At 59.1% G+C, this 111,918-nt stretch carries 108 protein-coding genes, 2 tRNA genes and 12 pseudogenes (1 of these 122 only partly in view); 49 read left to right on the top strand and 73 right to left on the bottom strand.

Features of this window, described 5'->3' with window-relative positions; translation table 11 throughout:
- On the top strand, positions 1-275 hold the 3' portion of the coding sequence (locus tag MUN84_RS00585) for a hypothetical protein (RefSeq protein WP_244696192.1). It extends 169 nt beyond the left edge of the window; only the last 275 of its 444 coding nucleotides appear in the window; the start codon falls outside the window, past its left edge; its stop codon occupies positions 273-275.
- Here the strand turns inward: MUN84_RS00585 and MUN84_RS00580 are convergent.
- Entirely contained in the window at positions 250-693 is a 444-nt protein-coding gene (locus tag MUN84_RS00580) for a BLUF domain-containing protein (RefSeq protein WP_244696191.1), read from the bottom strand. The genes MUN84_RS00585 and MUN84_RS00580 overlap by 26 nt on opposite strands.
- A gap of 142 nt (positions 694-835) precedes the next feature.
- Between MUN84_RS00580 and MUN84_RS00575 the strand changes: the two genes are divergently transcribed.
- Positions 836-1,042 carry a hypothetical protein gene (locus MUN84_RS00575; protein ID WP_244696190.1) on the top strand — a complete coding sequence of 69 codons (207 nt, stop codon included), beginning with the start codon at positions 836-838 and terminating at the stop codon, positions 1,040-1,042.
- Between the two features lie 1,505 nt (positions 1,043-2,547).
- On the opposite strand, the gene MUN84_RS00570 is transcribed toward MUN84_RS00575, so the two are convergent.
- The 3 genes from MUN84_RS00570 to MUN84_RS00560 form a co-directional block, all read right to left on the bottom strand.
- Positions 2,548-2,620 (bottom strand) — tRNA-Thr (locus MUN84_RS00570).
- 155 nt (positions 2,621-2,775) lie between these two features.
- Positions 2,776-5,076 carry a DUF349 domain-containing protein gene (locus MUN84_RS00565; RefSeq protein ID WP_244696189.1) on the bottom strand — a complete coding sequence of 767 codons (2,301 nt, stop codon included), beginning with the start codon at positions 5,074-5,076 and terminating at the stop codon, positions 2,776-2,778.
- Between the two features lie 45 nt (positions 5,077-5,121).
- Positions 5,122-5,688 (bottom strand): YqgE/AlgH family protein, encoded by a 567-nt coding sequence (locus MUN84_RS00560; RefSeq protein ID WP_244696188.1) that lies wholly within the window; start codon positions 5,686-5,688, stop codon positions 5,122-5,124.
- A 247-nt stretch (positions 5,689-5,935) separates the two neighbouring features.
- On the opposite strand from MUN84_RS00560, the pseudogene MUN84_RS23360 reads away from it, so the two are divergent.
- The 5 genes and pseudogenes from MUN84_RS23360 to MUN84_RS00545 form a co-directional block, all read left to right on the top strand.
- Positions 5,936-6,310 (top strand): annotated as a pseudogene (locus tag MUN84_RS23360) (pyridoxal 5'-phosphate synthase); the annotation flags it as partial.
- 101 nt (positions 6,311-6,411) lie between these two features.
- On the top strand, positions 6,412-6,585 hold the full coding sequence (locus MUN84_RS23355; RefSeq protein ID WP_317239055.1) for a pyridoxine 5'-phosphate oxidase C-terminal domain-containing protein: 174 nt from the start codon (positions 6,412-6,414) through the stop codon (positions 6,583-6,585).
- 145 nt (positions 6,586-6,730) lie between these two features.
- Positions 6,731-7,707: pseudogene (locus MUN84_RS23345) on the top strand (DUF1015 family protein).
- Between the two features lie 5 nt (positions 7,708-7,712).
- Positions 7,713-8,033 (top strand): hypothetical protein, encoded by a 321-nt coding sequence (locus tag MUN84_RS23340; protein ID WP_317239052.1) that lies wholly within the window; start codon positions 7,713-7,715, stop codon positions 8,031-8,033.
- Positions 8,014-8,637: a Maf family nucleotide pyrophosphatase gene (locus MUN84_RS00545; protein WP_244696187.1), complete on the top strand. Its 624-nt coding sequence runs from the start codon at positions 8,014-8,016 to the stop codon at positions 8,635-8,637. The genes MUN84_RS23340 and MUN84_RS00545 overlap by 20 nt, the downstream gene beginning before the upstream one ends.
- Positions 8,638-8,743: 106 nt before the next feature.
- Here the strand turns inward: MUN84_RS00545 and MUN84_RS00540 are convergent, their stop codons facing one another.
- The 3 genes from MUN84_RS00540 to MUN84_RS00530 form a co-directional block, all read right to left on the bottom strand.
- Positions 8,744-9,385, bottom strand: coding sequence for a flavin reductase family protein (locus MUN84_RS00540; RefSeq protein ID WP_244696186.1), 642 nt, complete (start codon positions 9,383-9,385; stop codon positions 8,744-8,746).
- 184 nt (positions 9,386-9,569) lie between these two features.
- Positions 9,570-10,142: a fasciclin domain-containing protein gene (locus tag MUN84_RS00535; protein ID WP_244696185.1), complete on the bottom strand. Its 573-nt coding sequence runs from the start codon at positions 10,140-10,142 to the stop codon at positions 9,570-9,572.
- 240 nt (positions 10,143-10,382) lie between these two features.
- Entirely contained in the window at positions 10,383-11,873 is a 1,491-nt protein-coding gene (locus MUN84_RS00530) for a L,D-transpeptidase family protein (protein ID WP_244696184.1), read from the bottom strand.
- A 292-nt stretch (positions 11,874-12,165) separates the two neighbouring features.
- Here MUN84_RS00530 and MUN84_RS00525 point away from each other — a divergent pair, with 292 nt between their 5' ends.
- The 5 genes from MUN84_RS00525 to MUN84_RS00505 all read left to right on the top strand — a co-directional run bounded on the left by MUN84_RS00525 (position 12,166) and on the right by MUN84_RS00505 (position 18,762).
- Positions 12,166-12,849, top strand: coding sequence for an HD domain-containing protein (locus MUN84_RS00525; protein WP_244696183.1), 684 nt, complete (start codon positions 12,166-12,168; stop codon positions 12,847-12,849).
- A 16-nt stretch (positions 12,850-12,865) separates the two neighbouring features.
- A complete protein-coding gene (locus MUN84_RS00520; RefSeq protein ID WP_244696182.1) occupies positions 12,866-13,111 on the top strand; it encodes a hypothetical protein in 246 nt (81 codons plus the stop codon).
- 129 nt (positions 13,112-13,240) lie between these two features.
- Positions 13,241-15,826 (top strand): DNA gyrase subunit A, encoded by a 2,586-nt coding sequence (gene gyrA / locus MUN84_RS00515; RefSeq protein WP_244696181.1) that lies wholly within the window; start codon positions 13,241-13,243, stop codon positions 15,824-15,826.
- 86 nt (positions 15,827-15,912) lie between these two features.
- Positions 15,913-17,055 carry a tetratricopeptide repeat protein gene (locus tag MUN84_RS00510; protein ID WP_244696180.1) on the top strand — a complete coding sequence of 381 codons (1,143 nt, stop codon included), beginning with the start codon at positions 15,913-15,915 and terminating at the stop codon, positions 17,053-17,055.
- A 960-nt stretch (positions 17,056-18,015) separates the two neighbouring features.
- Positions 18,016-18,762 (top strand): hypothetical protein, encoded by a 747-nt coding sequence (locus MUN84_RS00505; protein WP_244696179.1) that lies wholly within the window; start codon positions 18,016-18,018, stop codon positions 18,760-18,762.
- A 413-nt stretch (positions 18,763-19,175) separates the two neighbouring features.
- On the opposite strand, the gene MUN84_RS00500 is transcribed toward MUN84_RS00505, so the two are convergent.
- The 5 genes from MUN84_RS00500 to MUN84_RS00480 form a co-directional block, all read right to left on the bottom strand.
- Entirely contained in the window at positions 19,176-19,739 is a 564-nt protein-coding gene (locus tag MUN84_RS00500; protein WP_244696178.1) for a hypothetical protein, read from the bottom strand.
- On the bottom strand, positions 19,730-20,173 hold the full coding sequence (locus MUN84_RS00495) for a hypothetical protein (RefSeq protein WP_244696177.1): 444 nt from the start codon (positions 20,171-20,173) through the stop codon (positions 19,730-19,732). Before MUN84_RS00495 ends, MUN84_RS00500 begins: the two co-directional genes overlap by 10 nt.
- Positions 20,158-20,778: an ArnT family glycosyltransferase gene (locus tag MUN84_RS00490; RefSeq protein WP_244696176.1), complete on the bottom strand. Its 621-nt coding sequence runs from the start codon at positions 20,776-20,778 to the stop codon at positions 20,158-20,160. The genes MUN84_RS00495 and MUN84_RS00490 overlap by 16 nt, the downstream gene beginning before the upstream one ends.
- A gap of 99 nt (positions 20,779-20,877) precedes the next feature.
- Positions 20,878-21,357 carry a hypothetical protein gene (locus MUN84_RS00485; protein ID WP_244696175.1) on the bottom strand — a complete coding sequence of 160 codons (480 nt, stop codon included), beginning with the start codon at positions 21,355-21,357 and terminating at the stop codon, positions 20,878-20,880.
- On the bottom strand, positions 21,291-21,860 hold the full coding sequence (locus MUN84_RS00480; RefSeq protein ID WP_244696174.1) for a glycerophosphodiester phosphodiesterase: 570 nt from the start codon (positions 21,858-21,860) through the stop codon (positions 21,291-21,293). The genes MUN84_RS00485 and MUN84_RS00480 overlap by 67 nt, the downstream gene beginning before the upstream one ends.
- Positions 21,861-22,009: 149 nt before the next feature.
- Here MUN84_RS00480 and MUN84_RS00475 point away from each other — a divergent pair, with 149 nt between their 5' ends.
- Positions 22,010-22,777: an NAD-dependent epimerase/dehydratase family protein gene (locus MUN84_RS00475; protein WP_244696173.1), complete on the top strand. Its 768-nt coding sequence runs from the start codon at positions 22,010-22,012 to the stop codon at positions 22,775-22,777.
- Between the two features lie 67 nt (positions 22,778-22,844).
- The gene (locus MUN84_RS00470) at positions 22,845-23,009 is read left to right on the top strand and encodes a hypothetical protein (protein ID WP_244696172.1); all 165 of its coding nucleotides are present in this window, start codon (positions 22,845-22,847) and stop codon (positions 23,007-23,009) included.
- A gap of 99 nt (positions 23,010-23,108) precedes the next feature.
- On the opposite strand, the gene MUN84_RS00465 is transcribed toward MUN84_RS00470, so the two are convergent.
- The 12 genes and pseudogenes from MUN84_RS00465 to hisG all read right to left on the bottom strand — a co-directional run bounded on the left by MUN84_RS00465 (position 23,109) and on the right by hisG (position 32,808).
- The gene (locus tag MUN84_RS00465) at positions 23,109-23,372 is read right to left on the bottom strand and encodes a lipid-A-disaccharide synthase N-terminal domain-containing protein (protein ID WP_244696171.1); all 264 of its coding nucleotides are present in this window, start codon (positions 23,370-23,372) and stop codon (positions 23,109-23,111) included.
- Positions 23,279-23,758 (bottom strand): lipid-A-disaccharide synthase N-terminal domain-containing protein, encoded by a 480-nt coding sequence (locus MUN84_RS00460; protein WP_244696170.1) that lies wholly within the window; start codon positions 23,756-23,758, stop codon positions 23,279-23,281. Before MUN84_RS00460 ends, MUN84_RS00465 begins: the two co-directional genes overlap by 94 nt.
- Positions 23,759-23,771: 13 nt before the next feature.
- The gene (locus MUN84_RS00455) at positions 23,772-24,182 is read right to left on the bottom strand and encodes a hypothetical protein (RefSeq protein WP_244696169.1); all 411 of its coding nucleotides are present in this window, start codon (positions 24,180-24,182) and stop codon (positions 23,772-23,774) included.
- A gap of 3 nt (positions 24,183-24,185) precedes the next feature.
- Positions 24,186-24,454: pseudogene (locus MUN84_RS00450) on the bottom strand (glycosyltransferase family 2 protein); the annotation flags it as partial.
- A 510-nt stretch (positions 24,455-24,964) separates the two neighbouring features.
- Positions 24,965-25,606 carry a bifunctional phosphoribosyl-AMP cyclohydrolase/phosphoribosyl-ATP diphosphatase HisIE gene (gene hisIE, locus MUN84_RS00445; RefSeq protein WP_244696167.1) on the bottom strand — a complete coding sequence of 214 codons (642 nt, stop codon included), beginning with the start codon at positions 25,604-25,606 and terminating at the stop codon, positions 24,965-24,967.
- Between the two features lie 118 nt (positions 25,607-25,724).
- Positions 25,725-26,483 carry an imidazole glycerol phosphate synthase subunit HisF gene (gene hisF, locus MUN84_RS00440; RefSeq protein ID WP_244696166.1) on the bottom strand — a complete coding sequence of 253 codons (759 nt, stop codon included), beginning with the start codon at positions 26,481-26,483 and terminating at the stop codon, positions 25,725-25,727.
- A 16-nt stretch (positions 26,484-26,499) separates the two neighbouring features.
- The gene (gene hisA / locus MUN84_RS00435; protein WP_244696165.1) at positions 26,500-27,216 is read right to left on the bottom strand and encodes a 1-(5-phosphoribosyl)-5-[(5-phosphoribosylamino)methylideneamino]imidazole-4-carboxamide isomerase; all 717 of its coding nucleotides are present in this window, start codon (positions 27,214-27,216) and stop codon (positions 26,500-26,502) included.
- Between the two features lie 130 nt (positions 27,217-27,346).
- Positions 27,347-27,937 carry an imidazole glycerol phosphate synthase subunit HisH gene (gene hisH / locus MUN84_RS00430; protein ID WP_244696164.1) on the bottom strand — a complete coding sequence of 197 codons (591 nt, stop codon included), beginning with the start codon at positions 27,935-27,937 and terminating at the stop codon, positions 27,347-27,349.
- Between the two features lie 159 nt (positions 27,938-28,096).
- Complete coding sequence (gene hisB / locus MUN84_RS00425; RefSeq protein WP_244696163.1) at positions 28,097-29,209, bottom strand: bifunctional histidinol-phosphatase/imidazoleglycerol-phosphate dehydratase HisB; 1,113 nt, start codon at positions 29,207-29,209, stop codon at positions 28,097-28,099.
- 103 nt (positions 29,210-29,312) lie between these two features.
- Positions 29,313-30,266, bottom strand: a pseudogene (gene hisC, locus MUN84_RS00420) (histidinol-phosphate transaminase).
- Between the two features lie 262 nt (positions 30,267-30,528).
- A pseudogene (gene hisD / locus MUN84_RS00415) lies at positions 30,529-31,829 on the bottom strand (histidinol dehydrogenase).
- Positions 31,830-31,957: 128 nt separating this feature from the next.
- Positions 31,958-32,808: pseudogene (gene hisG / locus MUN84_RS00410) on the bottom strand (ATP phosphoribosyltransferase).
- Between the two features lie 529 nt (positions 32,809-33,337).
- Here hisG and MUN84_RS00405 point away from each other — a divergent pair.
- The 4 genes and pseudogenes from MUN84_RS00405 (at position 33,338) to MUN84_RS22655 (ending at position 35,850) form a co-directional block, all read left to right on the top strand.
- Positions 33,338-34,312: a DUF2911 domain-containing protein gene (locus MUN84_RS00405; RefSeq protein ID WP_244696162.1), complete on the top strand. Its 975-nt coding sequence runs from the start codon at positions 33,338-33,340 to the stop codon at positions 34,310-34,312.
- A gap of 89 nt (positions 34,313-34,401) precedes the next feature.
- Positions 34,402-34,968: a Crp/Fnr family transcriptional regulator gene (locus tag MUN84_RS00400; protein ID WP_244696161.1), complete on the top strand. Its 567-nt coding sequence runs from the start codon at positions 34,402-34,404 to the stop codon at positions 34,966-34,968.
- 70 nt (positions 34,969-35,038) lie between these two features.
- Positions 35,039-35,491, top strand: a pseudogene (locus tag MUN84_RS22660) (sterol desaturase family protein); the annotation flags it as partial.
- A gap of 71 nt (positions 35,492-35,562) precedes the next feature.
- Positions 35,563-35,850 carry a sterol desaturase family protein gene (locus MUN84_RS22655; RefSeq protein ID WP_262920603.1) on the top strand — a complete coding sequence of 96 codons (288 nt, stop codon included), beginning with the start codon at positions 35,563-35,565 and terminating at the stop codon, positions 35,848-35,850.
- A 117-nt stretch (positions 35,851-35,967) separates the two neighbouring features.
- Here MUN84_RS22655 and MUN84_RS00390 read toward each other — a convergent pair whose 3' ends face one another.
- The 10 genes and pseudogenes from MUN84_RS00390 to mnmA all read right to left on the bottom strand — a co-directional run bounded on the left by MUN84_RS00390 (position 35,968) and on the right by mnmA (position 43,951).
- Complete coding sequence (locus MUN84_RS00390) at positions 35,968-36,177, bottom strand: hypothetical protein (RefSeq protein ID WP_244696160.1); 210 nt, start codon at positions 36,175-36,177, stop codon at positions 35,968-35,970.
- Positions 36,171-36,854 (bottom strand): hypothetical protein, encoded by a 684-nt coding sequence (locus MUN84_RS00385; RefSeq protein ID WP_244696159.1) that lies wholly within the window; start codon positions 36,852-36,854, stop codon positions 36,171-36,173. The genes MUN84_RS00390 and MUN84_RS00385 overlap by 7 nt, the downstream gene beginning before the upstream one ends.
- Before the next feature lie 232 nt (positions 36,855-37,086).
- Positions 37,087-38,517, bottom strand: coding sequence for a TonB-dependent receptor (locus MUN84_RS00380; RefSeq protein ID WP_244696158.1), 1,431 nt, complete (start codon positions 38,515-38,517; stop codon positions 37,087-37,089).
- Between the two features lie 9 nt (positions 38,518-38,526).
- Positions 38,527-39,210, bottom strand: a pseudogene (gene rpe, locus MUN84_RS00375) (ribulose-phosphate 3-epimerase).
- Positions 39,211-39,421: 211 nt separating this feature from the next.
- Positions 39,422-39,661, bottom strand: a complete 240-nt coding sequence (locus MUN84_RS00370; protein WP_244696157.1) for a hypothetical protein — start codon at positions 39,659-39,661, stop codon at positions 39,422-39,424.
- A 414-nt stretch (positions 39,662-40,075) separates the two neighbouring features.
- Complete coding sequence (locus MUN84_RS00365) at positions 40,076-41,098, bottom strand: S8 family peptidase (RefSeq protein ID WP_244696156.1); 1,023 nt, start codon at positions 41,096-41,098, stop codon at positions 40,076-40,078.
- Positions 41,059-41,412, bottom strand: coding sequence for a hypothetical protein (locus tag MUN84_RS00360; protein WP_244696155.1), 354 nt, complete (start codon positions 41,410-41,412; stop codon positions 41,059-41,061). Before MUN84_RS00360 ends, MUN84_RS00365 begins: the two co-directional genes overlap by 40 nt.
- Entirely contained in the window at positions 41,403-41,633 is a 231-nt protein-coding gene (locus MUN84_RS00355; protein WP_244696154.1) for a hypothetical protein, read from the bottom strand. The genes MUN84_RS00360 and MUN84_RS00355 overlap by 10 nt, the downstream gene beginning before the upstream one ends.
- Positions 41,634-41,843: 210 nt before the next feature.
- The gene (locus MUN84_RS00350; RefSeq protein ID WP_244696153.1) at positions 41,844-42,500 is read right to left on the bottom strand and encodes a hypothetical protein; all 657 of its coding nucleotides are present in this window, start codon (positions 42,498-42,500) and stop codon (positions 41,844-41,846) included.
- 317 nt (positions 42,501-42,817) lie between these two features.
- A complete protein-coding gene (mnmA, locus tag MUN84_RS00345; RefSeq protein ID WP_244696152.1) occupies positions 42,818-43,951 on the bottom strand; it encodes a tRNA 2-thiouridine(34) synthase MnmA in 1,134 nt (377 codons plus the stop codon).
- A gap of 302 nt (positions 43,952-44,253) precedes the next feature.
- Between mnmA and MUN84_RS00340 the strand changes: the two genes are divergently transcribed.
- From MUN84_RS00340 to MUN84_RS22650, 3 genes are read left to right on the top strand one after another with little or no spacing between them, the layout of a single operon-like run.
- Entirely contained in the window at positions 44,254-44,400 is a 147-nt protein-coding gene (locus MUN84_RS00340) for a hypothetical protein (RefSeq protein ID WP_244696151.1), read from the top strand.
- Positions 44,388-44,696, top strand: coding sequence for a hypothetical protein (locus MUN84_RS00335; RefSeq protein WP_244696150.1), 309 nt, complete (start codon positions 44,388-44,390; stop codon positions 44,694-44,696). Before MUN84_RS00340 ends, MUN84_RS00335 begins: the two co-directional genes overlap by 13 nt.
- A 52-nt stretch (positions 44,697-44,748) precedes the next feature.
- Entirely contained in the window at positions 44,749-44,871 is a 123-nt protein-coding gene (locus MUN84_RS22650; RefSeq protein WP_262920602.1) for a hypothetical protein, read from the top strand.
- A gap of 145 nt (positions 44,872-45,016) precedes the next feature.
- On the opposite strand, the gene MUN84_RS00330 is transcribed toward MUN84_RS22650, so the two are convergent.
- The 15 genes from MUN84_RS00330 to MUN84_RS00265 all read right to left on the bottom strand — a co-directional run bounded on the left by MUN84_RS00330 (position 45,017) and on the right by MUN84_RS00265 (position 57,443).
- Positions 45,017-45,670 carry a hypothetical protein gene (locus MUN84_RS00330; RefSeq protein ID WP_244696149.1) on the bottom strand — a complete coding sequence of 218 codons (654 nt, stop codon included), beginning with the start codon at positions 45,668-45,670 and terminating at the stop codon, positions 45,017-45,019.
- A 338-nt stretch (positions 45,671-46,008) separates the two neighbouring features.
- The gene (trmB, locus tag MUN84_RS00325) at positions 46,009-46,683 is read right to left on the bottom strand and encodes a tRNA (guanosine(46)-N7)-methyltransferase TrmB (RefSeq protein ID WP_317239051.1); all 675 of its coding nucleotides are present in this window, start codon (positions 46,681-46,683) and stop codon (positions 46,009-46,011) included.
- Between the two features lie 56 nt (positions 46,684-46,739).
- A complete protein-coding gene (locus tag MUN84_RS23335; protein ID WP_317239050.1) occupies positions 46,740-47,396 on the bottom strand; it encodes a glutamate ligase domain-containing protein in 657 nt (218 codons plus the stop codon).
- Positions 47,384-48,118 (bottom strand): bifunctional folylpolyglutamate synthase/dihydrofolate synthase, encoded by a 735-nt coding sequence (locus MUN84_RS23330; RefSeq protein ID WP_317239049.1) that lies wholly within the window; start codon positions 48,116-48,118, stop codon positions 47,384-47,386. Before MUN84_RS23330 ends, MUN84_RS23335 begins: the two co-directional genes overlap by 13 nt.
- Before the next feature lie 205 nt (positions 48,119-48,323).
- Positions 48,324-49,214: a hypothetical protein gene (locus tag MUN84_RS00315; RefSeq protein ID WP_244696148.1), complete on the bottom strand. Its 891-nt coding sequence runs from the start codon at positions 49,212-49,214 to the stop codon at positions 48,324-48,326.
- 165 nt (positions 49,215-49,379) lie between these two features.
- Positions 49,380-49,790 carry an ExbD/TolR family protein gene (locus MUN84_RS00310; protein ID WP_244696147.1) on the bottom strand — a complete coding sequence of 137 codons (411 nt, stop codon included), beginning with the start codon at positions 49,788-49,790 and terminating at the stop codon, positions 49,380-49,382.
- Positions 49,791-49,906: 116 nt separating this feature from the next.
- Positions 49,907-50,359, bottom strand: coding sequence for a MotA/TolQ/ExbB proton channel family protein (locus MUN84_RS00305; RefSeq protein ID WP_244696146.1), 453 nt, complete (start codon positions 50,357-50,359; stop codon positions 49,907-49,909).
- A complete protein-coding gene (locus tag MUN84_RS00300; RefSeq protein WP_244696145.1) occupies positions 50,359-50,640 on the bottom strand; it encodes a hypothetical protein in 282 nt (93 codons plus the stop codon). Before MUN84_RS00300 ends, MUN84_RS00305 begins: the two co-directional genes overlap by 1 nt.
- A gap of 111 nt (positions 50,641-50,751) precedes the next feature.
- On the bottom strand, positions 50,752-51,861 hold the full coding sequence (locus MUN84_RS00295; RefSeq protein WP_244696144.1) for an SPOR domain-containing protein: 1,110 nt from the start codon (positions 51,859-51,861) through the stop codon (positions 50,752-50,754).
- Positions 51,840-51,998 carry a hypothetical protein gene (locus MUN84_RS00290; RefSeq protein WP_244696143.1) on the bottom strand — a complete coding sequence of 53 codons (159 nt, stop codon included), beginning with the start codon at positions 51,996-51,998 and terminating at the stop codon, positions 51,840-51,842. The genes MUN84_RS00295 and MUN84_RS00290 overlap by 22 nt, the downstream gene beginning before the upstream one ends.
- Positions 51,999-52,191: 193 nt before the next feature.
- Positions 52,192-53,886, bottom strand: a complete 1,695-nt coding sequence (locus tag MUN84_RS00285; RefSeq protein ID WP_244696142.1) for a hypothetical protein — start codon at positions 53,884-53,886, stop codon at positions 52,192-52,194.
- Positions 53,887-54,197: 311 nt separating this feature from the next.
- Entirely contained in the window at positions 54,198-55,640 is a 1,443-nt protein-coding gene (locus MUN84_RS00280; RefSeq protein ID WP_244696141.1) for a tetratricopeptide repeat protein, read from the bottom strand.
- Entirely contained in the window at positions 55,640-56,017 is a 378-nt protein-coding gene (locus MUN84_RS00275) for a tetratricopeptide repeat protein (RefSeq protein ID WP_244696140.1), read from the bottom strand. The genes MUN84_RS00280 and MUN84_RS00275 overlap by 1 nt, the downstream gene beginning before the upstream one ends.
- Positions 56,011-56,388 (bottom strand): tetratricopeptide repeat protein, encoded by a 378-nt coding sequence (locus MUN84_RS00270; RefSeq protein WP_244696139.1) that lies wholly within the window; start codon positions 56,386-56,388, stop codon positions 56,011-56,013. Before MUN84_RS00270 ends, MUN84_RS00275 begins: the two co-directional genes overlap by 7 nt.
- 119 nt (positions 56,389-56,507) lie before the next feature.
- On the bottom strand, positions 56,508-57,443 hold the full coding sequence (locus MUN84_RS00265; RefSeq protein WP_244696138.1) for a tetratricopeptide repeat protein: 936 nt from the start codon (positions 57,441-57,443) through the stop codon (positions 56,508-56,510).
- Between the two features lie 371 nt (positions 57,444-57,814).
- On the opposite strand from MUN84_RS00265, the gene MUN84_RS00260 reads away from it, so the two are divergent.
- From MUN84_RS00260 to MUN84_RS00240, 5 genes are all read left to right on the top strand, one after another.
- A complete protein-coding gene (locus MUN84_RS00260) occupies positions 57,815-58,453 on the top strand; it encodes a hypothetical protein (protein ID WP_244696137.1) in 639 nt (212 codons plus the stop codon).
- A gap of 149 nt (positions 58,454-58,602) precedes the next feature.
- Positions 58,603-58,953: a carboxypeptidase-like regulatory domain-containing protein gene (locus tag MUN84_RS00255; protein WP_244696136.1), complete on the top strand. Its 351-nt coding sequence runs from the start codon at positions 58,603-58,605 to the stop codon at positions 58,951-58,953.
- Positions 58,929-59,165 carry a hypothetical protein gene (locus MUN84_RS00250; RefSeq protein ID WP_244696135.1) on the top strand — a complete coding sequence of 79 codons (237 nt, stop codon included), beginning with the start codon at positions 58,929-58,931 and terminating at the stop codon, positions 59,163-59,165. The genes MUN84_RS00255 and MUN84_RS00250 overlap by 25 nt, the downstream gene beginning before the upstream one ends.
- Complete coding sequence (locus tag MUN84_RS00245) at positions 59,156-59,824, top strand: alpha/beta fold hydrolase (protein WP_244696134.1); 669 nt, start codon at positions 59,156-59,158, stop codon at positions 59,822-59,824. The genes MUN84_RS00250 and MUN84_RS00245 overlap by 10 nt, the downstream gene beginning before the upstream one ends.
- 26 nt (positions 59,825-59,850) lie before the next feature.
- Entirely contained in the window at positions 59,851-60,222 is a 372-nt protein-coding gene (locus tag MUN84_RS00240) for an alpha/beta fold hydrolase (RefSeq protein ID WP_244696133.1), read from the top strand.
- A 194-nt stretch (positions 60,223-60,416) separates the two neighbouring features.
- Here the strand turns inward: MUN84_RS00240 and MUN84_RS00235 are convergent, their stop codons facing one another.
- A complete protein-coding gene (locus tag MUN84_RS00235) occupies positions 60,417-60,698 on the bottom strand; it encodes a hypothetical protein (RefSeq protein WP_244696132.1) in 282 nt (93 codons plus the stop codon).
- A gap of 425 nt (positions 60,699-61,123) precedes the next feature.
- Between MUN84_RS00235 and MUN84_RS00230 the strand changes: the two genes are divergently transcribed.
- Positions 61,124-61,402, top strand: a complete 279-nt coding sequence (locus tag MUN84_RS00230; RefSeq protein ID WP_244696131.1) for a DUF1877 family protein — start codon at positions 61,124-61,126, stop codon at positions 61,400-61,402.
- Positions 61,403-61,516: 114 nt separating this feature from the next.
- Here MUN84_RS00230 and MUN84_RS00225 read toward each other — a convergent pair whose 3' ends face one another.
- From MUN84_RS00225 to holA, 5 genes are all read right to left on the bottom strand, one after another.
- Positions 61,517-62,815 (bottom strand): DEAD/DEAH box helicase, encoded by a 1,299-nt coding sequence (locus tag MUN84_RS00225; protein WP_244696130.1) that lies wholly within the window; start codon positions 62,813-62,815, stop codon positions 61,517-61,519.
- Positions 62,734-64,902, bottom strand: coding sequence for an SNF2 helicase associated domain-containing protein (locus tag MUN84_RS00220; RefSeq protein ID WP_244696129.1), 2,169 nt, complete (start codon positions 64,900-64,902; stop codon positions 62,734-62,736). The genes MUN84_RS00225 and MUN84_RS00220 overlap by 82 nt, the downstream gene beginning before the upstream one ends.
- Before the next feature lie 250 nt (positions 64,903-65,152).
- On the bottom strand, positions 65,153-65,557 hold the full coding sequence (locus MUN84_RS00215) for an RES family NAD+ phosphorylase (RefSeq protein ID WP_244696128.1): 405 nt from the start codon (positions 65,555-65,557) through the stop codon (positions 65,153-65,155).
- 9 nt (positions 65,558-65,566) lie between these two features.
- Positions 65,567-66,028 (bottom strand): antitoxin Xre/MbcA/ParS toxin-binding domain-containing protein, encoded by a 462-nt coding sequence (locus MUN84_RS00210; RefSeq protein WP_244696127.1) that lies wholly within the window; start codon positions 66,026-66,028, stop codon positions 65,567-65,569.
- 615 nt (positions 66,029-66,643) lie between these two features.
- Positions 66,644-67,597, bottom strand: coding sequence for a DNA polymerase III subunit delta (gene holA, locus MUN84_RS00205; protein WP_410780062.1), 954 nt, complete (start codon positions 67,595-67,597; stop codon positions 66,644-66,646).
- Between the two features lie 330 nt (positions 67,598-67,927).
- On the opposite strand from holA, the gene tyrS reads away from it, so the two are divergent.
- Entirely contained in the window at positions 67,928-69,226 is a 1,299-nt protein-coding gene (gene tyrS / locus MUN84_RS00200) for a tyrosine--tRNA ligase (protein WP_244696126.1), read from the top strand.
- A gap of 376 nt (positions 69,227-69,602) precedes the next feature.
- Here tyrS and MUN84_RS23325 read toward each other — a convergent pair.
- Together MUN84_RS23325 and MUN84_RS00190 are read right to left on the bottom strand one after the other, a co-directional pair.
- A pseudogene (locus MUN84_RS23325) lies at positions 69,603-69,770 on the bottom strand (histone H1); the annotation flags it as partial.
- A 240-nt stretch (positions 69,771-70,010) separates the two neighbouring features.
- A complete protein-coding gene (locus MUN84_RS00190; RefSeq protein WP_244696125.1) occupies positions 70,011-71,261 on the bottom strand; it encodes an aminotransferase class I/II-fold pyridoxal phosphate-dependent enzyme in 1,251 nt (416 codons plus the stop codon).
- A gap of 300 nt (positions 71,262-71,561) precedes the next feature.
- On the opposite strand from MUN84_RS00190, the pseudogene accC reads away from it, so the two are divergent.
- A pseudogene (accC, locus tag MUN84_RS00185) lies at positions 71,562-73,071 on the top strand (acetyl-CoA carboxylase biotin carboxylase subunit).
- Between the two features lie 236 nt (positions 73,072-73,307).
- Here accC and MUN84_RS00180 read toward each other — a convergent pair.
- A pseudogene (locus tag MUN84_RS00180) lies at positions 73,308-74,257 on the bottom strand (pyridoxal-phosphate dependent enzyme).
- Positions 74,258-74,697: 440 nt separating this feature from the next.
- Here MUN84_RS00180 and MUN84_RS00175 point away from each other — a divergent pair.
- The 15 genes from MUN84_RS00175 (at position 74,698) to MUN84_RS00105 (ending at position 90,715) form a co-directional block, all read left to right on the top strand.
- Positions 74,698-76,101, top strand: coding sequence for a sensor histidine kinase (locus MUN84_RS00175; protein ID WP_244696124.1), 1,404 nt, complete (start codon positions 74,698-74,700; stop codon positions 76,099-76,101).
- Positions 76,059-76,778 carry a response regulator gene (locus MUN84_RS00170; protein ID WP_244696123.1) on the top strand — a complete coding sequence of 240 codons (720 nt, stop codon included), beginning with the start codon at positions 76,059-76,061 and terminating at the stop codon, positions 76,776-76,778. The genes MUN84_RS00175 and MUN84_RS00170 overlap by 43 nt, the downstream gene beginning before the upstream one ends.
- Positions 76,779-77,510: 732 nt before the next feature.
- Positions 77,511-77,897, top strand: a complete 387-nt coding sequence (locus MUN84_RS00165) for a response regulator transcription factor (RefSeq protein ID WP_244696122.1) — start codon at positions 77,511-77,513, stop codon at positions 77,895-77,897.
- Positions 77,898-77,986: 89 nt separating this feature from the next.
- Positions 77,987-78,877, top strand: a complete 891-nt coding sequence (locus MUN84_RS00160) for a sugar transferase (RefSeq protein ID WP_244696121.1) — start codon at positions 77,987-77,989, stop codon at positions 78,875-78,877.
- Positions 78,877-79,635 (top strand): TolC family protein, encoded by a 759-nt coding sequence (locus MUN84_RS00155; RefSeq protein WP_244696120.1) that lies wholly within the window; start codon positions 78,877-78,879, stop codon positions 79,633-79,635. Before MUN84_RS00160 ends, MUN84_RS00155 begins: the two co-directional genes overlap by 1 nt.
- Positions 79,632-81,884 (top strand): hypothetical protein, encoded by a 2,253-nt coding sequence (locus tag MUN84_RS00150; RefSeq protein ID WP_244696119.1) that lies wholly within the window; start codon positions 79,632-79,634, stop codon positions 81,882-81,884. The genes MUN84_RS00155 and MUN84_RS00150 overlap by 4 nt, the downstream gene beginning before the upstream one ends.
- 83 nt (positions 81,885-81,967) lie before the next feature.
- Positions 81,968-83,125, top strand: a complete 1,158-nt coding sequence (locus MUN84_RS00145; protein ID WP_244696118.1) for an O-antigen ligase domain-containing protein — start codon at positions 81,968-81,970, stop codon at positions 83,123-83,125.
- Positions 83,044-83,403: a hypothetical protein gene (locus MUN84_RS00140; RefSeq protein ID WP_244696117.1), complete on the top strand. Its 360-nt coding sequence runs from the start codon at positions 83,044-83,046 to the stop codon at positions 83,401-83,403. The genes MUN84_RS00145 and MUN84_RS00140 overlap by 82 nt, the downstream gene beginning before the upstream one ends.
- Before the next feature lie 7 nt (positions 83,404-83,410).
- Positions 83,411-84,313: a glycosyltransferase family 2 protein gene (locus MUN84_RS00135; protein WP_244696116.1), complete on the top strand. Its 903-nt coding sequence runs from the start codon at positions 83,411-83,413 to the stop codon at positions 84,311-84,313.
- Between the two features lie 10 nt (positions 84,314-84,323).
- On the top strand, positions 84,324-85,556 hold the full coding sequence (locus tag MUN84_RS00130; protein WP_244696115.1) for a glycosyltransferase family 2 protein: 1,233 nt from the start codon (positions 84,324-84,326) through the stop codon (positions 85,554-85,556).
- 165 nt (positions 85,557-85,721) lie between these two features.
- Positions 85,722-87,092, top strand: a complete 1,371-nt coding sequence (locus tag MUN84_RS00125; protein WP_244696114.1) for a glycosyltransferase family 2 protein — start codon at positions 85,722-85,724, stop codon at positions 87,090-87,092.
- A gap of 62 nt (positions 87,093-87,154) precedes the next feature.
- Complete coding sequence (locus tag MUN84_RS00120; protein ID WP_244696113.1) at positions 87,155-88,036, top strand: beta-1,6-N-acetylglucosaminyltransferase; 882 nt, start codon at positions 87,155-87,157, stop codon at positions 88,034-88,036.
- A 24-nt stretch (positions 88,037-88,060) separates the two neighbouring features.
- A complete protein-coding gene (locus MUN84_RS00115) occupies positions 88,061-89,296 on the top strand; it encodes a glycosyltransferase (RefSeq protein WP_244696112.1) in 1,236 nt (411 codons plus the stop codon).
- Positions 89,297-89,366: 70 nt separating this feature from the next.
- The gene (locus tag MUN84_RS00110; protein WP_244696111.1) at positions 89,367-89,732 is read left to right on the top strand and encodes a hypothetical protein; all 366 of its coding nucleotides are present in this window, start codon (positions 89,367-89,369) and stop codon (positions 89,730-89,732) included.
- Positions 89,702-90,715, top strand: coding sequence for an oligosaccharide flippase family protein (locus MUN84_RS00105; protein WP_244696110.1), 1,014 nt, complete (start codon positions 89,702-89,704; stop codon positions 90,713-90,715). Before MUN84_RS00110 ends, MUN84_RS00105 begins: the two co-directional genes overlap by 31 nt.
- Before the next feature lie 583 nt (positions 90,716-91,298).
- On the opposite strand, the gene MUN84_RS00100 is transcribed toward MUN84_RS00105, so the two are convergent.
- From MUN84_RS00100 to bshB1, 4 genes and pseudogenes are all read right to left on the bottom strand, one after another.
- A complete protein-coding gene (locus MUN84_RS00100; protein WP_244696109.1) occupies positions 91,299-94,490 on the bottom strand; it encodes a PA14 domain-containing protein in 3,192 nt (1,063 codons plus the stop codon).
- Positions 94,491-95,050: 560 nt separating this feature from the next.
- Positions 95,051-95,464 carry a hypothetical protein gene (locus tag MUN84_RS00095; protein ID WP_244696108.1) on the bottom strand — a complete coding sequence of 138 codons (414 nt, stop codon included), beginning with the start codon at positions 95,462-95,464 and terminating at the stop codon, positions 95,051-95,053.
- 118 nt (positions 95,465-95,582) lie between these two features.
- Positions 95,583-96,542: a hypothetical protein gene (locus tag MUN84_RS00090; protein WP_244696107.1), complete on the bottom strand. Its 960-nt coding sequence runs from the start codon at positions 96,540-96,542 to the stop codon at positions 95,583-95,585.
- Positions 96,543-97,264: 722 nt separating this feature from the next.
- Positions 97,265-97,983: pseudogene (bshB1, locus tag MUN84_RS00085) on the bottom strand (bacillithiol biosynthesis deacetylase BshB1).
- Between the two features lie 389 nt (positions 97,984-98,372).
- On the opposite strand from bshB1, the gene MUN84_RS00080 reads away from it, so the two are divergent.
- Positions 98,373-99,269: an aldo/keto reductase gene (locus tag MUN84_RS00080; protein ID WP_317239239.1), complete on the top strand. Its 897-nt coding sequence runs from the start codon at positions 98,373-98,375 to the stop codon at positions 99,267-99,269.
- 137 nt (positions 99,270-99,406) lie between these two features.
- Here the strand turns inward: MUN84_RS00080 and MUN84_RS00075 are convergent, their stop codons facing one another.
- The 8 genes from MUN84_RS00075 to MUN84_RS00040 all read right to left on the bottom strand — a co-directional run bounded on the left by MUN84_RS00075 (position 99,407) and on the right by MUN84_RS00040 (position 107,544).
- Positions 99,407-99,985 (bottom strand): M23 family metallopeptidase, encoded by a 579-nt coding sequence (locus MUN84_RS00075; protein WP_244696106.1) that lies wholly within the window; start codon positions 99,983-99,985, stop codon positions 99,407-99,409.
- Positions 99,986-99,993: 8 nt separating this feature from the next.
- The gene (locus MUN84_RS00070) at positions 99,994-100,554 is read right to left on the bottom strand and encodes a hypothetical protein (protein WP_244696105.1); all 561 of its coding nucleotides are present in this window, start codon (positions 100,552-100,554) and stop codon (positions 99,994-99,996) included.
- 136 nt (positions 100,555-100,690) lie between these two features.
- Entirely contained in the window at positions 100,691-101,638 is a 948-nt protein-coding gene (gene trxB / locus MUN84_RS00065; protein ID WP_244696104.1) for a thioredoxin-disulfide reductase, read from the bottom strand.
- 177 nt (positions 101,639-101,815) lie between these two features.
- Entirely contained in the window at positions 101,816-102,679 is an 864-nt protein-coding gene (locus MUN84_RS00060; RefSeq protein WP_022823752.1) for an RNA polymerase sigma factor RpoD/SigA, read from the bottom strand.
- Between the two features lie 134 nt (positions 102,680-102,813).
- The gene (locus MUN84_RS00055; protein WP_244696103.1) at positions 102,814-104,976 is read right to left on the bottom strand and encodes a polyribonucleotide nucleotidyltransferase; all 2,163 of its coding nucleotides are present in this window, start codon (positions 104,974-104,976) and stop codon (positions 102,814-102,816) included.
- 193 nt (positions 104,977-105,169) lie between these two features.
- Positions 105,170-105,445, bottom strand: coding sequence for a 30S ribosomal protein S15 (gene rpsO, locus MUN84_RS00050; protein WP_188558566.1), 276 nt, complete (start codon positions 105,443-105,445; stop codon positions 105,170-105,172).
- Positions 105,446-105,580: 135 nt separating this feature from the next.
- On the bottom strand, positions 105,581-107,014 hold the full coding sequence (locus tag MUN84_RS00045) for an LptF/LptG family permease (protein ID WP_244696102.1): 1,434 nt from the start codon (positions 107,012-107,014) through the stop codon (positions 105,581-105,583).
- 119 nt (positions 107,015-107,133) lie between these two features.
- Positions 107,134-107,544, bottom strand: coding sequence for an START-like domain-containing protein (locus MUN84_RS00040; protein WP_244696101.1), 411 nt, complete (start codon positions 107,542-107,544; stop codon positions 107,134-107,136).
- Between the two features lie 139 nt (positions 107,545-107,683).
- On the opposite strand from MUN84_RS00040, the gene MUN84_RS00035 reads away from it, so the two are divergent.
- From MUN84_RS00035 to MUN84_RS00025, 3 genes are all read left to right on the top strand, one after another.
- Positions 107,684-107,757: transfer RNA gene (locus MUN84_RS00035), tRNA-Met, on the top strand.
- A gap of 814 nt (positions 107,758-108,571) precedes the next feature.
- Positions 108,572-108,970, top strand: a complete 399-nt coding sequence (locus tag MUN84_RS00030; RefSeq protein ID WP_244696100.1) for a hypothetical protein — start codon at positions 108,572-108,574, stop codon at positions 108,968-108,970.
- Positions 108,971-109,056: 86 nt separating this feature from the next.
- Positions 109,057-109,362 (top strand): hypothetical protein, encoded by a 306-nt coding sequence (locus tag MUN84_RS00025; protein ID WP_244696099.1) that lies wholly within the window; start codon positions 109,057-109,059, stop codon positions 109,360-109,362.
- A 315-nt stretch (positions 109,363-109,677) separates the two neighbouring features.
- Here the strand turns inward: MUN84_RS00025 and MUN84_RS00020 are convergent, their stop codons facing one another.
- Positions 109,678-109,932: a hypothetical protein gene (locus MUN84_RS00020; protein ID WP_244696098.1), complete on the bottom strand. Its 255-nt coding sequence runs from the start codon at positions 109,930-109,932 to the stop codon at positions 109,678-109,680.
- Positions 109,933-110,363: 431 nt separating this feature from the next.
- On the opposite strand from MUN84_RS00020, the gene MUN84_RS00015 reads away from it, so the two are divergent.
- Entirely contained in the window at positions 110,364-110,852 is a 489-nt protein-coding gene (locus tag MUN84_RS00015; RefSeq protein WP_244696097.1) for a hypothetical protein, read from the top strand.
- Positions 110,853-111,082: 230 nt separating this feature from the next.
- Here MUN84_RS00015 and rplT read toward each other — a convergent pair whose 3' ends face one another.
- Both rplT and rpmI read right to left on the bottom strand, forming a co-directional pair.
- Complete coding sequence (gene rplT, locus MUN84_RS00010) at positions 111,083-111,427, bottom strand: 50S ribosomal protein L20 (RefSeq protein WP_188558572.1); 345 nt, start codon at positions 111,425-111,427, stop codon at positions 111,083-111,085.
- A gap of 172 nt (positions 111,428-111,599) precedes the next feature.
- The gene (gene rpmI / locus MUN84_RS00005; RefSeq protein ID WP_188558573.1) at positions 111,600-111,794 is read right to left on the bottom strand and encodes a 50S ribosomal protein L35; all 195 of its coding nucleotides are present in this window, start codon (positions 111,792-111,794) and stop codon (positions 111,600-111,602) included.
- Positions 111,795-111,918 lie beyond the last annotated feature (124 nt).

The raw sequence follows: 111,918 nt of genomic DNA, 5'->3' as shown, positions 1-111,918 counted from the left end.
TACTGAACGACAACGTGGCCCTGCAAGGCCCGTGGTTTGATACCTTGGAGTGGCTGGAGCAAGCGTGGCTTCCGCAGGCCGAGCGCCTGGGCTTGCGCTGCATCGCCCACGTTGTGCAACAAGACACGGGGGCGGACATTCTCACCCGCTCGTTTCTGTCACCCATGATTGGCCCGCTGCAGCTGCAAGTATTTCACCAGGTGGAAGACGCCGAAGAGTGGCTGCGCAACTGCTGGCAGCAGCAACAGGCTACCGCTGAACCGGCGCCGCAGTAGCGTCAAGCAATTGATGGGCAAACGCGTGCACGGTTTGTAGCGCGGGTAGGTGGGTGTAGCTTTCCCGGTAACAGTGGGTAGTCACCTGCTCCAGGGGGAGAAACCCGTCCAGCTGGCTAAGGCTCGGGGAAGGTGCGTAGCAGGAAATATGCGTCGCCTCGAAGCAGCGCTCCGGGCACTGGTAGTGAAACAAGGGCGTGAGTTCGTGGTGGCGCACGTCGCGTTGAATGCGGGCCAGCATCTGCTGCAAGGTGGCGTGTTCTCCCTCCAGTAACTGAAGAAAGTGTCCTTGGCCGTACAACAGCAGGCTGCTTACCCCTGTCGCCTGGTTAGTCCGATGCATCTGGGTGTGCAAAGCCAGCAAGTGGCTTTCGTCATAGGAGCGGGTGGCACTGCTCAGGTATAAAAGATGATGCATGGATCGGCGCGTGGGGGATAGGGTACCTACGCGGTGAGTTTTACAAAGGATACGCGCTTAGTCTTTCCTTGTAAGCAAGCTGTCAGCGCTCGTGACGAAGCAGCTGATGGACCCTTTTGCAGGAGTGGCGCGTTGCCCTGGTATGTCAACATCAGGTAAACGCCCCCGCAAAGCCAGCGAAGAAGCTGCGCCTGCTCTCTCCCATGCCGATCAACTCCTGGCCTTGCACCAGCGGGAAGCCGGCAAAACGGTTATGTACAAGCATGATGCCTGGGGCCACATGGAAACGCGCTTCGTGCGCACGCAGAACGTGGCGGCCTGGGAAGCCAAAGGCTTTTTCCGCCGGTAAGTCTTCTGCTCTACCTTACACAACAAAAAAGCCCCTCCGGTGTGGAAGGGCTTTTTTGTTAATTATGTTTTCTGGCAGCAGTGCTCTGCCGTGCCGCATACGGCCCAACACAGGTGCTATGAGCTAGACTTCGACTAGTATAACCCGACTTCCTTAGAGGTTAGCGAGACACCCGAGGCCTGTAGCTGCTGATCTCCAACAAGCGGGTTACTACCTACAAGATGGTGGTTGCCGCCAGCTATACAGATAATACCTCGCCACTACGGGCCTGCCTTATGCTTCTTATAGCGTGCGGGTTCGCAATGAGGCCTTAGGTCAAACGCACATTATAGACGTACTGGAATATAATAGAGTAGCCCTTAGAGGCTGAACACTGCCTTTGAAAGTCCTATCTTGCACTTGCATTAAGGCTTTTTGATTGACAGCATTATTCAGAAGATCTTGGTCTTATAATAGCAAGCCTCATACACCTGCCGATGATATTCCAACTGCTGTAATGTAGGTACAGAGCGTCTCTTCTTGGTGAAGAGTCGAATTAAAAACGCTGGAAGGAAGGCCATAAAGGTGGTGATGTAGTGTACTGTATAAATATCATATTTTTTACTGAAATGATTCAATAAAACAACAGTTTTTTAGTAACCCAGGTAAACTCTACAGCGCTTTTCTACTCATACGGCGTTTTGATAAGTCCACATTTTGTATTCGCTTGGGGTAGTTAGAGTGCTGATCTATTTCCGATTAATCTATTTAGCCTTATACTTTGGAATTGTGGTCCGCCTGTTTGGGCATGGCGTGCACCTGCGGCGGTTGATTCTATTGGGGGCAGGCTGATTATTCGAGGAAATATTAATGATACGACTACTTCAGCCTAAGGCAGTGTGTTCCGACCCCTAGGTACAGCAGCGCGCGGCAACACATAAGTAGCTGCTCCGCGCCAGCAACCGAATGCCGGCCCATCACGCGTTGTTCACTACCTCGCTAGATTCTTCCAGATCTACGTGCAGGACGGCTGGCAGCAGGCTGCACCTCCTCAGAACCCGCAAGAGTTCAACGTGGAGATAGAGCTGAGCTTGCGGCATACCCCCTGACCAGCATTTGATAACGACTTTTCTTATAAGATGCCAGGCACTTGGATATAGCAGCCAAGCAGCGCGTTAGGCTGACGGTGTAGGCCAATAAAAATCAAAGAATTAGATAACATCCTCAAGTGTGACTTCAAGATTGGCGGTAAAATTGACCTTTCCTAAGCCGGGAAGACTCAAACTCTGATTGTGGAACATCAGTGTGAGAAGGATTCACACAAACGCAACTTGAGTATTCCTAAAATATTTCCAGTGTTTTTCTTAGGTTATACTTAGAGTCTGTCCGCCAAGCCAATTACTTCTGAGAATAAAGGGAAAGTGTTCCTTTCAGTACCCATCTTACTCCACATAGACACACTAGCAGGCACACCAAGAAAAAACCCCTTGCAAATCATTGATTTACAAGGGGTTTAACATCCTGTGAGCCTCCTGTCGGGATCGAACCAACGACCTACTGATTACAAGTCAGTTGCTCTACCAGCTGAGCTAAGGAGGCATTGAGGTGGCACAAAAGTAGTAGGCGGATTTAAACTGGCAAAAGTATTTCTAACAATTAATGACCTCTAAATAGTAAGTGCCTGACTTACCGGTAAATAAAAAACGCCTCCAACATAATGAAAGAGGCGTTTTTTATACATAAGCAGCGGAATCTTAGCTCCGGATTAGTCGAAGCTGCTTCTTCAGCCCATCAATGCGCGTCTGAGCATCGTCGATCCGCCCCTGGTATTCTTGCCGGAGTTGATTAGCGTTTTTGGAACGAGCGAAAAACTCCAGGTTAGTTTTCAGGGTAGAAATATCGTTTTCCAGCTCATTAATTTCCCGACGGAGTGCCTGCTCCTTTTTATACAGCTGCTGCTGAGCATCGGGGGAGATTTTGAGGCGCTCCACCTGCAGACTGAACAACAGGTCGGTGCGCTCCGCATAGGAAAGTGACGGCACGGTATCCAGGTATTTGCCCATCAGATTCTGGAACTTCTCTTCGGCCCGGTCGGCGTTGCGGGTGCCGCCGGCGAATGTACGCCACTCGCTTACGTGCTGACGGAATCCTTCAAGGGTGCCAGGCTGATCGGGGGAAAGGGCGGCCACGGCTTCCTCCACCTGTAGTAGGTGCTGGTTTTGCTCCTGGCTAACTTGGTGCTGCTGCTGCTCGCGCTGGCGTGTTTCCTCTTTCTTGCGGTCAAAAAACGAGTCGCAGGTGGTGCGGAAGCGGTTCCAGACCTTGTCTGACTGCTTCTCCGGCACGCGGCCAATCAGCTTCCACTCCTTTTGGAGCCGAATAACAGTTTCCCGGGCTTCTTCCCAGTTAGGATTTTGCAGAGCTGCTTCGGCTTGTTCGCACAGGTCGAGTTTGCGTTTGAGGTTTGCGTTTTTCTCCTCATCCAGGGCTTTGAAAAACTGGTTCTTGCGCTGGAAAAACCCTTTATAGGCGCCCCAGAACTGCTTGTTCATGGCTTCCGCCTTCTCCCGCGGAACTAGGCCTGCGGCATCCCAGGCCTCCTTTAGCTTCTGCAGCTCGTCGGTTTTGGCTCGCCATTCATTTACCCGTTCCGTCTGGAATTCTCCGTAGGGCTGCAGCTGCTCTAGCAGAGCCGTTTTTCGCTCCAGGTTCGCATTCTCTTGGGTTTGACGCACCGAAAGGAATTCCTTTTTGCGGTCGTGGATTTGCTCAGAAGCTTGCAAGAAGCGTTGCCACAGGGTTTCGCGTTGCTCATTCGGCACGGGGCCGATGTGCTTCCACTCCTCGTGCAGCTGCCGTAACTCCTGCAGGGCCTTGTTGATGCTGGATTGCTGCTGCAAGGCCTCTGCTCGGGTAATAAGCCCTTCTTTGGCTTCCAGATTGCGGCGGCGGTCCAGCTCCTTCATTTCGAAGAACAAGCCGCGGTTATTGTAATAGATGTCCAGCAGGGCGTGGTAGCTGTTCCAGAGTTCCTGGGCTTCCTTTTGCGGTACGGGCCCGGTAGCTTTCCAGTCGGTCTGCAGGGCCTTGATGCGGCCCGAGCTATCCTTGGTTTCAGCCGACTCCACGAGCTGGCGCAACTGCGACAACAGGTACTGCTTGTGGGCTAGATTTTTGGCGCGTTGCTCGTCCTCAGCCTTGGCGTCGCGGGCGCGGCTGTCGCGGAATTCCTGCAGCGCTTTGGTCAGTTCCTGGTGACTGATGGGATTGGTGTAGGCAAATTCCTCGGCTTGACCACCTGCATCCACGAAGCGCTGCCGGGCCGTGGTGCGGTCGGCGAGCAGGCTAGTTTCGTAGTGGCGAAACAGATCAAAAATCTGCTTCCGGTTCTGGCGGGCATCGGGCCGTTGCACCAGTGCCAGCAAATGGGCAGCCTGCTCCGTTAGCGAGAGGGTAGTAAAATCGGGGGCGGGCTGCTCCGGAACGTACTCTTCCTCTTCCTCGGCCGTAGCAGCGGCGTCAGAGGAGGTGGGCAAGGAGCCAACAGTAGGAGCGTTTTCCAGGGCGTTTTCCAAGGTTTCCGTTCCGGCTACTGCTACCACTGGCGTTACGTGAGGGTCTTCCTGCAGTGCCTCTGCTGGCTCAGTGGCCGCGGGAGCTGGGTCCGCTGCTGAACTGGCGGGTGCGGCGGGCATTGCGGGTGATGCCGCGGCGCCGGGCGTGGTAGTGCCATAGTGAGCTACGGCGCGCTCTTCCCCGGCTGAAGCCGTGGTTGAGGCATCAGTTGGGGTATTATCTGGAGTGGAAACGCTGGAGGTGGGGGCAGCAGCTGGTTCAGCTGCTGAAGGAGTAAGCGGTAGGGCTTCGGCCGTACCAGCTCCGGCTGGTTCATCCAGCGCCGGGGCTCCCTGGTTGGGCCGCTCCGTGATGTCATCGGGGGCAGATGGGGTCTGCCGGGCTTGAATTTCGGCCAGACGACGCTGCAGAATGCTCTGGGGCGACTCCGCGTTGTTGTCAGAGTCGGTGGGAGTGGGGGCGTCTTGTTCGGGTAGCATAAAAGTCAGCTGAAAGACCCCGAAATACGGGGTGCGTGGAGGCGCTTAGTTAAGACGAGGGTCAGTGGGGTAGTTGGATAGCACGCGGAAGCGGCCACCTTTTTCGCGCAAAATGGATTGCCAGAAGGCATCAGTTTCCAAAGTAAATACTTTCCCGGCAGCATTGGGGTGCACAATCCAGACATTTTCCCGCACTTCCTCGGCCAGCTGCCCGGCCGTCCAGCCGGAGTAGCCCGCGTACAGGCGCACGCTGTCGGGGGAAACGCTACCGGCCAGCAGCTGCTCCAGCAAAGCGGAGAAGTCGCCGCCCCAGTACACTTCCTGCCCGAGGTGTACGGCCTGGGGCAATTCCGGCATCTGGTGCAGGTAGTGCAAGGTATCAGGCTGCACGGGGCCGCCAATGCTGAGCGGTATCTGGGCGGGCGGCAGCAGGCTGCCCCCAGGAAGCTCCAACACGTCGCCGAGCTGCAACTGGGCGGGGCGGTTCAGCACGAGACCAAAGGAGCCCTCCTCCTCGGAGTGGCTGCAGAGCAGCACCACGGTGCGCTCAAAGTTTGGGTCGCCCAAGAAAGGCTGGGAAATAAGCAGGCTACCAGGTTGAAGACGAGGCATGGACAGCAAATGGTTAAGGAGGATGTGATGCCGAAAAGCCTGGGCCAGTCTCCTGTGCAGGTTCTGAAGCGGCGGGGTACCCGCAGAAAGTACGCGAAGCAGGGGGCAGAGGTTCCGGGGCCCGGCGCTATTGTGCTACCTTGCGGCCGAAAGGGGTGTTTTCGACCGGTGACTTTTGCTTCTCTACGTAAGCTGGACCAAAAATGCTCCCTCGCCCCGCTCCGTTTCCATTCGATCCTACCTCCCCATGACCGACCAGCAACTGGCCGCCCTGCGCCAGACTTATTCCCAGCGGACTCTCACCGAAGCCGACGTGCAACCCCACGCCGTGCGGCAGTTTCGGGCCTGGCTCGAGGAGGCCATCAGCGCCCAGCTGGAGGAGCCCACGGCCATGACCCTGGCCACTGTTAGCGAGGCCGGTCAGCCGGCGGCCCGCGTGGTGCTGCTCAAGGGTCTACCCGACGATGAAGGATTTCTGTTTTTCACGAACTACGACTCGCGCAAGGGGCAGGAGCTGGCCACCTCGCCGCTGGCGGCGCTCACCTTTTTCTGGCCGGGCCTGGAGCGCCAGGTGCGGGTAGAAGGCCGGGTGGAGAAGGCGCCGGAATCAGTATCGACGGAGTACTTTCAGAGCCGGCCCCGGGCCAGCCAGGTGGGCGCTTGGGCCTCGCCCAGAGCCAGCCAATTCATAGTCGGCAGGAGCTGGAGCAGCGGGAGCAGGAAGTGGCGGACCGCTTTGCCAGCGAGCAGCCTTTGCCCCGGCCGCCCCACTGGGGTGGTTACGTACTCAGGCCCCAGCGCGTGGAGTTCTGGCAGGGCCGGCCCTCACGCCTGCACGACCGGATTGTGTTTGAGCGGGTGGGGCTGGAGTGGCGCCTAAGCCGGCTGGCGCCCTGAGAAAGGCGGAAAGCTAGGCAGACCGTTTGGCGCCCTGGCTACCCGCCTCTCGATTTCCTGGGGCTTCCTGCATGCGGCCCGCCGCGGCGTTCTTTTTCCTTATCGTCTTATTTCATTGCCCAGAAAATTGGCTGAAATTCAACCCGTGCGCGGCTGGCGCTACAACCCCACGCTAAGCCAACAGATTGACGCGTACGTTTCGCCGTTGTTTGACGTGGTGTCGCCGAAGCAGCGCGAGGCTTTGTACCGCAACCCCCTCAACAGCATTCATTTGTCGGTGCCGCGGGGTGAGGAGCCCGCCGCGGCCGCGCGCGAGTGCCTGCGCCAGTGGCAGCAGCAGGGGTAGTGGTGCAGGATGAGCTGCCGGGTATCTACGTGTACTACCAGTACTTCCGGCTTGCCGGCAGTGCCCGCGAATATTGCCGCAAGGGCTTTATGTGCCATATCCGGGCCACCGACTGGGCCGAGAACGTGGTGCTCCGCCACGAAAATACCTTGCCAGCGTCCGTCAACGACCGGGCGGAGCTGCTGGCCTGCACCCAGTTTCAGACCAGTGCTACCCACGGCCTGTACCGCGACGAAGAGTTTGAGCTGGAGCGCTACCTGGACGAGGCCATGCTCAACCCGCTTTACCAGACGGAGGAAGACTACCAGGGCGCCCGTGACGTGCTGGCCGTCATTCAGGATGCTGGTGTAATTCGGCGGTTTCAGCAGGTGCTGGCCGAGCGGCAGGTAATTCTAGCCGATGGTCACCACCGCTACGAAGGGTCCCTGGCGTACCGGCGGGAGCGGCAGGCGGCGGCCGGCGCGGCCTACACCGGCCAGGAGGCCTGGAACTTCCACCTGATGTATTTGACCAACGCGGCCGCCGACGACTTGCGCATTCTGCCGACCCACCGGCTGCTGCTGGAGCTACCGGGCGGCCTGAGCACCGAGGAGTTACTGGCGCGCCTGGCCCCGTACTTCACGGTGCTACCCCTCGATGACGCCTACGATTTGCCCGAACGCATTGCGGGCAAACCCTGGGCCTTTGGCTTGTATCTAGGCGAGGGCCAGGGCTACAAAATCCGGCTCCGGCCGGAGGTGCACCCCCTGCTCGACTGGGATACTACCCCGAGGTAAAGGCCTTGGATTTAACGGTGCTGCACTACTTCGTGCTGGAAAAAGCCCTGGGCATTGTGGGTCCGGAAGCGCAGCGCAACTGGCCTGGAGTTGCCTACGTGCGCACCTTTTCCGAGTGCTTAACCCGCGTGGATCGGGGCGAGGCCCGAGCCGCCCTGATTACCAACGAGGTGACCATGGCCGAAGTGGAGCGGGTGTGCTACTCCGGGGCGGTAATGCCCCCCAAATCCACGTTTTTCTACCCCAAAACTATCGGCGGGTTTCTGTTTAGCAGCATCCGCGACGAGGAAACTACCGTGCCCTTCTATGCCGCTTTCCGCTCCTGATTCCCTGGTTTCCTCTACGAGCCGCCGGCCCCGGCTGGTGCTGGCCTCCAACTCGCCGCGCCGCCGACAGCTACTCACCGACCTGGGCCTGTCGTACCAGGTGCGCCTGCGGGAGGTAGATGAAAGCTTTCCGGCCCACTTGGTGCGGGCCGAGGTGGCCGAGTACCTAGCCGCCCACAAGGCCGCCGCCTACGCCCCGGACCTGGCTCCAGACGAGTTGCTTATCACGGCCGATACCATTGTGTGCCTGGAGAATGACGTGCTGAACAAGCCCGCTGACGCGGCCGAAGCCGTTCGGATGCTGCAGCGCCTGCAGGGCCGGGCCCACGAGGTGTACACGGGCGTGTGCCTGCTGCACGGCGACGGCCGGCGGGTAGTGTTTTCCGACCAGACCCGCGTGCATTTTCGCCCGCTTACCCTGGCTGAAATCGAGCATTACGTGGCCCACTATTCCCCGCTGGACAAGGCCGGAGCCTACGGTGCCCAGGACTGGATTGGCATGGTAGCGGTAACCCGGCTGGAAGGTTCTTACTTTAACGTGATGGGCCTACCCGTGCACCGGGTTTGGGAAGAACTGGTAACGCTAGGAGCTGTTGGGCTCTGAGCTGAGCGCTAATCGTGCTGAGGGCTAACAAAGGCCCCGGCTCAGTTCAAGCGCAGACTAATGCTCCCTTGAGGTTGCACTTGAAAGCCCGCTTTGGCCAGGTGCTCTATTCTAGGGGTAGCTCCGGAACAGCTTGGTCCGGGCGGGCGTATCCGTAGCGGGCCACGGGGGTAGCGGTGTAGTAGGTATCCAAACCGCTCAGGGCTACGGTGTCAGCGGCGGGTAAATTCAGGGAACCATCGGGCCGAAGGGCGGCCTCAGGCAGGTACAGGTGCTCTACGCTCCCAATCAGCAGGACTGTGCCATTGAGTTCAATGGGGACTTCCTGCTGTAGCTGCAGACCGATTTGCAGATGACTTTCCTGCACGTAGGGAGCCGCAAATCCGTCGCGGTACTGCGCCGTAAGCCCGCAGGCATCAAACTCCGAAACGTCGCGGGCATAGGTGGCGGAGGTGGCGTGCGCCTCCCGAATTATGCCGGTGTGCACGTGATTGAGCGTGTAAAAGCCGGTGGCGCGGATGTTGTCGTAGGAGTGCCGGGGTACGGAAGGCGGCCGCATCACCAGGCCCAGCAGCGCCGGATTGGACCCCAAGTGTACCACGGAACTGATGATGGCCAGGTTCGTATGGCCCTGCGCGTCGGTGGTGCCGAGCAAGTTGGCGGGTTTGAAGCCGGTAATGGCGTTAATTAAGTTGAGACGGAACACCTTTTCCAGGTCCGTCAGATCGGCAGCGGTGAAGTGGGGCATGGGCAGCGAGAAAGTGGCAGGTAGATGAGCACAACCACAATAGCAGCAAAAAGTATGGCCCGAGGCTAAAATATTTTTGACCTAAGCATATTTTAATTTCTTATAAAGAATGAATACTCACCCGACTAAATTAACAGCCGAGTGAGTATTTATTCTTTATAAGAAATTGATGATGCAAAAAAAACTAGGGCATCAACACTTTGTCGATTACGTGAATTACGCCGTTGCTCTGGGTAACATCGTAGGTGGAAATAGTAGAAATATTTCCTTTTTCGTCTTGCAGTACTACGTTTTTCGGACCGTTCATCATGGCCTTCAGCGTACCGCCGCTGACGGTTTTCAGGGTAGCAGTTCCCTTGCCCGACTTAATGGCCGCCATGATCTTGTCGGCGGTCATGTTGCCGGCTACCACGTGATAAGTAAGGATTTTCGTGAGGGTAGCCTTGTTTTCGGGTTTTACCAGGGTTTCCACGGTGCCGGCGGGCAGGGCATTAAAGGCGGCATTTGTGGGAGCAAACACGGTAAATGGGCCTTTGCCCTGCAGGGTTTCTACCAAACCAGCCGCTTTAACGGCCGCTACCAGGGTAGTGTGGTCTTTGGAGTTAACCGCGTTTTCAACAATATTCTTGTTGGGATACATGGCCTCACCACCAACCGAAACGGTGCCGGGGGTGAGTTTCGCCTGAGCCGAAACGGAGGTAGCCGAAGCAGCGCCCAACAGGGCAACGAAAGCGAAAGAAAGCAGGTGCTTTTTCATGAAATGGGTAAGGGGAGGTGGAGGAGAATGGAACTATTTGCCGGCATTTACGCCGGTGCTTTCCCCCTTGGATTTACCAACTGCCAACTATTTATTTTGGGCTCCGTGAATAAGCTGATAAATAGCGTAATAATGGCTTTGTGAAATTAATTATCGATGTAAAAAGCCATCTTAATAATTAGAGAATAGCCGTCTTATTTAATTTACTTTTCTGCCTACCAGCCAGTGGTAGCTGACTGGTTAATTACTCTGGTTAAATAAAGCTGCCACCAGCGCAGCGTCGTGCCGGTAGATATCGGGATAAAAGTGCAGCGTGCCATTCTCGGCTTCGCAGGTGTAGTAGCGTAGGTGCACCCGCAGGCCCGTGTTCAGGTCGAAGCGCTGCTTACTCTGGTTGCGGATGCTGGCGTGCATGGCCCGCAGGTCAGAGGCTCGGCCTTCGCGGCGCAGCAGATACTCGGCCAGTTTAAGCGGGTGCTCAACCCGCACGCAGCCGTGACTAAGGGCCCGTGCGGGGCGGGAGAAGGCGGCGCGGGCGGGCGTGTCATGTAGAAAGACTTTCTGCTGGTTCGGGAAGTAGAAAACCACGCTGCCCAGGGCGTTGGTGCGCCCGGCGCGCTGGCGAATGGCATAGGTAAACTTCTCGGGCGTTATCCGGTGCCAGTTCACGTGCCAGGGGTTAATGAGCCGGCCGCGGCCGTCGTAAAGGCGGTACTGGTGGTCATAGAGGTAACCTGGGTCGCGTTGCAGTTCGGGCAGGAACTCGCGCACGGCAATGCTGTAGGGTACGCGCCACTCGGGGGCTGTTACGAACACGAGGATGCGGCTGCTGAGCACCGGGGTGGGCCACTCGGGCTGCCCAACTACCACCCGGTGAGTTTGTAGGACCCGGCCCCCATGCATCAGCTGCAACCGGTAGGCCGGAATATTTACCTCCGCGTACGCCGAGTCCGGGGCCGTTTCCCAGCGGTAGCGTTCAAGGTTGATAGCCACCTGCCGGAATCCGGCCGTGGTATCGTTCATCAGGCGCGCGGAGTCCAGTGCGGAGGAGTGCAAGGCGCGGCTCCAGGCGGCTTGCAGCTGCTGATATCCCCGGTGGGCGGGCTGCTCCGCCAGCAGGACTCGGGTAAAGTCCGGAGCTTGCAGGGCCCTTTGCAACACCAGGGCCGTAGTGTGGGCCAGGAGGCTGTCAAGAGCGGCCACCGGTAGTAGGGAGTGGGGCTGCAGTACGCCGTGGCGCAGGTGGTAGGTATAGCGTAATAGCGCATCGGTCAGGCGCAGTTCACACAGGGCTAGCTGCTGCTGACGGTCCGTGCGGGAGGTAGTGCGCCGTAAGGAGTCGGGTAAGCTAAGTAGGTGAGGCCAGCCGTAGCGGTTACGGTCCAGGCCGAATTCCGCCGCCTGCCCGAGCAAGTGCAGGGCCTGGGTGGCGGCAGGGTTCCAGCCCCCGGGTCGCACCCAGTGGGTAGGGTAGTGCTGGGCAGCGTAAAACGCCTGTACGGCCCGCCCGTTCACTAATCCTAGCTGCTGGTAGCGCTGGTTGAGTTCTGGCTGGGAACCCGTCAGGAGGGCCCGCAGGGTAGCTTGCAGGGCCGCCGGGCTAGTTGGGGCTGCCGCACGAGTGCCGGCTGCGGCGGGTTGCTGGGTGGGGTTGGCGGCCGCGTAGAGGGGAGCGGTTGCCAGCAGCAGCCAGGCTACGATGGGCGGCAGAAGGTTTCTGAACCAGATCATAGCAAGCAGCCCGAAGCGTAGAAAATCAAAAGTCGACGCCCTGCCGGCTTCCCGTAATAAGTTCGGTGAAAAAAGGCAGGATTCCTACCCTTTTCTGGCCTTCAGCAGGGCTTCCTTTTGGGTGGTGCCTGTGCCTGCCCAGCCGGAACCCGGGCCTCCCGTTGCTACAACCCCGGGTGAGAAGTAACGGCCTGCACTGGCTTGCCCATAGTGCCCGCGTTTGGGTAGGAGAGGGGCACCGCTCTTTGCCCCGGAGCCCGTACTTTTGGCTCACGTACCTACCGTTTAGCTTATGCCTGTTTCCCCCGATGCTACCGACCCGCTGGTGGCCCGTACCGCCGACTTTATCCGCTCGAAATTCTTGCACGAAGGCTCTGGCCACGACTGGGAGCATATCCGCCGGGTGTGGCAGGTAGCCCGGGCCCTGGCCCAGCACACGCCGCAGGCCGACCCGCTCGTGACGGAGCTCGGGGCCCTGTTGCACGACGTGGCCGACTGGAAGTTTCACGACGGCGATGAGGAAGCCGGGCCCCGGGCCGCACGCCAGTGGCTGGAAAGCCAACAGGCCCCAGAAATCGTGATTCTTGCCGTAGAGAAAATCATCCGCGAAATTAGCTTCAAAGGCCTCGGCGTGGCTACCCCCATGAGCACGGTGGAGGGCGAGCTGGTGCAGGATGCCGACCGCCTGGATGCCATCGGGGCCATTGGGGTAGCTAGGGCCTTTGCCTACGGGGGCCACAAGGGCCGCCCTCTGCACGACCCCGCGGTTCAACCCCTGCAGCATGATACGTTCGAGAGTTACAAGCAGAATACGGCCCCTACCATCAACCACTTCTATGAGAAGCTGCTGCACCTACGGGAACGGCTGAATACGCCCGCCGCACGGCAGGTAGCCCAGGAGCGGCATGCGTTTTTGGAGCAGTTCTTAGCGCAGTTTTTGCGCGAGTGGGAGGGGCAGGATGTGGGGCAGTTGTAATTCCTATCTTTACCCCATGTCTGTTGCCTCCTTCCTGTGCCGCTGCCTGCTCCCGGCCGCGTTTCTGCTGCTCACCGCCGTTTCCTGCCGTACCTGTCCCATCGGGGCCTGCCACACCCGCAAGGTGCATATGCACGGCGGCACCAAGTACCGCGGCCAGCCCTTGTTCAAGAAACAAAACCCGGCCATTGGCGAAAAAATCAAGGTGCACAAGCAGGAAACGGGCAAGCATAATAACGACCGGAGTAAGAGCCTGAAATAGCCCGCAAATCGGGCTTCTGGCTAGGTTAATCGGGGTTTTTTGCCTATCTTGCAGGCTTAAAGAAGTTCACTCTCACGGGCCGGCAAGCTCCGCAATTCGGGGCCTGCGCCGGCCGACTACACTCTCCCTATGGCGGAAGGCGAAAAGATCATTCCGATAAACATTGAAGATGAGATGCGTGGGGCCTACATCGACTACTCGATGTCGGTTATCATCTCCCGGGCTCTGCCCGACGTGCGCGACGGCCTCAAACCCGTGCACCGGCGCGTACTCTACGGCATGTCGGAGCTGGGCGTATCCTACAACAAATCCTATAAGAAGAGCGCCCGTATCGTGGGGGAGGTGCTCGGTAAGTACCACCCCCACGGCGACTCCTCCGTGTACGACACGATGGTGCGCATGGCCCAGGACTGGAGCCTGCGCTACCCCCTCGTGGACGGCCAGGGTAACTTCGGCTCCATTGACGGCGACTCGCCGGCCGCTATGCGCTACACCGAGGCCCGCCTCAAGCGCCTAGCCGACGAGATGCTGGGGGACCTGGACAAGGAAACGGTGGACTTCCAGCCCAACTTCGACGACTCCCTGGAGGAGCCGTCGGTGATGCCGGCTAAGTTTCCGAACCTGCTCGTGAACGGTACCACCGGCATTGCCGTGGGCATGGCCACGAACATGGCCCCCCATAACCTGACGGAGGTAGTGGATGGTATTTCCGCCTACCTAGACAACCCCGACATTACCATTGCCGAGCTGATGGAGCACGTAACGGCTCCTGATTTCCCGACGGGCGGTATCATCTACGGCTACGAAGGAGTTAAGCAGGCGTTTGAAACTGGCCGGGGCCGGGTGGTAATGCGGGCCAAAGCCCACTTCGAAACCACGCCCACGGGCAAGGAACAGATTGTCGTGACCGAGATTCCCTACATGGTGAACAAGGCCTCGATGATTGAAAAAACGGCGGCCCTCATCAACGAAAAGAAAATCGAGGGCATCGCCGACCTGCGCGACGAGTCGGACCGGGACGGCCTGCGGGTAGTCTATGACCTGAAGCGCGACGCCATGCCGACGGTGGTGCTGAACAACCTGTTCAAGTACACCCAGCTGCAGTCTTCCTTCGGCGTCAACAACGTGGCCTTGGTAAAAGGCCGCCCCATGACTCTAAACCTAAAGGACCTAATCCACTACTTCGTAGAGCACCGCGCCGACGTTATTGTGCGGCGTACGCGCTACGAGCTGGCCGAAGCCCAGAAGCGGGCCCACATTCTAGAAGGTTTGCTCATCGCCCTGGACCACCTGGACGAGGTAATTGCCCTGATCCGTTCGTCCCGCGACGGCGAGGTAGCTCGCCAGCAACTCATCGAGCGGTTTTCGCTGAGTGAGGTGCAGGCCCGCGCCATTCTGGATATGCGTCTGCAGCGCCTCACGGGCCTGGAGCGCGACAAGATTGTGGCGGAGTACAACGAGCTGATGACGCTTATCGACCATCTGAAAGCCGTGCTGGCCTCCGATGAGATGCAGCGCGACATCATCCGGCAGGAGCTGGCCGACATCAAGGAGCGCTACGGCGATGCCCGCCGCACGGCCATTGAGTACGCCGGCGGCGACTTCTCGATGGAAGACATGATTGCCGACGAGAGCATGGTTATTACCATCTCCCGCGAAGGCTACATCAAGCGCACGGCCCTGGACGAGTACCGGACCCAGGCCCGGGGCGGCGTTGGCGCCCGTGGGGCGGCCTCCAAGCAGGACGACTTCACGGAGCACCTGTTCGTGGCCACTACCCACGAGTACCTGCTGTTCTTTACCGAGGCTGGCCGCGTGTTCTGGCTGAAAGTATACGAAGTGCCGGAAGGAGGGAAGAACACCAAGGGCCGGCCTATCCAGAACCTGATTGAGATTCCCCGAGAAGACAACGTGCGCTCCGTGCTGAACGTGCGCGGCCTGCGCGACCCGGACTACCTCGACAATACCTTCCTGATGTTCTGCACCGAGCAGGGCACGGTGAAGAAAACGCCGCTGGAAGCGTATTCGCGCCCCCGGGCCGCGGGTATCAACGCCATTACCATCAACGAGGGCGACCGGCTGCTGGACGTACAGCTGCTCAACGGTAACTCGGAGGTAGTGCTGGCGTCCCGTTCCGGCCGGGCTGTCCGTTTCCCCGAGGAGAAAGTGCGCTCCATGGGCCGTACGGCCGCCGGGGTGCGCGGTATCACGCTGGCGGAAGAAGGTGACGACCGGGTCGTGGGCATGGTGTGCATTGACAAAGACAGCCAGGATGAGCTGCTGGTAGTATCGGACAATGGCTACGGTAAGCGCAGCCCGTTGGAGGAATACCGCATCACGAACCGCGGCGGTAAAGGCGTGCGGGCCATGAAGCTGACGGATAAAACCGGCCAGCTGGTGACCATCAAAGCCGTCAGCGACGCCGATGACCTGATGATCATCAACAAGTCTGGTATCACCATTCGTCTGCGTATGAGCGACTTGCGCAGCATCGGACGGGCCACGCAGGGCGTGCGGCTGCTGAAAATCAGCCAGGGCGACGAAATTTCCTCGGTGGCTAAAGTTGCCTCGGAAGAAAAAGAAGTTGATCCGGAAGCCGAGCAGCTGGATGGGGTGGTAGTGAATGACAGCCCGGATGGCGCCGGAACTTCTCCCGGCGCCCCGGATGCAGACCTAACGGATCTTACTTCCCCGGATTCAATCAGCGCTAATTAACTTGCGGCGGCAGAACTCATCTTTGAGTTCTGCCGTTTGCGTTGCAATTCCTTTCCCTAAACCGCATATTCTTCAGCAAACTTCCCATGAAGAAGACTCTTTTGACGCTGGTGGCTGCGGCCGCGCTGCACACCGCTTCGGCCCAGAACTCGGCCGTTACCAATGCCATCCTGTTCCAGAAGCAGGGTACCTTGGACAAAGCCCGTACGGAAATTGACAAGGCCATTACCAACGAGAAAACGCAGGGCAAAGCCAAAACCTGGTATACCCGGGGCGAAATCTATGAAGGTATCGTAGCCAGCCCGATCTACGGCAAAGCGCTGCCCGCCAGCGAAGGCACTAAAACGGCTTTCGAATCGTATTCCAAGGCCGTAAGCCTAGAAGGTAAGGACAGCGAGTACGGCAAAATGGCTACCCAGAAGCTGGATGGCTTGTACGGCTTGGCCCTGAACTCCGGAGTAGAAAGCTACAACGGCAAGGACTTCGCTAAAGCCATCGAGTCGTACAAGATGGCCCAGCAGATCCGTCCCCAGGATTCCACGGCGTATTTGTACGCCGCTTATGCTTCGGAAGCCAACCAGGACTTTGCTGGAGCCAAGGAAATGTACGGTAAGCTGCAAGGTATCGGCTACAAGTCGCCTCAGATGTACGGCCGTCTGCTGCAGATTGCCCGCCAGGAAAAAAATGACGCAGCTGCCATGAAGGTAGTGCAGGATGCCCTCGTTGCGTATCCCACCAACAAAGGCTTTATGCTGGAAGAGCTGAACATGTACATCAGCTCGGGCCGCGGTAAAGAGGCCCTGGATAAAATCGACCGAGCTATTGCGGCGGATCCGACCAACTCCAACCTGTACGCCGTAAAAGGTTCTATTCTGGACCAGGATAAGCAGCCCGCGAAGGCGCTGGAAGCGTACAAAAAAGCCGTCGAAGTAGACCCTAGCAACTTCGACGCAAACTTTAACCTTGGCGTCTATAACTACAATAAAGCCGCGGACTTGTACACCAAGGCTAGTAAGATGAGCCTGGCGGAATACCAGAAGTCGGGCAAGAAGTACGAAGCTGATGGGAAGAAATACTTTCAGGAATCGTTGCCGTACTTCGAGAAAGCTCTGCAGGCTCAGCCAGATGATCGGGCAACCATTTCATCCTTGCAGAAAGCCTACCTACGGGTGGGTCGCACCGCTGACTCGGAGAAAATGTCGGCTAAGCTGGATAGCCTGAAAAAATAAGTTTAGCCTCCTTTTTTAGAAGGGGAGTACACTCAGTACAGCCCGGGGTAGCTTATGCTGCTTCGGGCTGTGTTTTGATAAGTTGACTTAACATAATATAAATTATAAGACAAAAATATCTGACTTATATAGAGCGGTAGATGTATGGTTTTGTGACGTTGTATCGACTTGCCAGAATGATTCTATTAAGACTCGGCTAGTTCAACCGTTAAGTGACGATTAGCTCATTGCGTACGGCTTAGAATTCTGTTCTGTAGAGCTTAATGGTTTCCTTGGACATCCAAACACTGCTTCTATTTAGGCCATCCTGATTTGTCATTCTGCAGATCCCTAGGACTACTCGCCTATTAAATGAGAAATATGGCTTGGTCGGGTAAGCAATAATGAAATGTCACTCAGCGGTTAAGAGTTGAGTGCAGTGTCAAAATAACTCTGCTTGATTTGTCGAGGCATGTTTCTCGTACCAACACTAACTGATTTGGCGTCTAGCTGGTCTCCTTTCTTTTTATGCTCCACATGCACATTTTGTGGGGCAACATGAGTGGTGTGATGCATCACATCTATTTATGAGGCCGTTTTACAGAGATTGAATAAGCGTTTGAATGGTGTATTTGCTTGCCCCATCTAGCCATGTGGTGATTACGACTAATGATGAGAGCGTTTTTCAATAATAGTGTCACTAAGATGAAGTAAATGGGCTTATGGAGAGGATCAAGCCCCTCCTGCTCGATCCCGCCCTTCATTAGAGGGTATAAAATAGATTAGTACCTATCTTCAGTATTTAGAATTGGTGAATAATCCATATAAGTACAAAAAAGTACATAAAGTTTATAATAGTTTTACTTTTTTATACTTTGTACTACTTATTTGTGCTTATCTTTAAACATTGGTATTAGTTATGCAGTATACTTATCCTATATTTACTACTCTTCTTCAAATACCCCCACCTTCTTAGATCATATGCCTAAAACCATAGACTACCCACGTACCAGTTATGATAGTGCCTGGGAAGTAGCTGAAGTTGTTGATGACACTGGTGGGAAGTGTGCCATTGAAACAGCTGCTCGCAAACTCAATAGAAAGGTAAGCGGCTCTTTTAAGGCTATTATTGGTTCAGCTGTTAAGTTTGGACTGCTTACCAGTAAGCGAGAGCTGTTAACTACGACCAACCTGTTTCGGCGCATAAAACATGCCTATGATAAACAGGAAGAGAAGATATACCATCGGGAAGCCTTTCTGCACCCGCCCCTTTTCACCCAGATATGCCGCAAATTCCGGAACCGCGAATTGCCGGTCCATATGTTTGACGTCATGCTTATCAGGGAGTTTGGCGTAGAAGAAATAAATGCCCAAGGTGTGGCTAAGGCCTTCGTAGATGGGGCTCGCATGGCCGGAATACTCGACGAGCGTAACATCATCGTGGACATTGACCAGTTAGCCGCTCAGCAGACGCCCCGACGTGAGCTTGCCAGTTCGGACATGCCACTAAACATATTTCGTCCTCCCGTAGCACCACCTGAAGCTGCCGCTCCGACTACCTCAGTAGAAGAAGCTATTTCCACGGCTTCTGCACCTAGACGGGCTCCGTCAGAAATAATTGCGGCTCCCCCGTGCCTCATCGACTTACCGACGCGGTATCAAGCCTATTTGGTTTGGATACGGCCGACGTGGAGGACTTTCCGGCTACTACTAACCAAGCTTCAGTAGAGTCTACAACTACGGCAGGGCCCGAAGCCGTATTTATGCCTCCCAGGGAAACGACAGAGCCCAGACAAGCACACCCCGCTTCGGTAACGCCACCTGAGCCGCTACAACCTACGTCCAGTTCAGTTCCAGCGGCCCCCATAAATTCAGCTGAGACTTCCAAGGATACGTTGCCTACCTATACCATCAGGCTAAGTGGTCCGGGAGTTGATACTCAACTCTCGATTCAAGAAATTGATGACTTAGATATTGTAGGTGCGTTGCTGGATAAAATTCGGCGGCGCTTAAGCCGCTAGCAAACAACGCCGGCGGCTCTGATTAGGGTCTACCCTATCAGGCCGCCGGCGTAAGGCGTTTGGATATTTGTTATGTTAAGTCAAAGGATAGTTTGCCACCTTTTCATTTTCTTGAATCGCCTACAATCGGGTCGATTCGGGAAATAAACCAATAGCCTGAACTTGCTTCCCGGCCCAGATAAAAGCTATCGACGCGGGTAACCCGGACGCGGCTGGTCCAGCCGGCGGGTAACCGCTCGGGGCCGGGCTGGCCGCAAATACCAGTACGGAGCTGCGCAGGGCGCCCAAAGAATCAAGCGTGGGGTGCCAAATAGGAATGGTCCGGCCGGCAGACCACACCTGCTTAACGTGCATAGTATCTAGGCTGCGCCAGGTTGGTAAGGCTACTAGTGCCGGCTGCTGCCCTACATCGGACAAGCGGCGCAACCCCGGCGTAGCCTTACGGGACTCCCAGACCGGAAAAGCCGGCATCAACAGGCTGATAATGGCAGCACCTCCCACCAGGCTAGCCCCTACCAAACTCGCTGAACGAGCCTGCCCTACTCCCTGCCAGCCTACCCACCCCGCCAGGCCAACGAACAGGAGGCCGCCTACCAGCAACCGAGCCGAGGGCCAGCCAAAACCGGGTAGCTGCGTGAGCACCATCAGCCCCGGCAGGGCCACAAATACCACGGCTAAGACCATACCCCACCCCTCACCAGCCGCTTATCTATTGCTTTCAGCCCAGTGGATGACGTGCCAGCCGTTTCCCAGTAGCGCAGCAACCCCGCCACCAGCAGGGCCAGGGGCGGCATAAGCGGCAACATATACCGCTCCTTTTTTTCCGGAACCAAGCTGAGCAGGACCAGGCCTACCCCAACCCAACCCAGGGCCACCAAGTACGGAATAAACCGCCCCGCCCGCGGGCGGGCGTAGGGAACTACCAGGCTGGCCAGGGATACTAGGGCCCACAGCCCAGTAAAAGCAAAAAACGACCAGTAATACCAAAGGGGCTGCACGTGCCGGTCGCCCCAGGAAGCAATTTCCGTGCGGGCTACGCCCAAGGCGGCCGGAGCTACGGCCAGCCAGATGTAGAGCGGCCAACTTCCTGCCACAACTACCCCTACCAGGGCCGCCACCCCCGTCCCTGGGGCTTGCTGGGCAACTTGCCGCTGGTGCTGGGCTGCCCAAGCAGATAGGCCCCGAGAAACGGCACCAGCATGGTATACACGGCCACGGGCCCCTTACTAAGCACAGAAAGCCCCGCCAACAGGCCCGCGCCAACAAAAGGCAGCAGGGACTTGCCCACCTGCTGCCAGCCACGCACCAGCAGCCACAAGCTGCCCATCATCAGGCTATGGGTGAAAATGTCCCATTGCCCCTCCCGGCCGCTGTTCACTACCAGCAGGCAGCTGGCCAACACCAAGGCGCTCAGCCAGGCCGTTCTACCCGGTTGGGTCATCGTGCGTTCCAGCGGGCGGGTAAGCTCGCGGGCTAGCGCCCAGAAAAAGAAGACCAGCAGCGTGGCCGCCAAAGCTGCCGGCAGCCGCAGCACCCCCAACTCCTGGGTGGGGCCGGTGACCTGCTGTAGGCCGGCCACGGCCCAGGTAGGCAGCGGGGGCTTAGCCAGGCGCAGCTCCCCGTTCATGGTCGGAATTAGCCAGGAGCCCCCCGCTACCATTTCTCGGGCCGCCACAAAGTTGCGAGACTCCATCAGGCTGACTTCCGGGGCCCCCAGGTGCACGAAAAAGTTAATCCCGCATACCACCGCCACTACTGCCAGCCGTCCCCACCAGGACGCACTACTGTCTGAAATTCGCATAGACTACCGTTACTCCTGTCGTTACTGCTCGGCCCCGAAGCTACTACTCAGCAACTTTTTCAGGGGCCGGACCCGCGATTGACGCCGAAGCGTAGCCCGTAGTTGCCGCACGTTGTCGACTTGATAGGCATCTGGGCCTGCTGCTACCACCCGGTTCACGGCCCGGGCCGAACGGCCACCAAAGACGACTACCTCCCGCCCCAGGGCGTGAAGGCGGGCGGTCCGGGCCGGGCTAATGTCATCCTTGTGCACGACGGCCGCCTGCACAAAGGAAAGGGTAGTAAGCGTGGTAAAACCAGCCTCAAACTCCTCCGTGAACTCAAAACCTAATGGCACGGTAGGCAGCAACTGGCGCAGGTAGGCTAAGGTGGCGGGCTGGTTGGTCAGCACCAGTACCCGCGCAAGGGGCACCTGGTAGCGGGTCAGCAACAGGGCTAGTTGCCGGGCCAGGGCGCGGCTACGGGCCGGGCTGAAGCTGGCGCAGGCATCCTCCTCGTGCACATCCAGGTGCAGGTAAGGAAAATGCTCCTGCCCTGCTGCCGTCCGCGTAGCGTGGTCAGCAAGGTTTCAAAGGTGATGAGCCGCTCCTGCTGCCGCCAGTCGTAGAGCCAGCCCCCTTGATAGCGCCGCCGGGTCAATTGAGTGGCCGGAGTCTGGCTCACGCAGCCCGTGCCATCGGTCATGGAATCCAGCGTGTGGTCGTGGTAGAGCACGGGAATGCTGTCCTGGCTTAGCCGCACGTCGACCTCTACCCCATCGGCGCCGCGTTGCAGGGCCCGGGTCAGGCCGCGCAGACTATTGGGTGGCAAGGCGTTGGCGGGGTGAAAAAAGCCCGACCCGGCGTGCCCAATAACCACAGGAGCCCGCGGCGGCCGGCGAGCAAGTAGTGCGGAAGTAGGCCCTGAAGCGGCCGGGACTTGCCCCCAGGCGGGCCCGGCTGCTAAGAACACTGCGGCCCCGCGCAACAGCACCGCGCCTGCCCATACACCTAGTACTGAATTCATATAGCACAAGCAGAAGAAAGCAGGAACCGGCCGGCAACTGAGGGCTCGACCCTAGCAGTAGCGTAACCGTAGATAGGCATTTCCGGTTACATTTGCGCCCCACGCGGCTGGCCGCGGCCTCTCCCTTTCTACTCCCCTGCTCCTGACGCATGGCTTCCATTCTGGTTACTGGCTGTGCGGGCTTTATTGGCTCGCACCTCGCCGAGCGGCTGCTCCACGACGGGCACCGCGTGGTGGGCCTGGATAATTTCGACCCCTTCTACGACCGTTCCCGCAAGCAGCAGAACCTGGCCTTGTGCCTGGCCCACCCCCGCTTTAGCTTTCACGAGGCCGACCTGCGCCAGGGCCTCGACGGGCTGGTAGACGCCCTGCCCGCGGACCCCATTGAGGTGGTCGTGCACCTGGCCGCCAAAGCCGGCGTGGGCCCGTCGGTGCGGGAGCCCGTGGCCTACCTCGAAAACAACGTCATTGGCACCACCCACCTGCTGGAGTGGATGCGGCACCGGCAGATTCAGAAGCTGTTTTTTGCCTCCTCCTCCTCCGTTTACGGCAACACCGCGGAGCGGCCCTTCCGGGAGGATATGCCGCTGCTGGCGGCCTGCATTTCGCCCTACGCCGCCTCCAAGCTCAGCGGGGAACAGCTCACTTACACCTACCATCACCTCTACGGGCTCAGCGTGCTCAACGCCCGCTTCTTTACCGTGTATGGCCCGCGCCAGCGTCCTGACCTGGCCATTCATAAGTTTGTGCGCCTGCTGCGCGAAGAGCAGCCCATTCCGGTTTATGGGGATGGCACCACAGCCCGCGACTACACCTTTGTGCTCGATACCGTGGATGGCATTGCCCGGGCGTCAACTACCTGTTGGCCCACGAGCGGGTTTACGACACGATTAATTTGGGCAACAACCGGCCCGTAGCCCTGCTGGAACTCATTCAGGCCGTAGGGGAAGCCGTGGGCCTCCCCCCCGGCTGGCGTTTCAACCCATGCAAGCCGGCGACGTGGACGTTACCTACGCCGATATTCGCAAAGCCCAGCACCTGCTCGGCTATGCCCCCAAACTACCCTGGCCCAGGGACTACGGGAGTTTGTGCGCTGGATGGACCAAGCTGAATACCAACATTAATCAGCTACCAGTCGAAAAAAACTAGGGTGCTAGTACAGAAGAAACGGGCCCGCCGAATTAGTGTCGGCGGGCCCGTTTCTAATTATTCGGCTATGCCTAGCCCGAAGGCACCCCGAATCAGTTGTTAGGCGGAGGTTGTTTGGGTGAGGCGGGCCTGCTCCCGCCGCAGCAGCACAATGTTGCGGGCGTACACCAGCGTGCCGAAGCTGTTGCCGATTAGTAGCACTAGGTCCCGGCGTAGCCCGGCGTAAATCAGAATCAGCAAAGACCCAACGAAGCTGATAACCCAGAAACTTAGGGGCAAGGACGACTCGCCCTTGCGCTCCGAGTACAGCCACTGGTACACAAACCGGAGCAGAAAGATGGTTTGCCCAACGGCGCCCAGCATGAGCACGCCCCCGGAATGCGGCTGCCCAGCATGGCCCGCAGGCTGAAGTGCTGATTGCCAGCCACAAACCAACCCAGCATCAGGACCGGAAACACGTAAGCCCCGCCCCGAAACCAAGGGTTCAGCTTGGCCCACTCGCCCAGCAACTGCAGGTTGCGGATGTAAATGGCGTAGCTCAGGAGCTGGGCGGCCAGAATGACCGGGTCGTGGCGCAGTATGCCATAGACGATCATCAGAAACGAAGACACCAGACTGATTTGCCAGAACAAAGCAGGTACCAGCACTCGCCGGGCCCGCTCGCTCTGAATCCACTGCAGCACAATCCGGCTCGAAAACAGCAGCTGCGACACCAGTCCGATGCCCAGCGCGACGGTTTGCGTGGTCATGAATCGGTGTGGATTAAGGGCGGCCCGAGGTAGTAGCAGTAGCGGCAACCGGCCGGTGGTGCTGCTCCCCAATTTCGTAGTTCTTCCAGCGGGAGCGAATCCAGCGGAAGCCAAATGTGTCTACTAGCGGCTTCCAGGCCCGGTTCCAAAGGTTATACTTGGCCGTGCCAGCAAAGCGCGGGAAGTGGCGCACCGGTAGCTGTTTTACCCGGCCGCCCTGCAATTGCACCAGTGCCCCCAGAAAGCGGTGCATGCCGTGGAACAAGGGAATCCGACGGGCATACTCTATTTTGATAATCTTCAGCGGACAGCCCGTATCCTGAATACCATCATTAATCAGGGTGCGCCGCACCCCGTTGGCAATTTTGGAAGAGAGCTTTTTTACAAACGTATCCTGACGCTTGGCCCGGATGCCGTTGACCATGTCGTACTCGGGAAAGAAGGGAAAGAACTGCAGGAAGTCCAGCGGGGTCGTCTGGATGTCAGAGTCGATGTACCCAATCAGGGTCGTGCGGGCGTGGTCGATGCCGGCCTTGATGGCCGTGCTAAGCCCCGGTTTTGGCTTAGGCTGATAAACTCGTAGGCCGGTTGCTGGCGGCAGACTTCGCGCAGGATAGCCAAGGAGCCATCCGTCGAGCCATCGTTGACAAACAAAACCGTTGTGGGTACCGGGGTTTCCGCCAGAAACTTGTCCATCTCTACCACAAATTGCCCCAGGCTTTCTTCTTCATTATAGACGGGCACCAGCACCGTTAGGCTTTGCTCAGTGAGGTAGGAAGTCGTGTCGGGCATAAAAACGGCAACTGATAAGAGGGCTGCGCAAGGTAGGCAACGATTAGAAAAGACCGTGGGCAGGTCATATTCCTGTCCTTACTGAATAGATCAGGCAGAGGTTTTACCTTGTTTCTAGGGTTGGTTAGAAACTAGCAACGTATTGCAGCTCCTTGTTTACTATTTCAAAAATTTAATAATATGTAAAGCTTTGTAACCGTTATTCTTTGCTTCACTATTTATACTATACTAAATAATATAAACAAACAGAATAGAAAACCAACCTCGTCCTGTAAATAGGGCCTTTACTCGCTTGTAAGACCATTATACTTCTTCCCTGAACTGCTACTTTTTGGGTAGTTAAGTAGTGAAAACGACACCGCCCGGCGCAACCTGTGGTGCACCGGGGCGGTGAAAAACTGCAAGGACGATGGGCTACTCTGGGCGACGCACCCCACCAGCAATGGTCGTGTGGCGCTGGCGGAGTACCTGCACCACATCCTCCAACGACAAGCCGGCGGCGGTCAGCAGTACCAGCAGGTGATAGAGCAAATCCGCGGCTTCGCCTTTCAACCCCTCTGTGTTACCGCCCACCGCATCAATGACGGTTTCCACGGCCTCCTCTCCTACTTTCTGGGCAATTTTGGGCATACCCTTCCGAAACAGCGAAGCGGTATACGATTTAGGATCCTCCTCGGGGTAGCGCTGCCGGCGCTGCACCAGCCGCTCCAGCTCCCCAATAAAGCTGACTGCCGCCGCCGGGTAGGCCGCCTGATCGGGCTGCTCGAAGCAACTGGTGGTGCCCCGGTGGCAAGTGGGCCCGTCGGGAATGGCCCGGATCAGCAGCGCGTCCTGGTCGCAGTCGGGGTGCTGGCTGACCACCGTCAGGTAGTGGCCGGAAGTTTCGCCCTTGGTCCAGAGCCGCTGCTTGGAGCGGGAATAGAACGTAACCCGGCCACTCTGCCGGGTTACGCGCTGCGCCTCCTCGTTCTGGTAGCCCAGCATCAGGACCTGCCCCGTGTGGGCGTCCTGCACGATAACCGGAATCAGCCCATCGGGCATTTTTGCGAAGTCCATGTGTTTGTGGGTGTCAGGTGGTAAGGGGCAGGTATCGGGAGTGCGGTGTACGCCTACCCCCTAGCTGTTTCAGTAGCTTGTGGAACCTCGATACGTTTTGCCCAGCTGAAAACTTTGGTTACAACCGCACCGGAATGCCGTCCTGGCGCAGGTGTTCCTTGAGCTCCCGAATGCCAATTTCGCCGAAGTGAAAAATGCTGGCCGCTAGCCCGGCGTCGGCGTGGGCTTGCTGGAATACGGTGGTGAAATCCTGCTTGGTACCGGCCCCACCGGAGGCCACCACTGGCACCGACACGGCCCGGCTCACGGCCCCGGTAATATCCAGGGCGAAGCCGTCCTTGGTGCCGTCGTTACTCATGGAAGTCAGCAGGATTTCGCCGGCCCCGCGCTCGGCGGCCTCCCGGCACCACTGCACCGCGTCGCGGCCGGTATTGTGGGTACCAGCCCGCGTGTAAATCTGCCAGCCGTCGGGGACGTGCAGACGGGTATCGGCCGCTACTACAATGCACTGGGAGCCGAAACGGGCGGCCAGCTCGTCAATCAGCTCCGGCCGAGCCAGGGCCGCCGAGTTGATGCTGACTTTATCGGCCCCGTTGAGCAGGAGTACTTCCACGTCGGCCACGGTGTTAATACCGCCCCCAACGGTGAAGGGAATGTCCAGCTCCCGGGCCACGTCGCGCACCAGCGCCACCAGCGTGGCGCGCTTTTGGTTGGTGGCCGTAATATCGAGGAAGACCAGCTCATCGGCTCCTTCGCGGGCGTAGCGGGCGGCCAGGGCCACCGGGTCGCCGGCGTCGCGCAGGCCTTCAAACTGCACGCCCTTTACGGTGCGCCCATCCTTGATGTCGAGGCAGGGGATAATTCGTTTGGTTAGCATCAGTAGAAAGGAGTTCTTATAACCAGGGCTGCAGCTGAGCCAGGGTAATGGTGCCTTCGTAAATGGCCTTGCCGATGATGGCTCCGTGCATGCCGATTGCCGCCAGCGCCTCTACGTCGGCCAGGGTGGTGACGCCGCCGCTGGCCACCAGTTGGGCCGTCGGCAGTTCGTGGCGCAACTGCTGGTAGGTAGCTAGGGCGGGGCCCTGCAGCTTGCCGTCCTTGCTGACGTCGGTGCAGATAAAGGTAGTGGCCCCGGCCGAGAGGTAGCCCTCTACAAACTCGCGTAGGGTCCGCTCACTCTGCTCGGCCCAGGCGTTGATGGCAATAAAGTTGTCGCGGAAATCGGCCCCAATAATGATGCGCTCGGCACCGAATTCGCCGAGCCACCCTCCCACCGTTTCGGGCTCGCGCACGGCAATGCTGCCGGCCGTAATCTGCTGGGCCCCGGCGTCGAAAGCCTGGCGCACGGCCTGCTCGCTCTGCAGGCCACCGCCAAAGTCAATCACCAGCCCGGTGTGGCGGGCAATGCGCTCTAGGACCGGCAGGTTCACCGGCTGCTTGGCCCGGGCCCCGTCCAGGTCCACGAGGTGCAGGCGCCGGACACCGTGCTGCTCAAAGCGCTGGGCCACGGCCAGCGGATCCGCGTCGTAGGTAGTCTGCTGGGCAAAGTCGCCCTCGGTTAGGCGCACGCACTGGCCATTGATCAGGTCAATAGCAGGAATGATTTCCATGTAATCAGGTAGTCTGGGTGATAAGGTAGTTGAGCGCAACAGCGTCGGGCCCAGGACAACGGGTAGGCAAAGGTAGCGTTAAGGCGCGCCGCTCGGGGCTGCCCACTGAGCTAGAGGTATGCTGCAGCGGCTACAGCTTCAGAAAGTTTTCCAGGATGCGGGTACCCACCGGACCGCTCTTCTCCGTGTGGAACTGCACGGCGTAGAAGTTCTGGTGCTGCACGGCGGCACTGAACGGGGCTGGGTACTCAGCCTGGGCAATGGTATATTCTCCCACCGGCGCAAAGTAGCTGTGCACGAAGTACACGTAGTCTTCTTCCCGCAGGCCCGCAAAGAGCGGAGTGCGCAAGGCTTGCAGGGTATTCCAGCCCATGTGGGGCACTTTGTACTCCGTTGCGGTGGGAAAGCGAATCACGTTAAAAGGCAAAATCCCAAGTAGGTCCGTGCCCCCGCCTTCCTCGCTGTGCTGGCCCAGCAGTTGCATGCCCAGGCAGATGCCCAGGAAAGGCTGGGTCAGGCTGGGCAGCAGTTGGTCCAGGCCCTGCGCCCGCAACTCCCGCATGGCCGAGGCCGCTTCGCCCTCACCCGGGAATAGCACCTTGTCGGCCCGCTGAATTACCTCGGGGTCAGAGGTCAGGGTAGCCTGCACCCCCAGCCGTTCCAGGGCAAAGAGTACGGACTGCACATTGCCTCCCTTATAATCAATTACTGCTATTTCCATTTGAAGAATATGCGGTTTCAAGTGGCTTTACCCAGTTGTTTAAACATTTGTTAAATAAGTAAGCATTTGTAGTGTAACGAAACATCCATTCGGTACGCTCCAATAACCCAAGCAGAACGCATCCAACGCTTTACCATTTGTTTAAACAAATGGTAAAGCCTACAAAATGCCTTTGGTGCTGGGGATTTCCATGCGGGCGGCATCTCGCACCAAGGCCATCTTAATCGATTTGGCTACGGCCTTGAAAATAGCTTCAATCTTATGGTGCTCATTCTGTCCTTCGGCCTTGATGTTGAGGTTGCAGCGGGCCGCATCGGAGAAGCTCTTGAAAAAATGGTAGAACATTTCCGTTGGCATGTCTCCAATTTTTTCGCGCTTGAACTCCGCCTCCCACACCATCCAGGGGCGCCCGGAAAAGTCAATGGCGGCCTGGGCCAGCACGTCGTCCATGGGCAGCAGGAAACCGTAGCGGGCCAGGCCACGCTTATCGCCGAGGGCTTGGGTGAAGGCCTCGCCCAGGGCAATAGCCGTATCCTCGATGGTATGATGCTCATCGATGTGCAGGTCGCCCTGTACCGAAATTTTCATATCCACGCCCGAGTGCTTGCTGAGCTGATCTAGCATGTGGTCAAAGAAGCCCAGTCCGGTGTGCATCTGCGGCCGGCCGCTGCCGTCGAGGTTCAGCTCAATGCTGATTTTGGTTTCTTTCGTGTCGCGTTGTACTACCGCCGTGCGGGCGGGTAGGCGCAGAAACTGGTATATTTTCTCCCAGCTAGTGGTGGTCAGGGCGGCGCGTTCGTCGCCCTCCCCTTCCGCTTGAATCAGGATGGACTGGCAGCCCAAGTTTTGCGCTAGCTCCACATCGGTCAGCCGGTCGCCGATGACGAAGGAGGCGCCCAGGTCGTAGCCGCTCCCCTCACCCAGGTACTGTTGCAGCATGCCGGTGCCGGGCTTGCGGGTGGGCAGGTTCTGGTGGGGAAAGCTCCGGTCGATGTGCTCACGGGCAAACTCCACCCCTTCCGAGCGCAGAATGTCGAGCATCAGGGTGTGGGCCGGCCAGAAGGTGTCTTCCGGGAAGCTCGCGGTGCCCAGCCCATCTTGGTTGCTAACCAGCACCAGCTCGTAGTCCAGCTCGCGGGCGATGCGGGCCAGGCCGCTGATGGCGCCGGGCACAAACTGAAATTTTTCCCGCGTCAGGGCATCGACTTGAAAATCCGTCAGCGGCTCAACCAGAATGGTACCGTCGCGGTCAATGAACAGAACTTTCTTCATGGGTAGGATTCTAGCTTTCCCGTTCGGTTACCGGGTCCCAGGCACCTCGTAGTAGAATAGAGGGCTGGGGCCCGGCAACGGTAGCGGGACCAGTGCAGTTGTTTTAGTTGAAAGCCCGCAGGGCCTGGAGTAGTTGCTCGTTTTCAGCCGGGGTGCCTACGGTGAGGCGCAGCGTGCCGGCGCAGCCGGGTTGGGTGGTGCGGTTGCGTACCACAATGCCTTGGTCCAGCAGGTAGTGGTACAGGACCGTGGCGTCGGGGCGGAAGCGCACCAGCAGGAAATTGGCATCCGAAGCAAACACCGTTTCCACAATGGGCAAAGCCGGTAGCTGCTGGGCCAGCCAGTCGCGGCCCTCCAGCAGCGCCCGCCGCATCTGCTCGAAGTGGGGCGCATCCAGCAGGGCCTGCAGGGCGTGCTGCTGGGTTGCAGCCGACACGTTGTAGGGGGGCTTGATTTTGTTCAGGTAACTGATAACCTCCGGCGCGGCAAAGGCCATGCCCAGACGCAGCCCGGCCAGCCCCCAGGCCTTGGAAAAGGTTTGCAGCACCACTAGGTTTGGAAACTCCGCCAAGCGGGTCGTCCAGCTGGGAGCGGCGGCAAAATCGGCGTAGGCCTCATCCACTACCACCAGCCCCGGAAGCCGCGCAGAATTTGCTCGATGGCCTCAGCGTGCAGCAGGTTGCCGGTGGGGTTGTTGGGGAGCACAGGAAAACCAGCTTAGCCTCGGAGGCGACTACCGCGGCCACGGTTTCGGGGCCAGGTGGAAGTCTGCCGTCAGGGGTAGCCGCTCCAGGCCCACGTCATTGAGGTTGGCCGCTACTTCGTACATGCCGTAGGTAGGCGGCAAAATCAGGATGCGGTCCTGGCCGGGCACGCAGGTAAGGCGCACGAGCAGGTCAATGGCTTCGTCGGAGCCGTTGCCCAGGAAAATCTGCGCCGGCTGCACGCGCTTTAGTTGGGCTAGCTCAGCCTTCACGGCCCGCTGCAAGGGGTCGGGGTAGCGGTTAAACCGCTCCGGGCCGGCGCTACCCAGGCTGTTCTCGTTGGCGTCGAGCATTACCTGGGCCTCGCCCTGAAACTCGTCACGGGCCGAGGAGTACGGTTTCATGGCCCGAATGTTGGGCCGCACGAGGGTGTCTAAATCAAACATGAATCACAGACGTTGGGAAGTGGACGCAGCTGGCGCTGCTACTTATGGCGGGCCGCTGCCGGAAGAATTTCTGCTGCTGCTAGCAGGTAGGCGGACGGCCCGCCCAGTGCACACTATATATTAAGGAGTCGGCTGCCTTGAGAGGCCGGATTGGGGAATCAGTGGGTGCCTACCCCTGCGGCGCGGCCAGGGACTCCAGCCGCAGGGTAATAGCGCGGGCGTGAGCCCGCAGCCCTTCCGCTTCCGCCATCAGTTCCACCACCGGCCCCACGTGGCGCAAACCCTCGGGGGAAAGCCGCTGGAAGGTGATTTTCTTCAGGAAAGAATCCAGGGACACGCCGCTGTAGTTGCGGGCGTACCCGTTGGTAGGCAGGGTGTGGTTGGTGCCCGAGGCGTAGTCGCCGGCCGCTTCCGGGGTTAGGTGGCCCAGAAACACGGAGCCGGCGCTGGTCACGCCCGCGGCCAGCTGCTCCGGATTCTGCACGGCCAAAATCAAATGCTCCGGCGCGTATTGGTTGGAGAAGTAGAGCATTTCCTCGGGCGTACGCAGCAGAATGGCCCGGCTTTCCTGCAGGGCCTGAGCCGCCACCTCGGCCCGGGGCAACTCCCGCAACTGACGGGCTACCTCGGCCTGGGTGGCCTCTAGCATGGGCAGAGAATCCGAGAGCAGAATCACCTGCGAATCCGGGCCGTGCTCGGCTTGGCTTAGCAAATCGGCCGCCACGAAGGCGGGGTTGGCGGAGGCATCGGCAATAACCAGCACTTCCGAGGGCCCGGCCGGCATATCAATGGCCACGCCGTAGCGGGTAGCCAGCTGCTTGGCCGCCGTGACGTAGCGGTTGCCGGGACCAAAGATCTTATCCACGGCGGGCACGGAGGCCGTGCCGCCGGTCAGGGCCGCCACTGCCTGGGCGCCGCCGGCCTTGATAATGGTCGTAATGCCTAGTAGTTGGGCCGTAAACAGGATAACGGGGTTCACCGAACCGTCGCGCTGCGGGGGCGTGCACAGCACTACCTCGGGCAGGCCGCCAGCCGGGCCGGCACGCCCAGCATGAGCAGGGTGCTAAACAAAGGAGCCGTGCCGCCGGGAATGTAGAGGCCAACCCGCTGCACGGGCACGGCCCGACGCCAGCACTGCACGCCCGGCATGGTTTCAACCTCCTCCGGCTGGGGTACCTGCGCTTGGTGGAACCGCAGAATGTTGGCGTGGGCCTGCCGGATGGCGGCCTGCAGTTCGGCGGGCACCTGGGCGGCGGCGGCAGTCAGCTCTTCCAGGCTTACGCGCAGGCCCGCCGACAGATCGGCACCATCAAAGCGCTGAGCGTAGTCCAGCAAAGCCGCGTCGCCACGTTGGCGCACGTCGGCGAATATCTGCTCTACCCGCTGGTCAATGTCCTGAGCCTGCTGGGCCGCGGCGCGCTGCTGGAGCGCCGGCCACTGCTGCGGGGCGGGGTACGAAAAGAGTTGCATCGGATGTAGGGGCTTGGGGACTTGGGGCTAGGAACGTAGGGGCTTGGTTGACGTTTTTTCCGACTGCGTTTTCAGGTTGCCGCCGAACTTCATCCAAGACTCTACGCTCCTAGGTCCCCAATACCCAGTTAGGCAATCATTTTTTCAATGGGCAGCACCAGAATGCCCTCGGCACCCACGGCCTTGAGTTGCCCGGTGATGTGCCAGAAATCATCCTCGTTTACCACCGATTGCACCGACACCCAGCCTTCCTCGGCCAGGGCCGTCACCGTGGGCGATTTGATGCCGGGCAACAGGGCCTTTACCGCATCCAGGGCGGCAACGGGGGCATTCAGCACGATGTATTTGTTGCGGCGGGCCCGGCGCACGGCCTGCATCCGGAACTGCAGCTGCTCCAGCAACTCTTTCTTTTCCGGGCTCAACGCCTGGTTGGCAATGAGCACGGCTTCGGACCGGAACACGGTTTCTACCTCCCGCAGGCCGTTGCCCAGCAGCGTGGAGCCGCTGCTCACAATGTCGCAGATGGCCTCGGCCAGCCCAATGCTCGGGGCAATTTCCACCGACCCGCTGATGGTGTGCAGGTTGGCCGTTACGCCGCGCTCCTGCAGGTAAGAACCTAGAATCTGGGGTAAGACGTGGCAATGCTTTTGCCCTGCAAATCAGCCACGGAATCGTAGCCGGCGGCCCGGGGCACGGCCAGGCTCAGGCGGCACTTGCTAAAGCCCAATCCCTCAATTTCCAGCTGGGGCAGGCCAGCTTCCACCAACACGTTCTGGCCCACAATGCCCAGGTCGGCCACGCCATCCTGCACGTAGCCGGGAATGTCGTCGTCGCGCAGGTACAGGATTTCGAGCGGGAAATTGGTGGCTTCGGTTTTCAGCTTGTACGAGGACGTCAGGAAGCTGATACCGCACTCCCGAATCAGGGTCAGGGAGTCTTCGCTGAGGCGGCCCGATTTCTGGATGGCCAGACGGAGCATATCGTGTGGAATTAAGGGGAAGAAGTAGGAAGTAAGCCGGGGCCGGTCTGGGCCGAATCGTACGTCCTATTCAGGATGAGTTGCCGGAGAATACGGGAAGCGGGACCCAAGACGTTGGAAAAGGCAATACACTGCCGGGGCCACCTGGTTGCGGGGGCCGGGGAACCAGTTCGGTTCGCCCAACGGGGTCAATATGATGCATATATTCCTCTAGAAAGAGGAATGGTGCCCGTGATGATGCTGGTGCTGCGACGCGCATGGCCCGGCCAGGCGGCCCAGCGTGTGGGCGGCCAACTGGTGGCAGGGGCTTGAAAACAGCGCGGAGAAAGGCATACGAGGCTGGTAGTAGCGGGGCAAATGTACGGGCCAACGGGTAGGATGAAAACTTTTCGGCAAAAATTTTACGCGAAAGCCGGACCTTTACGTTTTCCGCCTCCCTGCAACCTGATTTCTGGCATCATTGTTTCAGGCCTACGCCACCATTGACCGCCTACCTTCTTCTGCTGCTTACCTGTTGTTGCCTTTGCTTATGAATCGTGTCCGGCTCGCGGCTTTCCGTCTGGGGTTAGGAATTAGCCTGTTATGCGCGGCGGGCCGGGCCCAGGCCCAGTCTGCCGCCCCCGTTTCATCCGCGCCTGAAACTCCGGTAGTGCCTACTCCTGCTGCCCCGGCTCCCGCGGCTAACGCCGCTGGTAGCCAGCCAGTGCAGCTCCCCCTGCCCCAAGCCAGCCCCCGGGCCCTGGTTAGCCAAACCTTTGGCCTGACGGAAGTAACCGTGGACTATCACGCGCCGGCCGTGCGGGCGCGCGCCGTGTGGGGCAGCCTAGTTCCTTACGACCAAGTGTGGCGGGCCGGGGCCAACGAGAATACGCTTATCACCTTCTCTACCCCCGTGCTGCTGCGCGGGCAAACGGTGCCAGCGGGCCAGTACTCTTTTTACGTGGTTCCTCACCAAGACCGGGACTGGGAACTGGTACTCAACCGGGTGACTACCCACTGGGGCGCCGAGGGCTACGACCAGCGCGACGACGTAGTACGGGTGCCGGCCATGCCGGAAACCGCGCCGTTTCACGAGAATCTGCTGTACTGGTTTTCCGACATCAAGCCCACGGGCGCCCACCTAAATCTGACCTGGGAAAAGCGCACCCTCACCTTGCCCATTGAAACCGAAGTGCACAAACAGGTGCTCAGCGGTATTGAGCGGGTGCTGCAGCAAAAGCCCGGCGACTGGCAGCTGCTGGCCCAGGCAGCCGATTATCTGGTGCAGAACAACATTGAGGCCGAGCGCGCCCTCACCTATATTAATGAGTCGTTGCGCCTGCAGGATGCGGCCACCAACAACTGGGTGAAAGCGCGCCTACTGGCCCAGCAGCAGGATTTTGGCACGGCTATCGTGTACGCGCGTAAAGCCATCAAGCTCGGTGACAAGGAAGACAGCACCTTTAAAAGTCAGCTGCCCAGCATGCGCATTGCCCTCACGGAGTGGCAGGCCAAAGCGTACTAGCACCCTACCCCGCTTCTACTATTTAAAGCCGCCTTATCAGCAAGGCGGCTTTTTATTATTGGTTGCGGCTTGGGGTTATCTTGGGAGCCATGGAAGAATTTCTGCGGCTTTGCCATTCCATTCACCCCCTGTCAGCCGGGTTGGAGCAGGCCCTGCGCCAGCAGGTCCGGCGCGACACGGCCAGCCCTCGGCAGCACCTGTTGCAGCCTGGCCACACGGCCCAGCGGCTGTATTTTCTGGAAACCGGGTTGGTGCGCGGCTACTACCTCAAAGAAGGCAAGGAGGTTACCGCCTGGTTTATGCACGAGGGCAACTTCATTGTTTCGATTCTCAGCTTTTTCTCCCGGCAGCCCTCCCACGAATACCTCCAGGCCCTGGCCGAGTGCGTGCTCTGGTCCTTGAGCTACGAGCAGCTGCAGGAGCTGTACCGGCAGTTTCCGGAGTTCAACTTCATCGGCCGCCGCCTCACCGAGCAGTATTACGTGCTCAGTGAGCAGCGGGCCTTGCAGCTGCGCATGCTCTCGGCAGCGGAGCGCTACGACCAGCTGCTGGCTCACTACCCCGATATTTTCCAGCGCGTACCGCTCAAAATGCTGGCCTCCCACCTGGGCCTGACCCCGGAGACCCTGAGCCGCCTGCGCACCCGCCGTTCTTGATAAATATCAAGGGTTGCCTAGTGCCGCCGCCGCACCTTTGGAGCAGGATTTCACCAACCCGCTTCTTTTTATGCAACCCACCATTCAGGCCGCTTTCCACTGCGGCAGCACCGCCCTCTGTCTGACGCTTCCGCCATGGAGCGCGCCACCCATGCTGGTCATTATTTTCGTGGCCTTTGCCTTTTGCTTTGTGCTGGAGCGCCTAATTCCTGGATGGAAGCTGCCCTACGTATCTACCTGGCCCCTGCGGGTGCTTACCATCAACCTTGCTCAACTGCTTGTGGTAGTGGTGGCCGGAATCAGCTGGGAAAAATGGTTTTCCGCCTACTCCCTGCTACAGGTGTCCCGTTACGTGGGGCCGGTAACGGGCGGGCTGCTAGCCTACGTCGTAGCAACGTTCGTATTTTACTGGTGGCACCGTTGGCGTCACACCCAGGATTTTCTGTGGCTGCACTTCCACCAAATTCACCACAGCCCGCGGCGGATTGAGGTCATCACGTCCTTTTATAAGCACCCGCTGGAGATGACCGTGAATTCTCTGATCGGCGGGCTGCTGGTGTACACCGTTCTGGGCTTGAGCCCCGCCGCCGGGCCGTGTACACGCTCTGCACCGCCCTGGGCGAGTTTTTCTACCACACCAATGTGCGCACTCCCCGTTGGGTTGGCTACGTGTTTCAGCGCCCCGAAATGCACCGCGTCCATCACCAATACCAACAACACAGCCACAACTACGGCGACCTTGTCATTTGGGACTGGCTCTTTGGGACCTACCGCAACCCCGCCGAGTTCCACGCTACCTGTGGCTTCGATGCCGACAAAGAAGAACAGCTCGGAGCCATGCTTCGCTTCCAGGATGTGCACGAGGCAGTCAAGCAGAGCTGAGGCAGTAAAGGGCAACACTACGGTTGTCGAGTTGCAGAACAGGGATATTTCCTAGTAGAAAGCTCCACTAGATTAGTTTAGTGGGGCTTTCTACTAGGAAATATTCCGGTTCTGCCCTTAAAACCGGGCCGTTATCCGCAGGTTCACGAGGCGGCGCGAGAGGAAGTTAGGAATGGCGTAGAGGCGGCCATTCAGGTCCTGAATGTAGTTGTAGCCGGCCAGGTTGTCGGCCCCAAGCACGTTGAGGATTTCCAGGCTGGCCCACAAGGTTTTCAGCTGCACGGCGCGCCCGCTGGCTTCTTCCACGGCCGTGCGCAGGGTCAGCACCTTGGTAAAGCCCAGGTCCGCGCGCTTGTAGGACCGGGTGAGTTTGCTGGTGCCGCGCAAATCCGGGTTGTCGGGGGGCTGAAGGGTAGGCCCGTGCCAAATACCAGGTTCACGTAGCCCTTCAGCGAGGGGTTGCCCGGCAGGTTGTCCTGCAGAAACACGCCCAGGTTCAGCCGCTGGTCGGAGGGCCGGCGAATATAGCCCTTGGGCACGCGGCCGGTTACGTTGCCATCGGCATCAAAGGTGTTGATAGAATCGTCCTTCAGGTTCTCGCGGGTCGTGAGCACGCCCAAGCTAAACCACGACTCGGTACCGGGAATAAACTCCCCGCTTACGCGCGCGTCGAGGCCGGCAGCGTAGGCCGTGGCGTTGTTCTGGGCGAAATAGCGCAGGCGCACGTTGTCAATATCGTAGGGCACGACGTCGGTCAGGTACTTATAGTAGGCCTCGCCAGTAAAGCGAAACGGGCGGCCCCACTTGGTAAAGCGCAGCTCGTTACCCACAATAAAATGCAGGGAACGTTGGGCCCGCAGGTCCAGGTTCAGCTCGCCCTGCTGGGCTTGCGGGGCCCCAGACTGGTAGCGCAGCTCCCGGTAGAAGGGCGGCTGATAGTACACCCCGGCCGCCGCCTTCCAGGACACCCGCGGATTACGGGCGCTGGTAAAGGCGTACTGCACCCGGGGCTGAGGTTAAGCTGCTGATTGACCGTCCAGTAGTTGAGGCGGAGCCCGTAGGTCAGGGTTTTGAGTGAATCCAGCTGGTAGGTGTGCTGTACGTAGCCCTGAGTGCGGGTACTTTCCAGCCGCAAGTCGGAGCGCAGGCGGGTCCGGCGGGCATCGGGCACGTAGTCGGCCGAGTCGGTGAAGCTGTATTCATTCAGCTCATCCTGAATTCGCTCCCGCCCCACTTTCAGCCCCCAGCGCACGGCGCTTCGCTGCCCGGGCGTCCAGGTGCCGCGCGTTTCCAGGGTAGCAATGCGGGCAGTGAGGTAGTTGCGGGAGTGGTCGAAGCGGGAACCCAGCCCCGGCGGTCCAGGTCCTGGCCGTAGTCCGGCGAGTCCGGGTCGCGGTTGATTTCGGCAATACTGTAGGCCGCTTCCACGTCGCGGTACTCAAACTCGCGCGAGTACAGCAGCCCGCCCAGCAGCTCCAGGCGCAGGTTGGGTTGCAACGCGTGACGCAGGTTCAGCCCACCCTGGTAGGTGTCGTATTGCATCCGCTCCTGGCCTCCGTAGAAGATGTAGAGGCGGGAAAGTTGGTTGGCGGCGGTGCTGAAGGTACTCTCCCCGCTTTCGGGGTTAAAGCGAAAATCGTTGTGCGCAAACGTGTTAAACACGCCCAGGGTAGTGCGCTCCAGGTTTTCTCGCGGCCCCAGGGCCAGGGTAATCAGGCTTTGCCCGTCGTAGAACGTGGGGTTGTAGCGGCCTTGCTGCTGCTGCAGGGAGTTAAACACGTAGGTGGCGTTCTTGTAGCGCACCCCGGCCAGGTAGCTCACCCGCTTACTAAGCGAGGCTGCCTCCACGTGAGCCGTGCCGCCCACCAGACTAGCCGTGGCGGAGGCCCCAAATGCGGCGGGCTGCTTGTACTCCACGTTGAGCACCGAGGACAGCTTGTCGCCGAATTTGGGCTGCCAGCCGCCGGTAGAAAACTCCACCCGGTCCACCAGATCCGGATTAATAAAGCTCAATCCTTCCTGGGTAGCGGCCGTTACCAGAAACGGCCGGTACACCTCAAACCCATTGACGTAGACCAGGTTTTCCTCGTAGTTGCCGCCCCGCACCGAGTAGGTGCTGGTTAGCTCATTGGTGCTGGCTACCCCCGGTAGGGTTTTGAGCACGGCGCTAAAGTCGCCGAAGGGGGAAGGAATTTCCTTGGCCGCGCGCGGGTCCAGGGGAATAATACTGACTTGCTCCCGGGTGTCGGCCGCGTCGGAGCGGCCCCGCACCGTAACGTTGCCCAGGGCGCGCGTGTCCTCCGTGAGCGTAAGGCTAAGCTCGCGCTGCTCCTGCAGGTTCAGCGTCAGGCGCTGGGTTTGGTAGCCCAGCCGGCGCGCTACCAGCACGGGCGCTTTGCCATTGAGTGGGCGTACCACCGGCAAGGCAAACCGGCCCCGGTCGTCGGTGCTCGTGCCGCCTACTAGGCCCTCCACTCCCACGGCTACCTGTTCCAGGGGCTGCCCGGCCGCGTCGCGCACGGTACCCGTCACGAGCACGCGGGCGGTTTGCTGGGCCTGCACGGTACTGGCGGGGCCCACAATCAGGCCCAGCCCCACCCCTACGGGCACCGCCTGCAACAGCAGAGGCAGCCACAGCCCCGAACGAGAACGGAAAAGTTTCGGCATCCGGGCGGCTTAGTTGTAGTCCTCCGTATCGGCGGCCAGGGCTGACAGCTGGTGGCGCATCTGGGCCAGCGTAGCCACCGGATCGGGAGAGTTAAACACAAAGGAGCCCGCCACTAGCACGTCGGCGCCGGCTTCTACCAGGGCGGCGGCATTGTCCAGGCTCACGCCCCGTCAATTTCAATCAGGGCCGCCGAGCCACTGTCCACGAGCAGCTCTTTCAGGGCCGCTACTTTGCGTAAGGTATTGGGAATGAACGACTGCCCCCAAAGCCGGGATTCACCGACATCACGCAGACCAGGTCCAAATCGGCGGCAATGTCCTCGAGCACCCAGACGGGCGTGTGCGGGTTCAGGGCTACCCCGGCCCGGCAGCCCAGCTGCTTAATCTGCTGCACCACCCGGTGCAGGTGGGGCAGGCTTCGTAATGCACGGTAATGTTGGCGGCCCCGGCGTCGCGGAAGGCGCTCAGGAAGTGCTGGGGCTCCTCTATCATCAAATGCACATCAATGGGTTGCTGGGCGTGACGGTGCACGGCCTGCAAGACGGGAATTCCAAAGGAAATATTGGGCACAAAGCGCCCGTCCATCACGTCGAAGTGCAGCCAGTCGGCGGCGGAGCCGGCTAGCCGCTCCGTTTCGGATTGCAGATTACCAAAATCAGCGGCTAGTAAGGAGGGCGCCAGCAGCGGGGCCATACGACGGGTAGAATTCATGCTGCGAAAGTAGCGGATTGCGGTGAGCTGCCGGTAAGGTGAGCCGCTGATCCTGCCGGAAGTACAACGGGCAGCAACTCCGCATTCCCATACGATAACCTACCGCCGCTCATCATAACGAGGCCCCGGAACAGCTAGTATTCCGGGGCCTCGTCTTGTGCTCAGCTTGGGGAGTGAAAGCGGCGGGGTAGCATTAGCTGGGCTTTTCCCAGGCGCGCCAATCCAGCTTGCCGTCCTCGGTCTTGCGCAGGAACACGGTTTGGTCATCGTCCTGCCGTTTGCCGAAAGTCACGTCGCCGCGGCAATCCAGGCATTTGACGGAGGTATATTTGAATTTATCCTGGGCGACCCGGGCCGTCAGGTCCAGGTTATCGGAGCCGCAGAGGCCACACTTGGGCACATCGGGGAAGCTCAGCCGGTCGTACTCAGCCACTACCTCGTGAAAGTTGGGCCCTGCACCGTGAAGTGAAACTGCCGGCGCCCAATGCGCTTGGAGACCATCATTTGTAACATACTGGAAGAGAGTTGGAAGTGTAAAATCGACGTATAGTCGTGAATATGTAACAAAATCAGGCTCCGAATAGGTCCCGAATTAGCTAATTTAATGTGCAATAAACTAATATTAATAGCAAAAACTACTCCTGTACTTGACTAAAAAAACCGGGGTAGGTAGCTTTTAACCACGTTAAAAGCTACCTACCCCGGTTAAGAAGTTGTTATAGCGCGCAGAAGCTACAGTTTGACGAACCGTACCGTGCGCTGTTCGCGGCCGGCGCTAATGGTACAGGTGTACACGCCCTTGCCCAGGACGCCCGGCTGCAGGCGGACGGCGCTGGCCGTGGTGGGGCTACCTGCTGCTCGGACACCAGCGCCCCCGGGCATCATAGATGCGCACCCGGAGCGGCACCGCCTGAAAGCCTACGGCCAGTTGCAGGTACAGCTCCGTTTCCTTGATCGGGTTAGGGTAAATGAACAGCTCCTGCCGGGCAGCGGCCGCACTAGCAGCCAGAGGCGTACCGGGGTTCGCCAAGTTGTAGGCCGACACGAAATTTGGGATGCCGTAGCCCACCTCATCATTCGGGGCCGTGGCCCGGCTGCCGGAGCGCTGCAGGAAGCTGATAACCTGCTGGGCCGTGAGGCGCGGATTAGCCTGCCAGAAACCCGCAACCATGCCCGCCAGCACCGGACACGAGTAGGAAGTACCGTTGCCGCGGTTCACGCTGCCATCGGGTGCCACAATGGCCGTTTGGAAGCCCATGGCAGCCAAATTCGGCTTGATGCGGCCGTCGGCGGTAGGTCCGCGGGAGCTGAAGGAGGCCCGCACCAGCAGGGAGTCAACGGCCCCCACTGACAGAATGGAATCGGCATCGGCCGGGGCCGTGACGTAGCGCCAGGAGCTGGCGCCCTCGTTGCCCGCGCTATTCACTACTAGCATGCCTACCCGGGCGGCCACCGTGGCGGCGCGACTAGACAGGGCCGTGCGCCCATTCAGGTCGGCGTAGGTGTAGTCAATGGAGGGGTAGTCAAAGGTATTGTAGCCCAGCGAGGAGCTGATAATATCGACCCCGGCGGAATCGGCGTATTCGGCCGCCAGCAGCCAGTTGGCTTCTTCCACCGGATGCTCAGAGGAGGCATCCTCCGTGATGCACAGGTGGTAGGTGGCCTTGGGCGCCGTGCCGATGTACACGCCCGGCTGGTTGCCGGCCATGGTGGAAAGGCACTGGGTGCCGTGGCTGTTGCGCTGGTAAACGGCCGTGTTTTTGTCGACGAAGTTAAAGGTGCTGGCCAGGCGCTGCTCCTGATACAGGGCCGCAAAAGCCGGCGCCGTATTCACCCCCGGAAACCCGGCATCGAACACGGCAATCTGCATGCCCTCCCCCGAAAGCCAGCCTCGTGCATTTTCACCGCGCCAATCATCTGGGCCTGCGTAAAGGCCTTGCCGTACTGGTTGCGGGTGCTGCGTTCCTGGGTAGTAGGCACTTGGTCCCCGTTGCCGCGCTTGCGGGTGCCGGGCAGGCCCCGGTTCAGGGTGCGGGCCGACCGGACGCAGGGCAGCGCCTGCAGCTGTTGCAGCGTCGCCGAGTCGCAGGCCACGACGGCGGCGTTAAACCAGCGCGACGTGTACCACACCTGAGCTCCGGACACGGCCTTAACCTGCTGCACGTAGGCTGGGCTTACGGGCAAGTCGCGGGCAGAATGGCAATGTTCTGCCGCTGCCGCCGCTGCACCGAGCGGGCCGAAAGAAATGTCTGGGGCTGGGAGATGCTGTGGGGCGTGCCGGCTTTGTCCTTGAAGTACACCAGGTGCTTGCGCACGGTACCCGCGGTGCGGGCAGGAGCCGGGTGCAGCGGGTGGTTGCCGGCGGCAACCGAGAGCAGGGCTTGGGTGCTTATTCCAGCAAGCAATACCAAGCGGAAAAAAGAGCGGGATAGAACCATTCGTGTGCCGAATTGACTTGCCGGAAGATACGAAGGAATCCTGGATTTTGTCCTTTTCCGGGCCGCTTTGCACCGGCTGAGGGCACCCCAATTTCAGCGCAGCCCAGCAGCCACCACGCCGGCGCGAGGAGTCGCGTCGGCGTGGTGGTAAGGAACCGTAAGGCCGCCTGAAGACTGCTATTTTCCGGAGGCTATGAGCACCTCGCTGCGCGACTGGCCCTGCTGCTTGAAGGCTGGATTGCAGCCCACCGCGTCGCAGCGGCTGATAAAGCGCCGGCGCACCCGGTACACCGGCCCAATGCCGCGGGCAAAAGTCGTGCGTAGCACGGTGGTGTAGGCTGCATTCACGTCCTGGGCCAAGTCATTGACTGTGGTAATGGTTTGGTCGTACTGGTAGGTTTGCCCGCCGCGGGTGATGCGGAAAGGCTGGTTGGCGCCGACGTAAAAGCGGTTCACGACCGTCAGCGAATCCAGGGTATTAAAGGCGTTAATGTTCCAGGTTTTGCCTTCCTGCACCGGAAATACCAACTCCACCGTGCGGCGGTTGTTACGCTGTTCCGTCAGGGCCTGGCCTTTAACCGCCACGGTGATTACCGAGTCTATCTTCCAGGGGTCCGTGGCCAGGGTGCGGCGGGAGCGGATAACGCGGTACACGGGCTGGCCGGTAGCATCGGGCTCCAGGGCCGTGTCAACCTGCTCCCGAAACTGGAAGCGGCTTACCGTGGGCACGTTGGCCTGGTAGGCAGTGTCAATTACGTCGTAAATCCGGTACGCCCCAGTTCCAGGGGTAGTAATCCCGGCCCTGGTCCGGCACGGGCACGGTTTCGTTTTCACAAGCCGTCAGCCCTCCGGCGGTGGTAAGTAGTAACAGCGCCCACGCGCCGGCCGGGCGCCGCAGCAAGTGAGCAAGTAGAGAATACGTCTTCTTCATACAGTGTCGATAATGCTGGAAAAATAGCACAGGATCCGCATACTTCCGGCCCTTGGCCGCTCAAACTATCATTCGGCCCGACTGGTTCCGGCATTTCGGCGGTAGCCGGGCCTGTGGGCCCAGCGGCAGCAAGCGGGCCCAGCCCGAACGCACGGGCGCGAACATTCGTCCGCGCCCCGGCTTAGCAGCTACGATGGCAGCCCGTACTACTGGGCCGCTACTACGGCCGCTGCAGGCTCGGGGATTTCACCGATGGTGTGGCGCTCAATCCAGCCCCCCCTAGCACGTCTTCTCCCTCGTAGAAAACGGCAGCCTGGCCCGGCGTTACGGCGTGTACCGCCTCCTCGAAGTAGATGTAGATTTTGTCGCCCTTTTGCTCCAAGAACGCCGGGGAACCGTCGTGGTTGTAGCGGATTTTGGTAATGCTCGGCACCAGCCCACGGCCTTCCAAGGAGGCATATTTGCCCATGTTCAGCTTGCCCACTACCGTGCGCGTGCTGGCCAAATCCTCGAAGTTACCCAGCACCACCCGGTTGGTTTCCGGGTCGATGGCCGTGACGTAGGCCGGAAAGCCCAAAGCTACGCCCAGGCCTTTGCGCTGCCCGATAGTGTAGAAGGGGTAGCCCTCGTGCTTGCCAACTACGGTGCCGTCGCGCAACACAAACTCGCCGCCGGCCACGCGCTCCTCCAGGCCCGGTACCCGCCGCCGCAGAAAGCCGCGGTAGTCGTTGTCGGGAATAAAGCAGATTTCGTAGCTCTCGGGCTTGTTCACCAGCTCGGTGAAGCCCCGCTCCCGGGCAAAGTCGTAAATAGCCGTTTTGCGCAGCTGCCCCAGCGGAAACAAGGTGCGGGCCAGGCTCTCTTGCGTCACGCCCCAGAGGGCATAGCTTTGGTCCTTATTATCATCAAGGCCTTTGCTGATGACGTAGCGGCCGTTTTCCTCCCGTACCTGGGCGTAGTGGCCGGTGGCAATAAACTCGCAGCCCAGCTGATCAGCCCGGCGCAGCAGCGCATCCCACTTAATGTGGGTGTTGCAGAGCACGCAGGGGTTGGGCGTACGGCCCGCCAAATATTCCTCCGTGAAGTTGCTGATGACAAAGTCCCCGAACTCGTCGCGGATGTCGATGATGTAATGCGGGAAGCCCAGTTCCACGGCAATCTGGCGGGCATCGTTGATGCTGTCCAGGGAGCAGCAGCCGGTTTCTTTCTTGCTGCCGCCCGCCGAGGCGTAATCCCAGGTTTTCATGGTCATGCCGACCACCTCATAGCCTTGCTCATGCAGCAGCACGGCCGCCACGGAGCTGTCGATGCCGCCGCTCATGGCTACCAGCACCCGTCCTTTCGTTGTGTTCATACTGAATCAAATTGCGCCCGAAGCGTGAAAGGTTCCGGCCGAATACGCAAAGGTACGCGCAATTGTATGTTACGCCCGAAACCGGCAGGTGAGTTTCCTCCCCCGCAACCGGCCACTAGCCCCCAACACGACGAGCTTGACCGGTGGCAAAAATTTTCTACCTACTTAGAAGGCTTGTTCTAAGCGAGTTGCCCCGCCCTTGGCCGATAAACGCATGCTACGCCCCTAAAATTCTTTGAATATTGCAGCGGCAGCCAGCACCGGCGGCTCTCCCTTTCGGTTTCCTTTCTGATTTCCCTGCTATGGCTTTGCTAGTTCCCGTGATGGTGCGCGGCATTAATAACCTCTCCGACGCCCGCTACTGCGCCGGTATGGGGCCGACTCGCTTACGTTTCGTCTTGACCCGGCCTTCGCCGACTATCTCACGCCCGAAACCGTGCGCGAGCTGAGTGGCTGGGTGGCCGGCGTGCAGCTCATCGGGGAATTTGACGCCCTACCCATTGAGCAAATCAACCAGCTGGTGCAGGAATGCGGCCTGCACGCCGTACTGCTGCACCGCCGCCACCCCGCCGATGAGCTGGCCGCGCTGACCGTGCCGGCCCTGCGCTTCATCACCTGGATTCCGGACATGGTGCACGAGGACGTGGAGTTGCTGCTGCGCGAGCAGGCCCCTTTTACCAGGGCTTCGTGCTGGCCACTGCGCCTACCCCCTGCCCAATCCGGCGGAGGTAATCCGGCTAACTGAGTACGCCCGCCAGTACCCCATCTGGCTGGGCGCAGGCTTTGCCCCGGATAGTTTGCGCGACTACGTGGAGGCGCTGAATCTGGCGGGCATCGTGCTGCAGGGCGGCGACGAAATCAAGCCCGGCCTGCGCGACTTCGACGAAATGGAAGCCGTATTTGAGCAGCTAGAAGACTAACTACCCCTACTGAGGTAGTAAAGCGGGGCCCTTTCCGAAGCAGGAAGGTGCCCCGCTTTTTGTGGGGGCTGTGCCGCCAGCAGCTAGGCCATAACCGTCAGTAAGGAATACACGGGGGCCGTTAGGTGAGTGGGGCCCTGAAACCTCAGGCAGGTGGCGGCTTCATTGGGGGTAGGCTGTTGGTAAACAGCCGCCACGCTACCTGACCGGGCAGCTCAACAGCAGCGGCCACCGGACCGCCCTCGTAGTTTTGCCCCAGCACCCAGCCGCCCTCAGCTCGAAGCAGAAACCACGTATCCCCACCCTCACCCGTCACTCGGAAGCGCACAGCCGTGCCTTCCGGGGCTACTACTGCACGGTAGTGATAGGGCAAGGCCTGTAAACAAGTAGCCAGAAACGGCCGGTAAAGCTCCGGGCTAAACAGCGGCGCCTCCTGCCCTACCGCCTGCCGGATTTGCTGCTGATGGTGCCACTTTTCGGTGTACTCGCGGGCGACGTGAAACTGGTTGGTCGATTCTGCCTCGCCGGCCCAGGCCACGGCAAACGTGGCCGGCGCTGCTGGGTCCAGGGATGCCAGGAAGTCGTTGTAAGCGGGTCCTACCAGCTCCAGCAGCCACGTCAGTACCGCCGGACTCAGGCGCTGCCCGGCGCTTACCCAGGAGGTATTCAGCCCGTTGAGGTAGCGCACCACATCGGCGTATTCCCCGCTGGCCGGACCAGGGCCGGCGAAGTGCCCGTCGCGCAGCATGGACAGGCTGCGCAGGCTGCCATCCAGCAGGTGCAGGGCCACGTCGCGCACCGTCCAGGCGGGCGCCAGGGTGGGTTTCTCCCAATCGGCGGGGCAAGACTACGCAGCACTTCCACGAGCCGGCGGTCCAGCTCCGGAAACAGTGGTAGGGTATCGGGAATGGAAACAGGAGTCATTGAGCGAAGCTAGAGATTTTGCGCTGTTCTCCTACCCCGCCACCCACGGGCCGTAACCTAGGCGGTTTGGCCCCTAAGTAAACAGAACGTCATGCTGAGCCCCGCGAAGCATCTCTACCTCTGACTAACTAATGGCACAACAACGAAGTGGTAGAGATGCTTCGTGGGGCTCAGCATGACGTTCTAAAAGGCACAGAGTACCTTTCTCGACTTCTAGACACCGACCCTAGCTGAGCTGAAACTGCAGGTATTTGATAGGCACTCCGAGCGTGCGGTACTTACGCTCGAAGGTGGTCTGGATGTCCTCGGCGTGCGGGAGCAGTTCGGGGTGGCGTACAAATCTTTGGTGTGGGCCAGCATGGTAGCGCCGGGCCGCTGTTGCAGGGTTTCCAGGGTGAAGTCGAACAAGCCCTCGTTATCGGTTTTGAGGTGCACCAGCCCACCAGGGCGCAAGATTTGCTGGTAGAGGTCGAGAAAGCGCGGGGCCGTGAGGCGACGCTTGATGTCCCGGTCGCGGGGGCGCGGATCGGGGAAGGTTATCCAGATTTCGTGCAATTCACTGGGCGCGAAGTGGGTGAGCAGGTCGTGGGCGCGGGTGCGTAGAAACCCCACGTTGGTTAGGCCGAGGGCTTCGGCGCGGGTGCTGCCCCGCCAGATTCGCTCGCCCTTGATGTCGAGGCCCATAAAGTTGCGCTCGGGGTAGCGCTCGGCCAGCCCCACGGTGTACTCGCCCTTGCCGCAGCCCACTTCCAGCGTAATGGGGTTCGGGTTGCGGAAGAACTCGGTTTGCCAGCGCCCGCCGAGCTGCTGATAGGTTGCTTTACCGGGTTCTACTACGTCGGGGCGCTCCGCGTTATCAGCGAAGCGCTTCAGTTTTACTCGACTCAAAATGGTGAGATGGTGAAATAGTGAAATGGTGAGTTGGCGGAAGTAAAGTAGGATTGTCATTCCGACCGGAGGGAGGAATCTGGGTGCCAGCAGAAGAGGCTAACCCAGGTTCCTCCCTCCGGTCGGAATGAGAGCTTACAGCTCCTCGATTTCGGCCACCACAAAGGTACTACCCCAATGAAGACCACATCATCGGGCTCGGCCGCGGCCCGGGCGGCAGCTACGGCGGCCGATACCGGCCCGTAGGCTTGGCCGTGCAGCCCCGCGGCGGCGGCTCGCTCGGCTACCTCCCCGGCGGGTAACGCCCGCGGGATACTGGCTTGGCAGAAGTAATAGGTGGCATCCTGGGGTAGCAGGCTCAGCATTTTGCTGACGTCCTTATCATTGACCACTCCCAACACGAAGTGCAACTGCCGGTACGGGAGCCGCGCCAGCTGCCCGGTGATAAAGCTTATCCCCGCCTCGTTGTGTCCCGTGTCGCAGACTACCAGCGGTTGGCGCCCCAGAATCGTCCAGCGGCCCCGGAAGCCGGTGAGGCGGCGCACGTTCCGCAGACCCTCGCGCACGGCCGCTTCCGGTATTACGAAGCCCTGCCGGCGCAGCTCGTCCAGCACGGCCAGCACACCGGGCAGGTTCAGGCGCTGGTAGTCGCCCACCAGGGCCAAGTCGACATTTTCGAGGTAAGGTGTAGTATCGCGCGTTAGGTGTAGCACTTGCGTGTCGTCCTCGGGGTAGCCTCATGCAGCAGCTCAGCGCGGTAGTGGGCGTCGGCAAACAGCAGCGGGGCGCCTTCCTGCCGGGCTTTCTGCTCAAATACCGGAGCTACTTCGGGCTGGGTCTGGCTGATGATGGCCGGCACGCCGGGCTTGATGATACCAGCTTTTTCACCCGCAATCTGGGGTAGCGTGTTGCCCAGCAAATTCTGGTGGTCGAAGCTGATGTTGGTTATCAAAGAAACCAGGGGCCGGATGATGTTGGTGGAATCCAGGCGCCCGCCCAGGCCTACCTCCACCACGGCAATGTCCACCTGCTGCTCGGCGAAGTAACTGAAAGCCAGGGCCACGCACATTTCAAAGAACGAGGGCTGCACCTCCTCAAAGTAGCCGCGCCAGCGCTCCACCCAGGCTACGAGGTAGTCGGGCGCCAAGTCCTGGCCGTTTACTTTGATGCGCTCCGTGAATTCCTTGAGGTGGGGCGAGGTGTAGAGGCCCACTTTGTAGCCAGCGGCCTGGAGCACCGCCGCCAGCAGGTTCGAGGAGCTGCCTTTGCCGTTGGTGCCCGCCACATGCACGCTCCTGAACGTACGTTCAGGGTTGCCCATGGCCGCGGCCAGGGCCTCGGTACGCTCCAGCCCCGGCTTGTACCCCGCTTCCCCTACCCGCTGAAACATGGGCAACTGCTGGTAAAGGTAGTCGAGGGTTTGCTGGTAGGTCATGGGAAACGAGGATTACAACGGGCAAAGGTAAGCGCCTACGCCTGCTTTGCGTTCCTACTGAATAATGCAAAAAGCGCCGCCCTAGCTAGTAGGGCGGCGCTTTCGGTTGTCATTTCGAGTGAAGCGAGGAATCTGGATTAGCCTCTTGTGATAAATCCAGCTTCTTCGTCTCTGCTTGATGCACAGAATGCGCTGAATGACAAAGTTATTGTACCGTAAAGCGGAACGTATAGAAGCCAGTGGCCCCGCCCTCCGCCGAGCTGGTGCGGCGGAACTCTACATTTTCCAGGGCATCGCGGCAGACCTTCTCCTGGGCCGGCGTTACGTTGCCCGATACTTTGGTTACCGACTCCACCTCGCCATCGGCGTTAATCTTAATTTTGAAGCGTACGAAGCCGGAGTTGTTGTCCAGGAACTGCGGATTCGGCTTGCTGACTACGGCCCAGCCCGCCATTTCCAGGCCGCCGCTGCCGGGGCTGGTGCCGCGGCCGCCCTTGCCCGGCTCGCCGGAGTACGCGGTGCCGCCGTAGGTGCCGCGCGGGTCGCCTTTGTCGCCCATGGTACCGGGGTTGTCGCCGTTGTTGTTGCCGGTGGGGGCGTTGCTGGTGCCGTTCACCCCGTTGCCGCCGCCGTCGGCGCGGTTGGCGCGGGGTGTGAACACGGCCCGCTGGTCCACTTTCGGGCGCGGAGGCTCGGGCTTTACTTCTTCCTTGGGCGCCTCGGCTACCTTTTTCACGGGTGGCACCGTCACGGGGCTTTCCTCGGCCTCGCTAGTTACTACCCGCTCCTCAGTGGGCGGCGTGGGGTCGGGCTGGGCGACGGGTTGGGGCGGCGTGGGGTCGGGTTGGGCGGCCGGCGGGCGGCTATCCTCCCGGTTCTGCGACTCGTTGGCGGGAGCCTGGCTCTGGATGTCGCCGGAGCCTACCTCATCTACCCCGTAGTTCAACTCTACTCCGTCGCCGCCGGCCAGCTCATCCAGGGGCGGATCGGGGCCTTTGAACACGGTAAAGAAGAACAGAGCGGCCAGGGCCGCATTAATCATCACCGTGCCCAAGAGGGCCTCCCGGCGGTGCTCTTCCCGATATTCGGTTGCCATGGGACTTGTCTTTTAAGGAAACGACCCCGCCGCTAACCGCCGGCAGGCCACTTCTGGTAATCAATACGCCCCGCTCCGAAAAACGGCAGACGGGGCGCTTGTCTTGCTACAGGTAACGGCCGAACTAGTTCCGCTGGTTCACGCGCCGCTGGTTGGGGCGGTGGCTTACTTACCCGAGGCTTGCTGGGCCTGGGTAGCCATTACCATCTTAATCTTGAGGCGGTTGCCTATTTCCAGAATATCCACCAGCTTTTGCACGTTCAGCGAAGCATCCACGCGCAGTACAGCCGTGGGGCTTTCCAGGCCCTGCACGCGGCGGGCCAGTTCGGGCTCCAGCTGATCGGGGGTAATATTCTGGCGGTCAATGAAGTAGGCACCAGCTGCGTCTACGGAAACCGTGATGGGCTGCTTCATTGCCTGCTTGCCCGAGCGAGCGTTGGGCAGCATGAGTTTGATAACGTTGGGGTTCACCATCGTCGACACAATCAGGAAGAACAGCATCAAGAAGAACATGATGTCGTTCATCGAGCTGGTCTCGACGTGGGAGGAAACCTTGCGGCGCCGGCTGAGGTCCATGCGGTGAGGTTGTGAAGTTGCGAACTTGTGAAATGGTGTGAGTCTATTGATGGACTAGCTTGAAGTGGGCGTACAGAACGTCAAACTCACCATTTCACAAGTTCACAATTTCACCTTTAGTTGTCCTGAAGAATATCCATGAACTCGATGGCCGAGTTCTCCATGCGGAAGACCATGCGCTCCACCATAATGCTGAGCCAGTGGTAGCCGATGTGGGCGATGATACCCACGATCAGGCCGGCCGCCGAGGTCACCATTTTGGTGTACAGACCGCCCGAAATCTGAGCAATGCCGAAGTCGCCAGTGGAGCTGATGGCGTAGAAGATTTTGATTACGCCGATGATGGTACCCACGAAACCGAGCATGGGCGCAATACCGGCCACAATCCCCAGTACGTTGATGTTCTTCTCGAGGCGGGCAATTTCAATCTTCCCCACGTTTTCCACGCTGGTTTCAATCTCCTTTAGGGGTAAACCAATGCGGCGGATGCCCTTCTCAATCATGCGGGCCAGCGGCGTGGGGTTCTGGGCGCACAGCATTTTGGCGCCCTGCAAATCTCCCTTCACCATCAGCCCCGAATGCCGGGCATAAACGACTCTGGCACGGCGCCAGCCTTTCGGATGGTCAGGTAGCGCTCCAGAATGATGTACACAGAGACGAAGAACAGCAGAAACAGTGGCACCATAATCCAGCCCCCGGCCAGAATCAGGTCGATGAGCGAGAGGCCGGGCGCGGCATTGGCCGCCGCGTTGGCTGCGGTAGCAGCCGAGTCGGCCGCGGCGGGCGAAGCGGCGGGAGCCGCGTCGCTGCCAACCTGGAGTTGCAGCAGCAGGGAGAGCAGGTGCGTCATGCGTGGGATAAGGTGAGAAGCAAAAGAATAGCTAAAACACACAGGCCTTAGTTGGCTTTGCCTGAGCGCTTTAGCTATTCAAAATTTCAATTTAGTGAGTCAAGTTTGGGCTTAGTAGTTTTTAATCCACAGGTCGCCCATGCGCTTGCGCAGGATGCTAGCCTGGCGGTCGGCCGAAGCCCGGTCGGGGTAGTCGGCCACGGATAGCATGAACTGGCGGCTGCCGGGCGCGGGCAGAATTACGCGGGCCGGGTGGCCCAGGCGCACCAGCGCCTGGCGGCCTTTCTCGGCGTTGGCCAAGCTGGTGTAGGAGCCTGCCACGATGTAGTAACGGCCCGTACGGCTTTTAATTGTCGCGGAAGAGGCTCCGGCGGTTGCATTGGTAGCGGCTGCTTTTTCCCAGCCCGGCGCCTTGGCCTTGGCGGGTTTGGCCGCTTTACCTTTCACCGTTTGCACAGGGGTAGCAGCTACTGGCGCCGCTGACTTGGGCGCGGCGGCTGGCACAGTTGCGTGGACCACCGGCTTGGCCACCACTACGGGTTTAGCAGCAGGCTTGACCACCACCGCCTTGGCAGTTGAGGGCGCGCTAGCGGCATTGTTCCACTCGTCTTCGGTGGCGGCAGAAACCGGAGCATTCAGGCGCGGCGTGGGAGTAGCAGCCAGTTCTGAAGATGGATCGGCAAGGGCCGCCTGCTGCCGCTGCGTGGGCTGCGGGGCCGGATTAACCGCCGGGGCCTCCGCAGCGCTACCCGACAAGGCCGTAAGGCGTAGGTTGTCGGGCAGGTAGCCGAACATATCGGCGAAGATATAGTTGGCCGACAGCACCAGCCCGGCAATGCTTACCATGCCCAGGGTGCGCAGCACCCGGACCGCCCGCCCCGACCGGGCCGAGGCTAGCAGCGGGGCCGGCGCGGGCCGCTCGCGGGCCAGCAAGGCGTCCGTCGCGCGCACGGGCCGCGAAACCAGTTCAGGTAGGCCAAAGCTGGCGCTGAGCAGGTTTTGCCCGCCCGTGTATTCAAATTCCAGGCCGCGGCCCGGGGCCCGCCGGAATATTCCTACTCCGCCTAGCTCCGTGCGCAGGCCATTTTCCAGCTCTTGCTCCATACGTACCACGGCTTCGCGTACCAGCTGGCGGGCCTGGGCCGTACTCACGTTCAGCGTCCGGCTCAGGGCATCAACCAGCAAGCCGTCGTTGCGGGTTAGGGACTGGTTGAAGGCCACGCGCTTGGCCGGCGGGCCAGCGTATGCCGCACCGGATGAATCTGGGCGGGCGCATAGTCGGCAATCAGGCCGCCGAAATCGGGGATGATGACGCAGTCATGGTCCCGGAGCAAGGTGCGGATATGGTCAGAAAGCATTCGGTGGGTACGTAAGAAATGTGCTGGCAGGCTAAACGAAACAGCAACCATCCCTCATGCTGAGTACAGCAAAGGACCTTATCCAGCAGAATTGAACGTGGTTACGTCACTAGTTCTGGCATGATAAGGTCCTTCGCTGGGCTCAGGATGACAGGTGATTAGAGGTGCCTTGCCGCATTAGATCAGGGTCAAATTAAAAGTCGTAGGTCACGCCGGCCAGCACGTTGATTCCTTTCACAGGGTAGTTCAGGAACCGCTCGTACTTCTTGCCGATGAGGTTGTTGCCCAGAGCAAATATGGACAGATTTTCCATAATGCGGTAATCAGCGCGCAGATTCAGGTCGATAACGGCGTCCGTCGGACGGGGTGCCCGAATCTTGGGCGAGAAGCCTGGATCAATCCGGGATGCGTTAACCAAACCTGTTCCGTAGCTGGAGCTGTAGGTGTACAATTCGCCTCCCAACAGCAGCTTATCGTAGAGGTTATACGTACCGAATAGCACCGACTGAAAGGCCGGGCGGTGAAAGGCCTTGGCCAGGGTTTTCACGTTATAGCCGTTGTAATCGGCCTTGAAACCGAGGCGAAATTGTTCGGCGGCATTATAGATAATTTCGCCGTGCACGTTCACCAGCTGGGTCGCCTTGGGGTCGTACACGAGGTCGAACTTGCTGGAGTCGCGGCGGGAGTTGTTGTAGAAGTACAGGTTCCGGTCGTTGGCCAGGGTTACGCGAGCATTCACTTGCAGGGCCCGGGCCGGAGTAGCATTGAAGCCGAAGTACAGGGTAGGCCCGCGGCGGGTGTCGGCTACCCGCACGTTGGGCGCCAGCCAAGGGTTTTCGGTGGTCAAATCGTACATGGTCACGCGCTGGATGGCGCCACCCAGGCCGGCAAAAGCCACGAACTTGTCCTCGGTTACGGTGTAGGCGGCGCGCACGGCTGGGTAGGCGTTGAACTGCCGGGCTCGGCCAATGGTGTCGCCAGTGTAGCCCAGGGTAGCGCCCACCGACAACGCCAATCGATTGAAGGTCACCTCGTAAGCCGGGGTAACCTGCACGAAAGGCCGGCTCACTGTCAGCGAATCCTTGTGGGAAATAAATGACACGTCGCCGTTGATGCTCACGCGGCTGCTTTCGCCGAGGCGGTAGCCGGAGCGCAGGGTGGCGTACACGTTGCTTTCCCGGGCCTGGTAGTAGTCGCTCCAGTAGTTGAAGCCCAGGCCGAGGTCGTACTGAAAGGCGGCGTCCTGGGCGCGGTTGCGGGCGTACACCTTTAGGGCCGCGCGCTTGAATACTTGCTTGATGCTATCCTGGGTGGGCAAATCGGCTACGTTGCGGTTGTAGCCATAGAAGTTGTACCGCTCCCGGCCCAGGTCCACCTTGGCGCCCAATGCCACGGGGCCGCTGTAGGTTTCGCCGTTCAGCCCCAAGCTAGTCTGGGCCTGGCTGGAGTTCTTCTTGTCGATGGGGCCGCGGGAGGACGACAGGTGCTGGAAGTCGAGGCCGTAGGAAGCCGACTCGGAGCGGGTGTTGTGCAGGTAGGCCCGGCCGTAGGCGGTGCCGTAGTTACCGATGGCGGCCTTGAGGTAGTTGCCCGTGAGCGGGGCCAGTTCCTCCTGCCGGATGGTCAGTACCCGCACCGAGGGGTTGAGTTTGTCGGCTGGCAAACGGAAGTCGGGGTAGGTGTAGCCGACGGCCTCGGTGGTTTTGGTCGGGGCTTCCACCTTCACCTTCTCGAAGTTGCGGGTGGCCTCGGGCAGCTCGTTCACCCGCTCCTTCACAATCTCAATTTCGGCGTCTTCAATCTTGCCGCGCGTCTTCTGCGCCCAGGCTTCGGTAGCCGGAACGGTGGTCGTCAGTAGGGCCGCGGCGGCCAGTAGTTTGTGCTTCATATAGGGTCTTGGGACTTGGGGCTTTGGGGCTTGGCTGACGTTCTGATGTTCATCCTTGCTCACCACCTCCTCTCCTATTATTTTCTGACTTTAAATCTTTTACACCTGCTAGCTTACAGAACTACTGCAGCTATCGACTCGCTGTAGAGACGCGATACTTCGCGTTCCGTGGTTGCTGAGGTTACTTACTTTGTCATTCCGAACGCAGTGAGGAATCTGGGTTAGCTTCTTGCGTTCTACCCAGATTCCTCACTGCGTTCGGAATAACAGGTGGTAGTTGGTCAACGGAGAAGACGCGAAGTGTCGCGTCTCTACATCGTTCTATTCCTCCTGGGGGAAGCCGTGGAGTTGGTCGTTGAATCGGTGGGTTGCACGTCGCTCGGCACCAGGGAGCTGCGCACCGACGTTTTGCCGGTGGCGGGCTTGCTGGTGGTTTTGCCGGTAGCCGGTTTGGTGGTCGGGGTGGTGGCTTTGGGCGTGGTTTTGGCCGGCGGCGTTTTGGGGGCGCTCGGGGCCGGCGTGGCGGCTGGGTCGGCGGGCAGGGCGGCCAGGCGCTGCTTGGCACCCTCCACAATTTCGGCTACTGGGAATTTGTTGTCGATGATGGAGTTGAGCGTGGCGCGGGCCTGGAAGATTTCGCTCTGCTCCTTGTACACGTCGGCAATCAGCAGGAAGGCCCGGCCCAGCCACAGGTCGTAGTTGGCGAAGTCGGAATTGCTCTTGTAGGCCGCGTCCAGGGCTTCAGGGTACTTCTTCTGCTGGTAGAGGGCGCTGGCAATGAGGTACTGGGCTTCGGCCCCGCTTTCATCCTTGGCCGTGTTGGCCGCGGTAGTTAGCTCCCCGATGGCCTGCTCCAGGCTGCCGGCTTTGTAGCTGGCTTTGCCGAGGTAGAGCAGGGCCAGGTTGGTGGCATTGAGCGAGGCGCCGCCTTGGGCCTGCAGTTCCTGGGCTACCCGGCGGGTGCCTTCCAGGTCGCCGGTTTCGTAGTAGCTCTTCATTAGCCCGATGCCGGCGTTGGCTACCTCCCGCTTGTTCTGGGATACTTCGCGCAGACGGCTGTAGTAACGGGCCGCTTCGGGGTAGTTCTTGTTTTCAAACTCCAGGTCAGCTACCCGGCCCACGGCCCGGTTCACAAACTCACTTTTGCCTTCCTCTACCACCGCTTTCAGGCGGGGCAGCGCGTCGGTTTTGCGGCCCGTGCGCAGGTAGGAATCAGCCAGGAAGTAGCGGCCATCGGCCGAGAGTGTGGTGCTGGGGTATTGCTGCAGGTAGGTTTCCAGGCGCGGAATGGCCTGGGCATACTTCTCCGCCAGGTACAAGGACTTGGCTGCCTCAAACTCCACGCTTTCAGTGGCTTTGCTGTCGGGGTTTTGCTGCTTAAACTGGGCCAGGTACTGGTCGAACTCCTCGGTTTTTCCCTGGGCCGAGAGGCTTTCCTGCAAACTGTAGATGGCGCTGCCGGCCGCCTTGGTGCGCGGATACTGGCTGAGCACGCGCTTGAAGTCCTCGGCAGCTTTAGCGTGCTGCTCCAGGTTCTGATAGGCCACCCCGCGCTTCTGCAGGGCCTGCGGAATTAGGGGGGAGTTGGGGCGGTTGGTAATCAGGCGGGAGAAACCCTCCACGGCGGGCTGGAACGAACCGGCCTCAAAGTCGAGCTGGGCCTGCTGGTACACCGCGTCGTCGGCGTAGCGCGAAGTAGGCGAGGTTTTCAGCAGGGTACTCAGGGTGCTGCTGGCTTCCTCGCGGCGGCCCATCAGCCCAAGGTCACGCTCTTCTGGTAGTAGGCGTAGTCCTTGTCGGCGGCGTTGGCCTGAATGACTTTGTTGTACTGGTCGAGGGCCTGCTGGTACTGCTTGGCTACGTAGTAGGTGTCGCCGAGGCGCAGGGTCACGTCGTAGTAGTTCGGGTCGGCGGGTTTGGCGCTGCCGTCCTGGAGCCAGGCCTGGAACTGCTGGCGGGCGCGGTCGTACTGCTTGGTGTTGTAGTAAGCGTAGCCCAGGCCGTAGCGGGCCTTCTGGTCGAAGTCGGTTTCGGAAGCCGAGCCGGTGCGGGCCGTGCGGGCGGCGGCCGTGTAGGCCGTAATGGCGGGCTGGTACTGCTGGCCGTAGCTGTAGATTTCACCCCTCAGCACCTGAGCGGCGGCGCGCAGGGCCTCGTCCTGGGGTACTTCAGGCTCTTGTCGAGTACGGGCAGCGCGTCCTGGTAGCGGTTGTTGTTGTAGAGGGTAGCGGCCTGCAGGTAGGCCACGCGCTGGTAGGTAGCGTTGAGCTTGGTACTCCGCTCGTCGAGGTTATCGAGGTAGTTGAGGGCCTGGGCGTAGTCAGAAGAGTTCAGGAAACTCTCGCTCAGAATATCGTCGGCGGCCGCCTGGTTTTTGGAGCGGGGGAAGCGCTTCGGGAAGTCGCGCAGGGCGGCAATAACTTCCTGGGTGTTGCCTAGCTCGTAGTTTACCTGAGCGTACTTCAGGGTAGCGTTTTCGGTAATGACTTTGTCGAACGTCACCTTACGGGCCGCATCGAAGGAGTTCAGCGCCAGGGGCTTCTGGTTGGTTTTCAGGTAGCTCAGGCCCAGGTGGTAGGCCGCGTTCTGGCCCAGGGAGTCGCGGCGGGCTGCTACCCCCTTCAGACTGCCAATGGCCCCTTGAAGTCGCCTTGCTTGAAGTTGGCGTACCCAATTTTGTACTGCACCTTGGGGTCGATGCTCTTGCGGCCGGCGGCGTACTTATCGAAATACTCGGCGGCCTGCTTGAAGTCTTCCTTCTGGTAGTAGGCGTCGCCCACCAGCAGCTGAATTTCGTCGGCGCTCTGGGGTGGCGGGGTCTGCTGCAGGGCCTGGGTGCCGTAGGTAATCAGCCCGTCGTAGTCACCTTCCTTGTAGTAAATCTGCGACATGACGGCCGGCACTACGGGCTTGTAGGCGTCGTTCTGCTCGGCTACGGCCAGGTCCTTGCGGGCCCCGGCGTAGTCGCCGGCGCGGTAGGCCAGGTAGCCGGCGTAGTAGGAACTGGCGTAGCGGTACTCGCTGGCCCCGGCCTTGTTACGGTCGAACTGCAGCTTGGCCTTGTCAAATTCCTTTTGAGCAAAATAGCTGTAGCCTAGCTTAAATTCGGCTTCGGCTCGCTGGTCGTCGGAGAGGTTATCGGGCCCTACCTTCTGCAGGTAGTCAATGGCCTTCACGTAGTCCTTCTTATCGAAGTAGAACTTGCCCAGCTCGAAGTAGGCCTGCGCAGCCTTGGGGTGGGCCGGGTTGTTGGTGGCGAAGGCCAGAATGCGCGACTCCGAATCGGGGTGGAACAGGTACAGGCCCGATACGGCATAGTAGTACTCGGCATCGGTGGTGCGGCCGGGGGCCAGCTCGCCGGTGCGGCGCTGGGTGAGGTCGAGGTAGCGCTGGAAGGCTTGCTGGGCCGCGCCGTACTTGCCGCGGTCAAAGAGTTCGAGGCCTTCCTGGTAGTGGCGTTCGTCGGCGGTGAACACCTGCGTTTGCTGGGCCTGCGCGGCCAGGGGGGCGGCAGCGGAAAGGGAGGCGGCCAGCGCCAGGCGGGGGAATAGTTTCATCAGAAAGCGTTACGCACAAGGGAGGCCGGCGCCGCCAGGGCACCGGGAATCAGCCAAAAGTAGCGAAAAGTTCGGCCGAGGTTGCCCGGAAAGGGGGCTTTTTGCCGGTGGTAACGCGGTGCCGGGTAGGTTTGGTGTAGAAAACCCGAGGATTCTACCGTGCTTGGGGAGTCTATTTCTCTACTAGCTCTATGCAACGGTTCTATTCTGCTTTGCTCGCTGGGCTTACCGGCCTCTGCCTCGGTGGAGCCTCTGCTCCTACTGCTCCTACTTCATCCTACCCGCAAAACCCCGTCATTTCCGATGCTCAGGGCCGGCCCCGGGATTCCACCACATTTTACTTTCCGGCAGCTTTAGCTTCTGTTGATCAGTTGACGGATAAAATGCAGTATTCGCAGACCGCTTACTGTCAGATGGCGTTGGCTTCTGCCTCGGCCAACCTGTTTTTCTTTAAGGCTCCAGTATTGTCGAACTATTACCTGGGCAACGATACCTATCGATTTCTGTGGCTGCGCTCCTTCCACCGGCCCGTACTGCTGACGCTCACTCAGCAGGCCGGCGGCGCCATGTTACGGACCCAGTTTCTCACTAAATCGGCTACAGCGCCCAGGCTTGAGCAAATTCTGTTCGTTCCACCTACCGCCTCGCAAGCTGAAACTGCACGATTACAACAGGAATTCGATGCAAAACGCAAAGACCCAAAGGTGCAGCGCGAACTAGCCGAACATAACCGTCCAGCGGAGCCGCTACCTCAGCTAGAGACTATTCATTCTATTACGCCGCGGCAGTGGCAACAGGTTGAACAGCTGCTAGCGACGAGTAGCTTTCAGCAATTGCCGCCTTGCGAGTCATCTACCGCAACGGATGGGGCTTATTGGGTATTCGAATCCCACCAAGCCAACGGCTACCACATGGTGTTTCGCCACAGCCCGGATAAGCGGGATGAGTTTCGCAAAGCCTGCGAATATCTACTAGAATTGAGTTCAGCGCGCAAGGCGGAGCGGTACTAAATTGAAGTAGTAGGTATCCAAGCAGCGGGAAGGCAACCTTCCGCCTACTGGGCGGCTCCCTTAGCCAACTCCCTACTTTCCATGCGTCTGTTTACCTGTCTGATTTGCCTGCTAAGCCTAGTTACTACCCCCGTTTACTTGCCCAAACCTTGCTGCAAGGCACCGTGCTGGATGCGCAGACCCAGGCGCCGGTGCCGTTTGCCTCGGTGGGCGTAGCGGGCAAACCGCTTGGAACGGTGGCCGATGAGCAGGGGCGCTTTCAGTTTACTACCCCCACCAGCCTCACTGAACCCGTGCTGATTTCCTGCGTGGGCTACCAAACGGCTACCGTGCCCGCCGCTACGTTGCAGACTGCCGGGCAGATAGTGCGCCTGCACCCCAGCGGCGTCAGGCTGGCGGCCGTAACAGTGCGGCCGGGTAAGGTCAAAACCAAAACCTTTGGCCGCACCAGTAGCTCCACGCTCATGGGGCGGCCATGTACACCGAGGCCGATTTGGTGAGCGACGCGCTGGCCAAAGAACAGGGCACCATCATTGGCATTGACCAGGATTGCCGCCTGCGTGACTTTAACCTGCACGTGGCCTTCAATCGGTTCAAATCAGTTAAGTTCCGGCTGAACCTGTACAGCGTGAAAGCCGGCCTACCCGACCAGCCCCTGCTGCGGCAGGATGTACGCTTCGACGTGACCCAGCCCGCGGCTGGGTGCGGGTAGATCTGGCGCCCTACCAAGTGCAGCTGCAGGGCCAGCGGGAGGTAGCCGTTACCATCCAGTGGCTGCAGAGCGAGGCCCAGGAAGGCAGCCCGAAGGCTTTTGGCGTCTCGGCGGTGCCGGCGCCGGGCCACAGCATCCTCACCCGCAGCAAAAGCCAGGCGGCCTGGCAACAGACCAAGCCTGGCTACCTCAGCTTCTACCTCACCGCCGACTCCTACAGCACCGGGAAAGCCACCCCTGCTACCCTAGTTCCCGACTATGAACTACCTGACAGCCTGCGGTATCTGCGCTACCTCTCAGCCGATGCCATGCCAGGCCTGACCAACCCCCAACGCTACGGCGAGAATACGCAGGCTGGTCGCTACGTAGCCGTAGAACGCGGAAGGCTGTACTACGAGCGGTACGGCAAGGGCACTCCGCTCCTGCTGCTGCACGGCAACGGCCAATCCATTGCGGCGTTTCAGCGGCAGATTGGCGAGCTGGCCCGGCACTTCGAAGTTATTGCGGTAGACACCCGCGCCCAAGGCCGCAGCCTGGATTACACCACGGCCGCCTTCACCTACGACTTGTTTGCCGAGGATGTGCGGCAGCTACTTGACTCTCTCCGCCTGCGTCAGGTAGACATTCTGGGCTGGAGTGACGGGGCAACACCGCCCTGAAACTAGCGCTCCGCTACCCTGCCTACGTGCGCCGCCTGGCCATCATGGGTGCCAACCTTTTCCCCACGCCCGAGGCCATAGAGCCCGATTTTCTGGCTTTTCTCAGGAAGCAGCACCAGCAGGAGCAACTTGCTGAGGTCCCTAACCCCAATCGGGCACGGCTGCTACGCTTGCTGCTGCAAGAGCCGCAGATGACCTTTGCCGAGCTCCGAAGGGTAGCTGCGCCTACGCTGGTTATGGCCGGTCAGCACGATGTGATTCTGGAAGCCCACACCCAAGCCCTGGCTAAAGCCCTACCCCAGAGCAAGCTCATTATCTTTCCTAAGGCCTCACACTATGCTCCTCAGGAAGTACCAACTGCGTTCAACAAGGCCGTGCTGAGCTTCCTGCAACGCTAGCTGCTCATCCGGTCAGGCTGCGTGAACAGTGGGTAATAGAGTTATTTCCAGCCCATAAAGCCGTGTCATGGTGAGTGGAATCGAAGCATCCCTACCGCTGGCTAATTGACGGCACCACAACGACGGGGTAAAGATGCTTCGCGGGGCTTAGCAGGACGGCTTGGTTTCATTGCGGTCCACACCTTAGTCCAGTCCTACCCCACGCGCACCAGCGTCACTTCGTCGCGGGTGAAGTCGAAGCGGCTTTTCTCCACGGGTGTGCGGCTGACGGCTACGCGGGGTGGCTGGAGCTTGCCTTTGCGGCCGGCTTCAATCTGCGCCTCACCCGTAATGTCCAGGGTAGCTACTACCTCCTCATTCAGCCGCAGTTCCCACAGCCCGGGCTTCATGGGTCCTTCCAGCCGGCCTACGAGAAAGGTTTCCTTCGGCGACATAACGATAATGTCGAGCACTTGCATGGTGGGGGCTTCGGGCATGGAATGGGGTAGAAACTGAAAAAGAAGAGAGTGTAAAACTGCTGATTTCTTTGACAGCAACACTACCCCATTTCACTTGAACAACCCGTTATTATTTCAACTATGTTTGAAAATGAATCTTAGTGTACGTTCAGCCATCAAATACATCAAGCAAAAGTCATTATGGGTCAAGTTGCCTCTCTCTTCGCCATTGGCGCGCCACGCTTCCAACAAATTATAGCTAACCCAGCCTCTTACGATGGACCAGCAGACGCACTAGATAGTGAGGGATTTAACAAGACATTTCGAGGGGTAAGTTACATCCTTGCTAAGGGCCGTGACCATTACACGGCTAAACTAGCCGAGCAGATTTTTGCTCCTGACGAGTTCTTAGGGAGGATTTTGATTACAGTGAAGTGGATTGGGAGAACGATGGTGACCATTATATGATGCTGTTAGAGGACCGCATCTACTATCATACACCTGCCATTGTGAAAGCCATTGCAGATTTTCTATCTACTGTTACCGATGAGGAATTCATAAAAGCGTTTGATCCCGAGGAGATGAACCGCGAAGGCGTATATCCGTCAGGTGCTTGGAACCGCGACAATAAACCGAGCGGGCTGTATAATGCACCGGACATATTGAACGAGTTTCAGCTGTTAAAGAGCTTCTTTATTCGCATCAGTACCGGGGATAACTATTGCGTGTGTCATATCGGCTAAATTGTCACACAATAATTTGTGGCTGAGACTACTAACAGAGGTACTTGGGTAGCTTTCTCTACAAACTAAACTTCTACTGAATACTTAAGAGCTTCCTAATAGGCCCTCTGTTGCCTAATCGAATAACTCCAGCAGTTCCTGCCTGGAGAGGGTTTTCAGCAGGGCAGCATCGGTGCGGATCAGGTCCTGGGCCAGCTCGCGCTTGGTCTCCTGAAGCTGCATGATTTTCTCTTCCACGGTGCGCGGGCAGATGAGGCGCACGGCTACTACCTTCTTGGTTTGCCCGATGCGGTAGGCGCGGTCAATGGCCTGGTTTTCCACGGCAGGGTTCCACCAGGGGTCCACCAAGTACACGTAGTCGGCCTCGGTGAGGTTGAGGCCGGTGCCGCCGGCTTTCAGGCTGATGAGAAACACGCGCACCTGCTCGTTCTGCTGAAACTCCTGCACCACCGCCGCCCGGTGGCGGGTTTGGCCGGTGAGCTGCTGGTAAGGAATGTCGTGGGCTTCCAGCATGGGTCGAATCAGGTCGAGCATACCCACGAACTGGGAGAAGATGAGGATTTTGTGCTGGGGCGCGTGGTTCTGCAGTTCCTCCAGCAGCACTTCCAGCTTGGCCGAGGCCGCGCCAAAACCGGGCCCGTCGGGGAGCAGAGCCGGCGAGTTGCAGATTTGGCGCAGGCGGGTGAGGCCCTGGAGCAGGTGCATGTGGTCCTTGCCCTGCACATCCTCGCGGCGGCCCAGCAGCAGGTTGCGGTAGTCTTCCTTGCAGGCCTCGTACACCCGGCGCTGCTCGGGGCCCATGTCGCAGTAGAGCACCATTTCGGTTTTGTCGGGCAGCTCGGGGGCTACCTGGGCTTTGGTGCGGCGCAGCACGAAGGGCCGGATTTTCTGCTGGAGCGCCCGGGCCTGGCTCTCGTCCTTGAACTTATCGATACGGGTAGCAAAATGGGCTTTGAAGTGGGTCCGACTGCCCAATAAGCCCGGACAAGCAAAGGAGAGCAGCCCGTAGATGTCGTAGGTATTGTTTTCCAGGGGCGTACCCGTGAGCACCAGCCGGTTGCGGGCCTGCAGCCGGCGCGCTGCCTTATAGCGCTGGGAATCGGGGTTTTTAATGGCCTGGGCCTCGTCCAGAATGACATAGTTAAAGGCATAGCTCTGCAGGGCGCGCACATCGGCCACCAGCGTGCCGTACGTGGTCAGCACAATATCGTAGCCGTCAAACTCCGCCGCGTGCTTGGTCCGGCTGGCCCCGTGCAGGGTGTGCACCCGTAGCATGGGCGCGAATTTGGCTACCTCGGCCTGCCAGTTGAATACCAGGGAGGTAGGCACTACTACCAAGTTGGTGGCCCGCTCCCCTTTCTCGCGCTGGAGCAGCAGGAAAGCCAGCACTTGCACCGTTTTGCCCAGGCCCATGTCATCGGCCAGACAGCCCCGAAGTGGAAGGTATCCAGGAAATTCAGCCAGTTCAGGCCCTGGCGCTGGTAGTCGCGCAGGGTAGCCTGCAGCCCGGCGGGCACGGGCGCATCCTGAATGCCGCCAAAATCGGCCAGGGCGGCGCGGTAGTCGGCGAGCTGGGCACGAGCCTCGGCAGTCAGTTCCTCCGGCTGGTACAGCTCCTCCACGGCCGCGAAGTTGACGGCGGGCGTGCGCAGCTGGTCTTCTACCACCTCCGCGGCGGCAAAATAGCGGGTGAACTTGTCGAGCCACTCCTGGGGTAGGATGCCGCGGGTTCCGTCGTCGAGGGTGACGTAGCGGCGCTGGTTGCGCACGGCCTGGTAGAGCTGGGGCAGGGTAGCCTGCTGCTTGCCAAAGCGCACGCGCAGCTCGGTATCAAACCAGTTGGTTTCCCGACTCACCTGCACCGTAATCTGGGCCTTGTGCGGGTTGAGGAGGTTGCCCTTGAGCTGGTTGAAGCCCAGAATGGTAATGCCCTGGGTGCGCCAGTCCTCGAAGGCCTCCAGAAACCAGTCCTCGTCCAGAAACTGCTTTTTTGGCACGTACAGGGCGTCGAGCTGAAGTTGCTCCTCGAAGTGAGGGTAGTGCCGCATCAGGGCCTTCAGCACCCGAAGTTCCGCCGCGGTGTCGCGCGCCACGGCGAAGGTTTGGCCCAGCGCATCCATGTCCTGCAGCTGCTTGCGCGACAGCACCGACACCTCCCGCTCACCGTAGCGCATCACGGGCAGCATTTCCACGTGCGGGCCAGCTTCGGAAAGGTACAGCAGCGGCGTGGGCTCCTGCTCGTAGCCGCCTAGGGCCAGCTGCTGGCGCGTGGCGGGCCGCACGTAGGTGTAGTGAATGTGCAGCTTGTCTTCGAGGCCAGCCAGCACATCCTGCTGAAACTCCGCAAACTTGCTTTGGTGCAGCAGCAGCGTATTGCTGCGCTTCTTAAAGAACTCCACCACCCGCCACACGTCCAGGTCATCGAGCAGGTACAGCTCCTCGTGCACCGCCACAAAGTAGTCGTAGCGCATGGTCACGTCCTTTAAATCCAGCAGCTGATCAAGCACCGAAAGCTGGCCCGACACTCGGTAGAATTCGCCCTGTTCCGTTACCAGCAGGCGCAGCTCCAGCCGGGCCGTGCGCACCCGCACCGGCGCCACCGATTGGGCCGTGGGCTTCTCGCCCTGGGCGGCCTGGTGGGCAAACACGGGCAACCCCAGCGGATTTTTCACTACCGCTCGCAACGCCTCCAGGGCCTGGGCGGAGCGCTCCTCCTCGTAGTTGTGCTGAAAGCGCGCCAGACCGGTGTAAAACTTGAGCACCTCGGGGTCCGACACGCTCCAGATGCCATCCAGCGGGTTTAGCGCCGTCAGGGGGTTGCGGAGCTTGCCGGCGGCGGTGGTTTCGGCTTCGATGAGCTGGAGCGTCAGGTGGCCGTAGTAGCGGTGCCGGGTCAGCAGCACGGCCCGCACACTGGCGGGCTCCGCCGGAGGTAGTTGCCGCTTGGCGGGCAGGAGCTGGTGCAGCAGCTCCTGCTTGGTGGCGGCCGTAAGAGGTAGCAAATCGGCCTGCCGGGGCGTAATGCTGGTCTGGCCCTCGGCGTAGGTTAGCTGGAAGTGCTCATCTAGGTTGGGCTGCTGGTCTAGCCCGTAGTCGCGGGCCACGGTGCGCAGGCGGCTTTGGCGCAGCGGGGCATCAAAGAATAGCCGTAGCTCCCGGCGCTGCACCAGGGCCAGCAGCACCAGGGCCTCGTGCGCGCACAACCGCCCGGCCGGGGCCGCGCAAGTGCATTGCACTGTCAAGTCTTGGTTTTGGGTTACCACGACCTCCGTCCCTACCCCGCCTAGGCCAAACCTCCCGTAGTTTACGGTTAGGTCCTCGGGCGTCACTGTATTCAGCGCCCGGCTCTCGGGCAACGTATCGGCGCTGCCGTGTTGCTCAATGATGGCGCTGGTTAGGTCAGGAATGCTGCCCCGGGGAACGTGAACTGATGGGCGTAGGAAGGCTCCGGCATGTTGGGCATTGCTCCCGCTTCGTTGGTCGGTGTAGAGACGCGACACGTCGCGTCTGGTCGTTGCTGAGAGTGTTTATTGTCCTTCCGAGCAGCGCGAGGAATCTGGGTTCATCATTCAACGGCTTACCCCAGATTCCTCGCTCCGCTCGGAATGACGGCTTGTAGAGGCCGTTGTGACAGAAGACGCGAACCGAAGGGCAGCGTAACCAAGTGTTGCGTCTCTACCACTTTATGTTCATCCTACCCCACATCGGCGGCTTTAATGCGGGAGTCGAAGCTGAACTCCTCCCGCCCTACTATCTGAATGCGCTTGAACTCGGGTGGCGACTGTGCAAGATGTAGTTGTGTTCCTGCGGGATGATGGACGAGGGCACCCGCAGCACCGCCGACTGCCGCGCCGCGTACCACGCCGCCCCGAGAGGTTGACACAGGGCGTAGCGGCTGGCCTTTTCCCAATTTTTAGGCAACTGGGTCAAGCCTATTTCTTCGATTGCCAGCTCATCGGGCACGTCAATTACCAGCACCCGAAACTGGTCGTTGAGGCCTTCCCCGCTCCGGTGCACTACATTCTCAAGGCAGGCCAGGGCCCGCGAGGAGGCCGTGTAAATCACGAACTGATCCTTGTAATTCCAGCGGGCCCGGTAGCCGGAGGCAAACAGGTCGTCGGCGTATTTGGCCAGGCAGATGCGGTACACCAGCATACCGGGAGGCTACGATAAGTCGCCGTAGGCAATGCGGGTTAGCTCCTCGGCCACCAAATCAATGCCCCCGCTGGTTTCCAGCAGGCGCAGCGGCACCTCTTGGTCGAGGCCGTGGGCGGGCTTGTCCAGCCAGCGCAAAAACGCGGCCGCCTCCCCGAATACTTCCAGTCCCAGGTTGTAGAGACTAATGATTTTCAGGGTTTTCTCGCTGCTAGCGGCACTGAGAGGCTTCTTTTCCTGCGAGTATGTACGCAGGGTTTTCGTGGAAAGCTCGTAGATGGCTTCCAGCTCGTTGGCCTGCAGCTGAAACGCCTCCGCTACCTCAAACGCCGTGGCCGCTGGCACCCCTTTGCGGGCTTCCATTACCAGGGCAAAGGAATCCTGCCCGGCTTGGCCCCAAGCCGCCCACTTCTTGCGCAGGGCCGCGGGCATAGTGGCGGTAATTTTGGGGAGGTGAGCAGTGGCAGCCATAGGTGTTACAGTTTGACAGGTTGAACTTAGGGAAATTTTTCCGATTAACGTGGAAATTTTTCCTTTGGTTCGGTATCTATACTACGCCGCCAGGTCGCGGGCGGGCTAGCGCACTCAGGTGAGCCATTTTAATAGGATGAAGGCAAGCAGCATGCCCAGTAAGGCGAGGCAACCTGTACGCCTGAGTTTGTCCTGCTTACCGAGCTTATCACTGTGCCTAGTGGCTAACTTTTCTGGCAAAAAGTAACCGCGCCAGGAATTTTCCGGCTCTGAAAGCACCCATACTTCCTGGCAGCTTAAGCAGCGGTAGCGGATCGTACGTTCCGTTACCGCTGCTTCATAGGCGGGTAGCAACTCCAGCGGCTTGCGTAACAGTTGCTGCTCAAACGCCTCGTACTCCCACCACGATGGAAAAGAGTATATACCAGCCGAGAAGCAATCAGGACACATGACTTTGAGGACAACGTTTCAGAATGCGCCGTAACGACCAGACCGTACGAGAAGAGGGAATTCGCTCACAGTAAAGGCGCAACGTATCGTGTCCTGTTGTGGAACAACTGGCCCTGAGCAGTTCTAACCACCTTAACCGACAAGAAGACACAACATATTGCGTCTCTACATCCCCACCACAGCGTGCAGGGGCACCGGGTGCAAAATCAGCCACACCAGCTCCCGCAGGATTTCGCCGTCGGTCATGGAGCCCGAGTCGATGCCTTTGCTTTGGCCGTCGGCGCGGCGGATGAGGTGCACGATGTCGCGGGTGCGTTCGAAAGGAAAAACCTTCAGGCCGGTTTGGTAGTCACGGCGAGCGAAGGCGCTCCGCAGGCCCAGCTTGTTCCAGTCGGCTTCCGTGGGGTTGGGCAGCTGGTGCAGGGCCAAGAGGCGGGAGAAGTAGTTGAACAGCAGCGTCAGGTTCGGGATGAGCGGGTTGTTCTTGGGGTTGGCCTCGAAGTACAGCAGGATGCGGTTGGCCTTGAGTACGTCGCGCCGAATCAGGGCCGTTTGCAGCTCGAAGATGTTGTACTCCTTGCTGATGCCCACCATGCGCTGCACCAGGTCCTCATCAATGCTGTGGCCCGGCAGCAGATTAATCAGCATTTTATCCACCTCGTTCGTGAGCCTACCCAGCTCCGCCCCAATGTACTCAGCCAGCATGTTGGTGGCCTGGGGCGTAATCTGCTGGCCCTTGCCGCGCACGTAGTTCGTGAGCCAGGGCGCCACCTGGTTGTCGTAGAGCTTCTTGCTGGTCAGCAGCACCGTACCGGCTGGGGCGGGGTTGTTTTTGTCGCCGGTGAGCAGCTTGCCCAGCTTCTTGCGCGCATCCAGGGTTTTGTGCTTGTAACACAACACCAACACCGTGCTTTGCAGCGGGTTTTTGAGGTAAGCCTCTAGAAACGGCCACGACTTTTCGGCCTCCAAATCAGCCACAGCCTGGGCTTCCTTTACGATGACGACGGAGCGCTCCGCCATCATGGGGAAGCGCTTGGCCTGGCCCAGAATGCCGGCTACATCGGTGTCCTTGCCGTAGAGCACTACCTGGTTAAAGCCCTTTTCGTGCTCCTGCAGCACATTTTTCTCCAGCAGATCAGCTACCAGGTCAATATAGTAAGGCTCCTCCCCTGCAAGAAATACACGGGTGCAAACTGCCGCTGCTGGAGCTGCTTGAGAATCTCGTCGGCGGTGAGGGTCAATTCAATTAAGAATTAAAAATTAAGAATTAAGAATTGGTGGTTTGTTGGTCACCTAATCTTCCCTGTCAAAGGTACGGCCTGCCTCTTACCTTTGCGGATTGCTTCCCGAGAATTGCTTAGGCGTTGTTTTCGTAACACAGCAGGTTTCCTGCTGCCCATCCGCCTAACCCAATTCTTAATTTTTAATTCTTAATTCTTAATTGACCTCTTGGACTTAATAGAAGAACTGCGCTGGCGGGGTATGTTTCACGACATGATGCCCGGAACCGATGAGCACTTGCGCCAGAACGCGCCCATCACCGGCTACATCGGCTTCGACCCTACGGCGCCCTCCCTGCACATCGGCAACCTGGCCACCATTATGCTGCTAGTGCACCTGCAGCGGGCCGGCCACCGGCCCCTGGCCCTGGTGGGCGGCGCTACCGGCATGATTGGGGACCCCTCGGGCAAGTCGGCGGAACGTAACCTGCTGGATGAGGACGCGTTGCGTCGCAACCAGGCCGGCATTCGGGCCCAGCTGGAGAAGTTTCTGGTGTTCGACGATTCGCCTACGGGTGCCCAGGTGGTGAACAACTACGACTGGTTTAAGGAATTCGGCTTTCTGCAGTTCCTACGCGAGGTAGGCAAGCACCTTACGGTGAACTACATGATGGCCAAGGACTCCGTGAAGCGCCGCATCAGCGGCAACGAAGAGTCGGGCGCGGAAGGCTTGAGCTACACCGAGTTCAGCTACCAGCTGCTGCAAGGCTACGACTTCTTCCACCTCTACAAAGAACTGGGCACTACCCTGCAAATGGGCGCCTCCGACCAGTGGGGCAACATTACCACGGGCACCGAACTGATCCGGCGCATGTCGGGCGGCGAGGGTAAAGCCTACGCCCTTACCGGCCAGCTCATCACCAAGGCCGATGGCACCAAGTACGGCAAGAGCGAAACCGGCACCGTGTGGCTCGACGGCGCCATGACTTCGCCCTACCAGTTCTACCAGTTCTTCCTGAACGCCGCCGACGCCGATGCGCCCCGCCTCATCCGCGTATTCACGCTGCTACCCCAGCAGGAAATCGAAGCCTTGGAAGCCGAGCACGCCCAAGCGCCCCACCTGCGCACCCTGCAGAAAGCTCTGGCCAAAGACGTGACCATTCGGGTGCACGGCGAAGCCGCCTACGAAGCGGCGCTGGCAGCCTCGCAGGTGCTCTTTGGCGGCGGCGAGCTGGCTAGCCTGGATGAGGCGACACTGCTGGACGTGTTTGCCGGGGTTCCCCACGTAGAGGTTTCCCGCTCCGCCCTAACCGAGCAGAACATTATCAGCCTGCTGAGCGAGGCCACGAACAGCATTATTTTCCCCTCCAAGGGCGAAGCCAAGAAGATGGTGCAGGCCGGTGGCGTTAGCCTTAACCGCGCCAAGGCTACCTTGGAGCAGCAAGCCACGGAGGTGCCCTTGCTGCTGAATCAGTACATCGTGGCCCAGAAAGGCAAGAAGAACTACTACCTCATCAAAGTAGTCTAGCGGACCGTAGGCCAGGGCCTACTCCTTCTTAACCGATACACCTGAACCCCTGACGCTACCAAGGCGTCGGGGGTTTGTGCTGTTGGCCCGGCTAGTTTGTTGACGGCACTCTCTACTCATTTCTGTTTCCGGCATGCTATGCTATTCCGAATGGTGCGAGAAGGATACAGGCGGGAGTAAACAGGCCACTTCCTACCCCTGCCAGCAACAATAAGGCCCCACCGATAATCGGTAGGGCCTCACTCAGCGTAGTTCACACCGCAGGAACTGCGGTGCCGAATTACTTCTTTTTAGCAGGAGCAGCTTTCTTAGCGGCCGGAGCAGCGGCTTTCTTAGCCGGAGCAGCCTTGGCGGGAGCAGCGTCGCCACCACCGTCATTTTTCTTGTTCTGCACTTCCGTGCGGATGGTCTGGGCCATGTTCTTCAGCTCCTGCATGCCCTTGCGCACGCGGGTGCCAGCGGCCGAGTTGCCCTTGTCGTAGAACTTCTCGAAGTCAGCTTCCAGCGACATCACGAGGTCTTTCAGTTGGCTAAAATTGCTCATTTGGGAGGGGTTAGTTGGTGTGGAAAAATGTGTTTAACCGGCCCTAATATACAGGGATTTCAAATACAAGCAAGTTGCCAAGTTTTTTTTTAAACCCGTTTTCGGGCCAGATAAGGCACTTTTTACTTATTCCTACCTCCTCACTAGGCATAGCAACCAAGACCCTCTCCTAAGAATAGTACCAAAACAAAAGCCAGCCTTCGCGCTGGAGGCTGGCTTTTGCACTTAGCGAAGCCGAATCTAGTTCTGCAGCCCGGCAGGAACCTCAGCTTTGGAGTAAAGCCCTTTGTTAAGCTTTTCCTGCACCGCTTCGAAGGCCTTGATGGTGATGGCCACGTCGTCGAGCGAGTGGGAGGCCGTAGGAATAATGCGCAGCATAATTACCCCCTTCGGTACCACCGGATACACCACAATAGAGCAGAAAATGCCGTGATTCTCACGTAGATCGAACGTTACCTGGGTTGCATCGGAAATCTGGCCTTCCAGCAGCACGGGCGTTACGGGCGAGGAAGTCGTACCAATATTGAAGCCTTTTTCGCGCAGGCCGCTCTGCAAGGCCCGCACAATGGTCCAGAGGTTTTCCTTCAGCTCGGGGCGGGTGCGCAGCAGCTCCAACCGCTTCAAAGCGCCCACTACCAGCGGCATGGGCAGGCTTTTGGCGAAAATCTGGCTGCGCATGTTGTAGCGCAAATATTCAATTACGTTCTCGGGGCCCGCCACGAAGGCTCCGATGCTGGCCATACTCTTGGCAAACGTCGAAAAATAAAGGTCGATACCGTCCTGAATGCCTTGTTCTTCGCCCGTACCCGCCCCCGTAGTGCCCATCGTACCAAAGCCGTGGGCGTCGTCTATGAACAAGCGGAACTGGTATTTCTCCTTCAGCGCTACTACCCCGCGCAGGTCGCCCTGATTGCCCGACATGCCGAACACGCCCTCCGTAATCACGAGGATGCCACCGCCGGTTTCGTCGGTGATGCGCTTGGCCCGCTCCAGCTGCTTTTCCAGGCTGGCCATATCGTTGTGCACGTACACAAAGCGCTTGCCCGCGTGCAGGCGCACCCCGTCAATGATGCAGGCGTGCGACTCAGCGTCGTACACAATCACGTCGTGGCGGCCGACCATGGCATCAATGATGCTCACTACCCCCTGGTAGCCGAAGTTCAGGAGCATGCAGTCCGGCTTCATGACGAACTCAGCCAGTTCATTTTCCAGCTGCTCGTGCAAGTTGGAGTTGCCCGACATCATGCGCGCGCCCATGGGCAGGGCCATGCCGTATTCGGCGGCGCCCTCGGCATCGGCCTGGCGCACTTCGGGGTGGTTGGCCAGGCCCAGGTAGTTATTCAGGCTCCAGGTGAGAACCTCTTTACCGCGGAAAATCATGCGCGGCTTAATCTCGCCTTCCAGCTTGGGAAAAGCGAAATAGCCGTGCGCGTAGTGCGAATGGATACCCAGCGGGCCGCGGTTGGCGGCAATCTTCTCAAATAGATCCACGAGGGAACAGGTTGAATGTGAAACGAAAACGAGCGGTTATGCCCCAAAGCCTAACGCCCGAGTAATGTACAAAGTTATGGCAATCCGCGAAGGTAGCCGCCTTTTGGGAGGCATCCAACCCTGAAATTGCCCGGCACAAATGCACCGGCGCGTTTTACGGAGCCGCCGGAATGGCGTTTCTTTGGGCGCTGGAACAATGTGGCTGCCCTAATTCAGCCGGTCATTCCTCGCTCCGCTTGACATGACGGGGTTTTATCAGGCCCTACTCCTACCTCTCCCACCCGCTACCCTCTCTCCTACATGAAGAAAATCACCAAGCTGCTCGTCGCTAACCGGGGCGAAATTGCCTTGCGCGTGCTGCGCTCGGCCAAAGAAATGGGCCTGCAAACCGTGGCTATTTACTCCGAGGCCGACCGCAATGCCCTGCACGTGCGCTACGCCGACGAGGCCGTGTGCGTGGGTCCGCCGGCCAGCAAGGACAGCTACCTGCGCGGCGACAAAATTCTGGCGATTTGCCGCGAGTTGGGTGTTGACGCCATTCACCCCGGCTACGGCTTCCTGAGCGAAAACGCGGAATTTGCCCGCATGGTGAAGGAGGCCGGGCTGATTTTCGTGGGGCCCTCGCCCGAGGCCATGGACATTATGGGCGACAAGCTCTCGGCCAAGCAGGCCGTGCAAGCCTATAATATTCCGCTGGTACCGGGTACCGCCGAGGCCATCAGCGACGTAACCGAAGCCAAGCAGATTGCCCAGCAGGTAGGTTTCCCCATTCTGATTAAGGCCTCGGCCGGTGGGGGCGGTAAGGGTATGCGCCTGGTGCACCACGTGGAGGAGTTTGAGGAGCAGATGCAGCTGGCTATCAACGAGGCCGTGTCGGCCTTCGGCGACGGGGCCGTGTTCATTGAAAAGTTTGTGACCGGCCCGCGCCACATCGAGATTCAGGTGCTGGGCGACGAGCACGGCAACATTGTGCATTTGTTTGAGCGGGAGTGTTCCATTCAGCGCCGCCACCAGAAAGTAATTGAGGAAGCCCCTTCCGCCGTGCTTACCCCGAGTTGCGCGCCGAAATGGGCCGCTGCGCCGTGGACGTGGCCCGGGCCTGCAACTACACTGGCGCCGGCACCGTGGAGTTTTTGCTCGATGACCAGCGCAACTTCTACTTCCTAGAGATGAACACCCGCCTGCAGGTAGAGCACCCCGTGACGGAGCAAATCACGGGCCTCGACCTGGTAAAAGAGCAGATCAAAGTAGCCCAGGGCCAGCCCCTGGCCTTCCGCCAGGATGAGCTGCAGATTCAGGGCCACGCCCTGGAGCTGCGCGTGTACGCCGAGGACCCGCAGAACAACTTCCTGCCCGACATTGGCACCCTGACTACCTACGTGCGCCCCCAGGGCCCCGGCGTGCGGGTGGATGATGGCTTTGAGCAGGGCATGGACATTCCGATTTACTACGACCCCATGATTGCCAAGCTCGTGACCTTCGGGCTACCCGGCAGGAGGCCATTGAGCGGATGCTGCGCGCCATTGACGAGTATCAGATTACCGGCATTGAAACCACGCTAGGCTTCGGCCGCTACGTGCTGCAGCACCCCGCCTTCGTGAGCGGCAACTTCGACACCAACTTTATCAAGGACCATTTCACGCCTGAGGCCCTAAAGCCCGCCGCCCCGGACGAAGCCACGGCCACCCTCGCCGCCGTGCTCACGGCCATGCTCCTGACGGAAAAGAAACCCGGCGCCGCCCCCGCCTCGACGGAAGTGCCGGCGGCTACCGGCTCGGCCTGGAAGCGCAACCGGCTGGGCGTACGCTAACCGTTGGTACTTCCGGGGCTACTGCAAAAAGCCCGGCCGGAGTGGCCGGGCTTTTTGCGTTGCAGCCAAAAGCGTCCAAGCATACATGAACAGTCAAGTTTCTCATCAAGCTAAGCTCGTCATGCTTTGCCTCCGGCTCGGCATGACGAGCTTTTTGCTACCTATCTACAAACGGAAGTAGGTGCGCAGACTTGCTGGAGTTTCTCAGAGCAGACGTCGCCTGCTCGGGCTGGTTACTAAAACGGCAGTTTCCCAAGGTCCACGTTGCCGCCCGAGAGAATGACTCCTACCGGCTGGCCGGCATAGGAGGCCTTATTTTTGAGCAGGGCGGCCAGGGCCACGGCGCTGGAGGCTTCTACCACAATTTTCAGCCGCTCCCAAATCAGGCGCATGGCGGCAATAATCTCATCCTCGCTAACCAGAATAATAGCGTCAATGCCCGCTGAATCAGGGGAAAGTTGATGTCACCGAGCTGCGTTTTCAGCCCGTCGGCTATGGTGTCGCCGCCGGCATTGCTCTCGATGCGGCCGGCTTGCAGGGAGCGGTAGGCATCGTCCATGGTGGCTGGCTCGCCGGCTACTACCCGGCAGTTGTGGCCGCAGGACTGGGCCGCCAGAATGGTACCCGCCACCAGCCCACCTCCGCCCACTGGCGTGAACAGGTAAGTTAGGTCGGGCTGCTCGGCCAGCAGCTCCAGAGCAGCCGTGCCCTGGCCCAGAATCACATTCAGGTCGTTGGAGGGGTGAATGAAAGTGGCTCCGCGCTCAGCTACGAGTTGCTGGGCGGTTTGCTCCCGGGCGCTGAGGGTAGGCTCGCACTCAATCACCTGGCCCCCGTAGGCCAGTACAGCCTCTTTTTTCACCCGCGGCGCATTGCTGGGCATTACAATATAAGCCGTTACGCCCAGGCTCTGGGCGGCCAAGGCTAAGGCCTGGGCAAAGTTGCCGGAGGAGTGCGTAACAACCCCCTGCCGCTGCTGCTCGGCCGAAAGCTGCATGACGGCATTAACGGCCCCGCGCATCTTAAAAGCGCCCATGCGCTGGAAATTCTCACACTTAAAATACAAAGTAGCCCCGGCCAGCTCATTCAGCAGACGCGAGGTAAGCACCGGCGTGTGGTGAATATAGGGCTTGATGCGGGCGTGGGTTTGCGTTAGCGCGGTAAATAGAGTGTCATCTTGGTGCATAATGCTGGTGGTTGCGGCGGCCCTGGTTTGCAAGATAGGCAGCCCGAAGCGCACCTGCAGGAGCGGCTAGTTAACAAGTTAACCAAAGCGGCGCTGAAATTGAGGTCCGGTTTCTAGCCTGAATATCTCAGCGTGCCTACCCCAACGCAAGCGTTCTGCCGGGGGCCTGGAAGGTGAAGTAGACTGCACGTAACAGCAGCGCCGGCAGGGTATTGCTGTGCTACCCTCACCGGCTACAGGCTTCATTCTAATCCACGTTTAATAGAACTATAATTAACAACTAATATAGCTTTAATTTGCTATAGTTGTAATATGCTCGGCCACGCACCGCCAGCAGCGGGTTTGCGGGGGCGGCGCTACCTCGCTGTAAGCTAGCTGAAAGGGGGTTGCGGAGCACGGGCGCCACCGGCCAGCGGCGGGCTTACTACAGGAAGCGGTGTATGGAATTACAAGTAACCAGCGGGCCGCCTCAGCAACTGGCGGAAGCCGACAACTCCCGGACCTACTACGGCGAACAGGAACGCCTCCTGGCGCTGCAGGCGCTGGACATTCTGGATTCCGAAGCCGAACCAGAGTTTGAGGACATGGTGCAGCAGGCGGCGCGGTTGTGCGCGGCGCCGGTGGCCTGCATCAGCTTTCTGGACGAAACCCGCCAGTGGATCAAGGCCCAAACCGGCAGCTGGCTGCCGGAAATACCTCGGACCCGGTCCTTCTGCGCGCGCACCCTGCAAGCCAACGACCTGCTCCTGCTGGACGCAATGAGTGCGCCCGCCCTGTTTGCCGCTACCCCGCTCACTTACCACGATACCCCCGTAGTGGCCTACGCCGGCTACCCCATCCGGACGGGCGAAGGCTATGTGGTGGGCGTGCTAAGCGTGAGTGACGTGGTGAGCCGAACCTTTAGCCCGGAGCAGCAGCAGTTTCTGCAGCTACTGGCCCAGCAGGTCAGCCAGGCCCTGGCGCTGCGCCTGGCCCGGCGCGCCCGGCTGGCGGCGGAGGCATCGGTGCAGCGGAAACAAGCGTTTCTGGCGGCCATGAGCCACGAAATCCGCACCCCCATCCACGGCATTATGGGCCTGAGCCGGCTGCTGCAGGAAAGCTTTATTACGCCGCAACAGGAGGAAAACCTGGCTATTATTGCTTCCACGGCCGAAAACCTGCTCAATGTTATCAACGACATTCTTGACTTCAGCAAGGTAGAGTTGGGCAAGATGGAGCTGGAGCGGGTACCGTTTGACGTGGAAGCCACCGTGCGGGACGCCACCCGCTCGGTGCAGCACATGGCCCAGAAGAAAGGCATCAGCCTGCAAACCCTGGTGCAGAGTCCGGGCGCGCTACCTATAATAGAGGGCGACCCCCTGCGGCTGCGGCAAATTCTGCTGAACCTGCTCACCAACGCCCTCAAATTCACGGAGGAAGGCCAAATTACGGTTTCCGTGGAAGTGCAGCACCAGGACGCGGCTATGGTTTACCTGGAGTTTTGCGTGGACGACACCGGCATTGGCATCAGCATGGACAAGGCCGAGGAAATATTCCGGGCCTTTGACCAGGCCACCAGCAGCACTGCCCGCCGGTACGGGGGCACGGGGCTGGGGCTAGCCATCTGCCGCAGCCTGATTGAATTGCAGGGCGGCCGCATCTGGCTGGAAGGCCGGCCGGGCCAGGGCAGCTGCTTCCGCTTCTCGCTGGCCTACCCCATCAGTGCCGCCCGGCCCTACGCGGAGGCCGTGCTCCCCCGCTGGCTCCGGGCTTACTGCAGGGCCTCCACATATTACTGGCCGAAGACAACCCCGTTAATAAATTGCTGGCCACCTCATTACTTCAAACTTGGGGCGTGCAGGTAGCCATTGCCACCGATGGGCAGCAAGCCCTGGAGCTGGCCAGCTCCCACCCCTACGACCTGCTGCTAATGGACATTCAGATGCCGTTGCGCACGGGGCTGGAAGTCACGGCCGACCTGCGCGCTACGCCCAACCCCAACCAGCAGACTCCCATCATTGCCCTGACGGCCAATGCCATGCCCGCCGAAGTGCAGACCTTCAGCCAGCACGGATTTACGGACTTTCTGATCAAACCTTACCACGAAGCTGATCTGTACCGGCTGTTGGTGCGCACCCTGGGCCGGACCGACGTGGCCCCCGACCTGCCCCAGCCAACCTACGATTTTTCCCAGCTCGGGCGGCTGGCGCACGATGCGGCCTTCATCCGAAAAATGCAGCAACTCTTCCTGGATACGGTGCCGGGGCAGCTGCACGCCCTAAAAAGTGCCGTGAGCCACGGCCACTGGACCACGGCAGGCCAGCTGATTCACAGCTTAAAATCGACGTACGGCAGCATGCAGATGGCCGAGGCAATTCGCTGCCTCCAGCGGCTGGAGCAGGCCCTGCAGCCACCCGTAACGGCTGCCGCCCCGCTGATGAGCTTGCTGGAGCTGCTCGGTGCCATTACCAGTCGCACCGTGGAGCTGTTTGCCGACCACCTGCGCCAGCCGCTCCCCGACCAGCCACCTCCTGCTGCCTAGCCCGCGGCAGCATAGGTAGCTACTACCACGTAAGCGCGGCCGCTGGCCCTCCCGCAATCCACGAAACTTGCGCATCTTAACTAAGATACTGATAATCAATAGTTAATAATTAATTAACTAAGCCTCACACCCATTGTTGGTGGCCAACTTTTGTACCTGATACCGAAGGCAAAACGGCATCCCGCGGATAGACACAATTATTTAATCTTATTCTACCATAAATTTTGACGGTATCCTTATCTAATTAAATTTTTAATTGTTATAATTACATATTAATCAACTCTAACTCCAGAATTGCGTACTATCAGCATCGTGGGTCATACTAACCAAGTAGCGCCCGGGATAAACAAGGAGTTCATTACTCCCTGATTCCTCCGTCCACCAGCCGTTTGTGTATCACCTTCACGCTTCACATAGTAGTAGAAACAGCCGTTGGCACGGTGAGCGGGCATGTTCTACTACCTCATTTCCTGGCAAACAACTAGTGTTTGCCTAACCGCTCTGCTCTACTGGTGCCCTTGCTCCCCTGCTAGCGCCTAGAATTCTCCCTCTCCCACCCTACTGCTCCCCACCAACCTTGGTCAGCGGCTACAGCTGCGCCAAGGCGTATTGGTGCGCTGTACCGTGCCATACTCCATAGAACCGCCTCAAAAAAGACAAAATTTTATTGAATTAGTAACACAAGTTTAAGTTGGTTTTCAACTTTTCCTTTCACCATAACCAGCCGCCCGTATGGTAGTACCCAAGAAACAACTGCTTATCGTGGACGATGAGCCCTCCATTCGCCTGATTTTGGAACACTATTTCTCTGGTGAGTATGATGTAGTAGTGACCTCCAACGGGCAAGAAGCGCTAAACTGGCTCCAGAAAGGCCACCAGGCCGACGCCATTGTGGCCGATTACGAGATGCCCCAAATGGACGGGCTGGAGTTTCTGAAACGCTTGCGGGCGCACGCCTCCCACGCCACTACCCCCTTGCTGATGCTGTCGGTGGCCGATGAAAGCAGCAAGAAAATCCTGTGCCTGAAACAGGGTGCCGACGATTACATCGTGAAGCCCTTCAACCCCGAGGAGCTGGAAATCAGGATTAAAAACGTGCTGGGCCGCGTCCGGGCCTGAGTTTACTGCCTGCTGCTACCCGCTTGCCGCTCTGCCCTACCCCAAATTCCCTTTCTGTATTGGTCGACTGCTACCAACACTCTTTGGCTATGAATGCTACTGCGCCTAACCTTTACCCTTCCGGCCCTCCTCCTCAGCCCCTGCTGCCCAGTTGGCGGCCACTCACACACCGCAACCCAAAGAAAACCACCGCCCGCAAGCGCTCCGCCGCTACCCGCGCCCTGCAGATGCCGGTGGCCAAGCGGGCCTTCGATATCCTGGTTTCCGCCAGTATTCTGCTGGCTCTGCTACCCCTATTTCTGCTGGTAGCCCTGCTGATTAAGCTGGAATCCAAGGGGCCGGTGCTGTACTACTCCTACCGGGTGGGCACGGGCTACCGCAAGTTTCGCTTCTGGAAATTCCGGTCTATGCGCCAGGATGCCGACCAGCTGCTGGCCTCGGTGAAAAACCTGAACCAGTACCAGGCCGCGGCCCCCGCGATTGCTCCTGCGCCGGGTGCGTGCGCCTGCCACGCGGGCCACGACGGGCCCTGCCAGAACCATTTGATTGACCAAAACGGCAACCTGATCTGTGAGAAGTACTACGCCCAAACCAAAAAGGCGCGGGAAGAGGCCACCTTCATCAAGATTGCCAACGACCCGCGCATTACGCGCATTGGGCTGTTCATTCGCAACACCAGCATTGATGAGCTGCCCCAGCTGTTCAATGTGCTGCGCGGGGATATGTCATTGGTTGGCAACCGCCCCCTCCCCCTCTACGAGGCCGAAAAGCTTACCACCGACCAGTTTGCCACTCGTTTCCTGGCTCCGGCCGGTATCACGGGCCTCTGGCAGGTGAGTAAGCGGGGCAAAGGCGGCGACATGTCGGCCGAGGAGCGCAAAGCCCTGGACGTGGAGTACGCCACCAATTACTCCTTTCGCAAAGACCTTCAGATTCTGCTCCGGACTTTCCCGGCCCTGCTGCAAAAGGAAAACGTTTGATGAAAACTCTACTCTGCTGCCTGGCCCTGGCCGCCGGCCCGCTGCTGGCCCGCGCCCAAACGGGGCCGCCCGCGCCCCCCACCGAAACGTGGGAGGAGCGCTTTTTTAAGTCGCCCGAGGCCGTGCTGCCCATTTTGCACCAAGCCGCCATCAGTCACTCGGCCGGCATTGAAAAGCTGGAGCTGGCCAAGCAGGTAGCCAGTGAGGACATCCGGCTGGCGCGCAAGAAGATCCTGAACATCCTGGCCCTGACCTCCAGCTACAGCTACGGCACGCTGCCCTACTTTGCTACCAACGGCTCCACGGAGCGCATTCAGCAGCTCAACGCTTTTTCGCTGAGTGCCCGGGCCCAGTACACGGTAGGCCTGAACATGGCCGTGCCGTTTGAGCAGCTAGCCAACCGCCGCGCTACCGTGCATAAGCAAGAGCTGATTTTGCAGCAGGCTGTGGCGGAGCGGGCCGTGGGCGAAACGGAAATCCGCCGCCAGGTGATTCTGCTGTACCAGGAACTGGCCCTGGCCCACGCCAACCTGCAGCACCACCAGAACGCTGTGCAGTCGGCCAGCATTAGCAAGAAGCTGGCCGATAGCAAGTTCCGCAACGGCGAGATGCAGGTGGATGAACAGATGGCAGCCACGGAGCTGCACGGCAAGGCCCTGCTGGCCCAGGCTGAAGCCCGCAACAAGTACCAGACGGCCATGCTGCTGCTGGAAGACTTTCTGGGTACTCCCCTCCATGTTTTAATGACCGGCAGATGACCCTGAAAGACCTCTACCGCCTCCTGCGCCGCCACTGGCTGCTGCTGCTGCTCGTGCCGCTGGTTACCACGGCCTCCGTGTTCTATTTTGGCCGCAACCGGGATAAGAAGTACACTTCCGACACGGTTATTTACACCGGTATTGCCTCGGGCTACAAGATTGACGGCGACAACAACGCGGCCGGGGGCGGGTGGAATGCCGCTTCCACAGCCTTTGACAACCTGCTGTCCTTGATTACCTCCCGCGACACCCGCGAGGAGGTGTGCCTGCGCCTGCTGGCCCGCCATCTGCTGGAGCGCAAAGCCACCGGCGCCACGGCCGCCGCCCGGCCCCAGCAAGCCTCGGCGGCGCCAAGCGGCCTGCTAGCTTCAGTGCAGCGCGTGCTCCTGCCCACCAAGCTAGCGGCCGCCGACCAGCCCCTGCTGGATTCATTGGCCGCTACCCTGGCCGGCAGCACCGAGGAGGAAACCCTGGCCAACCTAACGGCCGCCTACCGGGCCAGCAACACCAACGCCGTGTACAAGCTGTTCTATTCCAAGCACCCCTACTACTCCGAAGCGGCCATGTGGAATATTTCCGCCAGCCGCGTCAAGGACAGCGACCTGCTCCGGATTGAGTACAGCTCAAAGAACCCCCAGATTTGCCGCGAAACCCTGGACATTCTCACCCAGGTGTTCATTCGCAAGCACAAGGAGTTGTTTGTGGGCCAGAACGAAAACGTCATTGGCTACTTCGACGCGGCCACCCAGAAAGCTTACGCCCGCCTGCAGGCCGCCGAGCAAAAGCTGCTGCAGTTCCACCAGCGGCACAACATCGTCGACTACGACAAGCAGATGGTGACTTCCACGGAGGAGCGCCAGCTGACAGCCGATAAATTCAACGAGCTGGAAATGCAGTACGCTGGCGCCAGCTCGGCTCTGAAATCAACGGAGTCGGCCCTGGGCAAGCGGGGCGTGTCCAACCTGAAAAGCCAGGAGATTCTGCGCCTGCGCAACCGCCTAGCCGATTTAAACGGACAGATTGCGGAGGTGGAGCTGCTAAACAAAAGCGCCAACAGCCCCGATGGGGCGGCCCGCCTGGCTACCCTTACCCAGCAGGTAACCACCATCAGCAACAGCCTGGACGAGGCCGTAAGCAGCTACGACGCCGACACCCGCTCGGCCCAGGGCGTGGCCGTGAAAGACCTGCTGCAGGACTACACCAAGAATGTGCTGCAGGTAGAGGACCTGCGCGGCCAGCTCAGCTCCATGCGCCGGCAGAAGGAGAACTTCACCAGCCAGTACAACAGCCTGGTGCCGCTAGGGGCCGAAATCCGCAAAATCCGGCGGGAGGTGGAAATAGCCGAGAAGGAGTACATGTCGCAGGTAGAGGGCCTAAAGCAGAGCAAGCTTTCCCAGCAGAACGTGGAGCTGGCCTCCCAACTGAAGGTAGTCGACCCGCCGAACCTACCGGCTACGGCGGGCGGCACCCGGCTGCTGGTGCTGCTGCTGGGTGGCCTGATCGGTTCCTTCCTGTTTACGGGGGCGGGCGTGGTAGCGGCGGACCTGCTCAATAACTCCCTGCAGAAACCCGCCTTGGCGACCAAAGTGACCAGCTTTCCGGTCATGGGCATCATCCCGAACACTACTAACCTCAACCAAAAGCAGCTCCTGGACGCCCAGCGGGCCGAAGACCAACTGGCCCGGCAGCTGCTGCTGAAAATGCACCAGAAGGACGACTCCACGAAGCCCTTCATGATTGGGGTGCTCAGCAGTCAGAGCGGCGAGGGCAAAACCACCCTAGTTACCTCCCTCACGGCCAGCCTGAACGGCATGAAAATCAAAACCCTGGGCTTGTTTCCGAATGACCACGCCGACCACGCCTGGCTGGAGGGTCACACCTCCTACTACTCGCCCCTGCAGGGGTTGTCGCAGGGCGTGACAGTAGCCGACCTAGCGGGCACGCGCACCTACAACAATGCCGTCATCATCGTGGAGTTTCCGGCCTTGCTAGAAGCTACCTACCCCGCCTCCCTGCTGCAAAGCCTCGACCTGATTCTGGTGGCCGTGAAAGCCACCCGCAGCTGGGAGCAGGCCGACAAAAAGATCTTCGAGAACATCAAAAATGTTTCGAAGGCCCCGATTGAGGTAGTACTCAACGGCGTGCTGCCGGAATACGTGACGGACTTCATTGGCGCCCGAGTGAAAGCGGCCGGCGGCAAGCGGGCCGGCCTACCCCCACGCCCGCTGCAAGGCCTACTCAACCCCTAGCCCAGCGCTACGAACGGAAGTTGGCAAAGCGGGCATAACGCCTCCCACTTCCTACCCCGCTACCTCTTGTTTACCACGACCTCATGAGTCACTACGCATCATCAGCCAGCTTCAAAAGCCGGGGGCTTCAGCTTCTGCTGGGGGTGCTGGCGGCCGTGGCGGTGGGCTGGGGTACGGCGCGGGCGGGGGTGCTGGTGCCGGCCCTGCTGATTGTGCTGGCGGTGGTGGTGCCATTTGTCATCATCCTGTTTACGACGCCGCGGGTGGGCATCATTGCCTTGCTTTGCTACTGCTTCCTGTTCTTTATTATTGATCGGGAGGTAGGCGGCGCGCCCTACGGCATGGCCATTGACGGGCTGCTGATTACCACGGCCGTGGCCGTGCTGGTGCAGCACCGCCGCTTCGACTGGAGCTACATCAAAAACGATTTGGTGCTGCTGACCCTGTTCTGGTTTGTGGTAAACATTCTGGAGCTGGGCAACCCCTCGGGTGCTAGTGTGATGGGCTGGGTGCAGGAGTTTCGGAGCGCTTCGTTCTACTGGCTGCTTACGGTGCCCCTGAGCCTGCTGCTGTTCAACCAGAAAAAAGACCTGAACCTGTTTCTGGTGCTGCTGATTGGGCTGTCGGTGCTGGGCACGCTCAATGGGCTGAAGCAGCTGTATATCGGCCTTTCACCCGGTGAGCAGCAGTTTCTGGATGAGGGCAATGCCAAAACCCACCTGCTCTGGGGCAAGCTGCGGGTGTTTTCCTTCTACAGCGACGCCGGCCAGTTCGGGGCCTCCCAAGCCCACATTGCCCTGGTGGCCCTGATTCTGGGGTTCGGTCCGTTTAAGAAGTGGCAGAAAACGCTGCTGCTCGTGGCGGCCGGGCTGCTGATTACGGGCATGTTCATTTCCGGTACCCGCGGGGCCTTGTTTGCCTTGCTGGTCGGGATTGGGGTAGCCCTGTTGATCAGCAAGAACATCAAGGCCCTGGTGGTGGGCTCGGTGCTAGCCCTATCGGCGCTGTACGTGCTCAAGTACACCCACATCGGCGACACGAACTACAACATCTACCGCATGCGCACGGCCCTGGACCCCCAGGACGCCTCCCTGAACGTGCGCCTCAACAACCAGCTGGTGCTGCGCAACTACCTCGATTCCCACCCTTTCGGGGCGGTGTGGGCACCATTGGGGCCTGGGGCATCAAGTACAACCCGGGCAGCTACCTGGCCACCATTCCGCCCGACAGCTACTGGGTGAAGGTGTGGGTGATGTACGGCATTGTGGGCTTTATCATCTGGTTTGGCATCATGCTCTACATCGTGGGCAAGGGCTGTGGCATCGTCTGGAACATCCGGGACCCCAAGCTGCGGGTGAAGCTGAATGCCCTGACGGCCGGCGCGGCCGGCATCCTGTTCTGCAGCTACGGCAACGAGGTCATCAACTTCATGCCCTCGGCCATCATCGTGTACATCTCCTGGGCCTTCATTTTCCTGGGGCCCCGGCTGGATTCGGACCCTGAACTTGTACAGCACTAACTGGTCTATGGCAACGCCTCTGGTATCCATTATTTCCATCAACTACAACCAGGCTCAGGTAACCTGCGAGATGGTAGCTTCCCTGCGCCAGCTCACGTACCCGGCCGTGGAAATCATTGTCGTTGACAACGCTTCGCCTACCGATGACCCCGGCATTATTACCGAGCAGTTTCCGGAAGTGCAGCTCATTCGGTCCGATAAGAACCTGGGCTTTGCCGGCGGCAACAACCTGGGCATCCGGCAGGCTACGGGCAAGTACATCCTGTTTCTGAACAACGACACGGAGGTGGCCCCGGGCTTTCTGGAGCCCTTGGTTGAGCTGTTCGAAAACAACCCCGACGCCGGCATTGCCTCGCCCAAAATCATCTTCTACGGCACCAACGATGTTATTCAGTACGCCGGCTCCCGGGGTATCAACACCTGGACGGGCCGCAGCGTGACCATCGGCCACGGGGAGCCCGACGCCGGCCAGCACAACACCTCCGGCCCCACCAAGCTTGCCGACGGGGCCGCCATGATGGTGCCGCGCCGCGTGATTGACGAGGTGGGCCTGATGCCGGAGGTGTACTTTCTCTACTACGAGGAGCTGGACTACTGCGAAATCATTAAGCGCTGGGGCTACAGCTGCCACTACGTAGCCGAATCCACGATTTACCACAAGGAGTCCCTGTCGGTGGGCAAGTCGTCGGTGCTGAAAACCTACTACATGAACCGCAACCGCCTGCTGTTCATTCGCCGCAACTTCACTGGCTGGTCGTTCTGGACGAGCACCTGCGTGTTCCTGCTGGCGGCTCTGCCCAAGAAAGCCGTGACGTTTTCGCGCCGCTCCGAGTGGAGCCACCTGCGCGCCTTGGGGCGCGGCTTGTGGTGGAACCTGCAGCACCTGGGCACTTCTTCCGCTACCTCCTAACCGCCGCACTATGACCCTTTTTACGCTTCTTCTGGATGGGCTGCTGTGGGTGCTGGGCATCTACCTAGCGCTCAACTGCGGTTACCTGCTGTTTTTTGCCGTGGCCGGCCACCTGAATCAGCCCCGCGTCACGGCCCCTACGGATGGCACCCAGCGTCGCCGCCCGGCCCGCACCATGTGCGTGCTCATTCCGGCCTACCGCGAGAACACGGTGATACTGGAAACCACCCGGGCCGCCCTGCGCCACGCCTACAGCGGTGGGCACGCCGTGTGCGTTATAGCCGACGGCTTACAGTCCGAAACGGTAGCCGCCCTGCGGGAAATGGGCGCCCAAGTGCTGGAAGTGCACTTTGAGCGCAGCACCAAAGGCAAAGCCCTGCTCTACGCCCTGGAGGCCCTGCCCCAGCATCAGTTTGAGGTGGCCATGGTCCTCGACGTGGATAATATTATGAGTCGGGGCTGCCTGGAGGCAGTAAACCAGGCTTTCGAGGCCGGCTACCAGGTAGTGCAAACCCACCGCACGGCCAAAAACACCGACTCGGCCTTTGCCCTGCTCGACGCCTGCAACGAGGAAATCAACAACCACATTTACCGCAAGGGGCACTTTGCGGTGGGCCTCTCGGCAGCTCTTATTGGCTCGGGCATGGCCTTCGAGTTTGGCTACCTACGCCAGCTGCTCATGGGCATTGGCGAAACGGTAGGCGAGGACAAGGAACTGGATTTCCGCATTGCCCGCGACCAGGAGAAAATCTGCTACCTCGACCACGTGTACGTGTACGATGAGAAGGTCGAAAACGCCCAGGTGTTTACCCAGCAGCGCAGCCGCTGGCTGGCCTCGCAGTTCGAGTTTCTAAAGAAATACGCCGCCGAGGGCCTGGAACAGCTCATGGAGCACGACAACTTCGAGTTCTTCAACAAGGTAGTGCAAGCCTTCCTGGTGCCGCGCATGCTGCTGATTGGGGTGCTGGGCGTGCTGCTGGTGGTGTCCGCGGGGCTGAGCTTCGTGCTGCCGGTGGGCCCCTCGCCCCTGTTCTGGGCGGGCCTGCTGACTGTGCTGGGCCTCACGCTACTGGCCTCTTTGCCCGCCCGCCTCTACAACAAGCAGCTGCTCACGGCCATCGTGCGCCTGCCCTACGCCCTGCTGTGCATGGTGCTGGCCTTGCTGCGCATCAACCGCTCCAAAACCGCCTTCCTCGCCACGCCCCACCGGGTCCAGACCCTGGATGCTTCTATGGAGCATTGACCCCACCCCAACCCCTCCCCGGTGGGGAGGGGCTTATGCTAGTACCACAACGGCTCCAGTTGATAACGTTGCCACAGTAACCGAAGCCCCTCCCCACCGGGGAGGGGTTGGGGTGGGGTCCACGTCACTTCCTTATCCACCAGCAAACCATGCCTTTCGAAATCATTGCCCTACCTGCCGCGGCCTGCTTGGTGTTCGGCTTCATCCGGGGTCTGCGGGCTCGTCAGCAATCCTAGCGCCGACGCCGCCAGACCTCACTTTACCTCGTTTTGGCAGCTGCTGGCGCCCAGCGGCGCTACGCTGCACTTCCTCTGCTACTCAGGCTACTCCTTTATGATGAGCAACGTGTATCTCTACTTGTTTTGGGCGGCCTTTGCCGTGGCATTTTATACCTACGTGGGCTACGGTCTGGTGGCCTGGGCACTAGCCCGCCTTGCGCGTGCAGTGCGGCCGGCGCGGCCGCTGGCGCCCTTTGTGCCTGAGGTGACGCTGGTGGTGCCGGCCTATAATGAGGCCGATATTCTGGACGATAAAGTTGCCAATTGCCTGGCCCTGGACTACCCCCGCGAGAAGCTACGGCTCCTGTTTATCACGGATGGCTCCACCGATAACTCGGCCGACGTATTGGCCCGCTACCCCCAGGTAGAGCACCTACACTCTCCCTTCCGAGGCGGCAAGTCCTTGGCCGAAAACCGGGCTATGGAGTTTGTGCGCACGCCCTACGTGGTATTCACTGACTGCAACTCCTTCCTGAACCCCGAAGCCGTGGGCGAAATGGTGAAGCACTACCAGGACCCGCAGGTAGGCGCTGTGTCGGGAGAGAAAAAGGTGCTGGCCCACGACTCGGCCTCTGGGGCCGGCGAGGGCCTGTACTGGAAGTACGAGTCCTTCCTCAAGCGCTGCGACTCCGAAATCTACTCCTTGATGGGCGCGGCCGGCGAGCTGGTTTCCTTCCGCTCCAACCTGTTCCAACCCCTGGAAAAGGACACCATTCTGGACGACTTCATTCAGTCCCTGCGGATTGTGGAGAAGGGCTACCGGGTAGTATATGAGCCGGCCGCCTACGCCGCGGAAGCACCTTCGGCTTCCCTGGCTGAAGAAATGAAGCGCAAAATCCGCATTTGCGCCGGCGGCTGGCAGTCCATGGTGCGGCTGCGCTCCTTGCTGAACCCGGTGCGGCAGCCGCTAGTAACGTTCCTGTACGTTTCGCACCGAGTGCTGCGCTGGAGCATTACGCCCGTGGCCCTGGTGCTGCTGCTGGTGCTGGGCGCGGTGCTGGCCGGCGTGCAGGGTGGGTTTTACGCGGCCTTTTTTGCCGGGCAGGTGCTGTTCTACGGACTGGCCTACCTGGGCTGGCGCGCCGAAAGCCGGGGCCGCAGCCGCAAGGCGCTGCTGGTGCCGCTCTACTTCACCCTGATGAACCTGGCCGTGTTTGCCGGCTTCCGGCGCTACCTGCGCAATGCCCAGCCCGCAGCCTGGGAAAAGGCGGCCCGCAACCAGACTCTCGAAGGAAACCTGAGCATTCCGAAAGCCTGAATTCTGCCCTGCTTCTACCCCACCCGCCTGTTTGGTAGCCGTTCACCCAACTTCCCTCGGCGATGAGAATAGCCCACCTGATAATGGCGCATAAAGGCCCCGAGCAACTTGCCCGCCTGGTGAAAGCCCTGGCCCACGAGGGCTTCGACTTTTACATTCACCTGGATGCCAAGGCCGACCGCCGGGAGTTTGCTTTTCTGGAAGAGTTGCCGGGCGTGCGCCTCACTACCACCCGCTTGTACGTGCGCTGGGCTTCCTACCGCTTTACCAAGGCCATTGTGGAGTGCACCCGCGAAATCCTGGCCACGGGCATTGAGTATGATTTCATCAACCTGATGAGCGCCCAGGACTACCCCATCAAGCCCGCCGAAACCATCTACGATTTTCTGGCGCGCAACCGGGGGCGGTCCTTTCTTTCCTTTGAGTCGAGCGAGGAAAACTCGGAGTGGTGGGCCCACGCCATTACGCGGGTGGAGAAGTACCACTCCACCTACTTCCACTTCAAGGGCCAGTACTTCCTGCAAGCCACCATCAACTGGCTGCTGCCCAAGCGCACGTTTCCGCTGCCCTACACCTTGTACGGCGGCAAAGACGGCTCCTGGTGGACCATCAGCCGCCCTTGCGCGCAGTATCTGGTTGATTTTCTGGACAATAATCCAGGTCTGCGCCGCTTCACGATGTTTACCTGGGGCTCTGATGAGTTCTTGATTTCGACCATTCTCATGAACTCGCCCTACCGCCCGACCATCGTCAACAACAACTACCGCTACATCGACTGGAGCCAGGGCGGGGCCAACCCCAAGGTGCTGACCGCCCTGGATTTTGAGGCCCTGCGCGCCAGCCCCCAGCTTTTCGCCCGCAAGTTTGACCCGGCAGTGGACGCCACCGTGCTAGACCTGGTGGACGACCTGTTGCTGGCTGCCCCGCTCCACCCCGTTTCCTAGCCCGTTTTACTTATGGAAAGCCCGATGCAAGGTCGTGATATAGTGGTGGTGGGGCAGCAGCCCTGGGACACCGAAATCGGCAGCAACTGCAAGAACATTGCCCTGGAGTTTGCCCGCCACAACCGGGTGCTCTACGTCAACTCGCCCCTGGACCGCAACACGGTACTCAAGCACCGCCACGAAGCCCGGATTCAGCGCCGCCTGCGCGTACTGCGGGGGCAGGAGCAGGCCCTGGAAACGGTGGGCGAAAACCTCTGGGTGCTCACTCCGGATACCATTGCCGAATCCATTAATTGGCTGCCGCCTTCGCCGGTGTACACCGCGTTCAACAAGCTGAATAACCGCCGCTTTGCCCGGGCCATCCGGCGGGGCATCACGGCCCTGGATTTCCAGGATTTCGTGTTGTTCAACGACAACGACATCTTCCGCAGCTTCTACCTGAAAGAGCTGCTGCAACCGGCTGTGAGCGTGTACTACTCCCGCGACTACATGCTGGCCGTGGACTACTGGCGCAAGCACGGCCGCCACTTGGAGCCCCAGCTTATTGCCAAAAGCGACGTGTGCGTGGCCAATTCCAGCTACCTGGCGGCCTACTGCCGGCGCTATAACCCCAACTCCCACTACGTGGGCCAGGGCTGCGACGTAGCGCCAGCGCCGGCCGCCGAGGCTACCACCCCAGCCGACCTGGCCGGCATTCCGGGGCCGCTGATTGGCTACGTGGGGGCGCTGGTGAGCCTGCGGCTTGACGTGGCGTTGCTCCAGCAACTTGCCGAGCAGCGCCCCACCTGGAGCCTGGTGCTGGTGGGCCCCGAGGATGAGGCGTTCCGGGCCAGTGCCCTGCACCAGCTGCCCAACGTGCACTTCCTCGGCCCGAAGGCGCCCGAGGAGCTGCTGGCCTACATCCGGGAGTTTGCCGTGTGCCTTAACCCCCAGCTGGTCAACGACATGACTATCGGTAACTACCCGCGCAAGATTGACGAGTACCTGGCCCTGGGCAAGCCCGTGGTGGCTACCCGCACCCAGGCCATGGACATCTTCGCCGACTATACTTACCTGGCCGAGTCGGCCGCTGATTACGTGCGGCTGATTGAGCAGGCGCTGGCCGAAGACTCTGAGGAGCTTCAGCAGAACCGCGCCGCGTTTGCCGCTACCCATACCTGGGAAAACAGCGTCCGGCAGATTTACGCGGCCATCCGGGCGGCTTCGGCGGGTGCTCTTGCCGCGCCGGCCGCGCCTACTGCCACCCTGGTTTCTGCCTGACACCGCGCACTCCCCTACGGCTGCGGGCTGCCCGCGGCCGCCCTGTTCCCACCTTTTCGCCCCTTGCCTGATGCTCGCCGTCTTTAAAAACCGACACGTACTATCCCTGACCGGCAACGGCGTGATGGCCGTGTTCAGCATCCTGACCTACAGCATCCTGTACCGCTTTCTGCCCGAGACAGATATGGGCAACTGGGTGTTTTTTCAGTTTGCCTTCCTGCTGCTCGACACCTTCCGCACGGGCCTGCTGCAAACGCCCCTGATTAAGTTTTACGCCGGCGCCGACCTGGCCCGCCAGACCACCGTAGCCGGCTCGTCGTGGTTTATTGGCCTGCTGGTCACGGGCTTTTTCGTGGTGCTCAACCTGGTAACCCTACCGCTGGCCCCTACACCACCGATGCCGGCGTGCTGCTGCTGCTCAGCTACTTCGGCCTGAGCCTGGTGGTTACGCTGCCATTCAACGTGGCCGTGTGGCTCCTGCAGGCTGAGCAGCGCTTCGATGCCATCCTGACGATTCGGCTGCTCAACCAGGGCTCCTTTATTCTGCTGACGCTTTTGCTCTACTGGCTCGGAAAAATCAGCTTGCTGGGCATTGTGTACTCGTTTCTGGCCAGCTCCCTGCTCACGAGCGTGGTAACGCTGGTAATGGGCTGGGCCCGGCTGGGCGCAATTCGGCACAAAACGATGGAGTGCGTGCGGGAGGTGTTTCACTTTGGTAAGTACAGCTTCGGCACGTTTCTGTGCGCTACCCTGCTGCGCAGCTCCGATACCTTCATCATCAAGTTTATGCTGGGGCCGGCCGCCCTGGCCGTCTACAACCTGCCTCAGCGCCTGCTCGAAATCATTGAAATTCCTTTGCGCAGCGGCCTGGCTACGGCCATGCCCGATATGTCGGCGGCCGTGAACCGCAAGCGCAACGATGAGGTAGCCCACACGCTCAAGAAATACGCCGGCTCCCTCACCCTGCTCTTCATCCCGATTACGCTGGGCGTGCTGGTGTTTGCCGATGTGATTGTGCTGGCCATTGGCGGGCAGAAATACGTGCACACCGAAGCGGCCAACATCTACCGCATCATGATTATATGCGCCCTGCTCTTCCCCATTGAGCGGTTTCTGGGCGTCACCCTCGACATCATCAACAAGCCCCAGCTCAACCTCATCAAGGTGCTGATTGCCCTGACCATCAACACCACCGCCGACATTCTGTGCATCAAACTCACGGGCAGCATTTACGGGGCGGCGGTGGCCTCGGCCTTTACGCTGGTAGCCAGTTTGGGCTACGGTTACTGGGTGCTCAATAAATACCTACCCCTGCATTACCAGGACACGTTTCCGCTGGCCCTGGCCGAGTTTCGCAGCCGCCTCACCGTGCTGTTTCAAAAGGTGAGACTTATCACAAACCGCAACCCTACCTTATAAAGTAAGGTACCGCGCTTCCTTACGGACGGAAAGGGTGTAGGAGCTGCCAACCAGTATAGTCTCCGAGTGAAGCCCATAATGCCGGAGCATGTCTTTACACCGTTCCCGTCCATTGCTGTCCGCACCAAGGTGGCGGGTTAGTAAGCTAATAGGCCGTCATGCAGAGGCGCAGCCGAAGCATCTCGCTCGAATCGTTGGGTTAGTTTGGCAACGTCAGCACGCGAGATGCTTCGGCTGCGCCTCTGCATGACGTCCTGTGAGGGATGTAAACAGTAATCAGTGAGGCAGTCTTACACCAAAAAGAACGTCATGCTGAGCGGAGTCGAAGCATCTCTACCGCTTCGTTCGCACGTTTGGAGGTAGCAGTAGAGATGCTTCGACAAGCTCAGCATGACGGGCTGTTGGCTTACTGTCCGTTTGGTATTCGGTTGTCTGCTCAAATCATGCTCCTGAAACGCAAAACTGTCCTTCCGAGCAGGGCGAGGAATCTAGGTTAGCCTCTCTGGAGTGTGACCTAGATTTCTCGCGCTGCTCGGAAGGACAGTGGACAAATTTCGCTATGCTGCTACTCCGGCAGGACTACCTACTCTGACAGCACTACCCGTTGGTTGAGCACGGCGGCGGGAGTGGTCAGCCGGACGAGGTACACGCCGGTGGGCAGGCCCTGGGCGTGCAGCGTAACGCGCTGCGTACTGCCGGCTTCCACCGGGCCGGCCAGCAACTGGCGCACCAGTCGGCCCTGCAGGTCGTACACGGCCAGGGTAACCCGGCCGGTTGTTAGCGGGCGGAAGGTGATTTCGCTGCTGGTGCTGAAGGGGTTAGGCGCTACCGTGAAGACTAGGTCCTCAGCGGCACTGGCCGTTACGCGGGCCGCGGCGCCGTCGCCTAGCTGAGCACTGCTGGCCGTGGCCGTCAGGCGGGCGCTGCTGCCCGTGTAGGGCGACAACCGGCTACCGGGAATGGGACCTTCCATGGTGCCATCAGGCAGCTGCCAAGCCACGGACACCTGGTCGTCGCCGCCTTGCTCTTTGTGCAGGGCCTCAATGTAGTAGCGCTGACCGGCCGTCAGGGTAATGGGGGCTGATTTCTGGCTGGCGTACTTGTTCCACTCGCGGGAGTTGGTGTAACCGTTTATCGAGGCAATCCGCACTTTGCGGGCGGGGTCACCATCGGAACTCAGCCACAGCTCGCAGTTGTCGTCGCCGGCAAGCCAGAAGGTATAGGCGCCGGTTTGGGGTGGGCACAGGTAGCCGCGGATGCGGGCCCCGTAGTTGTCGCCGAGGTTGCGGCTGCTTTCAAACTGAGTGAGCTGGCTGGTGCTGGCCGGCGCAGTCTGCACCGGAATGTCGGCCACGGCCGAGCCACCCACGTTGTTCCACTGCTCGCGCAGAATGCTGCCCGTGGCTGAGCACACAGCCGGCGCCGACGTAGCTGGCGGGGTGCTGCTGGTGCTACCCGCCGCCGGCAGGACAAACAGCGGCGTTTCCGTTACCAGAAGGCTCAGCTGCCCGTTCGTTAGGTTTACGCGCTGCACGGCCAGAGCGCTGGCACCGGGGCGGTACACATCGGCGTAGGCGGCGTTGCCCAGGTTGAGGGTGTACTGCACGGTGCGGCCGCGCTCGTCGGGTACTACCAAGGCGTAGGCTTGCTGCCCGTTTAGCTCGTAGCGGTCCACTACGGGGTCGGTGTTCAGGGTTTCCTTGAACGTGTATTCGCCCAGTAGCTGGTTGGTTTGACGCAAGTACTGAGTAGCCAGGCGCGGGGTGCGGTCGGCGTTGAGCAGGCCCATGGTGGCAAACTGGGTGGCGCTGCCCGGGTTGTCGTCGTAGAGCTGGTAGAAGAACACGCGCTCCACCCCGTAGCGCGGGTAGAGCAGGGCCGTGCGCAGCAGCCAGTCGGCCTGGGTTTCCTGCACCGAGCGGCTGCCGATGGCAATGGCCTTGAACGGGCTGCCCTGGTTGGTGTCGAAGCCAGTTTCAGTAATCCAGACGGGCATGTTGCCGCAGTACTGCCGGGCCATCTGCACGAAGCTGCGCGCTACCGGCGCCGCATCCGACACCTCCGGGGCCGCGCCACGGGTAGAGTTGCCGCCCTGGGACGTGCCGGCGTCGTTGGAGTAGTTGTGGTAGTTGATGACGTCCCAGCAGAGGTTCACGCTGCCGTCGGGGCGGTAGCCGCGGTGCTGGCGGCACCACTCCACCATGCCCTTCACGTACTCGGGGTCGGGTTTGGCCAGGCCGGCCATGACTACTTGCATGGTGGGGTCGGCGTTTTTCACCCCAATGCCCGCGCCCATGGTGTTCTTATGCCCATCGTAGAAAGCCGAGAGGTTGGCCGCGTACTGGGCGGGCGTTTGGTAGGCTTTGGCGCCCTTCCACCACTTGTCCCGCTCGTTGTCGCACTCCACGTAGGTAATCAGGTTCAGGCCAATCTTCACCTCATTAATACCGTCGCCGGGCCAGCGCGGGGTAGTATTCACCGTCACGAGGCTGCGGCTCAGGCCGGTGTTGCGGCCGTAGCGGGCGGCAAACTGGAAAGCCATGCGGGCCTGCTCGCGGTAGGAAGCGGGGTTGCTGAAGTCGGCGCCCCCGCGCACGGGCACGTTTTCGTTGTCGCGCTGGTCGGCGGGCCAGGTGTTCAGCAACCAGCCCGGTAGGGTTTTAATGCAGGCCAGCACTTCCACGCCTTCGGCCTTGAGGCGCTGGTACATGGCATCGTAATTCCAGCCCCCGCTGTGAGTAGGATTGAACGTGTAGCTGCCCTCCGAGGATTCCAGCCGCTCCCAGTCGAGGTAGTGGCGGATGCCGGAGAAGTTCTTCACGCCGGCCAGGCGCGTGGCTTCCACCTCCCAGGGCCGGTTGGGGTCTTCCAGGTCCCATTCAAAGGCATTCACCCCGAAGGATTGCTTGAGTTTGATTGCCCGGGCCGCGGTGCTGGGCGTGCTCGGCGTAGTAGGCGCCGGGGCCGGCGCGGCCTGCACGGTTAGGTTTTGGTTTACGTTAGCGGCTGCCAGGTAGGCAGCACTACCCGCCTGTGAGGCGGTAATGGTGGTAGTACCCGCGCCCACCACGGTAGCCTGCCATTGCCCGCCGGCATTAGAAACCGAAGCCACCGCCGGATTCGACGAGGTAAAGGTCATGGGCGTAGCCGAGTTGGTGCTGGTGGCGCTAAGCGCAAATGGCGCGTCGCCCACGGTTTTGCCCGGCAGCGCCCCGAAGCTGATAACGGCTTGTGGTAATGCGGGGCTCGGGGTCGGGGCTGGCGCAGGAGTTGGGCTAGGCGCCGGGGCGGGGCTAGCGGTGCCGCTGGCGTACCCGAACACCTGAATCTTGTGCGGCAGGTTGTTGCAGTACTTCCGCACGATAATGGCATCGGCGGCTACCGGCGTGGCTACTGCCAGCTCTACCCACTGCTGGTAAAGGGCCCCGGTGAAGGTACCCAGCAAGGTGCGCTGGGTACCATTGAGGGCGTAAATGGAAGCGGGCTTATCGGCAAAGGAACCCTCGAAATCATAGAGCCGCAGCCGACTCACGTTCGTGCGCTGGGCCAGCCGGAGCGTCACGTCGATGTACTGAAAGTTGGTAGGGTCCCAGTGGTTGCGGACCAGGTCGTTTAGGTTGTCATTCAGCCAGGGCGAGTAGTCTTGGCCGGTGTTTACGCTGGGTGTAATGGTAGTGATGCTGACCCGCGTTTCGCTTTGGGCCCGGGCCGTGAGGGCCAGCAAAAAGCACACAGCATAGGCCAGCAGCGCCATCCATCTGGAAAATTTCCCCATCTCGAAAGTGTTTGGTGAAGGTGTGGGGTAAGCCGCTACCGCGCGGGCTACTCTCATTTTGGTAAGCCAATCTGCCAGGCAGCAGACTGGGTAGTGTAGTGCGCTAGTGTGGTTCCCGCAGTTGCGGAATCGTATTTTCTCATCCTCCCTCAGCGTCTCTTAGCCAACTGATTTGCAGCCGATAGGCTACTTCTCACCCCACTCCGAGACGCCCTCTCCTCCCACCGGGAAGCTCCTTGGTTTGCCACCGTAAAGACCGGCAAACCGTGTCCGTACTCCTACCACCTACCCCTGCGCCCCAGTTGAACCGGCCGGAGTTTGGGCGTTGATACTGTCTTTGTTCGGGCCGGCACTCACGCCGCCCAGTGGCCTCCTGCTTCTGTCGTTATGCGTTTCCCTGCCAGCCAACCCGTTCCGTTAGCTGCTTAAACTTCGTCAAAAATACAATTCGCGAGCAGTCTGGGCACGCTAAATTGCTGACAAACGGGCATTTTATCGATATTTCAAAAAGTGATGCTTGAATAATACAAAAATCCTTCCCTATCATCCCAGATTCTGGTTTAGTTAGGCCCCGCGGCTACTTGCAGCCCAATGGGTTCCAGCGTGGTGAAAAAGGCCGGGGTTGCGTCCAGCAGTAGCTCCCGGCCCGGCAGGCGCATACTCACGCCGGAACTCCCGAAGTCCCAGGCACGCCGCTCCACGGCTCCTACGAGCCAACCGGCCGGAAAAGAGTAGCGGACGGTAGCTTCTTCTCGCTGATCGAACTCCGTTTTGGCCCACAGCACATACTGGTACTGGCCGTTGCGCCGGAACGCGGCCCCGTCTGCCTGCTCGGGCAGCTGGAGGGCGGCGGTGCGGGCGGCATCGTAGCGCCAGCCTGCTAGCAGCTCGGCGGTGGTTTTGAAGCCCAGACCAAGTTGGGTCAGTTTTTCCCGGCCGGGCAGGTCGCGGTTCATATTCTCATACATACCCATAAGCTTGAACTCGTCGTCGACGGCAATGCCCGCGGGCTGTTTGGGGCGTCGGCGGCTTCGGCTACACTATAGAAGTGCACCTGCCGAATGCCGTTTTTCTGGGCAATGATCAGGGCCTTCATGCCGAAGTTGCGCTGCATCTCATCGGAGCCGTAGCGCCACTCGGCGGTGCGGCGGCTAATGTTGGTTTCCGTGACGATGAAGTGCTTTTCGGGGTAGGTTTCGCCGTTGAAGCCGTGCTGGTGCAGCACGGCCTCGAACTGGGCCTTGTGGCGCAGCAACTGAGCGGCGGCGTTGTCGGAGTTGCGCAGGTAGTTGAAGCCGGTGTGCAGCAGATTGCGCCGGCGCAGGTAGTACGAGGGGTACACATGGTAGTCCACCACGTCGAAATACGCCCCGCCTCGGGCCGGAAATTGGGCCGTAACGGCGCCGCTACGGGGTTATCGGTGTAGCGCAGCAGGGCATCGAGGTACTCGGCGTAGCCCAGGCCGCCGGGCGTCACGTAGTCCTCGGGGCAGTACTTTTTCACTATCTCCCAGGTGATGCGCAAGGTGCGGATGTAGTGGTAGATAGGCGCCAGCGTGTTGGTGGTTTCGGCCGGCCTGGGGGCCCGCTCCAGCCACTCCTTATTGCTGACATCGGTAATAAAATCGGGCTCATTGACTACCTCCCAGAAGCGAATATGCTTGCCGTAGGTTTGGGTAAGCCGGTAGACATAGGCGGCGTAGTAATTGCGCGGATTGACAGTGCTGTCGGCCAGCCAGATGGGCTCGTAGAGGTTGGCAAACAGCTTGGAGGACTCCCGGCATCCGGGGTACACGGTCTGGTCGCGGTGCTCGGCCGAAGGTTCACCCACAAAGCACACCAACTCCCGCAGGCCCAGGTTGGTGGTGTGGTGGTCGAAGGCGGCCTGCCGAGCCTGCCAGCCCCACTTGTCCAAAAACTGATCGGGCAGGGTTACTCGGATGGTTTGCCCGCCGGCCTTGCTGATGGCCGAGGCCAGGTGCTCGTCGTCCCAGCCGCTGCCGTAGTAGCCCATGTTGCAGCCGTAGCCAAAGTCGGCGGTGTAGGGCCGCACGTAGCTTTCGGCGGTATGCGGGGTACGCGTGACGGGCGGCGGCTGGGGCTAGTGCAGGTAGCACAAAGCCACGCCGCGCCCAGCAGCATCGGTTCGGGCAACCGTTTCCCAACCTTTCGGCGCCAGGTAGTAAAACTGTTCATAGCAGGGCTTTCAAGGGTGACCGGTACTTGAAAGGTGGGCGGTAGCAGACTGCTTGCCCAATACGGAGCTGGTCCGCTAGCCCGCCGCAACAGCGGAAAAGCTAGCCGAATTTGTAAAACATGAACGTGGAGGGCCGGACGGGTGGGGGTCAGTCCAGGAGGCGGCAACAGCAATATGCTCCAAAACAGCCGACGCTGTTCTGGTCGCTCAAGATAGGAATTAGTATTTTATATTCAAGATTAAATAATACTAAACCGTGCAAACCTGCTGCTTGCCAGGAGCGGAATATCCGTACTCGTCTCTACCTAATGCGGTGTATGCCCAGAAGGACAAGCCGTTCTAAACTTATCGGAGTCAGTTGGAAAGATTGCGGGCTTAGATCTTAACGTACACTCAAAAAAAGCCCGTTATGCGGAGCCCCGCGCAGGGCCTACTCACGCGCAAACGAGTTGATGGTATCAAGTCGGGCTGCGGGGAGTAGGCCCTGCGCGGGGCTCCGCATGACGGGTGAGTCAATGAGCCGATATGTTCCGCTAGCGGTGCGCGGAATGCTTTCCGGCTATTTCCCTTCCGCTTACTTAAATCAGCTCCGTTATTTCTCGCACGCCAATCGGCCTCTCCCGCGTAAATCCTTCGCCAAATTCGGCTCCTATTAGGTGGCCGAACTCGCGGGCACGAGCTTCCAGGAATTGGCTGAACACGGGTGTGGACAGATAAGTAGTGGGCTCCGTGCTGTTGGGGTTGTAGAACTGGGTGCCGTAGGCCTGGATGGCTTCCCACTTTTTGGGCCAGTGCGCGGTAATATCTACCACAAAATCGGCCGGAATCTGGCGGTCCTGGATGTAGTGATACACCACGCGGGGGCGCCAGGGCTGCTGGGGCTGGCCGTCGTCGCCGAGGGTTTCAATCATGCGCAGGCCCGAGAGAAAGCACGCCTCCGACTCCAGCTGGGAGCCGCGGCCGTGGTCGGGGTGCCGGTCATGAATGGCGTTGCAGAGGACCACGTCGGGCTGGTAGCGGCGCAGGGCGGCTATTAGCGGCAGCTGGTGTTCCCGGTCGTTGCGGAAGAAGCCATCAGGCAGGCCCAGGTTTTCGCGGGCGCTCAGGCCCAGGATGCGGCTGGCGGCTTCGGCTTCCTGGGCGCGGGTAGCGGCAGTGCCCCGGGTGCCCAGCTCCCCCGGGTCAGGTCCACGATGCCGATTTTCTTGCCAGCGGCAGCGGCGGCCAGCAGCGTACCGGCACAGCACATTTCAACATCATCGGGGTGAGCTCCGAAGGCCAGAATATCAAGTTTCATGCAAAAAAAGGGAAGACGAGAGGAAGGAAAGTCGCTACCAAGCACGAAACGCAAGCTCGGGCCACGGGTTTAGCTCGGGCAAAAGTAGCAGGTTAGCGCGCTTGCACTACTGATAGCGCCTTGCGGCTACCACCTAGCGAAAACCCTGGCCTGTGGCAATGAGTTACACCAAGCAATCCACAACGAGAGCCAGCTCCCACCCATACGGCAGCAACCTGTAGTGCCCTGGACGGGGCATCTACGCATTTTCTCCTTTCATTTATGGAATATAGACAACTTGGCCGCTCTGGCCTGCGCATTCCGGTCCTGAGCTTCGGCACGGCCACCTTCGGGGCGGCAACGAGTTTTTTAAAGCCTGGGGCAGCACTCAGGTTGACGAGGCCCGGCGCCTGCTTGACATCTGCCTGGAAGCGGGCGTTACGCTCTTCGACACGGCCAACGTGTACTCCCAAGGGATGTCGGAGGAGATTTTGGGCAAGGCCCTGGCAGGCCGGCGCGGGGAAGTACTGCTTTCAACCAAGGCTACCTTCCCCATGGGCGAGGACCCAAACGGCTACGGCTCCTCCCGTCAGAACCTGGTGCGAGCCTGCGAAGACAGCTTGCGCCGCCTCGGCACCGACCACATCGACATCTACCACATGCACGGCTTCGACGCGCACACGCCCGTGGAGGAAACCCTGCGCACCCTCGACGACCTGGTGCAGAGCGGCAAGGTGCGCTACATTGCCTGTTCCAACTTTTCGGGTTGGCACCTGATGAAGAGCCTGTCGGTGTCGGAGCGTTACGGCTGGGCGCGCTACGTGGGCCACCAAGCGTACTACTCGCTGGCAAACCGGGAGTTTGAGTGGGAGCTCCTACCCCTCGGCCTCGACCAAGGGGTAGGCACCATCGTCTGGAGCCCCTTATCGGCGGGCTTGCTAAGCGGTAAAATTCGCCGGGGCCAGCCCCTTCCGGAAAGCAGCCGGCTAGCCCAGGGCGGCGGCCAGGGCCCCAAAGTGCCCGACGAGTTGCTATTCGCCATTATTGATGCCCTCGATGAGGTAGCCGCCGAAACCGGCAAATCAGTAGCTCAGGTAGCCCTAAACTGGCTGCTCCAGCGCCCCACCGTGGTCAACCTGGTCATTGGGGCCCGCAACGAGGAGCAGCTCCGCCAGAACCTAGCCGCCGTGGGCTGGAACCTCACCCCCGAGCAAGTGGCCAAGTTGGATGCCGTCAGCGACACGCCGCCCATCTACCCCTACTGGCACCAGCGCAATTTCCCGATGCTGCACCCTAAACTGGTATAGCGGCGGTTAGTTCAGCCATGCACCTAGTGCCATGTTACCGATGCATGAGGCAGCAGCTTCGCGCTACTAGCGCAAAAAGCCCCGCTAAGGATTACACCTTAGCGGGGCTTTTTGCTGTTCTCGGTTCTATGGTCAGCCTACTTGATGCGGAGTGTTCGGCCTACGCGCAGTACCGCCGTGCCGCCATTCAGACGACGAATCTGGGCCTGCGATACGCCGTACTTATCAGCAATTTCCGACAGCGTATCGCCGCTGCGGATTTTATGCGTTACAATGCGCCGGGCCTGGGTGGGTTTCGCGGCGCTGCTGCGGCTACTGCTGCCGCCGCTGCTGGCACCCGGCACGCTCCCGCCCCGGTACCGCAACGACTTGCTGTAGTAGGCAAACAGGGCTGAAGTAATCTGAAAATTGTCTTTGATGAGGCGGTAATCCGGGAAGTCGTACATCCGCTCCGGGTCGATGGGGTTGCCTTCGTAGCGCACCTCAAAGTGCAAGTGAGAACCGCTGCTGCGGCCCGTGCTACCCCCCCAGCCAATAAGTTGGCCGGCTTTCACGAACGTTCCGGGCGCCACCAACGACTTCTGCAAGTGCCCATAGAGCGTCTCGATACCGTTGTAGTGCCGGACCAAGATGTAATTGCCGTAGCCGGAGCCGTCCCACTTCACAATGCGTACTACCCCGTCGAAAGCCGCTTTCACGGAGTCACCGGTTTCCAAATCCAAGTCTACGCCGTAGTGCCAGCGGTAGCCCGGAAGCCAAAGTCTGAGGTGATGGGCGTCCGGTTTAGCGGCATTTTGGCGTAGCGCTGGCGCTCCGGCTCGGTTAACTTCAGGTTGAGCGTGTCCTTGATATGGCGCCCGTCTACGCGGTAGGGGTTGATGTTATGGGTATCCCAAATGGCGTAGTAACCCGCTACTTTAATCCAGGAGGAATCAATTTTTACTTCCTCTGACACTTCCACGATCTGCTGCTCGCCTTCGTTGAGCGTGGTCGTGTCCTCGCTCACAATGGAGAGCTTTTTGGCCGGGTTGAAGAAGATGGACTTTGCCGCATCGGAACCCTCATCCGGTAGCTCCTCCGTCTCAATCAGAATTGTGGTATCGGGCCGCACGTAGCGAATTGTGGGCGACTTAATCCGGAAGAAATCCTTCCGCTTGCCCGCCGAGCCAGCTTTTGCTTTCGGCTCGGGGACTTTGCGGCGCTGGGCCAGCAGCTGGCCGGGCAAGCCAAAGAACAGCCCGATCAGTAGCAGCGGCAGCAGCCAGTGTTTCGCAAAATTCAGCAAGAGCAACAGGGTAAATGGTGAAATTGTGAGGTTGTGAAGTTGTGAAATGATTTGAGTGTAGGGTGTAACGCCCGTGTCACCCATTGTCTTACATGGAATGAAAAACTCACCATTTCACAACTTCACTAATTCACTCCTAATGGTCCCCCAGCGCGGCTAGGTAACGCTCCGCATCCAGGGCGGCCATGCAGCCGGAGCCGGCGGCCGTCACGGCCTGCCGGTAGGTGTAATCCTGCACGTCGCCGCAGGCAAAAACTCCATCCACGTTGGTTTTGGCCGTACCAGGGAGGGTTTTAAGGTAGCCCTGCTCGTCGTGGTGCAGGTAGGGCTGGAAAATTTTGGAGTTCGGCTCGTGCCCGATGGCCACGAAGAAGCCCTCAATGGCAATGTCGCGGGTGCTGCCATCTACCACGTTCTTGAGGCGGGCACCTTCCACGCCGTGCTCTCCCAAAATCTCGTCGGTTACGGTATTCCAGAGCACTTCAATCTTGGGGTTATCGAGTACGCGCTTCTGCATGATTTTCGAGGCCCGCATCTCGCCCTTCCGCACAATCATGTACACCTTGCTGCACAGGTTAGCCAGGTAGGTAGCTTCTTCGGCTGCCGTATCGCCGGCGCCCACAATGGCCACGTCCTTGCCGCGGTAGAAAAATCCGTCGCACACGGCGCAGGCCGACACGCCCGAGCCGTTCAGCCGCTGCTCCGACGGAATGCCGAGCCACTTGGCCGAGGCACCGGTGGCAATAATGACCGTATCAGCTGTCAACTCCAGATTCTCATCAATAGTAACCCGGTGCGGATGACCCGAGAAGTCAACTGCAGTAGCAATGCCATAACGAATATCCGTGCCGAAACGGGCCGCCTGTTTCTTGAGGTCTTCCATCATTTCCGGCCCCATAATGCCGTCGGGGTAGCCGGGGAAGTTCTCTACGTCGTTGGTAATCGTGAGCTGCCCGCCGGGCTGCAGGCCCTGGTACATGACGGGCTTGAGGTTGGCGCGCGCAGCGTAAATAGCGGCCGTGTAGCCAGCCGGGCCGGAGCCAATAATCAGACACTTGATGTGTTCTGGGGAGGTAGTCGCCATGAGAAGTACGGAGCACCGGCTACGCCAGCGCTGTGTAAAGTTATAGTTGGGGTGCAAAGGTAACACCAGCACGCTGCTTCCGCCCGGGAGCAGAAATTTTACCACCCGGGTTGGGCTGGTACTACAACAAAAAACCCCAACCAAGGGTCAGGGTTTTCTGCGAAAGGGTAGAATAAATTACCCCAGGTAGGGTTTCAAGGCTTTGGAGCGCGAGGTGTGGCGCAACCGGCGGATGGCTTTCTCCTTGATCTGGCGCACCCGCTCACGGGTTAGGTTAAACTTCTCGCCGATTTCCTCTAGCGTAAGAGAGTGTTCTCCGTTCAGGCCAAAGTAGAGCGTGATGACGTCGGCTTCGCGCTTGGTCAGGGTGCTCAGGGCACGCTGCACTTCCTTGCGAAGCGAGTCGTTCATCAGGCCCGTGTCGGGGCTCTCCTCGTCTTCGTTTTCGAGTACGTCCAGGAGGCGATTTTCCTCACCCTGCACGAAGGGAGCATCCACGGATACGTGGCGACCCGAAATCTTCAGGGTATCTACTACCTCCGAAGTGGTCAGCTCCAACACTTCAGCAATTTCCTCGGGCGAGGGCTCCCGCTCGAATTTTTGCTCTAGCTCGGAGAAGGACTTGGAAATCTTATTCAGCGAGCCTACCCGGTTCAGGGGCAGACGCACAATGCGCGACTGTTCGGCCAGGGCTTGCAGAATGGATTGACGAATCCACCATACGGCGTAGGAGATGAATTTGAAGCCGCGGGTTTCATCAAAACGCTTGGCGGCTTTGATCAGACCAAGGTTGCCCTCATTGATCAAATCACCCAACGAAAGGCCTTGGTTCTGGTACTGTTTGGCCACCGACACCACGAAGCGAAGGTTAGCCTTGGTGAGTTTTTCCAGCGCTTGCTGATCACCTTCTTTGATGCGTTGCGCCAGCGTCACCTCCTCGTCGGGGGTCAGCAGATCCACCTTGCCAATCTCCTGGAGGTATTTATCCAGCGACTGGCTTTCGCGGTTGGTGATCTGCTTGCTGATTTTTAGCTGTCTCATTGCGGGCGCGTGAGAATGGAGTTGTGATTGCTACTAAACGTCGTTGTCAGTCCGATGTACGGAAGATACCCAAACGCGGGTACCGGCATTGATTATGTGCAACACGCCGGTACCCGCGAAAGTTCGGGGAGTTCTTACTGGGCGCTGCCGTTCGAGTCGGCGGCCCGCTCAGGCTTGGGCAGAAGCACCTTGCGCGAGAGGCGGTATTTGCCGGTCTTTTTGTCGATGTCGAGCAGTTTTACGTCAATCTCCTGCCCTACTTCCAGCACGCCTTCCAGCGAGGCCAGCCGCTCGTGGGCTACCTCCGAAATGTGCAAGAGACCGTCTTTGCCCGGCATGATTTCTACGAAAGCACCATAAGGCTGAATCGAGCGAACCTTGCCTTTGTAGGTTTCACCAATCTCCGGTACGGCAGCAATAGCGCGGATCCGGTCGATGGCGGCCTGCATGTCTTCCTGGTTGGAAGCGTAGATGCTTACGTGGCCTTTCTCGTCCTTCTCCTCAATGATTACCGTGGCGTTGGTATCCTTCTGAATCTGCTGAATAACCTTACCACCCGGCCCGATTACTGCTCCGATAAATTCCTTATCAATGAGCATTTTGTGCGAGCGGGGAGTGTGAGGCTTCAGCTCCGCGGCCGGAGTAGCTAGCGTCTTGGCCATCTCGGCCAAGATGTGCAGGCGGCCCTCACGAGCCTGGTGCAAAGCAGCCGTCAGAATTTCGTTGCTCAGGCCCTGGATTTTAATATCCATCTGGCAAGCCACGATACCTTTCTCGGTGCCAGTTACTTTGAAGTCCATGTCGCCGAGGTGGTCCTCGTCGCCCAGAATGTCAGACAGCACAGCGTATTCGCCGGTTTCCTTGTCCTGCACGAGGCCCATGGCTATACCCGAAACGGCGGCGCGGACCTTAATACCGGCATCCATCAGGGCCAGCGAACCAGCGCATACCGTAGCCATCGACGAGGAGCCGTTCGACTCCAGAATGTCCGACACGATGCGGATGGTGTAGGGATTTTCTTCCTCAGAAGGCAGCACCCGCTTCAGGGAACGGAGGGCCAGGTTGCCGTGGCCAATTTCCCGGCGACCGGGGCCACGGTTGGGCTTCACTTCACCGGTCGAGAAGGCCGGGAAGTTATAGTGTAGCATAAACTTGCTGTAGCCTGACTGCATAGCCGAGTCGATGATTTGCTCATCGAGCTTGGTACCCAGGGCCACCGTAGTCAGCGACTGGGTTTCACCGCGGGTAAACAGGGCCGAGCCGTGGGCGCCGGGCAGGTAGTTTACTTCGCTCCAAATCGGGCGAATTTCCGTCAGCTGACGACCATCGAGGCGGGTGCGCTCCTTGATCATCATGTCACGGATAGCCTTTTTCTCAGCCGAAGAGTAATAGCGGCCGAACATTTTCATGTCCAGTTCGGGCTGCTCTTCCAGCAGTTTCTCTATCAGGGATTTCTTAACGGCGCCGAAAGATTCCTTACGGCCGGCCTTGCTGGTATTGCCCGACTGAGCAATGGCGTACGCCTGCTGGTACACGCCCTCGTGGATGCGCTGCTTCAGCTCGTCATTTTCGTCGTACTTGGGGTACTCCCGCTTTACGTGCGACTTTTCAATTTCGGCGGCCAGCTCGCTCTGCACGCGGCACTGCTCCTTAATGGCTTCGTGGGCGTAGGCAATGGCTTCTACCATCTCCTCCTCACTCACCTCGTTCATCTCCCCTTCCACCATGGCTACCGAGGTAGCCGTAGCGCCTACAATCAGGTCAATGTCAGCGCGGGCAATGTCCGAGCTTTTGGGGTTGATTTGCAGCTTGCCGTCGATGCGGGCTACCCGCACTTCGGAAATCGGGCCAGCAAACGGAATATCAGAAATCGACAGGGCAGCCGAGGCAGCTAGGGCGGCCAAGGCATCGGGCTGCACGTCTTTATCGGCAGAAATCAGCGAAATCAGCACCTGCACCTCGTAGTGGTAGTCCTTGGGGAACATCGGGCGCAGAATGCGGTCCACAAGGCGGCACACGAGAATTTCGTAATCAGAGAGGCGACCTTCACGGCGCTGGAACGAGCCAGGAATTTTGCCGGCACCACCGAATTTCTCCTGGTAGTCCACCGACAAGGGCAGGAAGTCCACGTCGCCGCGGGAGCTGGGCTGCGAAACGACCGTTGCCAGCAGCATGGCGTCGCCCAGGCGCACCACAACGGCGCCGTCGGCGAATTTGGCCAGCTTGCCAGTTTCAATGGAAATCTGCCGCCCGTCGGGCAGCGTAATGTGTTTGGTAACCGCGGTGTAGTTGGGCATCTTAGGGTTGCTTAAGAAAGCGACAGCGGGCGAGCAGCCGTAAAAATAGGGCCAGCAGTAGCCCTACTTTGCTCTGAAGAAATATCCTTCGGGGAGTAAACAACGAAACCGGCGGAATAATGCAGCCGGCTTCGGACAAAAAAAGAGCAGGGAACCTCCCCAGTGGAAAGGCTCCCTGCTCCGGACCGTGGGCTTACTTGCGAATGCCCAGTTCCTTGATGATGGCGCGGTAGCGGTTGATTTCGCGGTGCTGGAGGTAGTCCAGCATCCGGCGACGCTTACCAACAAGCTTCAGCAGACCCAGACGGGTCGAGTAGTCCTTCTTGTTAACTTTCAGGTGCTCCGTTAGGTGCGTGATGCGGGTCGTGAACAGAGCAATCTGCGACTCGGCCGAACCGGTGTCGTTAGCGGACTTCTGCAGGCTATTTTTCTCGAAAATGGCCTGTTTTGCTTCAGTAGTGAGTTTCATCGGCAGATAGGTTTCCCCGTCTTAGATTAAAAATGAAAAGAGAATTCACCCCGCACTTCGGGGTGGCCGCAAAGGTAGGCTTTTACTCCGAGAAAATGTCGAAAATATCTGGCACTCGCGGCAAGCCTTCGTTCGCTAGCTTACTTTCTTATAGCCGCGTAATGGCCACCGCAACCAATTGGGCAGCAGTTGAGCCCACTTAATATCCAGTAATCCGGAGTCGTGGCGCGCTTGGTACAGAAAGAACAGGCCAACCGGTAGCAGCAAGCTAGTAGCTAGCCACATGCCTGGGCCCACGGGCATTACCATTTCGCGGCCGTATTTCTCGCCCATGATGGAAAGGACGTAGTAAATGATAAAGAAGACGATGGAAACAAGAATCGGCACTCCCAGGCCGCCCTTCTTGATGATGGCGCCCAACGGAGCCCCAATCAGAAACATGAGCAGAATAGCGGCCGACTGAGTAAACTTCTTGAAGCTTTCAATGCGGTAGTTGGCCGTTTCCTTGCTCAGGTTGGTTAGCCGCTCAGCCGACGTGCCAAGGAAGGAGCGCACATTGCGGGCCCGGTTTGCGGCCTGCTGGGTAATATTGAGGCTGACGGGGCGGAGCTCGGCGGGAGAAACCTTCCAGTTTTGCACGCGCAACGCGGCGGCTTGGCCGGTGGTGTCAAAGCGCAGGTAAGTGTAGTATGGGTTGAGCTGCGTGATCAGCTGCACCCGCTCGATGCGCACGCGCTGGTGCAAAGAATCTGTGAAGTGCGCCAGTTGGTCCAGATTCAGCATCATCTTGTTGGCGGCGAACAGCTCCGTTTTTGTGCGGTCCAGCCCGAAAGAGGACAGCGAAAAGGTAATCAGGTTACGGCCGAAATTCTGCCGGACGAAGTTGGCGCCGCTGCGGTTATCCGTGCTTGGCTGCTCTATGTACATGCGCCCCCGAAACAGTTCCAACCCCAAATACTGCCCGCCGAAACGCGTAAACATGCGCCCGGAGTCGGCCAGAATTACCCGCATGGAGCCAGAGCTTTGGGTATGATCGTAAATCATTACCCCTTTGAGAATGTCGCCATTCTCTCCCAACTTCTGATTTACCTTGATGGTGTAGCCCGGAATACCATTGTAGAAAACCCCTTCGCGAATATCCAGCGCCAACTTCTGCTGGCGAACGTCCCAGAGCAGGCTATAGGCCTCCAGGTTCGCCAGGGGCACAATGGTATTGTTAAACCAGAAAGCTCCGCCGGCTAGCAGCATGCTCACCAGCAGTACTGGCCGCAGGATGCGGGTAAGAGAAATTCCTGCCGTTTTGATGGCCGTTAGCTCATGGTGCTCCCCCAGGGTTCCGAAGGTCATGAGCGAGGATAGCAACACGGCCAAAGGCAGGGATATGGGCACAATGAGCACGCTGAAGTAAAATAGCAACTGCGCTATAACCCCCAGCCCCAGGTCTTTGCCTACTAGGTCGTCCATGTATTTCATCATGAACTGCATGAGGAAAATGAACTGCACCACCGCAAACGTGAGGAAGAACGGCCCAGCAAAAGCTTGTAGAATAAGCTTATCGAGTTTTTTCATAAAAAAGCGAAGCCCAACCATGCCCAGCAGGCTTCCAAGAGGGAAAAAGAAAAGAGCAAACGGGAAACGAAGATACGGCTCGTTTCGCGTCTGCTCCCCGGTAATCAGCCAAACGTCCTCTACCCTCCTACCTGTTCCCGCAACTTCTGAATCAGACTATCCCACATTTCCTGCAGCTCAACCGTATCTGTCTCCTCCGAGTAGTCCACGATACGCAGGTACACTTCTTGGGTCAATTGCGACTCGTCAACGAGAAAATCCAAGTAATTGGCATCGGGCGCGTGCCGCTTGTTCTCATCCAAGAATACGAACCGCACCGAGCGGTTGGTTCGATGGGAAGCCATTTCTGCGTAGTGCGGCTGATTATCCCAGATGAAATTGTAGCGGCCGGCATCAATACGAACATCTTGGCAGAACCAGTGTGACAGGCCCGATGCCGAAGCCAGGTAGGGATACAAGATTTTAGGGGAAGCATTAATGGGGTATTCGACCGTAAAACGGTGCTTGAGACGAGTGGCAGAAAGGGGCATAAGCAAAACAGTGTAAAGAATTTAGTGAGGCCACCTCCTCGGCAAAAGTGGCCCGGGAGCCAATATACACGGGTTTTTTTTTGCGCAATGCTTGCATCAGGTTAAATATTGTCCTTACCTTTGCACCAGCAAAAAAGACGGCGGGGTAGCTCAGTTGGTTAGAGCACAGGATTCATAACCCTGAGGTCACGAGTTCAACTCTCGTCCCCGCTACATATAGAAACGGCTTTTCTAGAACAGGAAGGCCGTTTTTTTATGCCCGTTACTTTTTTATCACAGTTTTATCACAACTTTATATTTCCGTTCTACTATTTTCTTGTGCCTAATTATTGATGACTCTACTTACTAAAGCTAGTACCCAGAAGCTGCTCAAGCTTGTCTATCAATACGGCTACTGCTATTTCAAGCTGTAACAACAATTGTAACGTTCATGTGGTCATTATTGCAGCAGCTTGTCACGGTTTGCTAAATCTGTTCTGTCGGCTTGTGCCTAGGTATGCGGATCGAAATAAACGTGTGTGAAGGCGTTATTTTACCACTTTTTAGCGTGGGTATTTTATCGTTCTTTCGCTATCTACCTATTCTCTTCTATTAGAGTGTGCATGCCTGGATCAGCCAAATAATTAGCCTTGGATTTGCAGCTAGTATCGTTATTTTCTATTCCACTGTAACTTCACCCGCCACCTAAACGGCAGTAGTTGGAAAATAAGAGTCGAACAAACTAATGGGCCCATTACTATTCGCCCTAATTGTTTATGAGGCATTCAATACTGGTATTTTGGGCAGATATTGCTAGGCCAAAATTCTTTTTGGCGAGCTGACCACATGGAAAATACTTAGATTTCTTACACGAATGCCTGAAATTGACAATCCGCGGGGCACACTATGCTAGATGTATCCTTATTAGTCCTTCACATCACAGTGGCGATACTAGTGGCCCACGACCGGCCATGGCCAGGTGCTGCACAGATCTAAGCAACAGCGGTATGGTACAACTGATTGATTTTGATGCTCTGCTCCTAGCGTAATGGTACTACTTGCGACATCTGCGTTTGTTACCTTCTATCTGCAGAAGGCTGGCTGTCATACCCTGGAAGCAGTCTGGAGCGACCATGTCAACAGTGAAGGCTTCCGCGAGGCAATTTTACAGGGCCTAAGCTTTGTTCAGCAGCACCGAATAGAGAATTGGATAGCGGATGACCGCCGACTCGGCCCGCTTAATGCCGAGGATCTGGCTTGGATAGCCACGGAAATTATGCCCGCTTTATCGGCCGGCGGCTTGCGTCGCCTAGCCGTGGTTGAGTCCGAGGATTTACTCAACCGCGTCCTCATTGAGGACGCTTATACTACCCCGGTTCACATACTCAACATTGAGTTCAAGCGCTTTGCCGATTTGCCTGCTGCCCGCGCCTGGGCCTGTAGTTGACCCACTCTCGGCACCAACCGCCCGCGGGCATAGTTATTGAACAAGTTGCTCCTTTTTACGATACTCTACTTTTCATTACGAACTCCATGACCCAAGAGGTCCGCACCCGCCTCCGCTACAACCAGGAGCGCCTGGCTTTTGTCGGCCAAAGTACTGCATCGGGAAGAGAGGCTTTACTGGAAATCCTCTCATCTACTATCCAAGATTTAAGCCTTCTATCCGCAGACCAGCTCACGGTTGAGCAACGTTTCCGCCTACTCCAACTGAAGCTGCAACAAAAGTCCATTAAGAACCTCCGCGACCATTTGGAGGGGTATAACATGTGGCTGCTGGTGTATACCACGTTGCTCTGCACGTTTAGCGCTATGATGCCAGATAATTCCCGCTTTTGACTCTATCAGCAGCTGGAGATAGTACTCCACGCTCACCTCACATAACAGTTAGAAATAGAGTTCTTATTAATTTCCTTCGTGGAGGTAGTTGTTACTACTTTAAAATACTTTACCTAGCTATACTGTTTAATTAATTGCTGCTTATTGTTATAACTCGAATTCACAAATCGGGTTAAATAAAAAACGTGCTGAGAATGCCCAGCACGTTTGCACTTACTATAATTCACAATTACTTGTTTTTATAGTACAATCTACGGTATTCTACTGTAATTATAAAATAAGGAGACATAACCAATCAAAGTGCTCCTTGATCAATTATCTATGTTGGGTAGTATTCACGTGGGTGAATTGCCATGTCAGAAATTTATTTTTCTTGCGCTGGTGAGCAGCTGCAAAAGGCACTTGCTGCAGCGCGGATAGCACCTCCTTCTCGGCTAAATCTCGGCCGAGTAGCTTACTCAAGACCCGCTGAATATCCTTAGTGGGATACTCCTTATCAAACGGAGGTGACCCAAACACAATGGCTAAAGCGTCCTTCACGCTGTAACGTTTACTTTTGAATCGTTTCACAGCAACTAAAGTGAGCGGTGTGGTATTGCTTGACTACGCTCCAGCCGGGCTACGGCAAACAAGTCCTGCTCGCTTTTCACTACCTGAAAGAAGCTAGAGTAAAAATCTAGCCGGCCGAACGGCACCAAATCTAGGGGCCGGCCCAGAGCGGTGTCGTGCAAAAAGGTGTTAAAAGTAAACCCGTGCTCCTGCACGGCGTCTTTGAAGGACCTTTGCTGCGCCCGGGATAATTGTTGGTAAGCTATCCACAAAGGGTTTCCCTCGTCGGGCAAGCGCATAGACCGCACTTTCTTGGAGGAATTAGATGCTGGCAAGCGCTCCATTTACACAATATTTTGTAGGTTTTCCCAATATTTAAGGTAAAAAGCTTAATCACATACGCAATTTACCTTAAATATTAACTCCTCCAAAAAGCGCCTACACTTTCCCGCATGCCCCCCGCTCCTCATCCCATAACTACCAGTCCGTCTGAGCCTTTTGGAAAGCGGTTGCTGCAACTTATGGACCTCCTGCGACTCAAGCCTTCGGCTTTCGCAGCTAAGTTGGATATGAAACCCCAAACTTTAAATGGCTTCACCGGGCCCAAGCAAAGCGGGGTGACTTTAAAAACTATTCAGAAAATACTAGCGGTATTTCCCCGAGTCAATAGCCACTGGCTGATTACCGGCGAAGGGGAGCCGCTAGCTCCGCTACAATCTCCAGAGGCCGTAGCCCAGCTAGCCAGGGAGCAGTTATTAGTTTCCCCAGACCAGCACTTCACTATAGCCCAGGAAGCAGCAACCCCTTATTCTTCCACTCTACTCACGTGCCAGCAGGAATTAGAACAGAGCCGCAGCCGCATCAAGGAATTAGAAGACATTATAGCTGACAAACAGCTCATCATCGACCTATTACGCGACAAGCAACAGGGAGCCAGTTAAGGATTCCATCTGCCAACTGAAGCTTGCTCACTAGGAAATGTGGGGGCGCTATAACAATACTAGTTTTCCCTCATCATTAGGCAGCGCAGCAGCGCTGTTATGCATTTAGGGCGCGTTGCTCAGTTATGCAGTAGCCTGTAAAGGAAGGGCATATATTGTACATTATAAATGCAAAAAGCGCCTGCTCGAATACGAGCAGGCGCTTTTGGTAAGTAGCGTAGCTAAACGGACTACTTGATTTTTTCCACGATGCCTTTGAAAGCCTCGGGGTGGTTCAGGGCGAGGTCGGCCAGCACCTTGCGGTTCAGCTCGATGCCAGCCTTTTTCAGGCCGCCCATGAACTGCGAGTAAGACAGGCCATGCTCCCGGGCACCAGCGTTGATACGCTGAATCCAGAGGGCGCGGAACTCGCGCTTCTTAACTTTCCGGTCGCGGTAGGCATACAGCAGACCTTTCTCAACCGCGTTTTTGGCAACGGTCCATACGTTTTTGCGACGGCCATAATAGCCTTTCGCCAAACGCATTACTTTTTTCCGGCGGTGGCGGGAGGCCACGTGGTTTACACTTCTTGGCATAACCAGTTTTTTTTGGCGGCCGGCGGCGGATAGTTATTTACCGCAGCTTTTATTTCAGCCGGACGCCTGGTGAAAAGAATTAAAATTAAAAATCAAAGAATTAAAGAAATCTATACATCCAGCACCTAACGAGAGGCTACGGCATGTTTTGTTTCTAATTCCTAATTTCTAATTAGAGAGTAAGCATGTCCTTTACGCGGTTCATATCTGCCGAGCTTACCAGCGTTACGTGCGTCAGGTTACGCTTCTGCTTGGTGCTCTTCTTGGTCAGAATGTGGCTTTTGAAGGCATGCTTACGCTTAATCTTGCCCGTGCCGGTCAGCGTGAAACGCTTTTTGGCGCCGGACTTAGTTTTCATTTTCGGCATTGTGGTGGTGATAAAAGGTGAAAAACTGCGGCGGTCGGCTGCCTAGGGCCGGTGCGCCAGCTCAAATTGGGGCCGCAGCCCCGGGTAAACTATTCGGTTGCCTTATCGGCGGCAGCGGGGCGGG

Origin of the sequence: Hymenobacter sp. 5516J-16, from assembly GCF_022919335.1 — a bacterium.
In the GTDB taxonomy this organism is placed as follows: domain Bacteria; phylum Bacteroidota; class Bacteroidia; order Cytophagales; family Hymenobacteraceae; genus Hymenobacter; species Hymenobacter sublimis.
This window is presented reverse-complemented; position numbering and strand designations above follow the sequence as displayed.

Excerpts from the sequence above, each read along its gene's own strand:
- MUN84_RS00500 (WP_244696178.1), bottom strand. The coding sequence starts at position 19,739 with ATGGTCTTAGCCGTGGTATTTGTGGCCCTGCCGGGGCTGATGGTGCTC.
- MUN84_RS00025 (WP_244696099.1), top strand. The coding sequence starts at position 109,057 with ATGACCCAAGAGGTCCGCACCCGCCTCCGCTACAACCAGGAGCGCCTG.
- hisIE (WP_244696167.1), bottom strand. The coding sequence starts at position 25,606 with ATGGACTTCGCAAAAATGCCCGATGGGCTGATTCCGGTTATCGTGCAG.
- MUN84_RS00540 (WP_244696186.1), bottom strand. The coding sequence starts at position 9,385 with ATGCCCCACTTCACCGCTGCCGATCTGACGGACCTGGAAAAGGTGTTC.
- MUN84_RS00285 (WP_244696142.1), bottom strand. The coding sequence starts at position 53,886 with ATGAAGCACAAACTACTGGCCGCCGCGGCCCTACTGACGACCACCGTT.
- MUN84_RS00160 (WP_244696121.1), top strand. The coding sequence starts at position 77,987 with ATGAATGCTACTGCGCCTAACCTTTACCCTTCCGGCCCTCCTCCTCAG.
- MUN84_RS00400 (WP_244696161.1), top strand. The coding sequence starts at position 34,402 with ATGGAAGAATTTCTGCGGCTTTGCCATTCCATTCACCCCCTGTCAGCC.
- hisF (WP_244696166.1), bottom strand. The coding sequence starts at position 26,483 with ATGCTAACCAAACGAATTATCCCCTGCCTCGACATCAAGGATGGGCGC.
- MUN84_RS00060 (WP_022823752.1), bottom strand. The coding sequence starts at position 102,679 with ATGAGACAGCTAAAAATCAGCAAGCAGATCACCAACCGCGAAAGCCAG.
- rpmI (WP_188558573.1), bottom strand. The coding sequence starts at position 111,794 with ATGCCGAAAATGAAAACTAAGTCCGGCGCCAAAAAGCGTTTCACGCTG.
- MUN84_RS00315 (WP_244696148.1), bottom strand. The coding sequence starts at position 49,214 with ATGGCAACCGAATATCGGGAAGAGCACCGCCGGGAGGCCCTCTTGGGC.
- MUN84_RS00520 (WP_244696182.1), top strand. The coding sequence starts at position 12,866 with ATGTCTGTTGCCTCCTTCCTGTGCCGCTGCCTGCTCCCGGCCGCGTTT.
- MUN84_RS00210 (WP_244696127.1), bottom strand. The coding sequence starts at position 66,028 with ATGGCTGCCACTGCTCACCTCCCCAAAATTACCGCCACTATGCCCGCG.
- MUN84_RS00510 (WP_244696180.1), top strand. The coding sequence starts at position 15,913 with ATGAAGAAGACTCTTTTGACGCTGGTGGCTGCGGCCGCGCTGCACACC.
- rplT (WP_188558572.1), bottom strand. The coding sequence starts at position 111,427 with ATGCCAAGAAGTGTAAACCACGTGGCCTCCCGCCACCGCCGGAAAAAA.
- MUN84_RS00100 (WP_244696109.1), bottom strand. The coding sequence starts at position 94,490 with ATGGGGAAATTTTCCAGATGGATGGCGCTGCTGGCCTATGCTGTGTGC.
- gyrA (WP_244696181.1), top strand. The coding sequence starts at position 13,241 with ATGGCGGAAGGCGAAAAGATCATTCCGATAAACATTGAAGATGAGATG.
- MUN84_RS00475 (WP_244696173.1), top strand. The coding sequence starts at position 22,010 with ATGGCTTCCATTCTGGTTACTGGCTGTGCGGGCTTTATTGGCTCGCAC.
- hisA (WP_244696165.1), bottom strand. The coding sequence starts at position 27,216 with ATGGAAATCATTCCTGCTATTGACCTGATCAATGGCCAGTGCGTGCGC.
- hisB (WP_244696163.1), bottom strand. The coding sequence starts at position 29,209 with ATGAAGAAAGTTCTGTTCATTGACCGCGACGGTACCATTCTGGTTGAG.
- rpsO (WP_188558566.1), bottom strand. The coding sequence starts at position 105,445 with ATGAAACTCACTACTGAAGCAAAACAGGCCATTTTCGAGAAAAATAGC.
- trxB (WP_244696104.1), bottom strand. The coding sequence starts at position 101,638 with ATGGCGACTACCTCCCCAGAACACATCAAGTGTCTGATTATTGGCTCC.
- MUN84_RS00055 (WP_244696103.1), bottom strand. The coding sequence starts at position 104,976 with ATGCCCAACTACACCGCGGTTACCAAACACATTACGCTGCCCGACGGG.
- MUN84_RS00135 (WP_244696116.1), top strand. The coding sequence starts at position 83,411 with ATGGCAACGCCTCTGGTATCCATTATTTCCATCAACTACAACCAGGCT.
- mnmA (WP_244696152.1), bottom strand. The coding sequence starts at position 43,951 with ATGAACACAACGAAAGGACGGGTGCTGGTAGCCATGAGCGGCGGCATC.
- MUN84_RS00235 (WP_244696132.1), bottom strand. The coding sequence starts at position 60,698 with ATGCCCGAAGCCCCCACCATGCAAGTGCTCGACATTATCGTTATGTCG.
- MUN84_RS00120 (WP_244696113.1), top strand. The coding sequence starts at position 87,155 with ATGAGAATAGCCCACCTGATAATGGCGCATAAAGGCCCCGAGCAACTT.
- MUN84_RS00310 (WP_244696147.1), bottom strand. The coding sequence starts at position 49,790 with ATGGACCTCAGCCGGCGCCGCAAGGTTTCCTCCCACGTCGAGACCAGC.
- MUN84_RS00280 (WP_244696141.1), bottom strand. The coding sequence starts at position 55,640 with ATGGGCCGCCGCGAGGAAGCCAGCAGCACCCTGAGTACCCTGCTGAAA.
- MUN84_RS00535 (WP_244696185.1), bottom strand. The coding sequence starts at position 10,142 with ATGAAAAAGCACCTGCTTTCTTTCGCTTTCGTTGCCCTGTTGGGCGCT.
- MUN84_RS00470 (WP_244696172.1), top strand. The coding sequence starts at position 22,845 with ATGCAAGCCGGCGACGTGGACGTTACCTACGCCGATATTCGCAAAGCC.
- MUN84_RS00580 (WP_244696191.1), bottom strand. The coding sequence starts at position 693 with ATGCATCATCTTTTATACCTGAGCAGTGCCACCCGCTCCTATGACGAA.
- MUN84_RS00040 (WP_244696101.1), bottom strand. The coding sequence starts at position 107,544 with ATGCCCCTTTCTGCCACTCGTCTCAAGCACCGTTTTACGGTCGAATAC.
- MUN84_RS00300 (WP_244696145.1), bottom strand. The coding sequence starts at position 50,640 with ATGACGCACCTGCTCTCCCTGCTGCTGCAACTCCAGGTTGGCAGCGAC.
- MUN84_RS00465 (WP_244696171.1), bottom strand. The coding sequence starts at position 23,372 with ATGCTGGGCGCCGTTGGGCAAACCATCTTTCTGCTCCGGTTTGTGTAC.
- MUN84_RS00110 (WP_244696111.1), top strand. The coding sequence starts at position 89,367 with ATGCTCGCCGTCTTTAAAAACCGACACGTACTATCCCTGACCGGCAAC.
- MUN84_RS00095 (WP_244696108.1), bottom strand. The coding sequence starts at position 95,464 with ATGGGTATGTATGAGAATATGAACCGCGACCTGCCCGGCCGGGAAAAA.
- MUN84_RS00340 (WP_244696151.1), top strand. The coding sequence starts at position 44,254 with ATGGCTTTGCTAGTTCCCGTGATGGTGCGCGGCATTAATAACCTCTCC.
- MUN84_RS00045 (WP_244696102.1), bottom strand. The coding sequence starts at position 107,014 with ATGAAAAAACTCGATAAGCTTATTCTACAAGCTTTTGCTGGGCCGTTC.
- MUN84_RS00480 (WP_244696174.1), bottom strand. The coding sequence starts at position 21,860 with ATGAATTCAGTACTAGGTGTATGGGCAGGCGCGGTGCTGTTGCGCGGG.
- MUN84_RS00565 (WP_244696189.1), bottom strand. The coding sequence starts at position 5,076 with ATGCTACCCGAACAAGACGCCCCCACTCCCACCGACTCTGACAACAAC.
- MUN84_RS00145 (WP_244696118.1), top strand. The coding sequence starts at position 81,968 with ATGAGTCACTACGCATCATCAGCCAGCTTCAAAAGCCGGGGGCTTCAG.
- MUN84_RS00505 (WP_244696179.1), top strand. The coding sequence starts at position 18,016 with ATGCCTAAAACCATAGACTACCCACGTACCAGTTATGATAGTGCCTGG.
- MUN84_RS00560 (WP_244696188.1), bottom strand. The coding sequence starts at position 5,688 with ATGCCTCGTCTTCAACCTGGTAGCCTGCTTATTTCCCAGCCTTTCTTG.
- MUN84_RS00305 (WP_244696146.1), bottom strand. The coding sequence starts at position 50,359 with ATGGTGAAGGGAGATTTGCAGGGCGCCAAAATGCTGTGCGCCCAGAAC.
- MUN84_RS00030 (WP_244696100.1), top strand. The coding sequence starts at position 108,572 with ATGGTACTACTTGCGACATCTGCGTTTGTTACCTTCTATCTGCAGAAG.
- MUN84_RS00155 (WP_244696120.1), top strand. The coding sequence starts at position 78,877 with ATGAAAACTCTACTCTGCTGCCTGGCCCTGGCCGCCGGCCCGCTGCTG.
- MUN84_RS00525 (WP_244696183.1), top strand. The coding sequence starts at position 12,166 with ATGCCTGTTTCCCCCGATGCTACCGACCCGCTGGTGGCCCGTACCGCC.
- MUN84_RS00015 (WP_244696097.1), top strand. The coding sequence starts at position 110,364 with ATGCCCCCCGCTCCTCATCCCATAACTACCAGTCCGTCTGAGCCTTTT.
- MUN84_RS00130 (WP_244696115.1), top strand. The coding sequence starts at position 84,324 with ATGACCCTTTTTACGCTTCTTCTGGATGGGCTGCTGTGGGTGCTGGGC.
- MUN84_RS23330 (WP_317239049.1), bottom strand. The coding sequence starts at position 48,118 with ATGACCTACCAGCAAACCCTCGACTACCTTTACCAGCAGTTGCCCATG.
- MUN84_RS00460 (WP_244696170.1), bottom strand. The coding sequence starts at position 23,758 with ATGACCACGCAAACCGTCGCGCTGGGCATCGGACTGGTGTCGCAGCTG.
- MUN84_RS00380 (WP_244696158.1), bottom strand. The coding sequence starts at position 38,517 with ATGCCGAAACTTTTCCGTTCTCGTTCGGGGCTGTGGCTGCCTCTGCTG.
- MUN84_RS00215 (WP_244696128.1), bottom strand. The coding sequence starts at position 65,557 with ATGCTGGTGTACCGCATCTGCCTGGCCAAATACGCCGACGACCTGTTT.
- MUN84_RS00575 (WP_244696190.1), top strand. The coding sequence starts at position 836 with ATGTCAACATCAGGTAAACGCCCCCGCAAAGCCAGCGAAGAAGCTGCG.
- MUN84_RS00405 (WP_244696162.1), top strand. The coding sequence starts at position 33,338 with ATGAATCGTGTCCGGCTCGCGGCTTTCCGTCTGGGGTTAGGAATTAGC.
- MUN84_RS00545 (WP_244696187.1), top strand. The coding sequence starts at position 8,014 with ATGCCGCTTTCCGCTCCTGATTCCCTGGTTTCCTCTACGAGCCGCCGG.
- MUN84_RS00250 (WP_244696135.1), top strand. The coding sequence starts at position 58,929 with ATGTACACCGAGGCCGATTTGGTGAGCGACGCGCTGGCCAAAGAACAG.
- MUN84_RS00150 (WP_244696119.1), top strand. The coding sequence starts at position 79,632 with ATGACCCTGAAAGACCTCTACCGCCTCCTGCGCCGCCACTGGCTGCTG.
- MUN84_RS00455 (WP_244696169.1), bottom strand. The coding sequence starts at position 24,182 with ATGGTCAACGGCATCCGGGCCAAGCGTCAGGATACGTTTGTAAAAAAG.
- MUN84_RS00165 (WP_244696122.1), top strand. The coding sequence starts at position 77,511 with ATGGTAGTACCCAAGAAACAACTGCTTATCGTGGACGATGAGCCCTCC.
- MUN84_RS00265 (WP_244696138.1), bottom strand. The coding sequence starts at position 57,443 with ATGAAACTATTCCCCCGCCTGGCGCTGGCCGCCTCCCTTTCCGCTGCC.
- hisH (WP_244696164.1), bottom strand. The coding sequence starts at position 27,937 with ATGGAAATAGCAGTAATTGATTATAAGGGAGGCAATGTGCAGTCCGTA.
- MUN84_RS00290 (WP_244696143.1), bottom strand. The coding sequence starts at position 51,998 with ATGCTTTCTGACCATATCCGCACCTTGCTCCGGGACCATGACTGCGTC.
- MUN84_RS00225 (WP_244696130.1), bottom strand. The coding sequence starts at position 62,815 with ATGGGCCTGGGCAAAACGGTGCAAGTGCTGGCTTTCCTGCTGCTCCAG.
- MUN84_RS00365 (WP_244696156.1), bottom strand. The coding sequence starts at position 41,098 with ATGCAGATTGCCGTGTTCGATGCCGGGTTTCCGGGGGTGAATACGGCG.
- MUN84_RS00230 (WP_244696131.1), top strand. The coding sequence starts at position 61,124 with ATGATGCTGTTAGAGGACCGCATCTACTATCATACACCTGCCATTGTG.
- MUN84_RS00530 (WP_244696184.1), bottom strand. The coding sequence starts at position 11,873 with ATGATCTGGTTCAGAAACCTTCTGCCGCCCATCGTAGCCTGGCTGCTG.
- MUN84_RS00175 (WP_244696124.1), top strand. The coding sequence starts at position 74,698 with ATGGAATTACAAGTAACCAGCGGGCCGCCTCAGCAACTGGCGGAAGCC.
- MUN84_RS00115 (WP_244696112.1), top strand. The coding sequence starts at position 88,061 with ATGCAAGGTCGTGATATAGTGGTGGTGGGGCAGCAGCCCTGGGACACC.